General features: G+C 71.8%; 83 protein-coding genes, 1 tRNA gene and 1 pseudogene. 43 read left to right on the forward strand and 42 right to left on the reverse strand.

Going from position 1 to position 96,994, the window contains the following annotated elements:
- Nucleotides 1-457 (reverse strand): HAD family hydrolase (locus tag AADR41_RS08845; RefSeq protein WP_342280754.1); only part of this gene is annotated, 457 nt, incomplete at its 3' end.
- A 119-nt stretch (nucleotides 458-576) separates the two neighbouring features.
- Nucleotides 577-4,089 (reverse strand): methionine synthase, encoded by a 3,513-nt coding sequence (gene metH, locus AADR41_RS08850; RefSeq protein WP_342280755.1) that lies wholly within the window; start codon nucleotides 4,087-4,089, stop codon nucleotides 577-579.
- A gap of 239 nt (nucleotides 4,090-4,328) precedes the next feature.
- Here metH and AADR41_RS08855 point away from each other — a divergent pair, with 239 nt between their 5' ends.
- From AADR41_RS08855 to AADR41_RS08880, 6 genes are all read left to right on the forward strand, one after another.
- Nucleotides 4,329-5,093: an IclR family transcriptional regulator gene (locus AADR41_RS08855; RefSeq protein WP_342280756.1), complete on the forward strand. Its 765-nt coding sequence runs from the start codon at nucleotides 4,329-4,331 to the stop codon at nucleotides 5,091-5,093.
- Between the two features lie 235 nt (nucleotides 5,094-5,328).
- Nucleotides 5,329-6,120 (forward strand): MIP/aquaporin family protein, encoded by a 792-nt coding sequence (locus tag AADR41_RS08860; RefSeq protein ID WP_342280757.1) that lies wholly within the window; start codon nucleotides 5,329-5,331, stop codon nucleotides 6,118-6,120.
- Between the two features lie 56 nt (nucleotides 6,121-6,176).
- Nucleotides 6,177-7,712, forward strand: coding sequence for a glycerol kinase GlpK (glpK, locus tag AADR41_RS08865; protein WP_342280758.1), 1,536 nt, complete (start codon nucleotides 6,177-6,179; stop codon nucleotides 7,710-7,712).
- 5 nt (nucleotides 7,713-7,717) lie between these two features.
- Complete coding sequence (locus tag AADR41_RS08870) at nucleotides 7,718-9,328, forward strand: glycerol-3-phosphate dehydrogenase/oxidase (RefSeq protein WP_342280759.1); 1,611 nt, start codon at nucleotides 7,718-7,720, stop codon at nucleotides 9,326-9,328.
- A gap of 131 nt (nucleotides 9,329-9,459) precedes the next feature.
- A complete protein-coding gene (locus tag AADR41_RS08875; RefSeq protein ID WP_342280760.1) occupies nucleotides 9,460-10,518 on the forward strand; it encodes an LLM class flavin-dependent oxidoreductase in 1,059 nt (352 codons plus the stop codon).
- A gap of 142 nt (nucleotides 10,519-10,660) precedes the next feature.
- Entirely contained in the window at nucleotides 10,661-11,332 is a 672-nt protein-coding gene (locus AADR41_RS08880; protein ID WP_037700470.1) for a FadR/GntR family transcriptional regulator, read from the forward strand.
- Between the two features lie 56 nt (nucleotides 11,333-11,388).
- Here AADR41_RS08880 and AADR41_RS08885 read toward each other — a convergent pair whose 3' ends face one another.
- The 5 genes from AADR41_RS08885 to AADR41_RS08905 form a co-directional block, all read right to left on the reverse strand.
- Nucleotides 11,389-12,450, reverse strand: coding sequence for an ABC transporter permease (locus tag AADR41_RS08885; protein ID WP_342280761.1), 1,062 nt, complete (start codon nucleotides 12,448-12,450; stop codon nucleotides 11,389-11,391).
- Nucleotides 12,447-13,967 carry a sugar ABC transporter ATP-binding protein gene (locus AADR41_RS08890; protein WP_342280762.1) on the reverse strand — a complete coding sequence of 507 codons (1,521 nt, stop codon included), beginning with the start codon at nucleotides 13,965-13,967 and terminating at the stop codon, nucleotides 12,447-12,449. Before AADR41_RS08890 ends, AADR41_RS08885 begins: the two co-directional genes overlap by 4 nt.
- Nucleotides 13,968-13,969: 2 nt before the next feature.
- The gene (locus tag AADR41_RS08895; protein ID WP_342280763.1) at nucleotides 13,970-15,010 is read right to left on the reverse strand and encodes a sugar ABC transporter substrate-binding protein; all 1,041 of its coding nucleotides are present in this window, start codon (nucleotides 15,008-15,010) and stop codon (nucleotides 13,970-13,972) included.
- Between the two features lie 126 nt (nucleotides 15,011-15,136).
- Entirely contained in the window at nucleotides 15,137-15,916 is a 780-nt protein-coding gene (locus tag AADR41_RS08900; RefSeq protein ID WP_342280764.1) for an SDR family NAD(P)-dependent oxidoreductase, read from the reverse strand.
- The gene (locus tag AADR41_RS08905) at nucleotides 15,913-17,268 is read right to left on the reverse strand and encodes an L-fuconate dehydratase (RefSeq protein WP_342280765.1); all 1,356 of its coding nucleotides are present in this window, start codon (nucleotides 17,266-17,268) and stop codon (nucleotides 15,913-15,915) included. Before AADR41_RS08905 ends, AADR41_RS08900 begins: the two co-directional genes overlap by 4 nt.
- Before the next feature lie 256 nt (nucleotides 17,269-17,524).
- Here AADR41_RS08905 and AADR41_RS08910 point away from each other — a divergent pair, with 256 nt between their 5' ends.
- Entirely contained in the window at nucleotides 17,525-18,601 is a 1,077-nt protein-coding gene (locus tag AADR41_RS08910; protein ID WP_342280766.1) for a PAC2 family protein, read from the forward strand.
- 63 nt (nucleotides 18,602-18,664) lie between these two features.
- Here AADR41_RS08910 and AADR41_RS08915 read toward each other — a convergent pair whose 3' ends face one another.
- The 5 genes from AADR41_RS08915 to AADR41_RS08935 all read right to left on the reverse strand — a co-directional run bounded on the left by AADR41_RS08915 (nucleotide 18,665) and on the right by AADR41_RS08935 (nucleotide 25,537).
- The gene (locus AADR41_RS08915) at nucleotides 18,665-21,706 is read right to left on the reverse strand and encodes an NPCBM/NEW2 domain-containing protein (protein WP_342280767.1); all 3,042 of its coding nucleotides are present in this window, start codon (nucleotides 21,704-21,706) and stop codon (nucleotides 18,665-18,667) included.
- A 134-nt stretch (nucleotides 21,707-21,840) separates the two neighbouring features.
- Nucleotides 21,841-23,070 carry a cysteine--1-D-myo-inosityl 2-amino-2-deoxy-alpha-D-glucopyranoside ligase gene (gene mshC, locus AADR41_RS08920; protein WP_266917032.1) on the reverse strand — a complete coding sequence of 410 codons (1,230 nt, stop codon included), beginning with the start codon at nucleotides 23,068-23,070 and terminating at the stop codon, nucleotides 21,841-21,843.
- A gap of 153 nt (nucleotides 23,071-23,223) precedes the next feature.
- A complete protein-coding gene (locus AADR41_RS08925; protein ID WP_342280768.1) occupies nucleotides 23,224-24,138 on the reverse strand; it encodes an SCO1664 family protein in 915 nt (304 codons plus the stop codon).
- Complete coding sequence (locus AADR41_RS08930) at nucleotides 24,102-24,692, reverse strand: DUF3090 domain-containing protein (RefSeq protein ID WP_124718684.1); 591 nt, start codon at nucleotides 24,690-24,692, stop codon at nucleotides 24,102-24,104. Before AADR41_RS08930 ends, AADR41_RS08925 begins: the two co-directional genes overlap by 37 nt.
- Before the next feature lie 143 nt (nucleotides 24,693-24,835).
- The gene (locus AADR41_RS08935) at nucleotides 24,836-25,537 is read right to left on the reverse strand and encodes a histidine phosphatase family protein (protein ID WP_342280769.1); all 702 of its coding nucleotides are present in this window, start codon (nucleotides 25,535-25,537) and stop codon (nucleotides 24,836-24,838) included.
- Nucleotides 25,538-25,612: 75 nt separating this feature from the next.
- Between AADR41_RS08935 and corA the strand changes: the two genes are divergently transcribed.
- On the forward strand, nucleotides 25,613-26,608 hold the full coding sequence (gene corA / locus AADR41_RS08940; RefSeq protein WP_342280770.1) for a magnesium/cobalt transporter CorA: 996 nt from the start codon (nucleotides 25,613-25,615) through the stop codon (nucleotides 26,606-26,608).
- A 55-nt stretch (nucleotides 26,609-26,663) separates the two neighbouring features.
- Here corA and AADR41_RS08945 read toward each other — a convergent pair whose 3' ends face one another.
- Nucleotides 26,664-27,452 carry a ferritin-like domain-containing protein gene (locus AADR41_RS08945; protein WP_342280771.1) on the reverse strand — a complete coding sequence of 263 codons (789 nt, stop codon included), beginning with the start codon at nucleotides 27,450-27,452 and terminating at the stop codon, nucleotides 26,664-26,666.
- 220 nt (nucleotides 27,453-27,672) lie between these two features.
- Nucleotides 27,673-28,722 (reverse strand): LLM class F420-dependent oxidoreductase, encoded by a 1,050-nt coding sequence (locus AADR41_RS08950; protein WP_342280772.1) that lies wholly within the window; start codon nucleotides 28,720-28,722, stop codon nucleotides 27,673-27,675.
- Nucleotides 28,723-28,862: 140 nt separating this feature from the next.
- Here AADR41_RS08950 and AADR41_RS08955 point away from each other — a divergent pair, with 140 nt between their 5' ends.
- Both AADR41_RS08955 and AADR41_RS08960 read left to right on the forward strand, forming a co-directional pair.
- A complete protein-coding gene (locus AADR41_RS08955) occupies nucleotides 28,863-29,846 on the forward strand; it encodes an aldo/keto reductase (protein ID WP_342280773.1) in 984 nt (327 codons plus the stop codon).
- On the forward strand, nucleotides 29,843-32,179 hold the full coding sequence (locus tag AADR41_RS08960; RefSeq protein WP_342280774.1) for an ATP-dependent DNA helicase: 2,337 nt from the start codon (nucleotides 29,843-29,845) through the stop codon (nucleotides 32,177-32,179). The genes AADR41_RS08955 and AADR41_RS08960 overlap by 4 nt, the downstream gene beginning before the upstream one ends.
- Before the next feature lie 64 nt (nucleotides 32,180-32,243).
- Here the strand turns inward: AADR41_RS08960 and AADR41_RS08965 are convergent, their stop codons facing one another.
- On the reverse strand, nucleotides 32,244-32,900 hold the full coding sequence (locus AADR41_RS08965) for a hypothetical protein (RefSeq protein WP_342280775.1): 657 nt from the start codon (nucleotides 32,898-32,900) through the stop codon (nucleotides 32,244-32,246).
- A 47-nt stretch (nucleotides 32,901-32,947) separates the two neighbouring features.
- Between AADR41_RS08965 and AADR41_RS08970 the strand changes: the two genes are divergently transcribed.
- Nucleotides 32,948-33,136: a DUF5703 family protein gene (locus AADR41_RS08970; RefSeq protein ID WP_030918345.1), complete on the forward strand. Its 189-nt coding sequence runs from the start codon at nucleotides 32,948-32,950 to the stop codon at nucleotides 33,134-33,136.
- Nucleotides 33,137-33,203: 67 nt separating this feature from the next.
- Here AADR41_RS08970 and AADR41_RS08975 read toward each other — a convergent pair whose 3' ends face one another.
- From AADR41_RS08975 to AADR41_RS08985, 3 genes are all read right to left on the reverse strand, one after another.
- Nucleotides 33,204-33,944, reverse strand: coding sequence for a chaplin (locus AADR41_RS08975; RefSeq protein ID WP_342280776.1), 741 nt, complete (start codon nucleotides 33,942-33,944; stop codon nucleotides 33,204-33,206).
- A 139-nt stretch (nucleotides 33,945-34,083) separates the two neighbouring features.
- Nucleotides 34,084-34,317: a chaplin ChpH gene (gene chpH, locus AADR41_RS08980; RefSeq protein ID WP_342280777.1), complete on the reverse strand. Its 234-nt coding sequence runs from the start codon at nucleotides 34,315-34,317 to the stop codon at nucleotides 34,084-34,086.
- A gap of 164 nt (nucleotides 34,318-34,481) precedes the next feature.
- Complete coding sequence (locus tag AADR41_RS08985) at nucleotides 34,482-35,807, reverse strand: M20/M25/M40 family metallo-hydrolase (protein ID WP_342280778.1); 1,326 nt, start codon at nucleotides 35,805-35,807, stop codon at nucleotides 34,482-34,484.
- Nucleotides 35,808-35,991: 184 nt separating this feature from the next.
- On the opposite strand from AADR41_RS08985, the gene AADR41_RS08990 reads away from it, so the two are divergent.
- The 4 genes from AADR41_RS08990 to AADR41_RS09005 all read left to right on the forward strand — a co-directional run bounded on the left by AADR41_RS08990 (nucleotide 35,992) and on the right by AADR41_RS09005 (nucleotide 40,699).
- Nucleotides 35,992-36,076: transfer RNA gene (locus AADR41_RS08990), tRNA-Leu, on the forward strand.
- 114 nt (nucleotides 36,077-36,190) lie between these two features.
- Nucleotides 36,191-38,704, forward strand: coding sequence for a glycoside hydrolase family 2 TIM barrel-domain containing protein (locus tag AADR41_RS08995; RefSeq protein ID WP_342280828.1), 2,514 nt, complete (start codon nucleotides 36,191-36,193; stop codon nucleotides 38,702-38,704).
- Nucleotides 38,705-39,377: 673 nt separating this feature from the next.
- Nucleotides 39,378-39,662 carry a hypothetical protein gene (locus tag AADR41_RS09000; RefSeq protein ID WP_342280779.1) on the forward strand — a complete coding sequence of 95 codons (285 nt, stop codon included), beginning with the start codon at nucleotides 39,378-39,380 and terminating at the stop codon, nucleotides 39,660-39,662.
- 101 nt (nucleotides 39,663-39,763) lie between these two features.
- Nucleotides 39,764-40,699: a pseudouridine synthase gene (locus AADR41_RS09005; protein WP_342280780.1), complete on the forward strand. Its 936-nt coding sequence runs from the start codon at nucleotides 39,764-39,766 to the stop codon at nucleotides 40,697-40,699.
- Between the two features lie 13 nt (nucleotides 40,700-40,712).
- Here AADR41_RS09005 and AADR41_RS09010 read toward each other — a convergent pair whose 3' ends face one another.
- Nucleotides 40,713-41,342: an MBL fold metallo-hydrolase gene (locus AADR41_RS09010; RefSeq protein ID WP_342280781.1), complete on the reverse strand. Its 630-nt coding sequence runs from the start codon at nucleotides 41,340-41,342 to the stop codon at nucleotides 40,713-40,715.
- Nucleotides 41,342-42,427 (reverse strand): S-(hydroxymethyl)mycothiol dehydrogenase, encoded by a 1,086-nt coding sequence (locus tag AADR41_RS09015; protein WP_342280782.1) that lies wholly within the window; start codon nucleotides 42,425-42,427, stop codon nucleotides 41,342-41,344. The genes AADR41_RS09010 and AADR41_RS09015 overlap by 1 nt, the downstream gene beginning before the upstream one ends.
- Before the next feature lie 272 nt (nucleotides 42,428-42,699).
- On the opposite strand from AADR41_RS09015, the gene phsA reads away from it, so the two are divergent.
- Nucleotides 42,700-44,613, forward strand: a complete 1,914-nt coding sequence (phsA, locus tag AADR41_RS09020; RefSeq protein WP_446751000.1) for an O-aminophenol oxidase PhsA — start codon at nucleotides 42,700-42,702, stop codon at nucleotides 44,611-44,613.
- A 219-nt stretch (nucleotides 44,614-44,832) separates the two neighbouring features.
- Here the strand turns inward: phsA and AADR41_RS09025 are convergent, their stop codons facing one another.
- A complete protein-coding gene (locus tag AADR41_RS09025) occupies nucleotides 44,833-45,912 on the reverse strand; it encodes a HEAT repeat domain-containing protein (RefSeq protein WP_342280783.1) in 1,080 nt (359 codons plus the stop codon).
- A 238-nt stretch (nucleotides 45,913-46,150) separates the two neighbouring features.
- The gene (locus tag AADR41_RS09030; RefSeq protein ID WP_342280784.1) at nucleotides 46,151-46,852 is read right to left on the reverse strand and encodes a FadR/GntR family transcriptional regulator; all 702 of its coding nucleotides are present in this window, start codon (nucleotides 46,850-46,852) and stop codon (nucleotides 46,151-46,153) included.
- A 144-nt stretch (nucleotides 46,853-46,996) separates the two neighbouring features.
- Here AADR41_RS09030 and AADR41_RS09035 point away from each other — a divergent pair, with 144 nt between their 5' ends.
- Both AADR41_RS09035 and AADR41_RS09040 read left to right on the forward strand, forming a co-directional pair.
- Nucleotides 46,997-47,506: a gluconokinase gene (locus tag AADR41_RS09035; RefSeq protein WP_342280785.1), complete on the forward strand. Its 510-nt coding sequence runs from the start codon at nucleotides 46,997-46,999 to the stop codon at nucleotides 47,504-47,506.
- 8 nt (nucleotides 47,507-47,514) lie between these two features.
- Nucleotides 47,515-48,912, forward strand: a complete 1,398-nt coding sequence (locus AADR41_RS09040) for a GntP family permease (protein WP_342280786.1) — start codon at nucleotides 47,515-47,517, stop codon at nucleotides 48,910-48,912.
- Here the strand turns inward: AADR41_RS09040 and AADR41_RS09045 are convergent.
- Nucleotides 48,909-49,040, reverse strand: a pseudogene (locus AADR41_RS09045) (cytochrome b/b6 domain-containing protein); the annotation flags it as partial. The gene AADR41_RS09040 and the pseudogene AADR41_RS09045 overlap by 4 nt on opposite strands.
- Before the next feature lie 120 nt (nucleotides 49,041-49,160).
- On the opposite strand from AADR41_RS09045, the gene AADR41_RS09050 reads away from it, so the two are divergent.
- The gene (locus tag AADR41_RS09050) at nucleotides 49,161-49,610 is read left to right on the forward strand and encodes an ASCH domain-containing protein (protein WP_342280787.1); all 450 of its coding nucleotides are present in this window, start codon (nucleotides 49,161-49,163) and stop codon (nucleotides 49,608-49,610) included.
- A 20-nt stretch (nucleotides 49,611-49,630) separates the two neighbouring features.
- On the opposite strand, the gene AADR41_RS09055 is transcribed toward AADR41_RS09050, so the two are convergent.
- Together AADR41_RS09055 and AADR41_RS09060 are read right to left on the reverse strand one after the other, a co-directional pair.
- Nucleotides 49,631-50,851, reverse strand: coding sequence for a carboxylesterase family protein (locus AADR41_RS09055; protein ID WP_342280788.1), 1,221 nt, complete (start codon nucleotides 50,849-50,851; stop codon nucleotides 49,631-49,633).
- The gene (locus AADR41_RS09060; protein ID WP_446751001.1) at nucleotides 50,848-52,113 is read right to left on the reverse strand and encodes an MFS transporter; all 1,266 of its coding nucleotides are present in this window, start codon (nucleotides 52,111-52,113) and stop codon (nucleotides 50,848-50,850) included. The genes AADR41_RS09055 and AADR41_RS09060 overlap by 4 nt, the downstream gene beginning before the upstream one ends.
- Before the next feature lie 391 nt (nucleotides 52,114-52,504).
- Between AADR41_RS09060 and AADR41_RS09065 the strand changes: the two genes are divergently transcribed.
- From AADR41_RS09065 to AADR41_RS09100, 8 genes are read left to right on the forward strand one after another with little or no spacing between them, the layout of a single operon-like run.
- Nucleotides 52,505-53,980, forward strand: a complete 1,476-nt coding sequence (locus AADR41_RS09065) for a 2-hydroxymuconic semialdehyde dehydrogenase (RefSeq protein ID WP_342280790.1) — start codon at nucleotides 52,505-52,507, stop codon at nucleotides 53,978-53,980.
- Nucleotides 53,977-54,792: a 2-keto-4-pentenoate hydratase gene (locus AADR41_RS09070; protein WP_342280791.1), complete on the forward strand. Its 816-nt coding sequence runs from the start codon at nucleotides 53,977-53,979 to the stop codon at nucleotides 54,790-54,792. The genes AADR41_RS09065 and AADR41_RS09070 overlap by 4 nt, the downstream gene beginning before the upstream one ends.
- Nucleotides 54,789-55,745: an acetaldehyde dehydrogenase (acetylating) gene (locus tag AADR41_RS09075; protein ID WP_342280792.1), complete on the forward strand. Its 957-nt coding sequence runs from the start codon at nucleotides 54,789-54,791 to the stop codon at nucleotides 55,743-55,745. The genes AADR41_RS09070 and AADR41_RS09075 overlap by 4 nt, the downstream gene beginning before the upstream one ends.
- Nucleotides 55,742-56,773, forward strand: a complete 1,032-nt coding sequence (dmpG, locus tag AADR41_RS09080) for a 4-hydroxy-2-oxovalerate aldolase (protein WP_342280793.1) — start codon at nucleotides 55,742-55,744, stop codon at nucleotides 56,771-56,773. Before AADR41_RS09075 ends, dmpG begins: the two co-directional genes overlap by 4 nt.
- Nucleotides 56,770-57,537 carry a 2-keto-4-pentenoate hydratase gene (locus AADR41_RS09085; protein WP_342280794.1) on the forward strand — a complete coding sequence of 256 codons (768 nt, stop codon included), beginning with the start codon at nucleotides 56,770-56,772 and terminating at the stop codon, nucleotides 57,535-57,537. The genes dmpG and AADR41_RS09085 overlap by 4 nt, the downstream gene beginning before the upstream one ends.
- Nucleotides 57,534-57,989, forward strand: a complete 456-nt coding sequence (locus tag AADR41_RS09090) for a RidA family protein (RefSeq protein ID WP_342280795.1) — start codon at nucleotides 57,534-57,536, stop codon at nucleotides 57,987-57,989. The genes AADR41_RS09085 and AADR41_RS09090 overlap by 4 nt, the downstream gene beginning before the upstream one ends.
- On the forward strand, nucleotides 57,986-58,507 hold the full coding sequence (locus AADR41_RS09095) for a 3-hydroxyanthranilate 3,4-dioxygenase (RefSeq protein ID WP_342280796.1): 522 nt from the start codon (nucleotides 57,986-57,988) through the stop codon (nucleotides 58,505-58,507). Before AADR41_RS09090 ends, AADR41_RS09095 begins: the two co-directional genes overlap by 4 nt.
- Nucleotides 58,508-58,509: 2 nt before the next feature.
- Complete coding sequence (locus AADR41_RS09100; RefSeq protein WP_342280797.1) at nucleotides 58,510-59,511, forward strand: amidohydrolase family protein; 1,002 nt, start codon at nucleotides 58,510-58,512, stop codon at nucleotides 59,509-59,511.
- A gap of 81 nt (nucleotides 59,512-59,592) precedes the next feature.
- Here the strand turns inward: AADR41_RS09100 and AADR41_RS09105 are convergent, their stop codons facing one another.
- Nucleotides 59,593-60,546 (reverse strand): LysR substrate-binding domain-containing protein, encoded by a 954-nt coding sequence (locus AADR41_RS09105; RefSeq protein WP_342280798.1) that lies wholly within the window; start codon nucleotides 60,544-60,546, stop codon nucleotides 59,593-59,595.
- 122 nt (nucleotides 60,547-60,668) lie between these two features.
- Nucleotides 60,669-62,324, reverse strand: a complete 1,656-nt coding sequence (locus AADR41_RS09110; protein WP_342280799.1) for an FAD-binding dehydrogenase — start codon at nucleotides 62,322-62,324, stop codon at nucleotides 60,669-60,671.
- Between the two features lie 212 nt (nucleotides 62,325-62,536).
- Here AADR41_RS09110 and AADR41_RS09115 point away from each other — a divergent pair, with 212 nt between their 5' ends.
- The 6 genes from AADR41_RS09115 to AADR41_RS09140 all read left to right on the forward strand — a co-directional run bounded on the left by AADR41_RS09115 (nucleotide 62,537) and on the right by AADR41_RS09140 (nucleotide 66,267).
- Nucleotides 62,537-63,430 (forward strand): DMT family transporter, encoded by an 894-nt coding sequence (locus AADR41_RS09115; protein ID WP_342280800.1) that lies wholly within the window; start codon nucleotides 62,537-62,539, stop codon nucleotides 63,428-63,430.
- A gap of 70 nt (nucleotides 63,431-63,500) precedes the next feature.
- Nucleotides 63,501-64,130 carry a TetR/AcrR family transcriptional regulator gene (locus AADR41_RS09120; protein ID WP_342280801.1) on the forward strand — a complete coding sequence of 210 codons (630 nt, stop codon included), beginning with the start codon at nucleotides 63,501-63,503 and terminating at the stop codon, nucleotides 64,128-64,130.
- Nucleotides 64,131-64,189: 59 nt separating this feature from the next.
- On the forward strand, nucleotides 64,190-64,963 hold the full coding sequence (locus AADR41_RS09125; protein ID WP_342280802.1) for a glucose 1-dehydrogenase: 774 nt from the start codon (nucleotides 64,190-64,192) through the stop codon (nucleotides 64,961-64,963).
- Nucleotides 64,964-64,998: 35 nt separating this feature from the next.
- Nucleotides 64,999-65,520, forward strand: coding sequence for an NUDIX hydrolase (locus tag AADR41_RS09130; RefSeq protein ID WP_342280803.1), 522 nt, complete (start codon nucleotides 64,999-65,001; stop codon nucleotides 65,518-65,520).
- 43 nt (nucleotides 65,521-65,563) lie between these two features.
- Nucleotides 65,564-65,959: a YidH family protein gene (locus AADR41_RS09135; RefSeq protein WP_342280804.1), complete on the forward strand. Its 396-nt coding sequence runs from the start codon at nucleotides 65,564-65,566 to the stop codon at nucleotides 65,957-65,959.
- Nucleotides 65,956-66,267 carry a DUF202 domain-containing protein gene (locus AADR41_RS09140; protein ID WP_342280805.1) on the forward strand — a complete coding sequence of 104 codons (312 nt, stop codon included), beginning with the start codon at nucleotides 65,956-65,958 and terminating at the stop codon, nucleotides 66,265-66,267. Before AADR41_RS09135 ends, AADR41_RS09140 begins: the two co-directional genes overlap by 4 nt.
- Before the next feature lie 62 nt (nucleotides 66,268-66,329).
- On the opposite strand, the gene AADR41_RS09145 is transcribed toward AADR41_RS09140, so the two are convergent.
- Together AADR41_RS09145 and AADR41_RS09150 are read right to left on the reverse strand one after the other, a co-directional pair.
- On the reverse strand, nucleotides 66,330-67,286 hold the full coding sequence (locus AADR41_RS09145) for an NADP-dependent oxidoreductase (protein WP_342280806.1): 957 nt from the start codon (nucleotides 67,284-67,286) through the stop codon (nucleotides 66,330-66,332).
- A gap of 65 nt (nucleotides 67,287-67,351) precedes the next feature.
- Entirely contained in the window at nucleotides 67,352-68,641 is a 1,290-nt protein-coding gene (locus tag AADR41_RS09150; protein ID WP_342280807.1) for a glucarate dehydratase family protein, read from the reverse strand.
- A 152-nt stretch (nucleotides 68,642-68,793) separates the two neighbouring features.
- Here AADR41_RS09150 and AADR41_RS09155 point away from each other — a divergent pair, with 152 nt between their 5' ends.
- Nucleotides 68,794-69,816 (forward strand): phosphotransferase family protein, encoded by a 1,023-nt coding sequence (locus AADR41_RS09155; protein ID WP_342280808.1) that lies wholly within the window; start codon nucleotides 68,794-68,796, stop codon nucleotides 69,814-69,816.
- Between the two features lie 8 nt (nucleotides 69,817-69,824).
- Nucleotides 69,825-71,039, forward strand: a complete 1,215-nt coding sequence (locus tag AADR41_RS09160) for an acyl-CoA dehydrogenase family protein (protein WP_342280809.1) — start codon at nucleotides 69,825-69,827, stop codon at nucleotides 71,037-71,039.
- Between the two features lie 21 nt (nucleotides 71,040-71,060).
- On the opposite strand, the gene AADR41_RS09165 is transcribed toward AADR41_RS09160, so the two are convergent.
- Nucleotides 71,061-75,776, reverse strand: a complete 4,716-nt coding sequence (locus AADR41_RS09165; protein WP_342280810.1) for a HEAT repeat domain-containing protein — start codon at nucleotides 75,774-75,776, stop codon at nucleotides 71,061-71,063.
- 73 nt (nucleotides 75,777-75,849) lie between these two features.
- Nucleotides 75,850-76,014 carry a hypothetical protein gene (locus AADR41_RS09170; protein ID WP_342280811.1) on the reverse strand — a complete coding sequence of 55 codons (165 nt, stop codon included), beginning with the start codon at nucleotides 76,012-76,014 and terminating at the stop codon, nucleotides 75,850-75,852.
- Between the two features lie 74 nt (nucleotides 76,015-76,088).
- Here AADR41_RS09170 and AADR41_RS09175 point away from each other — a divergent pair, with 74 nt between their 5' ends.
- The gene (locus tag AADR41_RS09175; RefSeq protein WP_342280812.1) at nucleotides 76,089-76,967 is read left to right on the forward strand and encodes a LysR family transcriptional regulator; all 879 of its coding nucleotides are present in this window, start codon (nucleotides 76,089-76,091) and stop codon (nucleotides 76,965-76,967) included.
- Between the two features lie 144 nt (nucleotides 76,968-77,111).
- On the opposite strand, the gene AADR41_RS09180 is transcribed toward AADR41_RS09175, so the two are convergent.
- From AADR41_RS09180 to AADR41_RS09190, 3 genes are read right to left on the reverse strand one after another with little or no spacing between them, the layout of a single operon-like run.
- Nucleotides 77,112-77,705, reverse strand: coding sequence for a TetR/AcrR family transcriptional regulator (locus AADR41_RS09180; protein ID WP_342280813.1), 594 nt, complete (start codon nucleotides 77,703-77,705; stop codon nucleotides 77,112-77,114).
- 37 nt (nucleotides 77,706-77,742) lie between these two features.
- Nucleotides 77,743-79,401 (reverse strand): AMP-binding protein, encoded by a 1,659-nt coding sequence (locus tag AADR41_RS09185; RefSeq protein ID WP_342280830.1) that lies wholly within the window; start codon nucleotides 79,399-79,401, stop codon nucleotides 77,743-77,745.
- Between the two features lie 32 nt (nucleotides 79,402-79,433).
- On the reverse strand, nucleotides 79,434-80,198 hold the full coding sequence (locus AADR41_RS09190) for an SDR family oxidoreductase (RefSeq protein WP_342280814.1): 765 nt from the start codon (nucleotides 80,196-80,198) through the stop codon (nucleotides 79,434-79,436).
- 186 nt (nucleotides 80,199-80,384) lie between these two features.
- Here AADR41_RS09190 and AADR41_RS09195 point away from each other — a divergent pair, with 186 nt between their 5' ends.
- Nucleotides 80,385-81,650 (forward strand): exo-beta-N-acetylmuramidase NamZ family protein, encoded by a 1,266-nt coding sequence (locus AADR41_RS09195; RefSeq protein ID WP_342280815.1) that lies wholly within the window; start codon nucleotides 80,385-80,387, stop codon nucleotides 81,648-81,650.
- Nucleotides 81,651-81,738: 88 nt separating this feature from the next.
- On the opposite strand, the gene AADR41_RS09200 is transcribed toward AADR41_RS09195, so the two are convergent.
- Nucleotides 81,739-84,561 (reverse strand): penicillin acylase family protein, encoded by a 2,823-nt coding sequence (locus AADR41_RS09200; RefSeq protein WP_342280816.1) that lies wholly within the window; start codon nucleotides 84,559-84,561, stop codon nucleotides 81,739-81,741.
- Nucleotides 84,562-84,833: 272 nt separating this feature from the next.
- On the opposite strand from AADR41_RS09200, the gene AADR41_RS09205 reads away from it, so the two are divergent.
- On the forward strand, nucleotides 84,834-85,433 hold the full coding sequence (locus AADR41_RS09205; RefSeq protein WP_342280817.1) for a hypothetical protein: 600 nt from the start codon (nucleotides 84,834-84,836) through the stop codon (nucleotides 85,431-85,433).
- Nucleotides 85,434-85,637: 204 nt separating this feature from the next.
- On the opposite strand, the gene soxR is transcribed toward AADR41_RS09205, so the two are convergent.
- Entirely contained in the window at nucleotides 85,638-86,096 is a 459-nt protein-coding gene (gene soxR / locus AADR41_RS09210; RefSeq protein ID WP_342280818.1) for a redox-sensitive transcriptional activator SoxR, read from the reverse strand.
- Between the two features lie 132 nt (nucleotides 86,097-86,228).
- On the opposite strand from soxR, the gene AADR41_RS09215 reads away from it, so the two are divergent.
- Nucleotides 86,229-86,690, forward strand: coding sequence for a MaoC family dehydratase (locus AADR41_RS09215; protein ID WP_259929617.1), 462 nt, complete (start codon nucleotides 86,229-86,231; stop codon nucleotides 86,688-86,690).
- A gap of 100 nt (nucleotides 86,691-86,790) precedes the next feature.
- Here AADR41_RS09215 and AADR41_RS09220 read toward each other — a convergent pair whose 3' ends face one another.
- The 3 genes from AADR41_RS09220 to AADR41_RS09230 all read right to left on the reverse strand — a co-directional run bounded on the left by AADR41_RS09220 (nucleotide 86,791) and on the right by AADR41_RS09230 (nucleotide 89,029).
- Nucleotides 86,791-87,414, reverse strand: a complete 624-nt coding sequence (locus AADR41_RS09220; protein ID WP_342280819.1) for a TetR/AcrR family transcriptional regulator — start codon at nucleotides 87,412-87,414, stop codon at nucleotides 86,791-86,793.
- Between the two features lie 81 nt (nucleotides 87,415-87,495).
- Nucleotides 87,496-87,786 (reverse strand): YiaA/YiaB family inner membrane protein, encoded by a 291-nt coding sequence (locus AADR41_RS09225; RefSeq protein WP_326764734.1) that lies wholly within the window; start codon nucleotides 87,784-87,786, stop codon nucleotides 87,496-87,498.
- A gap of 91 nt (nucleotides 87,787-87,877) precedes the next feature.
- The gene (locus tag AADR41_RS09230) at nucleotides 87,878-89,029 is read right to left on the reverse strand and encodes an acyl-CoA dehydrogenase family protein (protein WP_342280820.1); all 1,152 of its coding nucleotides are present in this window, start codon (nucleotides 89,027-89,029) and stop codon (nucleotides 87,878-87,880) included.
- A 65-nt stretch (nucleotides 89,030-89,094) separates the two neighbouring features.
- On the opposite strand from AADR41_RS09230, the gene AADR41_RS09235 reads away from it, so the two are divergent.
- The 4 genes from AADR41_RS09235 to ppk2 all read left to right on the forward strand — a co-directional run bounded on the left by AADR41_RS09235 (nucleotide 89,095) and on the right by ppk2 (nucleotide 92,572).
- Nucleotides 89,095-89,769 (forward strand): TetR/AcrR family transcriptional regulator, encoded by a 675-nt coding sequence (locus AADR41_RS09235; protein ID WP_342280821.1) that lies wholly within the window; start codon nucleotides 89,095-89,097, stop codon nucleotides 89,767-89,769.
- 15 nt (nucleotides 89,770-89,784) lie between these two features.
- Nucleotides 89,785-90,507, forward strand: a complete 723-nt coding sequence (locus AADR41_RS09240; RefSeq protein WP_342280822.1) for an ArsR/SmtB family transcription factor — start codon at nucleotides 89,785-89,787, stop codon at nucleotides 90,505-90,507.
- A 33-nt stretch (nucleotides 90,508-90,540) separates the two neighbouring features.
- Nucleotides 90,541-91,518, forward strand: a complete 978-nt coding sequence (locus AADR41_RS09245; RefSeq protein ID WP_342280823.1) for a DMT family transporter — start codon at nucleotides 90,541-90,543, stop codon at nucleotides 91,516-91,518.
- A gap of 160 nt (nucleotides 91,519-91,678) precedes the next feature.
- The gene (gene ppk2, locus AADR41_RS09250) at nucleotides 91,679-92,572 is read left to right on the forward strand and encodes a polyphosphate kinase 2 (protein WP_446751002.1); all 894 of its coding nucleotides are present in this window, start codon (nucleotides 91,679-91,681) and stop codon (nucleotides 92,570-92,572) included.
- A gap of 27 nt (nucleotides 92,573-92,599) precedes the next feature.
- Here the strand turns inward: ppk2 and AADR41_RS09255 are convergent, their stop codons facing one another.
- The 3 genes from AADR41_RS09255 to AADR41_RS09265 form a co-directional block, all read right to left on the reverse strand.
- Complete coding sequence (locus AADR41_RS09255) at nucleotides 92,600-93,682, reverse strand: Zn-dependent alcohol dehydrogenase (protein ID WP_342280825.1); 1,083 nt, start codon at nucleotides 93,680-93,682, stop codon at nucleotides 92,600-92,602.
- Nucleotides 93,683-93,785: 103 nt separating this feature from the next.
- Nucleotides 93,786-95,174: an aldehyde dehydrogenase family protein gene (locus AADR41_RS09260; protein WP_342280826.1), complete on the reverse strand. Its 1,389-nt coding sequence runs from the start codon at nucleotides 95,172-95,174 to the stop codon at nucleotides 93,786-93,788.
- 83 nt (nucleotides 95,175-95,257) lie between these two features.
- A partial coding sequence (locus tag AADR41_RS09265; protein WP_342280827.1) for an ABC transporter ATP-binding protein occupies nucleotides 95,258-96,994 on the reverse strand: 1,737 nt, incomplete at its 5' end.

Here is a 96,994-nt window from a genome sequence, read left to right on the forward strand (position 1 = left end):
CGCCGGGGGCCCCCGCGACGGTGAGGGCGAAGTGGTGGCGCCCCACCGAGTCCAGCACCCGGTCGATGATCCGCCGGTGCGAGGCGGAGACCAGGGCCGTGGGGATCTCGTGCCTGACCAGCTCGGCCAGCAGCCGGGCCGCGCCCGGCATCAGCGGCACACCGCGGCCGATGCGCTTCTCGAAGCGGTCGTTGAGCAGCACGGTCAGCTCGTCGAGAGCGATGTCCGCGCCGGTGACATCGATGAGGTAGCCGGCGCTGCGGGTCATCGGCCCGCCGACCACCACGTCCCGCCAGGCTTCGTCGAGCTGGTGCCCGAGCTCGGCGAACACCTCCACCTCGGCGTCCCACCAGAACCCCTCGGTGTCGACGAGGGTGCCGTCCATGTCGAGGAGGACGGCCTGGAGCGCGGCGCCTTCGGCCGTGCGGGTCAATGACGCGGGGACCGTGCTGGTCATCCGGCACACCTTCCGTAGGGACGAGAAGGCCGGCCGCCATTTCCCGTGGGAAGGGCGACCGGCCTGCACTGGACCGACAAGTGTACGACTTGTCCTGCTACCGCGCGTTGAACATCGTCTTACCGCGCGTTGAAGTACTTCGCCTCCGGGTGATGGATGACGATCGCGTCGGTGGACTGCTCCGGATGCAGCTGGAACTCCTCCGAGAGATGCACCCCGATCCGCTCGGGCCGGAGCAGCTCGGCGATCTTCGCCCGGTCCTCCAGGTCGGGGCAGGCACCGTAGCCGAGGGAGAAGCGCGCCCCCCGGTACTTCAGCGCGAACATGTCCTCGACGTCCGAGGGGTCCTCGGATCCGAAGCCCAGCTCACCGCGGACCCGGGCGTGCCAGTACTCGGCGAGGGCCTCGGCCAGCTGTACGGACAGGCCGTGCAGCTCCAGGTAGTCGCGGTAGGAGTTGGCCTCGAAGAGCTTCGCGGTCTCGCCGCCGATCTTCGAGCCGACGGTGACGACCTGGAGGCCGATCACGTCCGTCTCGCCCGACTCCTCGGGACGGAAGAAGTCCGCGAGGCAGAGGCGGCGGCCGCGACGCTGGCGCGGGAAGGTGAAGCGGGTCCGCTCGGAGCCGTCCTCGTGGAGCAGGATCAGGTCCTCGCCCTTGGACACGCACGGGAAGTAGCCGTAGACCACGGCCGCTTCCAGGAGGTTCTCGGTGTGGAGCTTGTCGAGCCAGCCGCGCAGGTGCGGGCGGCCCTCGGTCTCCACCAGCTCCTCGTACGTCGGTCCGTCGCCGGCTCGGGCCTGCTTGAGTCCCCACTGGCCCTTGAAGAGGGCGCCCTCGTCGAGCCAGGAGGCGTACTCCTTGAGCTGGATGCCCTTGATGACCCGGGTGCCCCAGAAGGGGGGCTCGGGCACCGGGTTGTCGACCGCGACGTCGGAGCGGACGCCCTCCTGCGGCTCGTCGACCTCCAGTACCGCGGTGTCCCGCTTGGGCACCCGGCGCTGCTTCAGCTCGGGCAGCACCGCGCCCGGCACACCGCGCTTGACCGCGATCAGCGCGTCCATCAGCCGCAGCCCCTCGAAGGCGTCGCGGGCGTAGCGGACCTCGCCCTCGTAGATCTCGTGGAGATCCTGCTCGACGTAGGCCCGGGTGAGGGCCGCGCCGCCGAGGATGACGGGGAAGTCGGCGGCCAGCTTGCGCTGGTTCAGCTCCTCCAGGTTCTCCTTCATGATCACGGTGGACTTCACCAGGAGGCCGGACATGCCGATGACGTCGGCCCGGTGCTCCTCGGCGGCCTCCAGGATCGCGGAGACGGGCTGCTTGATGCCGAGGTTGACGACGTTGTAGCCGTTGTTGGACAGGATGATGTCGACGAGGTTCTTGCCGATGTCGTGGACGTCGCCGCGGACGGTGGCCAGGACGATGGTGCCCTTGCCCTCGGCGTCGGACTTCTCCATGTGCGGTTCGAGGTAGGCCACGGCGGTCTTCATGACCTCGGCGGACTGGAGGACGAAGGGCAGCTGCATCTGGCCGGAGCCGAAGAGCTCGCCGACGACCTTCATGCCCTCCAGGAGGGTGTTGTTCACGATGTCCAGCGCGGGCGTGTCGGTGAGGGCCTCGTCGAGGTCGGCTTCCAGGCCGTTCTTCTCGCCGTCGATGATGCGGCGCTGGAGCCGCTCGTCGAGCGGCAGGGCCAGCAGCTCCTCGGCCTTGCCCGCCTTCATCGACTTGGTGCTGACGCCCTCGAACAGCTCCATGAGCTTCTGGAGCGGGTCGTAGCCCTCGGCGCGCCGGTCGTGGATGAGATCGAGGGCGACCTTGACCTGCTCCTCCTCCAGGCGGGCGATCGGCAGGATCTTGGAGGCGTGCACGATGGCGGAGTCGAGTCCGGCCTTGACGCACTCGTCGAGGAAGACGGAGTTCAGCACGACGCGGGCGGCCGGGTTGAGGCCGAAGGAGATGTTGGACAGGCCCAGCGTGGTCTGCACATCGGGGTGGCGCTTCTTCAGCTCGCGGATCGCCCCGATGGTGGCGATGCCGTCGCCGCGGGACTCCTCCTGGCCGGTGCAGATGGTGAAGGTCAGGGTGTCGATGAGGATGTCGGACTCGTGGATGCCCCAGTTGCCGGTCAGGTCCTCGATGAGCCGCTCGGCGATGGCGACCTTGTGCTCGACGGTCCGGGCCTGGCCCTCCTCGTCGATGGTCAGCGCGATCAGCGCGGCGCCGTGCTCGGCGGCCAGCGCGGTCACCTTGGCGAACCGGGACTCGGGGCCGTCGCCGTCCTCGTAGTTGACCGAGTTCAGGACGGCGCGGCCGCCCAGCTTCTCCAGGCCGGCCCGCAGGACGGGCAGCTCCGTCGAGTCCAGCACGATCGGCAGGGTGGACGCGGTGGCGAACCGGCCGGCCAGCTCCTCCATGTCGGCGACACCGTCGCGGCCCACGTAGTCGACGCAGAGGTCGAGCATGTGGGCGCCCTCGCGGATCTGGTCGCGGGCCATCTCCACGCAGTCGTCCCAGCGGGCTTCGAGCATGGCCTCGCGGAACTTCTTCGACCCGTTGGCGTTCGTGCGCTCGCCGATCGCCAGGTACGAGGTGTCCTGGCGGAACGGGACGGTCTGGTAGAGGGAGGCGGCGCCCGGCTCGGGGTGCGGGGTGCGGGGGGTGACGGCCACGCCCCGGACCCGCTCGACGACCTGGCGCAGGTGCTCCGGGGTGGTGCCGCAGCAGCCGCCGACCAGCGAGAGGCCGTACTCCCGTACGAAGGTCTCCTGGGCCTCCGCGAGCTCGGCCGGGGACAGCGGGTAGTGCGCGCCGTCCTTGCCGAGGACGGGGAGGCCGGCGTTGGGCATGCAGGAGAGCGGGATGCGGGAGTGCCGGGCGAGGTAGCGCAGGTGCTCGCTCATCTCGGCGGGGCCGGTGGCGCAGTTCAGGCCGATGAGGTCGATGCCGAGGGGTTCCAGGGCGGTGAGTGCCGCGCCGATCTCGGAGCCGAGCAGCATGGTGCCGGTCGTCTCGACGGTCACGGAGCAGATCACCGGGAGGTTGGCCCCGGTGGCCTCCAGGGCTCGGCGGGCGCCGATGACGGAGGCCTTGGTCTGGAGCAGGTCCTGGGTGGTCTCGATCAGCAGGGCGTCGGCGCCGCCGGCGATCAGGCCCTCGGCGTTCTGCTGGTAGGCGTCGCGGAGCTTGGTGTACGGGGCGTGGCCCAGCGTCGGCAGCTTCGTGCCCGGTCCCATCGAGCCGAGCACCCAGCGCTGCTGCCCGGTGGAGGCGGTGAACTCGTCCGCGGCCTCGCGGGCGATGCGCGCGCCGGACTCGGAGAGCTCGAAGACCCGCTCGGGAATGTCGTACTCGCCCAGGGCCGCCAGGTTGGCGCCGAAGGTGTTCGTCTCGACGCAGTCCACGCCGACGGCGAAGTACTCCTGGTGCACCGAGCGCACGATGTCGGGGCGGGTGACGTTCAGGATCTCGTTGCAGCCTTCGAGGTTCTCGAAGTCCTCAAGGGTCGGATCCTGTGCCTGGAGCATGGTGCCCATGGCACCGTCGGCCACCACGACACGGGTGGCGAGCGCCTCGCGGAGGGCTTCGGCTCGGTTCCGGCTGTCGGCGGAAGGGGTCGGCGACGAGGCCATGGATGTACTCCCTGGGATGCGACGGCTGTCGGCTTTGCGTCTCCGGTGGGAGGCGCACCAGGCCAGCGTAGCCGGGCGGCGGCCGGGGCCGTCACTCCGTCCCACGGAACGGACTGCATGCTGTGCGGGGGATGTCCCGATCGCAGTGGTGTCGCGGTTTTTGGCGCGCAGTCGAGCACGGGTCGGCATCGACCGATAGTGTTCAGCATTGTCGAACCGAGGTGGAGGAGTACGGCGCGATGGCCAAGAACATCCAGTCGCTGGAGCGGGCGGCGGCGATGCTGCGTCTGCTGGCAGGTGGCGAACGTCGGCTGGGGCTCTCCGACATCGCCTCTTCACTGGGCCTGGCCAAGGGCACCGCGCACGGCATCCTGCGCACGCTCCAGCACGAGGGCTTCGTGGAGCAGGACGCCGCGTCCGGCCGCTATCAGCTGGGCGCCGAGCTGCTGCGCCTGGGCAACAGCTATCTGGACGTCCACGAGCTGCGGGCCCGCGCGCTCGTGTGGACCGACGACCTGGCCCGCTCCAGCGGTGAGAGCGCCCATCTGGGCGTGCTGCACCAGCAGGGCGTCCTGATCGTCCACCACGTCTTCCGCCCCGACGACAGCCGGCAGGTCCTGGAGGTCGGCGCCATGCAGCCACTGCACTCCACGGCCCTGGGCAAGGTGCTCTCGGCGTACGACCCGGTGGCGCACACCGAGGCGATGGAGGCCGAGCGGCAGCCCTTCACGCCACGCACCGTCACCGGTCCGGAGGAGTTCGAGGCGATGCTCGACCTGATCCGGGCGCGCGGCTGGGCGGCCGATGTGGAGGAGACCTGGGAGGGCGTGGCCGCGGTGGCCGCCCCGATCCACGACCGGCGGCGGATGCCGGTCGGCGCGGTGGCCGTGACCGGTGCGGTGGAGCGGGTCTGCGCGGACGGGGAACTGCGCCCCGAGCTGATCGCGGCGGTGCGTGACTGCGCCCGGGCGGTCTCCAGGGACCTGGGCGCCGGGCGCTTCTGACCGCTGCGGCGGCGCACCCCCCGGTAACGATCGAGTTATAGGCCACACAACCCTTGACGCCCGATTCACCTGGGGGAAGCATTGCCGTTCACCGGTCGGCATTGTCGAACACCAAACGGAAACTCGCGTTAGGGTGTGACAGCGTCAAGGGCCGGAAACGCCCTCCCACGAGGGCGCGGACCACCGGAGGGACCCGGGGTTCGGCTTCCCTGGACGAAGGACAAAGGAGTCGCGGGTGTCCAGCTCCGACATCTTCATCGGCGAGACCATAGGTACCGCCGTGCTCATCCTGCTCGGCGGCGGTGTCTGTGCCGCCGTCACTCTCAAGCGCTCCAAGGCGCAGAACGCCGGCTGGCTGGCCATCACCTTCGGGTGGGGTTTCGCGGTGCTGACCGGCGCGTATCTGGCCGGTGGCGTTTCCGGCGCGCACCTCAACCCGGCGGTCACGATCGGTCTCGCGATCGAGGGCGGCACCAAGTGGAGCGACGTTCCGCTCTACCTCGTGTCCCAGCTGTTCGGCGCGATGATCGGCGCGGTGCTGGTCTGGCTGACGTACTACGGGCAGTTCCGGGCGCACCTCACGGATCCGGAGATCGTGGGCGCCCAGACGGGTGAAGAAGGCATGGTCGACAAGGCCGCCGCACCGAAGGCCGGCCCGGTCCTGGGCATCTTCTCCACCGGCCCGGAGATCCGGCACGCCGTGCAGAACCTGGCCACGGAGATCATCGCCACCGTCGTGCTGGTCCTGGCGATCCTCACCCAGGGCCTCAACAACGAGGGCAACGGTCTGGGCACGCTCGGCGCGCTGGTCACCGCCCTGGTGGTCGTCGGTATCGGCCTCTCGCTCGGCGGCCCGACGGGCTACGCGATCAACCCGGTTCGCGACCTCGGTCCGCGTATCGTGCACGCGCTGCTGCCGTTGCCGAACAAGGGCGGTTCCGACTGGGGCTACGCGTGGATCCCGGTCGCCGGACCGCTCATCGGCGGCGCGATCGCGGGCGGGCTCTACAACGTCGCCTTCGCCTGAGCCGCGGCGCCCAGAGCCGTAACCCTCACGACCACACAGACTTCCGGGAGCACACCGTGACCGACGCACACACCACCGGCCCGTTCATCGCGGCCATCGACCAGGGCACCACCTCCAGCCGCTGCATCGTCTTCGACAAGGACGGCCGGATCGTCTCCGTCGACCAGAAGGAGCACGAGCAGATCTTCCCGAAGCCGGGCTGGGTGGAGCACAACGCGACCGAGATCTGGGAGAACGTCCAGGAGGTCGTGGCCGGAGCCGTCGTCAAGGCGGGCATCACCGCCGCCGACGTGAAGGCGATCGGCATCACCAACCAGCGCGAGACCACGCTGCTCTGGGACAAGAACACCGGTGAGCCGGTCCACAACGCCCTCGTCTGGCAGGACACCCGGACGGACACGCTCTGCAAGGAGCTCGGCCGCAACGTCGGGCAGGACCGTTTCCGCCGCGAGACCGGGCTGCCGCTCGCCTCGTACTTCGCCGGCCCCAAGGTCCGCTGGCTGCTCGACAACGTCGAGGGGCTGCGCGAGCGCGCCGAGCGCGGCGACATCCTCTTCGGCACCATGGACTCCTGGGTCATCTGGAACCTGACCGGCGGCACCGACGGCGGCGTCCACGTCACCGACGTCACCAACGCCTCGCGCACCCTCCTGATGAACCTGCACGAGATGCAGTGGGACGAGCGGATCCTCCAGTCGATGGAGATCCCGGCCGCGGTGCTCCCCGAGATCCGTTCCTCCGCCGAGGTGTACGGCACCGCCAGGGGCGGCGTGCTCGACGGCGTTCCCGTGGCGTCCGCGCTCGGCGACCAGCAGGCGGCGCTCTTCGGCCAGACCTGCTTCTCCGAGGGCGAGGCCAAGTCCACGTACGGCACCGGCACCTTCATGCTGATGAACACCGGTGAGAAGCCCGTCAACTCGTACAACGGGCTGCTGACGACCGTCGGGTACCGGATCGGCGACCAGAAGCCGGTCTACGCCCTGGAGGGCTCCATCGCCGTCACCGGTTCGCTGGTGCAGTGGATGCGCGACCAGATGGGCCTGATCAAGTCCGCGGCCGAGATCGAGACCCTGGCCTCCTCGGTCGAGGACAACGGCGGCGCGTACTTCGTGCCCGCGTTCTCCGGTCTCTTCGCCCCCTACTGGCGCTCCGACGCCCGCGGTGTCATCGCCGGTCTGACCAGGTACGTCACCAAGGCGCACATCGCCCGTGCCGTCCTGGAGGCCACCGCCTGGCAGACCCGCGAGATCACCGACGCCATGACCAAGGACTCGGGCGTCGAGCTGACCGCCCTCAAGGTCGACGGCGGCATGACCTCCAACAACCTGCTGATGCAGACGCTCGCCGACTTCCTGGACGCACCCGTGGTGCGGCCGATGGTCGCCGAGACGACCTGCCTCGGCGCCGCCTACGCCGCCGGTCTCGCCGTCGGCTTCTGGCCGGACACCGACGCGCTGCGCGCCAACTGGCGCCGGGCCGCCGAGTGGACCCCCCGCATGGACGCGGACACCCGCGACCGCGAGTACAAGAGCTGGCTCAAGGCCGTAGAGCGCGCCATGGGCTGGCTCGACGAAGACACTGCCGAGGAGTAATCGACATGACCACCCTGCAGAGCGTCCCGGCCCTCGGGACGCACCCGGCCTCCGGCTCCCTCCCGAGCCGCGCCGAGACTCGGGAGCAGCTGTCCAAGGCTGCGTACGACCTCCTGGTGATCGGTGGCGGCATCCTGGGCATCTCCACCGCCTGGCACGCCGCGCAGTCCGGGCTGCGGGTGGCCCTGGTGGACGCCGGCGACTTCGCCGGCGCCACCTCCTCCGCCTCCTCCAAGCTGCTCCACGGCGGTCTGCGCTACCTGCAGACCGGCGCGGTGAAGCTGGTCGCGGAGAACCACTTCGAACGCCGTGCGGTCTCCCGCCAGGTGGCCCCCCACCTGGCCAACCCGCTCACCTTCTACCTGCCGGTCTACAAGGGCGGCCCGCACGGCGCGGCCAAGCTCGGCGCGGGGGTGTTCGCCTACTCGGCGCTCTCCGCGTTCGGTGACGGCGTCGGGCATGTCATCAGCCCGGCGAAGGCGCAGCGCGACGTGCCCGAGCTGCGCACGGACAACCTGAAGGCCGTCGCGGTCTACGGCGACGACCAGATGAACGACGCCCGGATGGCGCTGATGACGGTGCGCGCGGCCGTCGACGCGGGTGCGGTCGTCCTCAACCACGCGGCGGTGACCGGGCTTCGGTTCACCAGGGGCCGGGTGACCGGCGCCGACCTCGAAGACCGGCTGGACGGCACGGAGTTCGGCGTCAACGCCCGTCTCGTGCTGAACGCCACCGGGCCGTGGGTCGACCACCTGCGCAGGATGGAGAACCCGGACGCGGCGCCTTCCATACGCCTGTCCAAGGGCGCGCACCTCGTCCTGAAGCGCACCCGCCCGTGGAAGGCCGCGCTGGCCACCCCGATCGACAAGTACCGCATCACGTTCGCCCTGCCGTGGGAGGACATGCTGCTGCTCGGCACGACGGACGAGGCGTACGAGGGCGATCCCGCGGACGTCGCGGTCACCGAGAAGGACACCGCGCAGATCCTCGACGAGGCGGCGTTCTCCATCCGGGACCAGCAGCTCTCGCGCGATCTGATCACGTACTCCTTCGCCGGTCTGCGGGTGCTGCCGGGCGGCCCCGGCGACACCTCCAAGGCCAAGCGCGAAACGGTCGTGACGGAGGGCCGGGGCGGGATGCTCTCGGTCGCGGGCGGCAAGTGGACGACGTTCCGCCACATCGGCCGTACGGTGATGAACAAGCTGGCCGCGCTCCCCGGGCACCCGCTCGCACAGGACATGGAGCCGATCTCGCACCTGCCGAAGAAGCTCCCGCTGCCCGGCATCGCCAACCCGAACGCGGTGGCGCACCGGCTGCTGATCGACGGCGCCGCGCCGGGCCCCCGGATGTCGGCCGACACCGCCCGGCACCTCGCCACGCACTACGGTTCGCTCTCCTTCGACATCGCCCGGATGGCGAACGAGAACCCGGCGCTGGCCGAGCGCATCCACCCGGACGCGCCGGAGATCTGGGCGCAGGTCGCCTACGCCCGTGACCACGAGTGGGCCGAGACCGCCGACGACGTGCTGCGCCGCCGCACGACGCTGACGATCCGGGGCCTGGCGACGGACGAGATCCGGGCCGGCGTCGAGTCCGTGCTCGGCGACCGGGACTGACCGGGCCGGGCGTACGGGAAGGGGCGGCTCCCGCGGGGGCCGCCCCTTCCGGCGTGTCCGGAACGGCCCGGTCGGCCGACGTGCCACACGGCCGCCATACGGGTGCAATACGGCGCGGGGACAGTTGAGCCATGAAGTTCTCCGTGCTCTCCCTCATCGGCCACGCCCCGCACCCGCTGAACCACCGGCTCCCCTCCCCCGCCGAACGGTTCGAGGAAGTGATCGGGACCGGAGTCGTCGCGGAACGGCTGGGATTCGACGCGTACGCGATCGGCGAACGGCACGCCGGCCCCTTCCTCTCGTCCAGCCCGGGCGTGGTGCTCGGCGCGCTGGCGGCCCGTACCTCCACGATCCGGCTGCTGACCGGGGTGACGGTCCTCGCGATCCTCGACCCGGTGCGGGTGGCCGAGGAGTTCGCGACGCTCGACCAGATCTCCGGCGGCCGGGTCGAACTGGTCGTCGGAAAGGGCGCGGAGGCCGGTCACTTCGACCTCTTCGGGCTCGACGAGGAGCGGCAGTGGGACCTCCAGCGGGAGAAGTACGAACTACTGCGGCGGCTCTGGAGCGAGGAGGGCGTCGACTGGGCCGGCGAATTCCGGCCGGCGCTGAAGAACACGACGACCCTGCCGCGCCCGTACGCGGGGCCGCCGCGCGTCTGGCACGGCTCGGCGACCGGCCTCGAATCCCCCGAACTGGCGGCGCGCCACGGCGATCCGCTGTTCACCGCCAACGCGATCCAGCCCCGTGCGGCGTACGCCCGGCTGATCGGCCACTACCGGGAGCGCTTCGAGGCGTACGGCCACGATCCGGCCCGCGCGCAGGTGGCCGCGGGCTCGGGCGGGCTGCTGATCGCCGACAGCTCGCAGCAGGCGGTGGAGCGGTACAAGGAGGTGTACGAGGCGAGGGTGGCGCAGTCCTTCCGGCCGCATCTGGAGGGGAAGGCGGGGTACAACACACCGTTTCGGACCATCGAGGAGGCCGTCGCGGACGGGCCCCAGCTGATCGGCAGCCCGCAGCAGATCATCGACAAGATCCTAGGCTGGCACGAGGTGTACGGGCACGACCTCCAGTCCGTCACCGTGGACGGCTTCGGGCTGGGCGCGGACGAGCAGGCCGAGACGCTCCAGCGGTTCGCGGAGGAGATCGCTCCGGTGGTGCGGCGCGAGGCGCCGTCCGCGCTCTGGGACTGAGCCCGGCGGGGCGTCCCGCCGCCCGCACCCGGGACGACCTGCGGCAGACCTGGTTCATCCGCTCTTCCGACCCGCATAATGAAGAGATACATCGGATGTCTGAACCCAGTTCTGATTCCAGTCCGGATCCAGGAGGACCGTCATGGCTGTCACCGACGAGGCGATCGAGAAGATCAAGGGAATGATCGTCTCGGGTGCGCTGCGCCCCGGCGACCGGCTCCCCAAGGAGAGCGAACTCGCGGCGGAGCTCGGCCTGTCCCGCAACTCGCTCCGGGAGGCGGTCCGGGCCCTCTCGCTGATCCGCATCCTCGATGTGCGCCAGGGCGACGGCACCTATGTGACCAGCCTCGATCCGCAGCTGCTCCTGGAGGCACTGAGCTTCGTGGTGGACTTCCACCGGGACGACACGGTGCTGGAGTTCCTCGCGGTCCGCAGGATCCTGGAGCCGGCCGCGACGGCGATGGCCGCCACCCGGATCAGCGAGGCCCAACTGGACGTGCTCAGCTCGCAGTTGGACGCGCTGGGGGCACAGCCCTCGGTGGAGGAGCTGGTCGCCTGCGATCTGGAGTTCCACCGCGGCATCGTGCAGTCGTCCGGGAATTCGGTGCTCTGCTCGCTGCTCGACGGGCTGTCGGGGCCGACGACCCGGGCGCGGGTCTGGCGCGGTCTGACCCAGGAGGACGCGGTCAGCCGCACGCTCCACGAGCACCGGGCGATCGTGTCGGCGCTGCGGGACCGGGACGCGGAGGCCGCGCGGGCGTGGGCGACGGTGCATGTGGCGAGCGTGGAGCAGTGGTTGCGCTCGACGCTGTAGCGCAAAACGGGGCGGTTGGGGGCATCTCCCCCACCCGCCCCGTTCGCCGGCGGTCCTCAGTCCTGCTTCTCGCCGCTCGCGAAGCGGGAGATGACCAGGGCGACGATGATGATCGCGCCGTTGAGGAACTGGTTCCACAGCGCCGGGACACCGCCGAGGGTCATCACATTGACCACCAGCTGGAGCGTCAGCACACCGGTCAGCGCGCCGAACAGCGTGCCCCGACCGCCCTTGAGGCTGATGCCGCCGATGACCGCGGCGGCGAACACCTGGAAGATCCAGCCGTTTCCCTGGGTCGCCGCGACCGATCCGTAGTGGCCGGTGTAGAGGATGCCCGCGAAGGCCGCCAGCAGTCCGCCGACGGCGAGCACGATCCAGGTGACCCGGTCCACCCTGATGCCCGCGGCGCGCGCCGCCTCCGGGTTGCCGCCGATGGCGTACAGCGAGCGCCCGTGGCGCAGCCAGGCCAGCGCGGCACCGCCGACGGCGAACAGCGCGAGGCAGATCCAGACGGCGGCCGGTGCGCCGAGCCACTCGCTCTTGCCGAGGTAGCGGAAGGACTCCGGGACGTCGGTGATGGACTTGCCCTCGGTGATCCCGATGTGCAGCCCGCGCAGCATGGTGAGCATGCCGAGCGTGGCGATGAAGCCGTTGACCCTGAGCTTCAGCATCAGGAAGCCGTTGACCGCGCCGACGACGAGGCCCACCAGCAGGCAGAGCGGGATCGCCGACCAGGTGGGCAGCAGCCCCAGGCCCGCGAAGCGGCCGCCCTCGGCGGGCAGCACCAGCCACATCGCGACGACCGGAGCGATGCCGATCGTCGACTCCAGCGACAGGTCCATCCGGCCGCAGATCAGGATCAGCGCCTGGCCCAGCACCAGCAGGCTCAGCTCGGAGGACTGCTGGACCACGCTGATCAGGTTCTCGGAGGTCAGGAACACCGGCGAGACGATGAACCCGATCACCATCAGCACCAGGATCACCGGCACCAGGGAGAAGTCGCTCCACCTGATCAGCCTGAGCCGGTCCAGGGGCCGTTCGGGCCGTTCGCCGGTCGGGGAGCCCTTGGGCCCGCTGTCGATGCCGTCGGCCGCCAGGGGCCGTACCGTGCCGGTCATTCCCTTTCCCCCACACCTTCCATGGCGGCGACGAGCTCCCCGTCGTTCCACCCGCTTGCGAACGACGCGACCACGCGTCCGTGGAACAGGGCGAGCACCCGGTCGCAGACCCGCAGATCGTCCAGCTCGTCCGAGATGATGACTGCGGCATTCCCCTCGTCGGCGACCCGTCGTACGACTCCGAGCAGCGAGTCCTTGGACTTGATGTCCACGCCCGCGGTGGGCCGCACCGCCACCAGCACGCTGGGGTCACGGGCCAGCGCCCTGGCCACCACCACCTTCTGCTGGTTGCCGCCGGAGAGTCCGGAGACGGGCTGTTCGGGCCCCTGGGTCTTGATGTCCAGCGAGTCGATCATCGAGCGCGCGAACTCCCTGGTACGGGAGGGCAGTACGGTCCCCCAGGGGCCGAGCTGGTCGGTGACCGTGAGCGTGGCGTTCTCGGCGACGCTGCGTTCCAGGACCAGGCCCTGGTCGTGCCGGTCCTCGGGGATGTAGCCGATCCCGGCGTCCAGCGCGTGCGGCACACTGCCCGGACGCACGGCCCTGCCGTGCACCCGGACCGTGCCGCCGCCCGCCTTCCGCATCCCGGCCAGGGTCTCGCCCAGCGCCGTGTTGCCGCTGGCCGCGGAGCCGGCCAGGCCGAGCACCTCGCCGGGCCGGACCTCCAGGTCCAGCGGTTCGAACCGGCCCGGGACGGTGAGTCCCTCGGTGCGCAGCACGGGGGCGACCGACTCGTCCCTCGCCGCCGCGCCGGCACCGTCAGCGTGCCAGGCGGTGGCTCCGGCGGACTGCTCGCCGGTCATCGCCGCCACCAGCTCCGCCTTGGCGATGTCGGCGACGGGGGCGGTCAGCACATGGCGGGCGTCGCGGTAGACGGTGACCGCCGTGCAGAGCTCGTACACCTCCTGGAGATGGTGGGAGATGAAGAGGAACGCCACTCCCTGGCTCTGCAGTTCCCGCAGTTTGCCGAAGAGCCGGCCGATGCCCCGGGCGTCGAGCTGGGCGGTCGGCTCGTCCAGGACGATCAGCCGGGCGCCGAAGGACAGCGCCCTGGCGATCTCGACGAACTGCCGCTGCTCGACGGCGAGATCGCGCGCCCGGGTGCCGGGGTCGACCTGGACGCCGTATTCGGCCAGCAGCCGCTCGGCGCGTCTGCGCAGCTTGCCCCAGCTGATCCAGCGGGCGTTCTCGTCGAATCGGTTGAGGAAGAGGTTCTCCGCGACGGTCAGGTCCGGGACGACCATGGACTTCTGGTAGACGCAGGCGATCTTCGACTGCCAGGCCGTGGTGTCCCCGAAGGCGGGCGCGGGTTCCCCGCCGAACGCGACGGTGCCCGCGTCCGCCCTGTGGAGTCCGGTCAGCACGCCGACCAGCGTGGACTTTCCGGCGCCGTTGCGGCCGACCAGGGCGTGCGACTCGCCGGGCTGCACGGTGAGCCGGACCCCGTCGAGCGCCACGGTGGGCCCGAAGCGTTTGACAACGCCTTCCGCCTGTACGGCAGGTGGTGCCTGGTCCATGGCTAGCTCTTCTTCTCCAGCTGGTTGGCCCACAGCTTCGGGTCGTCGACGTTGTCCTTGGTCACCAGCGGCGCCGGGAGCTGGTCCTCGAAGCCGTTCGGGATCTTGATGATGGTGGAGTCGTGGTCGGTGGGGCCTTCCTTGAAGGTCTTGCCGTCCAGGGCCGCCTTGGCGTAGTACAGCGCGTACTTCGCGTACAGGTCGGCGGGCTGGGAGATCGTCGCGTCGATCTTCCCGGCCTTGATCGCGTCGAACTCCTCGGGAATGCCGTCGTTGGAGATGATCGTGATGTGCCCCGGCGTACCGGCCGGCTTCAGCAGCTTCTTCTGCTCCAGGAGGGCGAGGGTGGGCTGCAGGAAGACACCGCCCGCCTGCATGTAGATGCCGTTGATGTCGGGGTTGGCGGCCAGGGTGGCCTGGAGCTTGGCGGAGGCGACGTCGCCCTTCCAGTCGGTGGCCAGCTCGAAGACCTTGATGCCGGGGAAGTCCTTGTCCATGCAGGCCTTGAACGCCTCCGACCGGTCACGGCCGTTGATCGAGGAGAGGTCGCCCTGGAACTCGACGACCTTGCCCTTGCCCCCCAGCTGCTCGCCGAGGTATTTGCAGGCGTTGGTCCCGTACGCCTTGTTGTCGGCACGCACCACCATGTAGATGTCGCCCTTGTCGGGGCGGGTGTCGACGCTGACGACCGGGATCTTCTTCTCGTTCAGCGTGTTGAGCGATTCGGCGATCGCACCGGTGTCCTGCGGCGCCATCACCACGGCCTTGGCGCCCTGGTCGGTGAAGGTCTGCACGTTGGCGACCAGCTTGCCGATGTCGTTCTGCGAGTTGGTCAGCGGCAGCGCCTCGACCTCGCCCGCCCCGACGCCCTTCTCCACGTAGTTCTGGTACGAGTTCCAGAAGTCGCTGTCGCTGCGCGGCAGGTCGATCCCGACCTTCCCGCCGCCCGCGCCGTCGGCGGTGGACTCGCGGTTGCAGCCCGCGAGGGCCGTGACTGCCAGCAGTACGGCGCAGGCCGCCGCACTCGTCGTACGCACTCTCATGGGTGTCCCGTCCTTTGTGAGTACCGGCTCGGAGCTCTGTCGGCAAAGCGGAGGTGCATGGTGCGCGGGGCGGTCGGCCCGGTGCAGCGGCTCGGCCGCCCGTACGGAAGGACCCGGCGCCCCCGGTCAGTTCTCGGCGGGGCGCAGCCGCAGCCCCTGCATGCCGCCGTCGACGGCCAGCGCCGTGCCGGTGACCGAGGCGGCGGCGGGGCTCGCCAGGTAGACGATCGCGGCGGCCACCTCGTCGGCCGACACCAGCCGTCCCAGCGGCTGGCGGGCGTTGAGTGCGGCCCGCTCGGCGGCCGGGTCGTCGGCCCGGCCGAGGAGCCGGCCGATCCACGGGGTGTCCGCGGTGCCGGGGTTGACGCAGTTGACCCGGATGCCCTCGCGGACGTGGTCGGCGGCCATCGCCAGGGTCAGCGAGAGCACCGCGCCCTTGCTCGCGCTGTACAGGGCGCGCTGCGGCAGCCCGGCGGTCGCCGCGATGGAGCAGGTCTGGGTGATCGACACGGCTCCGGGGCGGTCGGCCGCCGCGCGCCGCAGATGGGGCAGGGCATGCCGGGCGGTGCGGACCATACCGAGGACGTTGATGTCCAGGACCCGGGTCCACTCGTCGTCGGCGTTGTCCTCGACGGTGCCGATGGATCCGATGCCGGCGTTGGAGACGACGGTGTGCAGTGCGCCCAGTTCGGCGGCGGCCCGGTCGACCGCCGCGCGCACCGCGTCGTCGTCGGTGACGTCGGCCTCGACGGCGAGGACGCCCTCGGGGGCGCCCGCGGTCTCCCGGTCCAGTACGGCGACCCGGGCGCCGCGCGCCAGCAGCATGGTCGCGGCGGCGGCCCCGATGCCGGAGGCACCGCCCGTGACCAGGGCTCCCATTCCTTCGAAGTCGCTCGTCGCGGTCATCGGCCGGCCTCCTCGGTGGTGCGGCGGGACTGCCATACGGCGCCCTCCGGGTAGCGGTGTGCGTCGATCGACTCGGGGAGCATCCGGGCGGAGAAGCCCGGGGCGCTCGGCGCGGTGTAGCGGCCCGACTCGATCACGGTGGGATCGGCGAAGTGCTCGTGGAGATGGTCGACGTACTCGATCACGCGGTTGTCCCGGCTGCCGGAGACCGCCACGTAGTCGAACATCGAGAGGTGCTGCACCAGCTCGCAGAGTCCTACCCCGCCCGCGTGCGGGCAGACCGGTACGCCGTACTTGGCGGCGAGCAGCAGGATCGCCAGGTTCTCGTTGACGCCCGCGACGCGGGCCGCGTCGATCTGGACGAAGTCGACGGCGCCGGCCTGGAGCAGCTGTTTGAAGACGACCCGGTTGGCGACGTGTTCGCCGGTGGCGACCTTGACCGGCTGGCCGGCCCGGACGGCGGCGTGGCCGAGGATGTCGTCGGGGCTGGTCGGCTCCTCGATCCAGTGCGGGTCGTACGGCGCGAGCGCGGTCATCCACTCGACCGCGTCCGGGACGTCCCAGCGCTGGTTGGCGTCGACGGCGATCCGGATGTCCGGCCCGACGGCCTCGCGGGCCAGGGCGAGCCTGCGGACGTCGTCGCTCAGGCTGCCGCCGACCTTGAGCTTGATCTGGGTGAAGCCGTCGGCGACGGCCTCCTTCGCGAGCCCGACCAGCTTGTCGTCGCTGTAGCCCAGCCAGCCGGGCGAGGTGGTGTACGCGGGGTATCCCTCGGCGCGCAGCCGTTCGGCGCGCTCGGCCCGGCCCGGTTCGGCGGCCCGCAGGATCTCCAGGGCCTCCTCGGGGGTGAGGGCGTCGGTGAGGTAGCGGAAGTCGACGAGGGAGACGAGCTCCTCGGGCGTCATCCCGGCGAGGAACTCCCAGACCGGTCTGCCCGCGAGCTTGGCGGCCAGGTCCCAGGCGGCGTTGACGACCGCTCCGGCCGCCATGTGCATCACGCCCTTCTCCGGGCCGAGCCAGCGCAGTTGCGAGTCGTGGGTGAGCTCGCGGTGCAGTGCGGCGAGATCGGCCGCGGTGCGGGGCACCGGGCGCCCCACCAGATAGGGGCGCAGCGTGTCGATGGCGGCGGCCATCACCTCGTTGCCGCGCCCGATGGTGAAACAGAAGCCATGTCCCTCGATGCCGGCACTGCCGCCGTCCGGTCCGTCCGTGCGGTCCTGGACATCGGTGCGCAGTACGACGTAGGCAGCCGAGTAGTCGGGATCGGGGTTCATGGCGTCCGAGCCGTCCAGTTGTTCCGAGGTCGGAAAACGGATGTCGTGGACCTCGAAATCCGTGACGGTCTGACTCATGTGCGCCCCCAGGGGAATAACATCGGACCTCTGTTCTGGTCATCCGATGTATAGCGCCATGAAGACCCCAACGTCCAGCGCCTGAACGAAATCTACCCACCACAGCTCGGATGTATCCAGGGTTTGATGCCCTGATTCGACCGGTGACACGCCCCCGGGGGCCGGGTTCGCCCGGCTGTGCACGGAGGCTGCGGCGCAAGTGGCCGGAAGCCGTAAGGTTGATGGGTACACAAGGGAACTTCGGAAGGAGGCCTGGGTGATCGAGCTCGAGGGAGTACCCGAGCTGATCGACCCGGTCATGGTGGCCGCGTTCGAGGGATGGAACGACGCAGGGGACGCCGCCTCCACGGCGGTGGCGCACCTGGACCGGGAGTGGAAGGGCGAGGTGTTCGCGGCGCTGGACGCCGAGGACTACTACGACTTCCAGGTCAACCGGCCGACGCTGTGGCTGGACGGCGGGGTGCGCAAGATCACCTGGCCGACCACCCGGCTCTCCGTGGTCCGCGTCGGCGGGGACAAGCCCCGCGATCTCGTCCTGGTCCGCGGTATCGAACCATCCATGCGCTGGCGCTCGTTCTGCAACGAGATCCTGGGTTTCGCCCATGAGCTGGGAGTGGAGATGGTGGTGATCCTGGGCGCCCTGCTCGGCGACACCCCGCACACCCGGCCGGTGCCGGTCAGCGGGGTCACCTCCGACCCGGACCTGGCACGGACCATGGACCTGGAGGAGACCAAGTACGAGGGGCCGACGGGCATCGTCGGCATCCTCCAGGAGGCCTGCACGCACGCGGGCGTGCCCGCGGTGAGCCTGTGGGCGGCGGTGCCGCACTACGTGTCGCAGCCGCCCAACCCGAAGGCCACACTCGCGCTGCTGAACCGGCTGGAGGACCTCATCGGTCTGCGCATCCCGCTGGGCGAACTGCCCGAGGACGCGCGCGCCTGGCAGCTCGGCGTCGATCAACTGGCCGCCGAGGACAGCGAAGTGGCCGAATACGTGCAGACGCTGGAGGAGGCCCGGGACACCGCCGAGCTGCCCGAGGCGAGCGGCGAGGCCATCGCCCGGGAGTTCGAGCGCTATCTGCGCCGCCGGGACATCGGTCCGGGCCAGGCACCGGGCGGGCACGCGACGGAGAGCGGCGACACCTCGTACCTGCGCGACACCTCCAGTGGCCGCACCCGGCCGCCGAAGCCGGTCCGCCCCGAGAGCGGCGGCGATCCGGGGTCCGGCGCGCCGCCCGCGGGCGGACCCGGCCGGCAGCCACCGGCCGGCCGGGAGGGCGACGGGGACGGCGAGGGACCGCAGGGTCCGCCGGAGGACTCCCCAGAGGAGTGACGGGACCGGTGGAGCGCCGGGCGGGTACGTGCCCGCCCGGCGCTCCCGTGCTGTCCGGGTCATTCAGGAACAGGTGAACCGGGCCGCGGCCCAGTCCCCGTGGTCACCGGTCTTGGAGCCGTTGGTGTCCGTGACCTTCAGATGCACATGGCGCGCGCCGTCGAGCTTCACGTCGACCGGTACGGTCGCCGAGGCCCCGGTCACCTTCGGGGAGGTCCACAGCACCTTGCCGTCCGCCTCGACGGAGAAGGCCACTTCGCCGTAGCCGTTGATCTCGTCGTCGATCCCCGCGTCGGCGGTGAACGCGGTGCAGCGCCCGCCGAGGTAGACCTCGATGTCGGAGTCGGCGTGGGTGCCGATCCCCTTCTCGTACGTCTTCCCGGCGAGGGTCAGCGGCTTGCCGTCGGCCGCGCCTGACTCGCCGTTGCTGCGGTCGCGTTCGGCCGGTCCGTAGCCGTTGGTGGACTTCAGCCAGACCAGATCGCTCGCCCAGGCCTCGCCGGTGGGCGGCGGCGGCATCACCGCGGCGGCGAACCGCTGGGTGGCGGTGCGGGCTTCACCGGCCGACCGGTAGCGGACGAGGGCGGTGATCCGTGCCTCCCCCGCCGTGGCGTCCTTCGCGGGGGTGACGGAGACCTCGACCCGCCGGGTGGTGCCCGCCGGGATCCGGTCCGCCTTCGCGGGCCGGGCGACCCAGCCCTCGGGGACGTCCAGGCCGACCTCGGCGCCGGTCACGTCGGCGCTGCCCGCGGTGACGTCGACGGTGACGGTGCTCGCGGCCCCGGCGCCGAGCTCCTGCCCGGCCGGTGCGGAGACCGCGGCGTTCGCCGCGGCGGACCGCCCGCCGACCGCGCTGGTGTGCTTCAGCTTCACGGAGAACGCCTTGGCGGTGGAGAGCGGCGCGGTCTTGATCTTCACGACACCGCCGCGGTCGTCCCGGTCGTACCACCAGCCCTGCTTCGCGGCCTTGTACGCGGCGGCGGAGTCCAGCCGGGGCAGCTTCCCGCCGAGTTCGACCGCGCTCGGCGCGGAGCCGGTGTGCACACTGAACTCGTACGGGCGGCTGCTCTGCTTGCCGGTGAACTTCCCCTTGCTCGCGCCGATCCGCACGGTCACGTCGCCCGCGCCCCGGACCGGTGCGTCCACATCGGCCCGCTGGGTGGCGTACTTGCCGTCGCGGTGCTGCCGGGTGACGCCGTCGTCCTCGTACAGCGTGAAGGACGACTTGCCCTGCGGGTAGACGTCCCAGGCGAGCGGGGAGCCGGCGGTGCGGTCCTGGTACGAGCGGATGCCGGGCCACATCGGCACACTGGCACCGCCCTTGACGAACAGCGGCAGGGTGTCGAGCGGGGCGCTGTAGTCGTCGAGGGTGACCGGCCCCTGGTAGGTGCGGCCGCTCCAGTAGTCGGTCCAGGTGCCCTTCGGCAGGTAGATGCCGTCGCGCTCGGTGCTGTCCTGGTAGACCGGGGCGACGAGGAAGTCCTCGCCGGACATGAACTCGTACTTCGCGGCGTCCGTCGCGGCCTTCGGGTCGTCCGGGTATTCGAGGACGAGCGGGCGGACCATGCCGACACCGGTCTTCGTCGCCTCGTGCGCGTAGGAGTACTGGTAGGGCAGCAGCGACTCCTTGAGCTTCAGGTAGTCGCGGTTGATGGTGGTGTACGGCTCCCCGTACCGGAAGGGCTGCTTGTCGCTGGCCGCCCAGCCGTCCATCGTCATCGTGGTCCCCAGGAACATCTTCCACTGGAGGTCACGGGTGTACGTCTTGGCGCTGCCGCCGAAGATGCCGTCCACGTCACCGGTGGTGTAGGCGAGTCCGGACATCGTGGCGCCCGCGTACGTCGGGATCTGCCAGCGGATGTAGTCCCAGGTGCCGTACTGGTCGCCGGACCACTGCACTCCGCAGCGCTGGGCGCCCGACCAGCTCTCGGGGGCGTAGGTGAAGCCGCGGGCGTCGCTGTTGTCCTCGATGCCCCGGTAGGCGTCCTTGCAGCCGTCCAGGGCGAACTTGTAGCCGGCGCCGACCCAGGCCACGTCCAGCTTGGCGACCCGCTGGCCCGCCTTGACCTGCTCGCCGATCCTGTCGATGCCGTCCTCGGTCCACAGGCCGAGCTGCATGCCGCGGTCCTGGAGGCCCTGGGCGGTCTCGGCGAGGTCCTCGTATCCGCAGCCGTAGCCGTCGTTGACGAGCATCCAGCCGTTCGGCATGTCGTTCTCGACGTAGCCGTCGGCGACCTTCAGGGCGTCCAGGGTGCGGCGCTCACCCCGGTTGGCGTTGTGGAGGTAGCAGTCGGCGTCGCCGATCTCCATCCCGTACACCGGCGGCAGGAACGGCTTGCCGGTGAGCTTCGTGTACTGCCCGATGACGTCCTTGGCGCTGTCGCCCGCGAAGTAGTAGGCGTCGAAGCGCTGCTCCTTGGCGCTGGTGGTCACCGGGTCGGTGAAGGCGTAGGTGTTCGGCGCGTAGGTGTTGCGGAAGACGCCGTAGCCGGCCGAGGAGAGGTAGAACGGCACCGAGTTGGGGTGGCCGCCGTCGTCCCAGTTGTAGTCGACGCCGACCTCGACGGTCTTGTCGCGGTGCGAGGTGTTGCCCCGGCCGTTCTGCATGCCGGCGCCGTAGAACTGCTCGTCCGCGCCGCGGGCCAGCGTCTGGGTGGTCCTCTCGCCGTTCCAGCTCAGCCCCTTGGCCTCGGACCAGACCTGGCTGCCGTCCGCCCGGTACAGGGCGAACCGCAGCGGCGACTTGTAGGCGCGCAGGGTGACACGGCCGGTGGAGAGCTCGTAGCGGTCGCCACGCTCCTTCCACCGGGTGTGCGGCGGGGTGCCCTGCGGCAGCACGATGTCGTCGCCCGTCGGGTCCGAGAACGTGCCGTCCGGTGCGAGTTCGATGCGGAAGGTCTCGTCGGAGACGAAGCTGACCCGGGCCTCGGCGGCCCCGGCCTTCAGGTGGTAGACGGATCCGTCGGCGGAGAACCCGGTGAGATCGCCGACCGTGGTGTCCGGCTCGGCGGCGCCGGCCTGGGCCGCGCCGGGGCCCGAGAGGACGGCGAGCAGCCCCAGCAAGGCTGCAACTGCCGCCATTCTGATGCGCATTGATGATTGCATAGAGCGCTTTTAGCGCAGCATCGAGCACTTGACCATGGACAAAACGGAACCGGCCCTGAACTTCGTCGAGAAGTCCAAGGCCGGTTCGTCCGGAACGTCCGGTGGATGTCAGCGGGTTTCCCCCCTGTGCGGCGCTACAGGGCGACGCCCAGCAGCGCGTCGACGGTGCGCGAGACGAGGCCGGGCGCGCCCTCGTCCGTACCGCCGTCGGCGATCTGCCGCTCGGCCCAGCGGTCCACGGCGGCCAGCGCGGCCGGCGCGTCCAGGTCGTCGGCGAGGGCCTCGCGGACCTCCTCGACCAGCGCGTCGGCGGGCAGTCCGTCGGGCCGGGAGACGGCGGCCCGCCAGCGGGCGAGCCGCTCCACCGCGTCGGCGAGCACCTGGTCCGTCCACTCCCAGTCGGACCGGTAGTGGTGCGAGAGCAGTGCCAGCCGGATCGCCGCCGGGTCCACGCCGTCGCGGCGCAGCTGCGAGACGAAGACCAGGTTGCCCCTGGACTTGGACATCTTCTCGCCGTCCAGGCCGACCATTCCGGCGTGCACATAGGCCTGGGCGAAGGGGTGCTCCCCGGTCAGCACCTGGGCGTGCGAGGCACCCATCTCGTGGTGCGGGAAGGCGAGGTCGGACCCGCCGCCCTGGACGTCGAAGCCCATGCCGAGGTGGTCGAGGGCGATGGCGACGCACTCGATGTGCCAGCCGGGCCGGCCGGGGCCGAGCGAGGCGCCGTCCCAGCTCGGCTCGCCCTCGCGGGCGGCCATCCACAGCATCGGGTCGAGCGGGTTCTTCTTGCCCGGGCGCTCCGGGTCGCCGCCGCGCTCGGCGGAGAGCAGCCGCATCGCCTCGGCGTCGAGGTTGGAGACCTCGCCGAAGTGCGGGTCGGTCTCGACGGAGAAGTACACGTCGCCGTCGAGCTCGTAGGCGGCGCCGGCGTCGCGGAGCCGTTCCACCAGCGGGACGATGCCGGGTATCGCCTCCACGGCGCCGATGTAGTGCTTCGGCGGAAGCATGCGCAGGGCAGTCATGTCCTCGCGGAACAGGGCCGTCTCGCGCTCGGCGAGCTCGGTCCAGTCCTGGCCGTCGCGCACGGCCCGCTCCAGGAGCGGGTCGTCCACGTCGGTCACGTTCTGGACATAGTGAACCTGCCGCTTGGTGTCGAGCCACACGCGCTGAACGAGGTCGAACGCGTTGTAGGTCGCCGCATGACCCATGTGGGTCGCGTCGTACGGCGTGATGCCGCAGACGTAGATGCGGGCGACGGGACCGGGGTCAAGGGTGATCCGTCCGCCGGTCGCGGTGTCGTGGATCCGAAGGTCGCGGCCCTTGCCAGGCAGGGCGGGGACCTCAGAAGCGGGCCAGGCATGCATGCCACGAGCGTAACCGGATGCATGTTCCGGATACGAACCGGATGCCGGATCTTGACCGAAGAGGCGCTCTTGCGCCGGGGCGCTCCATCTGCTTCGGGACGCGGTCCCGATACCCCGGCCCGCGCCCCGCGCCCCGTTCCTCCCCCGCTCCGCTCAGACCGGCGGCCAGGGGATCGAGGGCCACTCGCCGCTCGGCTCCGGGTGCCGTCCGGTCGCCCTCAGCCCCGCCACACGGCCCCGCAGCGCCTCGATCTCGGCCTCGGTGATCAGCTCGCCCAGCCGGGTGACGAGCGGGGTGCCCGGCGCGAGTTGTGCCCCCAGCCGTTCGACGACCTCGACGGCCTCGGCCGTCAGCGGCTCCCCCGCCCAGCCCCAGAGCAGCGTGCGCAGCTTGTCGTCGGCGTTGAATGTCACACCGTGGTCGATGCCGTAGAGCCGCCCGTCCTGGGCGGGCAGCAGATGGCCGCCCTTGCGGTCGCCGTTGTTGATCACGGCGTCGAGGACGGCCAGCCGCCGCAGCCGCGCGTCGTCCGCGTGGACGAGCAGAGCCGTCCGGCCCTCACCGACCTCGGCCCGGGCCACCGCCTTCCAGCCCTCGCCGGGCTCCTCGTCCTCGACGAGCGCGAGCAGCCGCGGCCCGCCCGCCCCGCCGTCCGCGTCGTTCTCACCGTCCGCGTCGTTCTTGTCGTTCTCGTCGTTCTCGTCGTTCTCGCCGTCCGCGTCGTCATGGGAGGCGTCGATCCACAGCTGGCACATGCCCTCGCCGTACGGGCCGTCCCGCAGCACGGTGGGCGGCACCAGGCCCCAGCCGGTCGCCTCGGAGATCTCGTACGCGGCCACCTCCCGCCCGGCGAGCGTGCCGTCCGGGAAGTCCCACAGCGGCTGTTCGCCGGCCACCGGCTTGTAGACGCAGGGAGCCTCCTCGCCGTCGCGCGCGACGGTGCAGTAGAGCACCGCGTTGGACGCGCCGCGGATCTGTCCGAGGACGGTGAGTTCGCCCTCGGTGAGCAGACCGACCAGCTCGGGGCCGGTCAGGCTCCGCGACGGTATCCGTTCTGGCGCGGGCATACGTGTCCTTCCGGGTCGAGCGGCAGGCTGCACAGCGGGCACGGCGGACGGCCGGCGTTCACCACGTCCAGGGCGCGCTTGGCGAAGGCCCTGGCCTGCGCGCCGCTGAGGCGGACCCGGAGCATCGGCGGGCCGTTCTCCTCGTCCTGGAGCAGCCGCTCCTCGGCCTCGGCGAGATCCTCGTCGGATTCCACGTCCAGTTCGACCAGCGCCTGCGCCTCGACGATCATGCGCTGTTCCTCGCCGTCCCAGGCGAGCGCCATCGTGCCGACCCGGAACTCCTCCTCGACGGGGACGTCCAGGGGTGCGGTGTCGGTGACGTCCATCGGCGCGACGGCGGGCACCGGGGAGTTTCCGCCGGTCCGCCGCACCACCTCGTCGAGCAGTTCGTCGATCCGCTCGGCGAGCGCGGCGACCTGGGTCTTCTCCAGGGCCACGCTGGTGACACGTCCGCCTGAGGATGCCTGCAGGAAGAACGTACGGCGTCCAGGCAACCCGACCGTACCGGCCACGAAACGGTCCGGAGGGTCGTAGAGGAACACCTGACGGGACACGTCCTGTCTCCCTTGAATTCGACGGTGGATGAGGGTTGGCGCGGGCCCGGGACGTCCGTTCCCCGGGCCGGGGCCCGTCCGGCCTCCGATCCGCCGGACGGGCCCCGGGGCCTACGGAGCGTCCACCCTACTGCGCGAAGCGATCACGGCGCCCCAGCGCCGCCCCCGACCGCCGCGTCCGCGTCCGAGTCCGCCGCCGGGCGGGGGTGCTCGCGCGGCGCCAGCGGGGCGAGGTCACCGGTGTCACCGAGCCGCAGCAGGAAGGGCCGCAGTCTGGTGTAGCGGATCGCGGTGACCGAACAGGGGTCGGCCTGGATCCGCTGGAAGAGGTCGAGATGCATGCCGAGCGCGTCGGCGACCAGGGCCTTGATGATGTCGCCGTGCGAGCACATCACGTACACGGCGTCGTCGCCGTGCGCGGCCTCGATCCGGGCGTTCCAGTCCCGTACCGCGTCGACCGCGCGCGCCTGCATGCCGCGCATCGACTCGCCGCCGGGGAACGCCGCGGCCGACGGATGCTGCTGCACGACGCCCATCAGCGGTTCGTCGGCGAGCTCCGCGAGCTTGCGCCCCGACCAGTCGCCGTAGTCGCACTCGCTGATCCGGTCCTCGGTGTGCAGCTCCAGCTCCGGCCGGGCGGCCAGCAGTGGCCGCAGGGTCTCCCGGCAGCGCTGGAGGGGGCTGCTGACGGCGGCGGCCAGCGGCAGCCCGGCGAGCCGGCCGGGCAGGGCCGCGGCCTGCTCCGCGCCGCGCTCGTCGAGCGCGACCCCGGGGGTGCGGCCCGCGAGCACCCCGGCGGTGTTGGCGGTGGAGCGTCCGTGGCGTACGAGGATCAGGGTGGGCATGCGGGCCAGCGTAGGGCCTTTCGTCCGGATCGGGACGCCGCCGACGAGGTGCGCCGGGGAGCGCGGCAGGGAAGAATGCGCGCCGTGATCGTGGACTGTGCCATTTACCGGGACGGGCGCCGCACCGACGGCCCCGCCGACTTGTCCGATGCCCTCGACGAGGCACGGGCCACCGGGGACGCCTTTCTCTGGATCGGGCTGCACGAACCGACGGAGAAGGAGTTCGACCTCGTCAGCAGCGAGTTCGGGCTGCACCCGCTGGCCGTGGAGGACGCCCTGAGCGCCCATCAGCGGCCCAAGCTGGAGGTGTACGACGACTCGCTCTTCGCGGTCATCAAGCCGGTGGTGTACGAGCAGAGCAGCGACACGGTCACCACCGACGAGCTCATGGCCTTCATCGGCGACTCCTTCGTCGTGACGGTCCGGCACGGGGAGGGCGCACCGCTCGCCGCGGTACGCCGTCGGCTGGAGGCCGAGCCGGAGGTGCTCAAGCACGGGCCCACCGCGGTGCTGTACGCGATCAGCGACGCCGTCGTCGACCACTACATAGAGGTCGCGGGCGAGCTCCAGGTCGACCTGGAGGAGCTGGAGACCGAGGTGTTCGCGCCGGTCGGCGGTGCCGACACCAAGAGCACCGCGGCCCGCATCTACACCTTCAAGCGGCAGATCCTGGAGTTCCGCCGGGCCACCGGGCCGCTGAGCGCCCCCATGGCCCGGCTGGCGAGCGCGGACGTGCCGTTCGTCCACGAGCACTCGCAGCCGTTCTTCCGCGACGTCGGCGACCACCTGACGCGCGCCAACGAGTACGTGGAGGGGCTGGACCGGCTGCTCTCCGACATCCTCTCGGCCCATCTGGCCCAGGTGGGCGTGCGGCAGAACGACGACATGCGCAAGATCTCGGCCTGGGCGGCGATGGCCGCCGTGCCGACCATGGTGGCGGGGATCTACGGCATGAACTTCGAGCACATGCCGGAGCTCCGCTACGTGTGGGCCTATCCGGCAGTGATCGCGCTGATGGCCGTCGCGGTCTTCGGGCTGTACCGGCAGTTCAAGCGCCGCGGCTGGCTCTGACGGACGGGGCACCGCACCCGGCTCGCGACCGGTTCGTCCCCGGCTCGCTCCCGGTTCAGGCGAACCCGGGCTCCGGTGCCGCCGGGCCGCCCAGCGCGTCGCGCCGCTCGGGCTGTTCCAGGCTCACCATCCGCCGCCAGCCCACGAGCCGTTCGTACACGTAGACGGCGTGGATCCCGGCGGCCAGCACCGCCGATCTGGCCCGGGGCCAGCCCAGGATGCGGCCCATGTGATCCATCACGGCAAGGCTGACGTCGCGGTACACCCGGATCTCGGCGAGCGCGCACTCGCGCAGGGTGCGCTGGATGGTGCGGCCGTGTCCGTCCCGGGCGAGACGGAGCAGTTCCTCGTGGCAGTACGCCAGGTGGTTGTCCTCGTCGTTCGAGATCATCTTCACCGCGCGGCCGAGGTCGGGGTGGTCGGCGAAGTACCTGCGGAGCAGTGCCATCTGCTCGGAGGCGCGCTGCTCGGTGACCCGGCTGTGCGCGAGGTAGGTGATGATGTCGCGCTCGGAGAGCCGTTCCTCGCCCCGCAGCTGTTCATGGGCGAGGCCGATGCCGTGCTTCTCCAGCAGCATCGTGTAGTCGGTCTCGTGCGGGACCTCCGCCGGCCGGAGCCCGCGCTTCTTCAGCAGCGCGGTGAAGATCCGGCCGTGCTTGTCCTCGTCGGCGCCGTGCCGGGCGATCTTGGGCGCCAGGGCGCGCTGGCTCTCGGGCACCAGGGCGGCGATCCGTCCGTTCTCCCACCCGCCCTGGGACTCCCCGCCGGCCGCGATGGAACAGAACAGCCGGAACGACTCGTCGTCGTCGAGAATCTCCTGGAACAGGTTCCTTGCCGAGAGCATGACCGCCACCTCCGTGCCGCATCCACCGAGCGACAGTCAAGTGCGGTGCACCCGGGCGGGCAACAGGAAGGGGCCCCGGCTACGCCGGATGGGGCGCGGGCCGGCGTAACCGCCCGACCGTGCCCGCGTTGATACGCGTGACGGCCGTGACGGCCGTGGCGGGGAAACCCCGAGCCCCCACCACGGCCGCAGTGCCGCTCCCGGCGGCGTCCGGGACCTGTTACGCGAGTCCGGAGCGCTCCAGCGCGTCCGTACCGGCCCGCAGAGCCGTGAGCCGCTCCTCCAGCGTGAACCCGGCCGGGGCGAGGGTCAGTGTCGTGACACCGGCCGCGGCGTAGGCCTGCATCCGCTCGGCGATCCGCTCGACCGGTCCGAGCAGCGTGGTCTGGTCGATCAGCTGGTGCGGAACGGCCGCGGCGGCACCGCTCTTGTCGCCGGACAGGTACTTGTCCTGGATCTCGGCGGCTTCCTTCTCGTAGCCCATGCGCTGTGCGAGCCGGTTGTAGAAGTTCTGCTTCCGGCTGCCCATGCCGCCCACGTACAGCGCGGTGTACGGACGGAACACGTCCGCGAGGCCGTTGACGTCGTCGCCGACGGCGAGCGGCAGGGTCGGGCAGACGTCGAAGCCCTCCATGGTCAGGCCCGCCTTCTCCCGGCCCGCCCGCAGGTACTTCACCGCAGTGTCCTCAAGGTGCTCGGCGGAGGGGAAGATCAGCAGCGCGCCGTCGGCGATCTCGCCGGTCTGTTCCAGGTTCTTCGGGCCGATCGCCGCGATGTAGAGCGGGATGTGCTCGCGCTGCGGGTGCACGGTCAGCTTGATGGGCTTGCCCGGGCCGTCCGGCAGCGGCAGCGTCCAGTGCTCGCCCTCGTACGAGAGCCGCTCGCGGGACATCGCCCGGCGGACGATCTCGACGTACTCCCGGGTGCGGGCCAGCGGCTTGTCGAACTTGACGCCGTACCAGCCCTCGGAGACCTGCGGCCCCGACACGCCGAGGCCGAGCCGGAACCGGCCGCCGGAGAGCGAGTCGAGGGTGGCGGCGGTCATCGCCGTCATGGCCGGCTGGCGGGCCGGGATCTGCATGATCGCGGAGCCGACGTCGATGGACTCGGTCCGGGCGGCGACCCAGGAGAGCACGGTCGGCGCGTCGGAGCCGTACGCCTCGGCCGCCCAGCAGACGTCGTATCCGAGCCGGTCGGCCTCCTGGGCGACGGCGAGGTTGTCGCCGTCCATTCCCGCACCCCAGTAACCGAGATTGATGCCGAGCCGCATAGCCGCTCCCCTTACCGATCAGTAACGTCCCTGGGCTCCGGACTCTAGCGCGCGGCGGCGTGATCCGGCAGGGGCGACTTGACGCCGGGTTGTCCACAGGCTTCCGCCGAGTGGAGTTCTGGCCAGTAATCTCAGCGCCCATGGAGCAGAGGCATCTCGGCCGCACCGGCCTTCGAGTGTCCCGGATCGGGCTCGGCACCCTCACCTGGGGCCGGGACACCGATGACCACGACGCTGCGGAACAGCTGAAGGCCTTCTGGGAGGCGGGCGGCACGCTGGTCGACACGGCCGATGTGTACGGCGGTGGGGAGGCCGAATATCTCCTCGGGCAGCTCCTCGACGGCCTGGTGCCCCGGCGCGATCTCGTCATCGCGACGAAGGCCGGCAGCGTGGCCGATCCGTACCGCCGGTTCGACGGATCGCGCGGGCATCTGCTGGCGGCGCTGGACGACTCCCTGGAACGGCTCGGCACGGACCATGTGGATCTGTGGCAGATCCACGCCTTCGACCCGGTGACCCCGCTGGAGGAGACGCTCCAGGCACTGGACCTGGCGGTGTCCAGCGGGCGCGCCCGGTACGCGGGGGTGTCGAACTTCTGCGGCTGGCAGCTGGCCAAGGCGGCCACCTGGCAGCTCGCCTCGCCCGGGGTGCGCACCCGCGTGGCGAGCACTCAGATGGAGTACTCCCTGTTGCAGCGGGGGGTGGAGCGCGAGGTGCTGCCCGCCGCCCTCGATCTCGGTGTCGGGCTGCTGCCCTCGTCCCCGCTGGGTCGCGGCGTCCTCACCGGGAAGTACCGGTCGGGCACTCCGGCGGACTCGCGCGGTGCCTCGGAGCTGCTCGCGCCGTTCGTCGAGCCGTATCTCGACGAGGCCGCGAGCCGTGTGGTGGACGCGGTGGCGACGGCGGCGGACGGGCTGGCCACGACGCCGCTCCAGGTGGCTCTCGCGTGGGTCCGGGACCGGCCGGGGGTGGTGGCCCCGATCGTCGGCGCGCGCAACGCGCAGCAGCTCGCGGAGGCATTGTCAGTGGAGGCGCTTAGTCTTCCTGACGAGATCTGCCAGGCGCTCGACGATGTGTCGGCGCCCGTGCACCGCTATCCCGACCAGGACTGGAGCACGCTGTGACTGCGCTTCCCCGGGGGGAAACCCCCGGCTCCCCGGCCGCCGACGACGACGTCGCGCCGCCCTCCGCCGCCGTGCCCGCCCCGCCCACCGGGGACGGGCCGGAGACGGACGACGGCGCTCCCGGGACCGGCGAGCGGGCTGAAGCGACGGACGGCACGGCCGACGACACGGCGGACGGCGAAGCGGGCGCCCCCACGGCCGACGCTGCGGACTCCGACGACGCCGCCGGAGGCTCCGGCGCCGGGACGGACGCAGGCGCCGCGGCCGAGGCGGACGCCGACGCCGCCCCCGCGCCGCTCTCCGAGGCCGAGGCCGAGCTCGCCGCGCAGCGTGAGCTGCGGGAGCGGATCGAGAGACGAAAGGCCGAGAAGGAGGGCCCCATCGCCGCCGGGGGGAAGCTGAGCGGCAAGGCGGCCGACCTGTTGGCGGCCGTGCGCGCGGTGGAGAGCGGCGAGCAGTCCGCCACCGCGTTCTTCGACTCCCCCGCGCCCGCCGCCCCGCGCCGGACCGCGCCCGAGCCCGCCCCGGCCCGACCCCGCGTTCCGGAACCGGCACGGGCGCCGCGGAGCGCCCCGCCGGAGGCCGTCGCCGCGGCCGCCGCCGTGCTGGCCGAGGGCGGGGCTCCGGCGGCGCTGGCGGGACCGGTGGCCGAGACTCTCGGGGCGCAGGCGGCCGACGCCCTGCGCGCCGACCCCTGGCAGTTGCTGGGCGTTCCGGGGGTCAAGCCCGAACAGGCCGACGGATTCGCGCGGGCCCTGCTCGGCGCCGAGTGCGGCCCGGACGACGAGCGGCGCACCGCCGCCCTGGTCGGCTGGCTGCTGGAGCGGGCCGCGCTCCGGGGCCACACGGCGCTGGACGCGTCGGAGGTGCGGGCCGCGCTGGCCGAGCGTTCGGTGGCCGATCCCGAGGCGGCCGTGCAGCACGCCGTCGCCGAGGGAGTCGTCCTGGTCTTCCAGGACGGCCAGGAGGACGAGCAGGTCCACGACGGCCGGGAATCCGGGACACCGGAGGAGTCCGACGGGGACGAGGGCGGGAGCGGGGACAAAGGCGCGGGCGCCGGGCAGGAGCCGGTGCAGGTGCTGCTCGGTCTCGACCGCTACGCGCTCGCCGAGGAGAGCCTCGCCGACGGCCTGGCCCGGCTGGTCAACGCCTGCGAGAAGGACGCCGACTGGTCGCAGGCCGCCTCGGCCGCGGGCTCCCCCTCCGCGGCCGAGCTGATCCGCGCGGTCGCGGCCCACGGCCTCGTGGCGCACACCGGGGGCGAGGCCGCCAGGGCCGAGCCCGCCGCCCTGATCACCGCGGCCCGCGCCCTCGGGCTGCGGGCCCTGGGCGCCACGCACAGCGCCGACGGCAGGCGCCGGCTGGCCGAAGCGACCGGTGATCCGGAGACGGCCGTCACCCTCACCGGTCTGCTCTCGGCCGAGCAGGGCCCGGGGCGCGACGGGGAAGGGGCGATCGCCGTCGACCTGCTCGTCGTGCTGGACGCCCCGCAGCTGGACGTGGAGACCGCCGCGGTCCTGGTCGAGTCGCTGGCCGACGGCACCCGGCTGGTGCTCAGCGGCGATCCGGGCGTGCTGGGATCGGCCGGTGCGGGGCGGGTGTTCGCGGATGTGCTGGCGGCCCGGGCGTGCCCGCAGATCGTCTCCCGTACGCCGGATCCGGGGCCGATCGGCGAGTTGGTCTCCGGCATCGGCATCGGCGAGCTGAACCAGGTCGAGGCGCCCGGCAAGGAGGTGGTGATCGTCCCCGTGCGCGATGCGGGCGAGGCGGTGCACCGCACCGTGCAGCTGGTGGCCGACTCGGTGCCGCGCGCCATCGGCGTACCGTCGTCGGACACCCAGGTGATCACCGTCGGCCACGGCGGCTCGGCGGGCACCCGGGCGCTGAACGCGGCGTTGAAGCAGCGGCTCAACCCCGGTCCCGGCCGGTTCGGCGGCTTCGATCCGGGCGACCGCGTCGTCCATGTCCCGGCACCCGGCAGGGCCGAGCCCGCCGTGGTCGTCTCGGCGGACGCCGAGGGTCTGCATCTGGACTGCGCGGGCACAGAGGTCGTCGTGGCCCAGGACCGGGTCGAGTCCTCCGTACGCCATGGCTGGGCCCTCAGCGCGCATCAGGCGGCCGGGATGCGCTGGCCCGCGGTGGTCGTCGTGCTGCCGGGCGACGCGGCGCAGGGGCTGAGCCGTTCCTGGGTGTACACCGCCTTCGGCCGGGGCGAGCGGCATCTGTCCGTGGTGCACGGGGTGGATCAGGCGCTGCCCCGCGCGGTCGCCCAGCCCCCGGCCCAGGACCGCACGACGAGGCTGCGCACCCTGCTGGAGACCCCGGCCGGCTGACCGGTCCCCCGGCGGGGACGCCGGCACCGGACGGGCCCGGCGTCGGGCCCGTCCGGCAGGTGGGTCAGGAGCTGTCCGCCGCCAGGCGGGCCGGTTCCTCGTCCGGTTCGTCCTCGTCGAAGACGGCGCTGACGTCGAAGCGGCAGACCACCAGCTGTGGATCCGCGTCGTCGAAGGGTGCGCCGAGCCACTCCCCCGCCTCGGGAAGGTCCTCGGCGGCCGTGACCCAGAGCGTGGAGTCCCCCTCCTCCAGGCCGAACTCCGTGTGCCGGGACGCGATCTCGTCGGGTTCGTACTCCCCGAAGAGCACGCCGAGCGCGGCGTGGACGCTGGAGCCGACCACCGCGGCGCTCCCGCTGCGCTCGTCCTGGTCGAGGTCGGCGATCCGCTGGGCCTGTGCGAGCAGCCTCGGCGGCTCCACCACCGCGTAGTCGCGCCGGATCAGCACACTGAGTGCGTTCGGCTCCTCGGGGCCGGTGTACGGCGGCAGCGAATCCTCCGCACCCGGGATCTCGAAAGGGGTGACTTCGTCGTACCGGTCGTAGAGCAGCTCGTCGTAGAACTCGGCGGCAGCGGCCAGTGCGTTGAACGCGTCATAGACGGCCACATCGTCGTCCCCGGTCCGGCGTTCGACGGCCGCGAGGTGGTGGTCGAGCGCGGCTTTGACCGCCTCGGCGGCGGCGCGTACCTCGGCAGCGGTGGGCTGCGCAGCATCAGACATAGTGCAGACGCTATCCGTACACGGGCTCTGCCCGCACAATAGATGCGATGCCGGAATACGAATTTGTCGATGTGTACGTGCCGCGCGGGGTGTCCCGGAAGGAGACGGCCCGCCTGCTGACCGACCACGCCGAGTACGGTCACTGGGAGTTGGACCGGCTGACGCTGCGTCGCGACGGCAGTCGAAGGGTGCGCCTGCGGCGGCGGATCATCCGCCAGCTCCGGGCCACCTGGTGAGTCGGAGCGGGCCCGGCATCCGCGGGCCCGCTCCCTTCGTGGCGCTTGTGGCGCCGGTCCCGGTCCGCTACGCGGACGCCCGGGCGCGGCGGTAGAGCACCGTGCCGGCACCTGCCAGCAGCAGGCCTGCGCTCGCCGGGATCAGCAGGTCGAGCCCGCCCGCTCCGGTGTGTGCGAGCTGCGGGACATTCTGCGTCTCGGGCACGTTCGGCACCGGCGGCTTCTCCGGCGTCGGGGGCTTGTGCTCGGTGACCGGAGTGACCGGAGTGACCGGGGTGACCGGGGGCGGCGTGACGGCCTCCGGGTTGTTCTCACAGTCGTTGCCGAAGGTGGGGTTGAGCAGACCACCGATGGTGATGCTGTTCCCACAGGCGTTCACGGGGATGTCGATGGGCACCTGGATGTTGTTGCCGGACAGCACCCCCGGTGAGCCCGTCGCGACGCCCTGGGCCGTCGCCCCGCCGCCGATGGGGGCCCGGTGCTTGCCGTTGCCGGGCCGGCTCGCCTGGGTGAGGTCGCCGGAGACGTGGCTGCCGGAGACGTGCTTGCCCGTGGAGTCGCCCTGCGAACCGTTTCCGCAGGTGTTCCCGAACGCCGGGTTGAGCAGTGCCACGACGTCCACGGAATTTCCGCACACGTTGACCGGTACATGGACCGGGATCTGTACCGAATTCCCTGACAGCACCCCCGGGGAATTCGTCGCCTCGCCGGACGCTCCCGCGTCCGCGTGCGCATAGCCGCCACTCAGCGCGAGCGCGCCGCCCGCGGCTGCCATGGTGATCAGGCCTTTACGCGTGACCTGTCGCATAGGTTGATTCCTGCCTTCTTACCTTCCGGAAAACCCCCGGACTTGACCGTGCGGGGGCGGAGTACCCAGCAGCCCCGGAGTGCATGGCGTGCACTCCGGGGCCGACCGGATTCAAACCCTTACGGGTTGACGCACAACGTCAGGCGTTGACGCAGGTGTTGCCGAAGGCGGGGTTCAGCAGCCCGATCACGGAGATCGTGTTACCGCACACGTTCACCGGCACGTGGATGGGCACCTGGATGTTGTTGCCCGAGATCACACCGGGGCTGCCGACAGCGGCGCCCTGGGCACCGGAGTCCGCGACGGCCATGCCCGCACCCGCGAGCACCAGACCACCGGTGACAGCCGCAGCAGCGACGACCTTCTTGATCATTTTTCCTCCTAGTTGGCAATGCGGTCCCAGCCGCGGACCGCATCACTTGTAACGAGGAAGAGCTAATCGGGCTACGACCGTGTGGACCCTTTCACTCGTTCCGGTCAAATCCGCACACGCTGGCGATTGTTGGTGCGGAAAGTCGGCGGAAATCCGGCAAGGCGTCAGCAGTTGTCGATGAAACGGTCGAGCACGCGCACGCCGAACTTCAGACCGTCCACCGGAACGCGCTCGTCCACACCGTGGAACATGCCCGCGAAGTCGAGCTCCGGCGGCAGCTTCAGCGGGGCGAATCCGAAGCAGCGGATGCCCAGATCGTCGAAGGACTTGGCGTCGGTGCCGCCGGAGAGCATGTAGGGCACCGCACGGGCGATCGGGTCCTCCGCCTTGAGGGCGACCTGCATCGCGTCGACGAGCGAGCCGTCGAAGCTGGTCTCCAGCGCCTTGTCGCCGTGCACGTCCTCGCGCTTCACGCGCGGGCCGAGGATCCGGTCCAGGTCGGCCAGGAACTCGTCCTCGTAGCCGGGCAGGAACCGGCCGTCGACATGGGCGATGGCCTGGCCGGGGATGACGTTCACCTTGTAGCCGGCGCCCAGCATGGTGGGCGCGGCGGAGTTGCGGAGCGTGGCGCCGACCATCTTGGCGATGCCGCCCAGCTTGGCGAGCGTGGCCTCCATGTCCTCCGGGTCGAGCGGGGTGCCGAGCGCGTCGGACAGCTCGTCCAGGAAGGACCGCACGGTCTTGGTCACCCGGACCGGCCACTTGTGCCGCCCGAGCCGCCCGACCGCCTCGCAGAGCTCGGTGATCGCGTTGTCGTCGTTGGTCATCGAGCCGTGACCGGCGGTGCCGTCCACGGTGAGCCGCATCCAGTGCATGCCCTTCTGGGCCGTCTCGACGAGATAGAGCCGCAGCTTCTCGTTCACCGTGAAGGAGAAACCACCGACCTCGCCGATCGCCTCGGTGACCCCGTCGAAGAGACCGGGGTGCTTGTCCACGAGGTACCGCGCGCCGTACGTGCCGCCCGCCTCCTCGTCGGCGACGAAGGCCAGCACGATGTCGCGCGGAGGCTTGCGGCCGCTGCGCATCCGGTCACGGACGACCGCGAGGGTCATCGCGTCCATGTCCTTCATGTCGACCGCGCCGCGGCCCCACACACAGCCGTCCGCGACCTCGCCCGAGAACGGGTGGTGCGTCCAGTCGTGCGCGTTGGCCGGAACCACGTCGGTGTGACCGTGGATGAGCAGCGCGGGCCTGGACGGGTCCTCGCCCTCGATCCGGGCCACGGTCGAGGCGCGGCCCTTGTGGGACTCGAAGATCTGCGGCTCCAGCCCGACCTCGGCGAGCTTCTCCGCGACGTACTCGGCCGCGCCCCGCTCCCCCGGTCCCGAATGGTCCCCGTAGTTGCTGGTGTCGATCCGGATCAGCTCACGACAGAGGTCCACGACCTCGTCCTCGCCGGAGACGGTCCGGGCCGTGTTGGTCTCGCTCACGCTGCTTCCTTCCACTGTCGCTGCGGTGCTCCCCCTCATCCTCCCGCGCCCGGCCCGCACACCCAAGGGCACCCGCCCCTCGTCATGCGTCCTTCACACGGTCCGGGGCGTGATCGGGCACCCCCGAATGTTTGCTATTGTTTTCCACGTCGGAACGGGCCGGAGCCCGCGAGACAGACACCTTGTCCGGGTGGCGGAATGGCAGACGCGCTAGCTTGAGGTGCTAGTGCCCTTTATCGGGCGTGGGGGTTCAAGTCCCCCCTCGGACACAAGGCAAAGCGCCGATCAGGAGTAATCCTGATCGGCGCTTCTGCGTTGTGCCCCGAGTGAGGAGTCCCGCTGTGATCCGCACGCACGCGCCCGCCCTTCCCTGGTACGAGGACATGGCCCCAGGATCCGGCGGGACGACGCCGCGGGCCTGGTACGCGGACTCGGACGCCGGGCGGATGTCGCTGAACGGGCAGTGGCTGTTCCGGCTCTCGCCGGGTGCCGCCGACCAGGACGAGTCGTTCGCGCGCCCCGGGTTCGACGCCTCGGGGTGGGCGACGGTCGCGGTTCCGGGGCACTGGGTGCTCCAGGGAGCCGGCGGGGCGCCCGCCTACACGAACGTGGTGTACCCCTTCCCGGTGGATCCGCCGAGGGTGCCGGCCGAGAATCCGACCGGCGACCACCTGCGGAGCTTCGACCTGCCGGCCGGGTGGCCGGGGGACGGGGAGGTGCTGCTCCGTTTCGACGGGGTGGAGTCCTGCGCCCGGGTCTGGCTCAACGGCGTGGAGCTGGGCGACTTCAAGGGGTCACGGCTGCCGCACGAGTTCGCCGTCGGCGGGCTGCTGCGGCCCGCGGGCAATGTGCTGGCGGTACGGGTGCACCAGTGGTCGTCGGGGAGCTATCTGGAGGACCAGGACCAGTGGTGGCTGCCCGGGATCTTCCGCGACGTGACGCTGCTGCAGCGGCCGCCGGGTGCGCCCCTGGACTTCTTCGTGCACGCCGCCTACGACCACCGCGACGGGTCCGGGACCTTGCGGGTGGAGTGCGCGGGGGCCGAGGGACGGGTTCTGGTGCCCGAACTGGGAATCGATGTCGCGACGGGTGAGGCGGTGACCGTCGCCGTCGAGCCGTGGACGGCCGAGACGCCCCGGCTGTACGGCGGGGAGCTGGTGACCTCCGGCGAGCGGATCGGGCTGCGGGTGGGGTTCCGCAGCGTCGTGGTCGAGGACGGGAACGTCCGGGTCAACGGGCGGCGGGTGCTGTTCCGCGGGGTGAACCGGCACGAGTTCCATCCGGAGACCGGGCGGACGGTGGACACCGCGACCATGCGGCGCGACCTGGTGCTCATGAAGCGGCACAACATCAACGCCGTACGCACCAGCCACTATCCGCCGCATCCCGCCTTCCTCGATCTCTGCGACGAGCTGGGGCTCTGGGTGATCGACGAATGCGACCTGGAGACGCACGGCTTCTCCGGCCAGGAGTGGCGCGGCAACCCGGTGGACGACGAGCGGTGGACCCCGGCGCTGCTCGACCGGGCCGCGCGGATGGTGGAGCGCGACAAGAACCACGCCTCGGTGATCATCTGGTCGCTCGGCAACGAGTGCGGGACGGGGCGCGGGCTGAGCGCGATGGCCGGGTGGATCCGGGGCCGGGATCCGGAGCGGCTGGTGCACTACGAGGGTGATCCCTCCTGCCGGGACGTCGACCTGTACTCGCGGATGTACCCGACGCACGCCGAGGTCGAGCTGATCGGCCGGCGGGCGGAGGAGCCGCTGTCCGACCCGGAGGCGGACGCGCGACGGCGTGCCATGCCGTTCCTGATGTGCGAGTACGCGCATGCGATGGGCAACGGTCCGGGCGGGCTCGGCGAGTACCAGCGGCTGTTCGAGCGGTACGGGCGCTGCCAGGGCGGATTCGTCTGGGAGTGGATCGATCACGGCATCGCCCACCCCGAGCACGGATTCGCGTACGGCGGGGACTTCGGCGAGGAGCTGCACGACGGGAACTTCGTCTGCGACGGGCTGCTCTTCCCCGACCGCACCCCTTCCCCCGGGCTGATCGAGTACAAGAAGGTCGTCGAGCCGGTGCGGATCGAACCACTGACGGACGCGGGCTCGGTCCGGGTCACCAACGGGTACGACTTCGCGGATTCGGCGCACCTGGACTTCGAGTGGTCGCACGAGGCGGACGGGGTGCCCGTCGGATCGGGCACGCTCGCCGTGCCGGCGCTCGCGCCCGGTGCGTCGGCTCAGGTGCGGCTGCCGATGGACGGTCCCGGGGTGTGGACCGTACGGGCGGTGCTGGCCCGGGACACCGCCTGGGGCGAGCGCGGGCATGTGGTGGCGTGGGGGCAGGCCGAGGCCGGCGCGCCCGTCCCTTCCGCCGCCGCGACGGGCGCGCGGCCGGAGCGGGCCGACGGGCTGGTCACGCTGGGCCCCGGGGTCTTCGACGCGGTGACCGGTGACCCGGTGCGGCTGGGCGCGGTGCCGCTGGAGGGATTCCGGCTGGATGTCTGGCGGGCGCCCACCGACAACGACAACGGGGCGGCGTGGCAGCCGCACGAGCAGTACGGGCCGCGGTGGCGGGAGTCGGGGCTGCACCGGATGCGGCACCGGCTGGACGCGGTCGAGACCGGCGAGGACGCCCTGGTCGTACGGACCAGGCTGGCGCCGGCCGGGGGCGGGCTGGGGCTGCGTACCGCGTTCTCCGCGTATGGCCGCGCTGTTCGCTGGGCTGCCCGAGGGGGCCGGACACGGACTGGTGCGCACCGGGTGCGACGGGCGGCCGACCGTGTTCTACGGGAACGTCGGAGCCGGGCTGACGGGTTCGGGACGGCCGGACGACCGGCGGGTGTTCGAGAACTTCACCGAGTCCGTGAGCAAGCGCATCGGGTGCGGGGCCGGTGAGGGCGCGTGAGCGGCGCAGAGACCGGAGCGACGGAAGAGAACGGGGCGGCGGCTGTGCACGGAAGCGGGAACGGGAACGGCGGGGGGACCACGGTTCCTGAGCCGCGGGGCCGGGGACAGGAGCACGATTCTCTGGAGCCGGAGCCGGAGCCCGTCCCCGACCGCGTTCCGGTGCTGCGGCGTCTGTTGCGCAGCCGTACCGCCCGTGCCGTCACCGCCGCCGGGCTGGTCGGCGCGCTCCTCGGTGCCGGTGCGGTGGCCTGGCGCACGGACACGCTTCCGTCGGCCGGTCCCGCGCCCTGCTGGGACTCGCTCGGCGACGCGACCGTGTCGGGCCTCTTCGGCGACCTCAGGACCGAGACCGAGGAGCAGCCGCTGCAGGCCGATCCGCGCGACGGGAAGTCCTCGTACGGGCAGTGCCGCGTCACCAGCTACAAGAACGACCTGGCCCGCCGCCAGATGACCGTGCGGGTGCACCTGCTGGACGGCCTGGAGGGCACCGACGCGCACGAGTGGCCGCGGGAGTACCTGGCGGCCGATGCCTTCTGCGGCATCGAGGGCCTCACCCTTCCCCCGGCGTACCGCAAGAGCCCGGTCCGGACCCGGGTCGGCGGCGACGGCGGGCCCGCCCGGATCTGCGAGGCCGGCGGCAGGCGCTCCCCCCGCGCTGCGGATGACGACGGTGACGGACCCGGCGCTGACCGAGATCTTCTCCCGGGACGTGCTCGGGGCCGGTCTGTCCGTCAAGGGCGCCAAGGGGTACGGCAGGTTCGACGGCGCCAGGGCGCTCTACCGCGCGTCCTGCCGGACCGGTCCTGTGGTCTTCATGGTGGAGCAGCTGGAACCGGTGGCCGACGGGGACTTCTGCCTCACCCGCGCGCTGCTGCCGGGTTGTGTCGCCGCCGAGGCGGAGCGCATCGGCTGCGGTCCGCTGAAGGTGACGCCGCCGGGGGCGTGACGGCTTCGGCCCGGTGACCGGCGATAATGTGCGCACACCCCCGGGGCGACGGAGCGAGGAGCCTGCACCATGAGCACCGCCGTAGTGGTCGGCGTTCCCCGGTGAGGGGGCGCGCGAAGCCCCCGGCGGCGCCGCTGCCGCAGCGGGACGGGATCGATCCGGTCCGGCTGCGGCTCCCGGAGGATCCGGACGGGGCGTGGCCGACGGTGCGTGATCATCTGCTGGCGCGGTTCGCGGACGCGATCGGGGCGCGGCGGGTGGACGCCATGTTCGCGGAGGGCCGGTTCGTCTCGGTGCGGGGCCCGGTCCTTGCCGAGGAGCCGTACGCGGCGGGCCGGTACATCTGGTTCCACCGGGATTTCGCGCCGGAGGTGCCGGTGCCGTTCCCGGTCGGGGTCGTCCACCGCGACGAGCATCTCGTCGTCGCCGACAAGCCGCACTTCCTGGCGACGACGCCGCGCGGCCGGCACATCACCGAGACCGCGGTGGCCCGGCTGCGCCGCGAGCTGGGGCTGCCCGCGCTCCAGCCGGCCCATCGGCTGGACCGGCTGACCGCGGGCCTCGTGCTGTTCGTCGTACGGCCCGGGGAGCGGGGCGCGTACCAGACGATGTTCCGGGACCGGCTGGTGCGCAAGGAGTACGAGGCGGTGGCGCCGTACGATCCCGCGCGGGCCTTCCCGCGGACCGTGCGCAGCCGCATCGTGAAGGAGCGCGGGATCGTGGCCGCGCGCGAGGAGCCGGGCGAGCCGAACAGCGAGAGCCGGATCGAGCTGCTGGAGCACCGTGCGGGGCTCGGCCGCTACCGGCTGCTGCCCGCCACCGGGCGGACCCATCAGCTGCGGGTCCACATGAACGGCCTGGGGCTGCCGATCGTCCATGACCCGGTCTATCCGGTGGTCGAGGCGGAGGGGGCGCCGGACGACTTCTCGCGTCCACTGCAACTCCTGGCCCGGGTGCTGGAGTTCACCGATCCGGTCACGGGCGAACCGCGCCGCTTCGAGAGCGGCCTGCGGCTCTCCGCGTGGCCGGACCGGTGATGGTCCGCGGTTCTCAGTGACCCCGGGCGATCCACTCGTCCAGCTGCGGGGCCTCCGCGCCGATGGTGGTGGAGTCGCCGTGTCCGGTACGGACGGTGGTCTCCGGCGGGAGGGTGAGCAGCCGGTCCCGGATCGACGCGACGATGGTCGGGAAGTGGGAGAAGGACCGTCCGGTGGCGCCGGGTCCGCCCTGGAAGAGCGTGTCCCCGGTGAAGACGGTGGACAGCCCGGGGGCGTACAGGCAGACGGCGCCCGGCGCGTGACCGGGGGTGTGCAGGACCCGGAGGGTCGTTCCGGCGATCTCCAGCTCTTGGCCGTCGGCCAGTTCGCCGTCGGGGAGGCGGTCCGGGTGGGTCTGCTTCCACAGCGGCAGGTCGTCGGGGTGCAGCAGGACCGGAGCGCCGGTCGCCCCGGCGAGGGCCGGGGCGGCGTCGATGTGGTCGTTGTGCGCGTGCGTGCAGACGATGGCGCGCAGCGTACGGCCGTTCAGCGCGGCCTCGATGGCGGCGGCGTCGTGGGCGGCGTCGATGACGATCGCCTCGGTGTCGTCGCCGACGATCCAGACGTTGTTGTCGACGTCCCATTCCCCGCCGTCGAGGGCGAAGGTGCCGGAGGTGACCAGGTGGTCGATGCGGGCGGTCATCAGAAGACCACCACCGAGCGCAGCACGTCGCCGTCGTGCATCCGGGCGAAGGCCTGCTCGACGTCGCCGAGCCCGATGGTCTCGGTGACGAACGCGCCGAGGTCGATCCGGCCCTGCTGGTGCAGGTCGATCAGCATCGGGAAGTCGCGCGAGGGCAGGCAGTCGCCGTACCAGGAGGACTTGAGCGAGCCGCCGCGCCCGAAGACGTCGATCAGCGGCAGCTCCAGCTGCATCTCCGGGGTGGGGACGCCGACCAGGACGACGGTGCCGGCGAGGTCGCGGGCGTAGAAGGCCTGCTTGTACGTCTCGGGGCGGCCGACCGCCTCGATGACGACGTCCGCGCCGTTGCCGTCGGTCAGCGCGCGGATCGCCTCGACCGGGTCGGTGGAGCGGGAGTTGACGGTGTGCGTGGCGCCCATCGTCTTCGCCGTCTCCAGCTTGCGGTCGTCGATGTCCACGGCGATGATCTTCGCCGCGCCGGCCAGCCGGGCTCCGGCGATCGCCGCGTCACCGACACCGCCGCAGCCGATCACGGCGACCGAGTCGCCGCGGCCGACCTGTCCGGTGTTGATGGCGGCGCCGATGCCCGCCATCACACCGCAGCCGAGCAGCCCGGCGACGGCCGGGGAGACCTCCGGGTCGACCTTGGTGCACTGGCCGGCGGCGACCAGGGTCTTCTCGGCGAACGCGCCGATGCCGAGGGCCGGCGACAGTCCCGTGCCGTCGAGCAGTGTCATCTTCTGCTTCGCGTTGTGGGTGTCGAAGCAGTACCAGGGGCGGCCGCGCAGACACGCGCGGCACTGGCCGCACACGGCACGCCAGTTGAGGACGACGAAGTCGCCGGGGGCGACGTCCGTGACACCCTCGCCGACGGACTCCACCACGCCCGCGGCCTCGTGGCCGAGCAGGAAGGGGAAGTCGTCGTTGATCCCGCCCTGCTTGTAGTGCAGATCGGTGTGGCAGACACCGCACGCCTGGATCTTCACCACGGCCTCGCCGGGGCCCGGGTCCGGGATCACGATCGTCTCGATCCGTACCGGCTTGTTCTTCCCCGGTGCGATGACTCCTTGCACCTGCTGCGACATACCGTGGTCTCCTGTTTCCGTCTTTTTTGCGAAGATCGATCGCGGACAACCGTACGCCCGGTGAGGGTGTCACGGCGGCGCGCCGCGTTGGCGGGAAACAATTGCCGTCCGCCCGGTGGACCGTACCGGTTTTGGTCAGATTGCCCCCATCGATGAACTGCGGCGGCTTCCAGGCGGTCCTTCGATACACAGGGACCACCGAATCATTACCTGCGGGGGCAGGGGTCGCGTGGTCCACCAGCAGTGGAATTGCGGATCATGGGGGAAGTACCTTGACCGAAATCGCCGAGAACACGGAGAAGACGGGGCGGACCGGCCGGCGGAGCGAGGCGCGGGGGCCGGATTCCGGGGCGGCCGCGCTCGGGGCGCCGGTCGGCGGACTCGTGCCGTACACCGACGCGTTGCCCGTACCGCCGGTGCTCCGCCCGCAGACCGGTGAGGTGCTGCGCGAGACGGAGATCGCCCTCTCGCCCACCTGGGTGCGGCTGCACGCGCAGCTGCCGCCGACCCTGATGTGGGGGTACAACGGCACGGTGCCGGGGCCGACCGTCGAGGTGCGGCGCGGGGAGCGGATCAGGATCGCCTGGACCAACCGCATCCCCGAGGGAAGTGAGTACCCGGTCACGGCGGTGGAGGTCGGTCCGGTCAAGCAGGGCGAACCGGCGCCGCACAACCGCCCCGGACGCGACGGGGTGAAGCCGAACGAGGACGTCGCCGCGCTGCCCGCCTGGACGGTGACGCATCTGCACGGCGCGCAGACCGGTGGCGGCAACGACGGCTGGGCGGACAACGCGGTCGGCTTCGGCGACGCGCAGCTGTCGGAGTACCCGAACGACCACCAGGCCACGCAGTACTGGTACCACGACCACGCCATGAACATCACCCGGTGGAACGTGTACGCCGGTCTCGTCGGCACCTATCTGATCAGGGACGACGAGGAGGACGCGCTCGGTCTGCCGTCCGGCGAGCGGGAGTTGCCGCTGATCCTGACCGACCGCAATCTGGACACCGACGAGGACGGCCGGCTCAACGGGCGGCTGCTGCACAAGACGACGGTGGTCTCCGAGGCCGACCCGGAGACCGGGAAGCCGGTGTCGCTGCCGTTCCTCGGCCCGTACACGACGGTCAACGGCCGTATCTGGCCCCATCTGGACGTGGACGACGCGTGGTACCGCTTCCGGCTGGTCAACGCGTCCAACGCGCGGATCTACGACCTGGTGCTGGTCGACGAGGACAACAATCCGGTGCCGGGCGTGATCCGGCAGATCGGCAGTGACGGCGGGCTGTTGCCGCGCCCGGTGCCGGTCGACTTCGACGAGGTGCTGCCGCAGCTGACGATCGCTCCGGCCGAGCGGATGGACCTGCTGATCGACTTCTCGGCGCTGGCCGGCCGCCGGGTCCGGCTGGTCAACCGGGGCAGGCTCGCGCCGGGGGTGCCGGACCCTGCCGCGAACGTGCCGTTCCCGCAGGTGATGGAGTTCCGGGTGCGGGAGACGGGGCGCCGGGACGGCTTCGAGCTGCCCGAGGTGCTGTCGGGTTCCTTCCGGCGGTACGAGCACGGCGAGGTGGAGCACGGGCACCGGCTCGTGGTGCTGACGGTGCCCGGCACGGTCGGCGGTGGCGGTCACCCGGAGATCTGGGAGATGACCGAGGTCGAGGACGGCGCCGATGTGCGGGTGCCCTCGGACGGTGTGATCCAGCTGCGGGGCGAGGACGGCACGGTGCGCACGTACCGCAGGACCGCGCGGACCTTCAACGACGGTCTCGGCTTCACGGTGGGCGAGAGCAGCTACGAGCAGTGGTCGTTCCTCAACCTGGGCGGTCCGACGCATCCGATGCACATCCATCTGGCGGACTTCCAGGTGATGGGCCGGGAGGCGTACAAGCTCGACGGCTTCGATCCGGCGGTCGGCGGAACCCGTTCCCCGGTGGCGTTCGACCACGGCACCACGATCGCGACGGCACCGAACGAGCAGGGCTGGAAGGACGTCTTCCGGGTGCCTGCCGGGCAGTTGGTGAAGGTGCTCGGGAAGTTCGACGGCGCGTACGGGCGGTTCATGTACCACTGCCATCTGCTGGAGCACGAGGACATGGGCATGATGCGGCCGTTCGTCGTGATGCCGCCCGAGGCGATGAAGTTCGACCACGGAGCCGGGCACGGCGGCCACCACGGGCACAGCGGCTGACCGTACGGACCGTACATGCGCAGACGGCCCCCGCGGAATCGCTCCGCGGGGGCCGTCCCGTGTCCGGAAAGCCGGGGCCGGGGCCCGGGATGCGGGGCTCGGGGCACGGGATGCGGGGCTCGGGGCACGGGACGGTGGCTCCGGAGCTTCGGCCGCCGCCGGGATCCGGCACGACGACGGAACCGGAGTCCCGGTCACCCGGTCACCGGTCGCGTCCGATCACCGGGGCCGAGGGCCGGGAGGGGGGTCGGGCAGGGTTCTCGGCAGGTCGGCCGCGACCAGTTCGGCAGCGTGCGCGGGGTCGCCGTCCGCGCGTGCGAGCAGTGCCTCGATGTCGTAGTCCGACGGCCCGAAGCCGGCGGCGACGCCCAGGGAGCGGCCCCAGCCGAAGCGTTCCATCGAGACGGCGGCGTCCAGGTCGGGGCGGAGCCGGTGGAGCGTGGAGACCACCTCCCAGGCCCAGGCGTCCAGGCGGGCCCGCCGCACCGGATTGCAGGCGTTCACGGCGTCGGTGACCCAGTCGTCGCCGGGCTCGTACTCCTGGAGGGCCGGCAGCGCTTCCGGGGCGTCCGTGATCTGCGCCGCGCCGAACGTGAGGACGTGTGCGCCCTCGGGGTTGCCGAGCAGTCCGGCCAGGAGCGGGACGGCGCGGGGGTCGTGCCGACGGGCCAGTGCGCGGATCGCCTCCCTGCGGGTCTCGGCGTGCTCGTCGGCCGTCCGCTCCCGGAGCGCGGACCGGATCGCGGGGCTGTCCACCTCGGCCTGGACGCCGAGGGTGAACGTCGCCCAGTCGCGGACATGCCGGTCCGGGTCCCGGGTCAGCCCGATGAGGGTGCGGACGTCCGGTCCGTCCGGCAGCCCGGTGACGACCTCCGCGAACGAGCGGGCCACTTCCTCGCGGACCTCGGCCTCGGGATGCCCGGCGAGGGCGACTAGGACGGGGACGGCGCGCGGGTCGTACGTCATCCCGATCGCGCGCGCCAGCGGTCGCAGCACTCGCCCCTCGGTCTCCCGCCGCGCGAGGGCGACCAGCGCGGTGGCCGTCCCGGCGCGGGCTGCCTCGTGCCGATTTCCGGTGTCGCGCAGCAGGTCGCAGCCCGCCTCGCGCTCGACCGGATCGGCCGAACCGATCAGCTCCAGGCCGAGCGGCAGCGCCGCCGCCCCGTCGGCGGCCGCCCGCCACAGCAGTGGTGCGTACTCGTGCAGGCTGTCCTGGTCGCCCGGGTCGTCCGGGTCGGTGGCGGCGCGCAGTGCCGCCAGTGCCCGCGTGACCAGTTCCGCCACGCTGTCCGTTTCCATCCGGGCATTCTGGTGTGCGAACCGCGAGTGCGCGCGGGAATTGCCGGCCCGACCGCGCCGGCCGTCCACGTACGCGTCGACGAGGCCGGCCGCACCGGATCACCGGGGCTACCGGGAGAACACCGGACCCGCCGCGGAGCGCGCCGTCTTCGGACCTGCTCGGCCAGGGCCCGTCCGGGCCGACCGGGGCCGGGGCACGACCTTTGGCACGGCACCCCGCAGCGCTGCCGGACAGAACCTAGGGGGCTAGCACGTCCAGCTCGTGCAGGGCGCCGACCGCGATCTCCTTCGTCAGCCGCTCCGCCGCCACCGCGTCGCCCTCGCGCACCGCCTCGGCGAGCCGGACGTGGAGGGTGACCGCCGCCGGGTCCGGGTCCTCGAACATCACCTGGTGGTGGGTGCGGCCCGCCAGAACCTCGGCGACGACATCGCCGAGCCGCGCGAACATCTCGTTGCCGGAGGCGTTGAGCACGATCCGGTGGAACGCGATGTCGTGCTCCAGATAGCCCTCCAGCTGCTGTCCGCGCGAGGTGGCGACCATGCCGAGCGCACACTCGGTGAGGGCCGCGCACTGCTCGGGGGTGGCGTTGCGGGCGGCGAGGCCGGCCGCGACCGGTTCGACGGCCGACCGCAGCACGGTCAGGGAGCGCAGCTGGCGCGGGCGGTCGGCACCGGCCAGCCGCCAGCGGATGACCTGCGGATCGTAGACGTTCCATGCCTCGGTGGGCCGCACCGTCACGCCGACCCGGCGCCGGGACTCGACCAGGTGCATGGACTCCAGGACGCGGATCACCTCGCGGACCACGGTGCGTGAGACGTCGAAGCGACGGGCCAGTTCATCGGTGCGCAGCACCTGTCCCGGCAGGTGTGCCCCGGCGGCGATCTCCAGACCCAGGGTGTCCAGCACATGTGTATGCAGCCCAGGGCCCTGTGTGGTCATGAGCACAGCCTACGGGGCAGCCTTCAGGAACAAAAAGTACGACGTTTACGTCACAGCATCTTGAATAAGTCGTACGTATAGGTTTCAGTAGCGCGACGGACCGATGTCGAGGAAGACGTCGAACAAGACTGCGAGGCACCACCAATGAGCACCCCCCACGTCGTCGTGGTGATGGGCGTAGCAGGGACCGGCAAGACCACGATCGGCCCCCTGCTCGCCGCCGGACTCGGCGTTCCGTACGCAGAGGGCGACGACTTCCATCCCGCGGCGAACATCGCCAAGATGTCGGCCGGCGTTCCGCTGGACGACTCCGACCGGTGGCCCTGGCTCGACGCGATCGGTCAGTGGGCGCACGGCCGGGCCGGGCTCGGCGGAGTGGTGAGCAGCTCGGCGCTCAAGCGCGTCTACCGGGACCGGCTGCGCGCCGAGGCGCCCGGCGCGGTCTTCCTCCATCTGACCGGCGACCGGGCTCTGATCGAGAAGCGCATGGCTGAGCGCAAGGGGCACTTCATGCCCACCGCGCTGCTCGACTCGCAGTTCGCCACCCTGCAGCCGCTGCAGGAGGACGAGGCCGGGGTCTCGGTCGACGTGTCCGGCACCCCCGAAGAAATCACCGAGCGAGCCGTCGCCGCGTTGCGCCGGCTCGATAGCTAAGGATCACCGTGACCAGTCTCAGCGTCGAGATGTTGGCAGCGGACGCCGTCGAACCGATCACTTCGGCAGGCAACGCGCAGTTGGGCATCGCCGTTCTGGCGGGCATCGCCGTCATCGTTCTGCTCATCACCAAGTTCAAGATGCACGCGTTCCTCGCGCTGACCATCGGCTCGCTGGCGCTCGGCTCGTTCGCCGGTGCCGCTCCGGCCAAGACGATCGCCAGCTTCACCGCGGGCCTCGGCTCGACCGTCGCGGGTGTCGGTGTGCTGATCGCGCTCGGCGCGATCCTGGGCAAGCTGCTGGCCGACTCCGGCGGCGCGGACCAGATCGTCGACACCATCCTCGCGAAGGCGAGCCGGCGCTCCATGCCGTGGGCGATGGTGCTGATCGCCTCGATCATCGGTCTGCCGCTCTTCTTCGAGGTCGGCATCGTGCTGCTGATCCCGGTGGTGCTGCTCGTCGCCAAGCGCGGCAACTTCTCCCTGATGCGGATCGGCATCCCGGCGCTGGCCGGTCTCTCCGTGATGCACGGTCTGATCCCGCCGCACCCCGGCCCGCTGGTGGCGATCGACGCCCTCGGCGCCAACCTCGGGGTCACGCTGGCGCTCGGTGTGCTGGTCGCGGTCCCGACCGTGATCATCGCCGGGCCGGTCTTCTCCCGATACGCGGCGCGCTGGGTGGACATCAAGGCGCCGGAGAAGATGATTCCGCAGCGCCCCTCGGAGGACCTGGACCGCCGCCCCAGCTTCGGCGCCACCCTGGCGACGATCCTGCTGCCGGTCGTACTGATGCTGATCAAGGCACTGGTCGACATCGTGGTGGACGACCCGGAGCAGAGCCTGCAGAAGGTCACCGATGTGATCGGCTCGCCGCTGATCGCGCTGCTCGCGGCCGTCATAGTCGGGATGTTCACGCTGGGCCGGGCCGCCGGGTTCTCCAAGGGCCGGCTCTCCACCACCGTCGAGAAGTCCCTGGCCCCGATCGCCGGTGTGCTGCTGATCGTGGGCGCGGGCGGCGGATTCAAGCAGACCCTGATCGACGCCGGTGTGGGCCAGATGATCCTGGACTTCTCCAAGGACTGGTCGATCCCCGCGCTGCTGCTGGGCTGGCTGATCGCCGTCGCGATCCGGCTGGCGACCGGTTCCGCGACCGTCGCCACCATCTCCGCGGCCGGCCTGGTCGCCCCGCTGGCCGCCGACATGTCGACGTCCCACGCCGCTCTGCTGGTCCTCGCCGTCGGCGCGGGCTCGCTCTTCTTCAGCCACGTCAATGACGCCGGATTCTGGCTGGTGAAGGAATACTTCGGCATGAACGTCGGCCAGACGGTGAAGACCTGGTCGGTGATGGAGACGATCATCTCCGTGGTCTCGCTGGCCTTCATCCTGCTGCTGTCGCTGGTTGTCTAGCGCGGCTGCCCCGCACGGTCCTCCCCCCACAGCGAATGCTGTGACCGTGCCCGATGGCGCTCGACCGACCCGGTACGCATGCCACTGCGTGCCTCCGGGCCGGCGAGCGCCATTGCCATGTGCCCGGCGCCGGACTTCCCGGCCGGGAACCGCCTGTCGACAACTCCGCCCGCCCGGCAGCGAGTTGGCGTCCCCGGCCCGGCGCTCGCCCCGGTGCCGCGTCCCGGGGCCGTGTCAGACTTGGCGCCATGCCGAACCATGAACCCCTCAAGCCCTTCCTGCTCGCCTTCCCCGGACCGCTGCGCGATCAGCTGGTGGGGGCGGTGCTCGCCGGTACGAAGGTGTCGACGACCGGGCTGCTCGCGGAGTACGAGGCCGAGAAGGAGGAGTTGCCCCCGGTGGGTGAGCGCTCCGCGCTGATCGACTCGGACGGCCGGGAGATCGCGGTGCTGGAGGTGACCGAGGTACGGGTGCTGCGCCTGGGCGATGTCGACCTGCGGCATGCGATCGACGAGGGCGAGGGCGACTCATCGGTCGCCGAGTGGCGTGCGGGACACGAGAAGTTCTGGCACGGCGAGGAGATGCGGGAGGCGCTCGGCGACCCGGAGTTCACCGTCGACGACGACACCATGGTGGTCGCCGAACGGTTCCGGGTCGTCGAGCTGCTGGATCCCGCCACGGGCACCGACAGCCGGTAGACCGGGCGGGCTGCGGGGCGCTACGGCCGTCGGGCGAGGACCTCGCGGCAGGTCAGCGGGGACGCGACGGCACCGGGTCGGCCGGTGCGGACAAAGGCGGTCCAGGCGGCGCGCACGGCCCTGCCCACCTCGTCCACCTCCTCCCAGGTGGTGTCGCCCAGCATCGGGGAGTCCCGCCAGGCGGACCGGGAGCCGAGGAGCAGCGGCAGTTCCACACAGTGGGTGGCGCCGTACTCCGATCCGGCCGGGCGCCAGTCGAGCCGGTAGGCGTGCACCCGGGCTCCGGCCCGTACGAGCTGTTGCCCGAGGGCGGTCAGCGGTTCGGTGTACATCCGCCGGGTCGGCTCCGCCGGGTGACCGGTCCCGCTCTTCTCTCCGGGGAAGGCCGACATGTCGTCCGCGTTCCAGCCGTACATGATGTCCAGGCCGCCGACGTGCGGTCCGGGGGCGGCGACGGCCGTGCCGACGGGGCCGAACGGCGGCTCCATGGTGGAGCCGGAGCGTTCCCGGTGGGCGATCCCGGTGTCCCGTTGTGCCGCGAGTACGGCCGCCCGGTCGGCGGTGCGCGGGCCGACGCCGGGGGCGTGCACCGCGAGCCGCTCGGCGAAGATCCGGCCGAGGGCTTCGGCATCGGCCCGCGGCCGGGTGGCGATCGCCAGTGGCGCGCTCTGCAGGATCGCCCGGCGAAACAGCCCCCGGGCCTCGGGCAGCTCCATCAGCAGCCGGATGGAGAGCGCCCCGGCGGACTGCCCGAAGACCGTGACGTCGGCGGGGTCGCCACCGTACGCGGCGATGTGCGTCCGCACCCAGCGGAGCGCTTCGAGCTGGTCGTACAGGCCGAGATTGCCCTCGGACACCCCGTCGAGGCAGAGGTATCCGAGTGCGCCGACACGGTAGTTGACGGCCACCACGACGACATCGCCCTCGGTGGCGAGTGCCCCGCCGTCGTACCAGTCCATGAGGCCCGCGCCGCTGCTGAACCCGCCGCCGTGGAACCAGACCATCACCGGCCGTGCCGCACCGTCGCGGGCGGGTGCGGTGACGGTCAGGTTCAGACAGTCCTCGCCCTGTGGGTGCCGGTCGAGCGGCGGTCCCATCACCGCGTCGAGCCTGGACGGCAGTTGCGGGCAGATCTCGCCGGTGGGCGGGCGGTCGTCGTCACGCGCCGGTCGGGGCCGCGCGAAGCGCTCGGCCACGGCGTAGCGGACCGGGCCGGACCGGACCACGGCGGCGCCGGTCATGCGCCGCGCCCGGAGAGCGAGCGGGCCGGGACGGCCCGTACCGGCTCCGGCGCCCCTTCGGGTACCAGCCGGAACAGCGCGACCGCGCCGGCCAGGCTGACCGCGCAGATCCCGACGAGGTACCACGTCACCCCGGTCGACGAGCCGCCCGAGTTGAGCAGTGCGGTGGAGATCATGGGGGCGAGTCCGCCACCCAGGATGGCGCCGCCCTGCAGGATCACCGAGGAGCCGGAGTACCGGACGTTGACGGGGAAGGTGTCGACGACGATGCTGCCCTGCACGCAGTGGGTGACCGGGATGATGAGGCCCATGCCGAGCAGCGCCACCACGGCGAGGGCGGAGTTGCCGGTGTTGATGAGCGGGAAGAAGGCGACGCACCAGACGAGGATGGCGGCGGATCCGGCGATGAACATGGTCCGGCGGCCGTGCCGGTCGGCGATCTTCGTCCACACCGGAATGGTCACGAACCACAGGGCCGCCGCGACCGTGACGCTCACGACGAGGAACTGCTTGTCGTAGTCGAGGTGCTGGGAGCCGTAGGAGAGCGTGAAGACCATGAACACGTAGGCGACGGCCGAGTTGGCCACGACGGCAAGCAGGGTCAGCGCGAGCCGGGGGAAGCCGACCTTCATCGATTCGGCCAGCGGGAACCTGACCACTTGGTCCTGGGCCCGGACACGGTCGAACGACGGCGACTCGGTCACCCGCAGCCGGATCACCAGTCCCACGGCCACCAGGACGAAACTGAGCAGGAAGGGGATGCGCCAGCCCCATGAGGTGAACGCGTGGTCGCCCATGACCGCGTTGGTGACCAGGAAGATCACATTGGCCAGGACCAGGCCGCCCGGTGTGCCCATCTGCGGGAAGCCCGCGTAGAGGTTCTTCTTGCCCGGTGGCGCGTGCTCCATCGACATGAGGGTCGCTCCGGCCCCTTCGCCGCCGAGCCCGATGCCCTGGACGATGCGCAGCGCGACCAGGAGGACCGGGGCCCAGAAGCCGATGGATCCGTAGCTCGGGATGGCGCCGATGAGGGTGGAGCCGATTCCCATCAGGACGAGCGAGACCACCAGCGTCGCCTTGCGGCCGATGCGGTCTCCGTAGTGGCCGAAGACCAGACCGCCCAGGGGGCGCGCGACGAAGCCGACGGCGAAGGTGCTGAAGGCGGCCAGCGTGCCGGCGGCGGGGCTGAGCGAGGGGAAGAACTGCTCGTTGAAGATGAGGGCCGCGGCTGTTCCGTAGAGGAAGAAGTCGTACCACTCCAGCGTGGTGCCCGCGAGCGTGGCGAGGGCGGTTCTGCCGGCAGTGGCTCGGGCGCCGCCCGAGTGTTCTTCGTGAGGCGAAGTGTTCACGGGGTCACCTATCACTTGGATGGCGGGCTGCGGGCGGTTCGCCCCGGACAGCCGCTACGACGGCCGGGCTTCACCCGTCGTTAACCGTGGATCCTGATGGCCCGAGAAATGACGCACAAATACCGAATCCGGGATCTGCCATACCTGTTCGGGTATAGCGGAACACTCTCACGAGCATACGGACGGCCGTTCGGTGATCCCGCGCGCACATCCCTCACGGGCAAACCCGGTATTCCATTTTGGGTATGGCTCGGTACGAGAATCGCATTTGTCCGGCATGGCTGCGCGAATCACAGTGGGACGCATGACGGCAGAGACTGGGCGGTGGATCCGCAACTTCGTGGCCGGGCAGTTCGTGGAGCCCGACGAGAACCGCAGCTTCGACAAGACCGATCCGGCGACCGGCCGGGTGTTCGCCCGGGTGCACGAGGCGGACAGGGACCTCGTGGACCGCGCGGTGAACGCGGCCAGGCGCGCCCTGCACGACGGGTGGGCGACGACGCCGGTACGGGAGCGGGCCGCGCTGCTGCGCCGGGCCGCGGACCGGATCGAGGAGCGCTTCGAGGAATTCGTCGCGGCGGAGGTCGCCGACACCGGCAAGCCGGTCACCCAGGCCCGGGAGCTCGATGTCGCCCGCGCGCTGACGAACTTCCGCACCTTCGCCGACGTGGTGGCCGCCGCCGGCCAGGAGTCCTTTCTCACCGACCTCGCGGGCGGCCGGCAGGCCCTCAACTACGCGGTACGCAAGCCGCTCGGCGTCGTCGCGGTCGTCGTCCCGTGGAATCTGCCCCTCCTGCTGCTGACCTGGAAGGTCGCCCCCGCTCTGGCCTGTGGCAACGCCCTGGTCGTCAAGCCCAGCGAGGAGACCCCGGCCACCGCCGCGCTGCTGGCCGACGTACTCGCCGAGGTCGGGCTGCCCGCCGGGGTGTACAACGTCGTCCACGGCTTCGGCGGCGACTCCGCCGGTGAGTACGTGACCTCGCACCCGGGGATCGACGGGGTGACCTTCACCGGCTCGTCGGCCACCGGCTCGCACGTCATGAAGACCGTCGCGCCCCGCGTCCGTCCGGTCTCCTTCGAGCTCGGCGGCAAGAACGCCGCCGTCGTCTTCGACGATGTCGACATCGACGAGGCGCTGGCCGGGCTGACCAGGTCGGTCTTCACCAACACCGGCCAGGTCTGCCTGTGCACCGAGCGGGTCTACGTACAGCGCTCGGTCTTCGCCGATGTCGCCGAGGGGCTCGCCGAGCGGGCCCGGGGCCTGCGGCTGGGCGACCCGCTGGACGAGCGGACCACCACCGGACCGCTGATCTCCCGAACTCACCGGAACAAGGTGCTGAGCTACTTCGAACTGGCCGAACAGGTCGGGGCGAAGGTGCTCACCGGCGGCGGCGTGCCGCAGCTCGGTCCCGGACTCGCGGGCGGCTCATGGATCGAGCCGACGCTGTGGACGGGCCTGACCAACGCCGACCGGCCCGTGCGCGAGGAGATCTTCGGCCCGGTGGCCGCCCTGATCCCCTTCGACACCGAGGCGGAGGCCATCGCCCTGGCCAATGACACCAAGTACGGTCTCGCGGCTTCGGTGTGGACCAACGACCTGCGCCGCGGCCACCGGGTGGCGCAGTCCATGAACGTGGGCATGGCCTGGGTCAACACCTGGTTCCTGCGCGATCTGCGCTCCCCCTTCGGCGGTGTCGGGCTCTCCGGCATCGGCCGCGAGGGCGGCGAGTCCTCCCTGCACTTCTACACCGAGCCGACGAATGTGTGCGTACAGCTGTGACCGATCACGACACCCCCGACCTGCCCGCACGGATCGAGGCGGCCGCGGCACGCCTCACCGCCGCCGCCGGATCGCGGACCCCGTGCGCTCCCGTCCGGGAGTTCCTGGGCCGCGAGGACACCGACGCCGCCTATGAGGTGCAACGCCGGATCGCGGCCGGCAGGGTCGCCGCCGGGGCCCGGGTGGTGGGCGCCAAGATCGGCCTCACCGCGCCTGCCGTACAGCAGCAGTTCGGCGTGTTCCGCCCCGATTTCGGGGTGCTCCTCGACGACATGATGTACGCCCACACCGAACCGCTGCCGCTGAACCGCTTCCTCCAGCCACGTGCGGAGGGCGAGATCGCCTTCGTGCTCGGCCGGGACATCGACCGGCCCGGGGCCGGCGTCGCCGATGTACTGCGGGCCACCGAGTTCGTGCTGCCCGCCATCGAGATCGTCGATTCCCGGATCGCCGGCTGGGACCTGGCCATCACCGACACGGTCGCCGACAACGCCTCCAGCGGCGCGTTCGTGCTCGGCACCACTCCGCATCCGCTGAGCGGGCTCGACCTGTCCCGGGTCGGCATGGTGCTCCAGCGGGACGGCGAACCGGTCTCCTTCGGCGCGGGACACGCCTGCCTCGGCTCCCCGGTCGTCGCCGTGGCCTGGCTGGCACGCGAACTGGTCGCCCGGGAGCAGCCGTTGCGCGCCGGGGATGTCGTCATGTCCGGGGCGCTGGGCCCGATGGTGCCGATCGGCGGCCCCGGCAGGTACCGGCTGGCGCTGGACGGGCTCGGCGACGTCGAAGCAGTCATCGAGGAGGAGACCAAGTGAGTTCCACCGCATCCGGCACCGTCCCGGTGGCCGTCATCGGGTCCGGCAACATCGGAACCGACCTCATGATCAAGGTGCTGCGGCTCTCGAAGACGCTGCGCATGGGCGCGATGGTGGGCATCGACCCGGACTCCGACGGCCTGGCCCGCGCCGCCCGGCTCAAGGTGGCCACCACGCACCGCGGTATCGACGGGCTGGTGGAGCTGCCCGGATTCGCCGACATCAAGGTCGTCTTCGACGCCACCTCGGCCAAGGCCCATGTGCGCAACGCCCGGATGGCGGCGGAACACGGGAAGCTGATGATCGACCTCACCCCGGCGGCTCTCGGACCGTTCGTGGTGCCGTCGGTCAATCTGGACGAGCATCTCGCCGCCGGGGACGTCAACATGGTCACCTGCGGCGGTCAGGCGACCATTCCGGTCGTCGCCGCGGTCTCCCGGATCGCGCCGGTCGCCTACGCGGAGATCGTCGCCTCCATCGCTTCGAAGTCGGCCGGTCCCGGAACCCGGGCCAATATCGACGAGTTCACCGGGACGACCGGCGAGGCGATCCGCCTGGTCGGCGGCGCCGAGGTCGGCAAGGCCATCATCGTGCTCAACCCGGCCGAGCCCCCGCTCGCCATGCGCGACACCGTCTTCTGCCTAGTCGAGGGCGGGCTCTGCGACGCCGACCGGGACCGGATCGTGGCCTCCGTCGAGCAGATGGCGCAGTCGGTACGGGAGTACGTGCCCGGCTACCGGCTCAAGCAGGACGTCCAGTTCGACCCGGTCGAGGACACCGTCGTGCCGGCCCTGGGCCGGCGGGTCACCGGGGTCAGGGTCTCGGTGTTCCTGGAGGTGCTCGGCGCCGGCCACTACCTGCCCGACTACGCGGGCAATCTCGACATCATGACCTCCGCCGCGGTCCGCACCGCGGAGAAGATCGCCGCACTCCGAGGATGGGTGACCTCATGAAGCTGTACGTCCAGGACGTGACCCTGCGCGACGGCATGCACGCGATGGGGCACATGTACACCGTCGACCAGGTGCGCCGGATCGTCGCCGCGCTCGACCGGTCCGGGGTCGCGGCCATCGAGGTCGCGCACGGCGACGGGCTCGGCGGTTCGAGCGCGAACTACGGGTTCGGCGCGCACAGCGACGAGGAGTGGATCGAAGCCGCGGCGGACGTCCTCGAACACGCGAAGCTGACCACCCTGCTGCTGCCCGGCATCGGCACCATCGACCATCTGCGCCGGGCCCATGCGCTCGGGGTACGCAGTGTGCGCGTCGCGACGCACTGCACCGAGGCCGACGTGAGCGCGCAGCACATCTCCTGGGCCCGGGAGAACGGGATGGATGTGTCCGGGTTCCTGATGATGAGCCATCTCAACTCCCCCGAGGGCCTGGCCCGTCAGGCCGCGCTGATGGAGTCGTACGGGGCGCACTGCGTCTATGTCACCGACTCCGGCGGGCGTCTGACGATGCGCGAGGTCGCCGCCCGGGTCGACGCGTACCGCGAGGTGCTCGACGAGGCGACCGAGATCGGCATCCACGCCCACGAGAACCTCTCGCTGTCGGTCGCCAACAGCGTGACCGCCGTGGAGCACGGCGCCTGCCGGGTCGACGTGGCACTGGCCGGTCAGGGGGCCGGGGCCGGGAACTGCCCGGCGGAGCCGTTCGTCGCCGTCGCGGACCTGCTGGGCTGGGAGCACGGCTGCGACCTGTTCGCGCTCCAGGACGCCGCCGACGACATCGTCCGCCCCTTGCGCGACCGGCCGGTCCAGGTGGACCGGGAGACCCTGACGCTCGGCTACGCCGGTGTCTACTCCAGCTTCCTGCTGCATGCCGAACGTGCGGGGCGGCGTTACGGGGTCGACACCCGGGAGATCCTCCTGGAGGTCGGCCGGCGGCAGATGGTGGGCGGTCAGGAGGACCTGATCGTGGACATCGCACTGGACCTGGCCGCGCGGCGCGCGGCCGGCACGGAAGGGAGCGGAAAATGATCCCGGCAGAGCTGACCGGCATACTGGCGCAGCGGCTGGACACGGCACAGACGTCCCGCAGGGACACCCCGAGCCTCGCCGACAGCCACGAGCTCGACATCGATGACGCGTACGCGGTGCAGTCGGCGCTGCTGGCGCTTCGGGTGGGCCGCGGCGAGCGGGTCGTGGGGGCGAAGCTGGGGTTCACCAGCAAGGCCAAGATGGCTCAGATGGGTGTCTCCGACGTGATCGTGGGCCGGCTCACGGACGCCATGCGGATCGCGGACGGCGACGAGGTCGACCTGTCGCGCTTCATCCACCCGAAGGTCGAGCCCGAGGTCGCCTTCCGGCTCTGCCGGGACGTGGATCCAAAGGATCCGGCGACGGACATCGAGTCGTGCGTGGACGCCGTGGCCCCGGCCGTCGAGATCATCGACTCGCGTTACCGGGACTTCCGGTTCACCTACACCGATGTCGTCGCGGACAACACCTCCGCGGCCGGCTTCGCGATCGGGCCGTGGCGGCCCCTGACGGACGTCGCCAACCGCGCGGTGCGGCTGCGTACCGCGGCGACCCGGACGGTGGGATCGACCGCCGCTGTTCTCGGTGACCCGGTGCGCGCGCTGCACGCCCTGCTGGACATGTGCCGTCGCCGCGGGATTTCGCTGAAGGCGGGTCAGGTGGTGCTCGCGGGCGCCGCCACGGCGGCCGTGCCGCTGGTCGCGGGGGTCACCGAGTGCGATGTGGCGGGCATCGGGTCCGTCACGGTGAAGGGGTTCCGATGAGCGGTTCACGGGTGATCGAGGGCAAGGCCGCTCCGCGCGGGCGGTTCCCTCATGTGAAGGTCGTCGGGGACCTGGTGTTCGTCTCCGGCACCAGTTCCCGCCGGCCGGACAATACCTTCGTGGGTGTCGAGGCCGATGAGTTCGGCACCACGGAGCTGGACATCCGGGCGCAGACCCGGGCGGTGATCGAGAACATCCGGGACATCCTGGCCGAGGTGGGCGCGGAGCTCTGCGACATCGCCCAGATCACCACCTATCTGGTGTCGATGAACGACTTCGGCGGATACAACGAGGTCTACGGCGAGTTCTTCGACGAGCGTGGACCGACCCGGACGACCGTCGCGGTGCACCAGTTGCCGCATCCCCATCTGCTGATCGAGATCCAGGCGGTCGCCCATCTGCCGCGGCCGCGCCAGTCACACAGAGCGCACAGCACGGAGGTGTCCTCATGACCGCCATTCCCCCGGTCATCGATTTCCAGGGCTGGATCACCGAGCACGAGCACCTGCTCAAGCCGCCGGTGAACAACCGCACCATGTCCCTGGGCCGGGACTTCATCGTCCAGGTCGTCGGCGGGCCCAACCAGCGGACCGACTTCCACCTCGACCCGTACGAGGAGTGGTTCTACCAGGTCAAGGGCGATATGCATGTCGACCTCATGACCGAGGAGGGACCGCGGACCGTACACATCCGGCAGGGCGAGGTCTGGCTGCTGCCCGGCAATGTGCCGCATTCCCCGCAGCGGCCGGAGGCCGGGTCGATCGGGCTGGTCATCGAGCGGGTCCGGGAGGAGGGCACTCCGGAGCGGTTCCAGTGGTACTGCCCCGAGTGCGCCACGAAGATCCATGAGGTCGAGCTCCAGGTGCGGGACATCGTCGCGGATCTGCCGCCGGTCTTCGCCGAGTTCTACGGCGACGAGAAGGCGCGTACGTGCCCCGAGTGCGGTGCTCTGCATCCCGGGAAGGGCTGAGCGTGGACCGCACGATCGACGTACACACGCATTACGTTCCGCGCGGCTGGCCGGATCTGACGGCCGAGGCCGGTCCGGACGCGCCCTGGCTGCGGATCGAGTCCGAGTCGGACGCCGTGGTCATGATGGGTTCCAGAGAGTTCCGGCGGATCCGGGCCGATGCCTGGGACGCCGGGACCCGGCTGCGGGACATGGACGCGGACGGGGTGCACCGTCAAGTGGTCTCCCCCACCCCGGCGTTCTTCACCTACGGGCGCAGCGGGGCCGAGGCCGCCAAGGTCTCACGGATCTTCAACGATCTCGCGCTGGAGATCACCGCGCCGGCGCCGGACCGGCTGATCCCGTTCTGCCAGGTGCCGTTGCAGGATCCCGACGCGGCCTGCCGCGAGCTGGAACGGAGCATCGCCAACGGGCACCGGGGCGTGGAGATCGGCAATCATGTCGGGGATCGCGACCTGGACAGCGAAGGGGTCGTCACCTTCCTCCAGCACTGCGCCTCGCTCGATGTGCCGGTGTTCGTGCACCCCTGGGACATGGCGAGTTCGCCGCGGCTGGACCGGTGGATGGCGCAGTGGCTCACGGCCATGCCCGCCGAGACCCATCTGTCGATCCTCGCCCTGATCCTGGGCGGGGCCTTCGACCGGATCGACGACCGGCTGAAGATCTGTTTCGCGCACGGCGGCGGCTCGTTCGCGTTCTGGCTCGGCCGGATGGAGAACGCCTGGCACGGCCGGCACGACGTCATCGGCACCTCCGAGTACCCGCCCTCGCACTATCTGGGCCGTTTCTACGTCGACTCGGTGGTGTTCGACGATCGTGCCCTGCGGCTGCTGGTCGACACGGTCGGTGCGGACCGGGTGATGGTGGGCAGCGACTATCCGTACCCGCTGGGAGAACGGCCGGTCGGTGAGGTGGTCCGCAAGAGCTCCTTCCTGGACGACCGCAGCCGGGAGCTGATCACGCACGGCAACGCCGAGCACTTCCTGGGGCTCACCCGTCCCTGAGGGCGGGACAGCCCTCAGGGCCTTTCGCCAGAATCGCCGCACGGCCGCCTTCGGGCGGCGGCGGCGGTTCGACGGCACGGCCTACAGCGGACCGTTACCGCCGGCCGCGCTCTGCGACGCCATGCCGGCGGCGATGTCCTCCAGGCTCCGGATCAGCGCCTGCGCGGACGGGCCCAGCGCCCGGGCGGCCGACAGGGTCAGCCCGACGCTGTGCCCGATCGGATCCAGCGGCACCGCCAGCCGGACGATACGGGTGTCGTCCCGGATGATCAGACCGGGCAGCGCCGCGACGACATCGGTCTCCAGCAGAAGCTGGCGCACGGTCAGGAACGAGGTCGTCTCGACCCGGTTCATCGGCAGCGGCATGCCGTGCCGGGCGAAGAACTCCTCGATCTCCCGTCGCAGCGCGGTCTCCGCGCCCGGCAGGATCCAGGGATAGTCCGGCAGGTCCGCAAGCTCCACCGCACTCTGCCCGGCAAGCGGGTGCGAGGCCCTGACCACGAGTTCGACCGACTCGTCGTAGAGCTTGCGGCGCACCGTCCGCTCGTCGGAGGGGACCGTGAGCCGACCGACGACGAAGTCGATCCGGCCGGCCTCCAGTTCCAGGAGCAGAGCCTCCGGCGACGCCTCCCGGACGATCACCGTCAGATAGGGGCGCTCCTTCTTGATGTCGGCGATGGCTCGCGGCAGAAGCACGTTCGAGCCGGCCAGATGGGTGCCGACGATGACCGTGCCGCGGTCGGCGTCGGCCAGCTCCACCACATGGCGGCCCGCCTGCGCGAGCTGGGCGAGCACGGACCGGGCGTGCTCGGTGAACGCCTCTCCGAACACGGTGGCGGTGACGCCCCGGGGCCCGCGTTCGTAGAGCGGGACGCCGAGGATGTCCTCCAGCTCGTGCAGACTGCGGGTGGCGGCGGGCTGGGTCACGTGCAGCTCCGCGGCGGCGCCGACGACGCTTCCCTGCCGGGAGAGCGCGTCGACGAGAACCAGGTGGCGGAGCTTCAGCCGGCCGTCGAGGAGACGCGGGATCTTCACGCCACGACTCTATCCACGCCCGCCGGGGGCGGGTCCGGCCGCCCTGGGCCGTACCGAACGGAGCGGTACGGAACTGGCTGCGGGCCGGTACCGGCACCGCGAGACCGCCCTGGCCGACCGCCCTAGCCGACCGCCTTCGCCGCCGCCCGCCCGGCCGCGCGGCCGGAGAAGATGCAGCCGCCGAGGAAGGTGCCTTCCAGCGACCGGTAGCCGTGTACGCCGCCGCCGCCGAAGCCGGCCGCCTCCCCCGCCGCGTACACACCCTCCAGCGGGGTGCCGTCCGCGGTGAGCACCCGGGAGGACAGGTCCGTCTCCAGGCCGCCGAGCGACTTGCGGGTCAGGATGTTCAGCCGGACGGCGATCAGCGGGCCGGCCTTGGGGTCGAGGATGCGGTGCGGCGCGGCGGTGCGGATCAGCTTGTCGCCGAGGTAGGTGCGGGCCCCTCGGATCGCGGTGATCTGGAGGTCCTTGGTGAAGGGATTGGCGACCTCGCGGTCGCGGGCGGTGATCTCGCGGCGCAGTTCGGCCTCGTCGATCAGCGGCTTCTCGGTGAGGGCGTTCATGCCCCGGACAAGTGCGGCGAGGTCCTTCTCGACGACGAAGTCCGCTCCGTTGTCCATGAACGCCTTCACCGGGGCCGGTACGTCGGCGCGGGCCCGGCCTATGACGTCGCGGATCGACTTTCCGGTGAGGTCCGGGTTCTGCTCGGAGCCGGAGAGCGCGAACTCCTTGCCGATGATCTTCTGGTCGAGGACGAACCAGGTGTGGTCGTGGCCGGACCTCATGATGTGTTCGAGGGTGCCCAGGGTGTCGAAGCCGGGGAAGAGCGGGACCGGGAGGCGCTTGCCGGTGGCGTCCAGCCAGAGCGAGGACGGTCCGGGCAGGATCCGGATGCCGTGCTTGGCCCAGATCGGGTTCCAGTTCTCGATGCCCTCGGTGTAGTGCCACATCCGGTCGCGGTTGATGTGGTGGGCGCCGGCCTCCTCGGCGATGCCGAGCATGAGCCCGTCGACATGGGCGGGGACGCCGGAGAGCATCTTCGCGGGCGGGGTGCCCAGCCGCGCGGGCCACTGCTTGCGCACGAGGTCGTGGTTGCCGCCGATGCCGCCGGAGGTGACGACCACCGCCTGGGCCCGCAGCTCGAACGTGCCGGCCGTCCCCCGGCTGCTCGCGGTGCCCCGGGCCGCCCCGCTCGGCTCCAGCACCTCGCCGGTCACGGTGTCGACGGCGCCGGCGGTACGGCCGAGGCCGGTGACCCGGTGCCGGAACCGGAACCGTACGAGGCCCTTGGCGACGCCCTCGCGGACCCGGCGCTCGAAGGGGGCGACGACGCCGGGGCCGGTGCCCCAGGTGATGTGGAAGCGGGGCACGGAGTTGCCGTGGCCGTTCGCGTCGTAGCCGCCTCGCTCGGCCCAGCCGACGACCGGGAAGATCCGCAGCCCCTGGGCGTGCAGCCAGGAGCGCTTCTCACCGGCCGCGAAGTCGACGTACGCCTCGGCCCACTTCCGCGGCCAGTGGTCCTCCTCGCGGTCGAAGCCCGCCGTGCCGAGCCAGTCCTGCAGGGCCAGCTCATGGCTGTCCTTGACCCGCATCCGGCGCTGCTCGGGCGAGTCGACGAGGAAGAGGCCGCCGAAGGACCAGTGGGCCTGGCCGCCGATCGACTGCTCGGGCTCCTGGTCGAGCAGGATCACCGAGCGGCCCGCGTCGACCAGCTCGGCGGTGGCCACCAGGCCTGCGAGCCCTGCCCCGATCACGATCACATCAGCGTCGTACGCCATGGGTTCCATCCTTGTCGGGGCGATCCGGTCACGGCCACGGTCGGGCTCCGGCACCGTCCCCCCGGCGCCGGAAGTTACTCGTGCGTCAGATCTTCGGCACCGCTCGCTCCGGCGTCAACCGCCCGGTCGGCGGCGTCCCGGCCGCACCCCCGGGGCGCAGGCGCTATCGTCGAAACAAATCACCCACTTCTGGCCTGACTTGAGGTAGAAGCGTGTCGGTGCTGATCGTCGTACTCGCCGTGAGTGCCGCCTGCTGCCTGGGATTCGGATTCGTCCTGCAGCAGGCCGCCGCCTCGCACGCCCCGCGGAGCGACTACCTCTCGCCGCGGCTGCTGCTCGATCTGATGCGGGTGCCGAGCTGGCTGGCCGGAATCGGGCTGATGGTCTGCGGCATGGTGCTGGGCGCCCTGGCCCTGGGCAAGGGCGAGGTGTCCGTCGTCGAACCACTCCTCGCGACCAATCTGCTCTTCGCCATGGCCCTGTCGCGCCATCGGACCGGTCAGCGGCTCGGCCATCAGGGCTGGGCCGGACTCTGGCTGCTGGCCGGCGGGGTCGCCGCCTTTCTGCTGGCGGGTCAGCCGCAGGGCGGCGAGGCGGTGACCAGCGCGCTGCGGCACTGGCTGGTGATCGGTGTCGTCGTGGGCGCCGCCCTGCTGCTCACCGCCTTCGCCAAGCGCTCCGACTCGGGGGCCGCCCCCGCGCTGCTCGCCGTGGCGGCCGGGCTGCTGTACGGACTGCAGGACGCGCTCACCCGGGTCACCGGCCAGCGGCTGTCCGACGAGGGGTGGACGGCCCTGGTGACGGCGTGGCAGCCGTACGCGGTGCTGGTGCTTGGGGTGACCGGGCTGCTGCTGGTGCAGAGCGCCTTCGAGACGGGCCCGCTCCGGGTCTCGCTGCCGCCGCTGACGGCCGCCCAGCCGCTGGCCGGGATCGCCTGCGGGGTCGGTTTCCTCGGCGACCAGTTGCGCACCGACACCGGCGCGCTGGCCTGGCAGGCGGCCGGTCTGGCGGCGATCGTCGCCGGAATCGTGCTGCTCGGGCTGCATCCGGCGATGCCGGAGGGGCCGGTGGGCGGGCGCCGCGAGAAGAGCCTCCAGCCGAACTGAGCGGACCCGCCCGGTCGCCGGGGGCGTCCGCCCGCTGGTTTTTAATAATGGCCAGCATTAGAGTGGGCGCATGGCGCGAACCTCCGGACAGGAGACCAGGGAGAAGCTGATCCGCGCGGCCGAGGAGGTCTTCGCGGCACAGGGCACCGACGGCGCCCAGCTGCGGGACATCGTCCGGCTGGCCGGGCAGAGCAACCCTTCCGCGGTCCAGTACCACTTCGGCTCCCGGGCCGGGCTGCTCGACGCGGTGATGGCCGGCCGTCTGGCCCGTACCGAACAGGTGCTGACGCCGCTGCTCGCCCGGCTGGGCGAGGACTGCGGCGTACGGGAGCTGCTCACCGCGCTGATGACGGCCGAGGCGAGCCTGCTCGCCGACGACCGCGGCCGCCGGTGTCTGCGGATCTCGGCCCAGCTCACCCATGAGACCGGGCTGCGGACCGGCCGGCTGCACCCCACCCTGGACGGCACCAACTACGGGCGGCTGATCGGCCGCATCGGGGACCGGCTGGGCGCGCTGCCCGGCCCCGTCCGCCTGGAGCGGCTCGATCTGGCGCTCACCCTGATCGGGGCGGCGATGGCCGACCGCGCCCACCAACGTCTCGACGGCATCGAGCCGCTGACCGGCGACGAGCTCTTCCTCGCCGATCTCGTCGAGACCACCCACGCGTTCCTGCACGCCCCCGTGCCGGGCCACGCGTGACCACCCGCACCACTCAGCACCGGCACCACATGCCACCTGCACCACATGAAGGAAGCGACATGACCGACAAGAGCAAGCTCAGCGACAAGACCGTCGTCATCACCGGCGGCGCCCGGGGCCTGGGTGCCGAGGCCGCGCGCCTCGCGGTGGCGAACGGGGCCAATGTGGTGATCACCGACGTGCTCGACGAGGAGGGCGCCGCCACCGCCGCGGAGCTGGGCGCCAAGGCCCGCTTCGCGCACCACGACGTGACCTCCGAGGAGGACTGGCGGCGCGTCGCGGAGTTCGCCGTCGCCGAGTTCGGACGGATCGACGGCCTGGTCAACAACGCCGGGGTGTCGACCGGTATGCCGCTGGAGACCGAGTCCGTCGAGCACTTCCGCAAGGTCATCGACATCAACCTGACGGCCGTCTTCATAGGCATGAAGACCGTGATCCCGGTGATGAAGGAGAACGGCGGCGGTTCGATCGTCAACATCTCCTCGGCCGCCGGCCTGATGGGCCTCGCCCTGACCTCCAGCTACGGCGCCTCGAAGTGGGGCGTGCGCGGCCTGACGAAGGTCGGCGCGGTGGAGCTGGGCACGGCGAGGATCCGGGTGAACTCCGTGCACCCGGGCATGGTCTACACGCCGATGACCGCGTCCGTCGGCATCCAGCAGGGCGAGGGCAACTACCCGAACACCCCGATGGGCCGGGTCGGCGAGGCCCCCGAGATCGCGGAGGCGGTCGCCTTCCTGCTCTCGGACGCCGCCTCGTACGTCACCGGTGCCGAGCTGGCCGTGGACGGCGGCTGGACCACGGGTCCGACCGTCAAGTACGTCATGGGCCAGTAGCCCCTCCCGCGATGGCCTGATGTTGGATGAGGAGCATGACTCCTTCTGACGAGATCCTGGACATCGTCGACGAGAACGACGCGGTCGTGGGGCAGGCCCCGCGCGGTGAGGCGACCGCGCGGGGCCTTCGCCATCGCTGTGTCTTCATCGAGGTCCGGGACGCGGAGGGCCGGCTGTTCGTCCACCGCAGGACGCCGGGCAAGCTGGTCTTCCCCTCGCACTACGACATGTTCGTCGGCGGGGTGGTCGGCGCCGGCGAGTCGTACGACGAGGCGGCGCTGCGGGAGGCCGAGGAGGAGCTGGGGGTGTCCGGGCTCCCCCGGCCGGAGCCGCTCTTCAAGTTCCTCTACGAGACCGCCGGGCACTCCTGGTGGTCGTACGTCTACCGGGTACGGTGCGAGCTGCCGGTGAATCCGCAGGTGGAGGAGGTCGCCTGGCACACCTTTCTCACCGATGACGAGCTGGCCCGGCGGATCGGCGAGCGGGAGTGGGTGCCGGACGGCCTGGAGGCGTACCGCAGGCTGCGCGCCTTCCGGGCGGGCGGAGCGGCCTCCTGAGCGCGGCGCCCGGTATCCACAAAGCGGCAGATAAGGTTCACGCGTGAACGAGTTCGTACAGAGCCTGCGGCTGTGGTTCGCTCCGCAGCGCATCCGCGACGAGGGCGACACCCCGGACTACCGGTTCTCGCTCGCCAACGAGCGGACCTTCCTCGCCTGGATCCGGACGGCTCTGGCACTGATCGGCGGCGGGTTCGCGGTCGACCAGTTCCTGCCGGAGCTGGCGTGGGGCGTCCGGGCCGGTCTGGCGCTCGGGCTGCTGGCGGCCGGGGTGCTGTGCGCGCTGCGGGCGGTCAACCACTGGGTGCGGTGCGAGCGGGCGATGCGGCGCGGCGAGGACCTGCCGGTCTCGCGGTTCCCGACGCTGCTCGGACTGGCCGTCGGAGTCGTCGCCGTGGCGATGGTGGTGGTGGTCCTCTTCGGCTGGGAGGGCCGGTGACCACGCCGGCGCGCGACCCCGGCCTCCAGCCCGAGCGGACCCGGCTGGCCTGGCGGCGTACGACGCTGTCGTGCACGGTGGTGGCGCTGCTGGCGGTCAGGCAGGCGTTGCACGGCGGGGCGGGCCCGGCCGCGATCGTGGCGGTGTCGCTGAGCGCGCTGGCCTGGCTGGGTTTTCTGCGGGTGGCGCATCTGCGGGTGCTCGGGATGGGGACCGCGCGGCCGCGCCCGCTGTCGGCACGCGGCGCGCTGACGGCGGCGGCGTGCACGGTCGCGCTCGCGGTGTTCGCCGCGGCCATGCTGTTCTGACCCGGTCCCCGGACGCGCCCGGGACCGGATGCGGGGCCGTCGGGCGTCCGGGTGCGGGACGGTCAGACGTCCGGGCCGAGGTCCGGGACCTCCCAGTCCACGGTGACGACGATCTTTCCGCGGGTGCGCCCCTGTTCGTTGAGCCGGTAGGCGTCCGCCGCCCGCTCCAGCGGGAAGACCCGATCCACATGGACCGAGACGATGCCCTGTTCGGCCAGTTCGGCCAGATGGGTGAGGTCGGTCGCGTCGGGGCGTACGTAGGCGTAGTGGCCGCCGTAGGCGAGGACCTCGCCGTCCGCGATGGAGGCCAGTCGTCCGCCGGGCCGCAGCACCTCGGCGGAGACCCGGAGCGCCTCCCCGCCGACGGTGTCGAACGCGGCGTCGATGCCGTCCGGGGCCAGGGCCCGCAACCGGTCGGCGAGGCCGTCCCCGTAGGCCACCGGTTCCCCGCCGAGCTGCCGGACGTACGCGTGGTTGTGCTCGCTCGCGGTGCCGATGACGCGGGCGCCCGTGTGCCGGGCGAGCTGGACCGCGAAGGAACCCACCCCGCCGGCCGCCGCGTGGACGAGGACCGTCTCGCCCTCCCGGATCCGCAGGGTGCGGTGCAGGACCTGGTAGGCGGTGAGACCGGCCAGCGGCAGTCCGGCCGCCTCCTCGAAGCTCAGGCTCAGCGGTTTGCGGGCCAGGGTGCGCACGGGGGCGGCGACGTACTCGGCGAGGGTGCCCCGGCTCAGGAAGTCCTCCCGTACGTAGCCGATGACCTCGTCGCCGACCGAGAACTCGTCGACGGCCATCCCGGGCTGCACGACGACGCCGGACACGTCCCAGCCGGGGATCACCGGGAACACGGCCTCCAGTGCGGCGTCGAGGCAGCCCTCGCGGGCCTTCCAGTCGACCGGGTTGACGGCCGCGGCCCGCACCTTCACCAGGACGGTGTCCGGGCCGACCCTGGGGTCGGGCCGCTCGCCGTACTCCAGCACCTCGGCCCCGCCGTACCCGCTGTAGCTGATCGCCTTCATGCCCCGACCATCGGTGCGGGTCCGGGCACCCGCAACTCAGGCCCGCCGCCCGGGCGGCGGGGCCGTCACCAGCGCGGGATCGACGGTGTCCGCCACGCCGGCTCGGCCTTGCGCATGGCGGCCGCGTCGTCGCGCTCGCGCATCGTGCCGTCGTCGTCGAGCCAGCGCCGGTGGAGTGCGGCCAGGCGTTCGCGGTCGAGCTCGACGCCCAGGCCGGGCGCGTCGGACACGGTGAGCCGGCCGTCCTCGAAGACGTGGCGGGCGGTGATGACGTCCTCGGTCTGCCAGGGGTAGTGGCTGTCGCAGGCGTAGTCCAGGTTGGGCACGGTGGCCGCGACATGGGTCATCGCGGCGAGGCTGATGCCGAGGTGGGTGTTGGAGTGCATGGAGAGTCCGACGCCGAAGGTGCGGCAGATCCCGGCCAGCTCACGGGTGCGGTGCAGCCCGCCCCAGTAGTGGTGGTCGGAGAGGACCACCTGCACGGCGCCCCGGGCGAAGGCCTCCGGCACCTCGGCGAGGGTGGTCACACACATGTTGGTGGCCAGCGGTACGCCGGTGCCGGCGGCGACCTCGGCCATCAGCTCCGTGCCGCTCGCCGGGTCCTCCAGGTATTCGAGTACGTCCTTCAATTGCTCGGCGACATACAGCGAGGTCTCGACGGACCAGGCGCCGTTGGGGTCGAGGCGCAGTGGCTGTCCGGGGAACTCCTGGGCCAGGGCGCGGATCGCGGCGATCTCCCGGTCGGGTTCGAAGACCCCGCCCTTGAGCTTGAAGGAGGAGAAGCCGTACTCGCGGGCGAAGCGCCGGGCCTGGGCGACGACGCCGGCCGGGTCGAGGGCGGCGCCCCAGTCGTCCTTCTCGCCGCCGTCGGGGTGGGCGGCCCAGCGGTAGAAGAGATAGGCGCTGTACTCGACGCGGTCGCGGACCTTCCCGCCGAGCAGGGCGTGCACGGGCAGGCCGAGGGACTTGCCCAGCGCGTCCAGGCAGGCGACCTCGAAGCCGGAGACGACGGAGAGCCGGAGCTTGTCGGCGGTCTGGACGCCGCGCAGTCCGCCGGCGTCGACCCGGTCGTCGGCGGCGCGCGAATCGCCGCACACCTCGTCGGCCAGAGCGAACAGGCCGTTCAGATCGCTGACCGGGCGTCCGGCGAGGGCGGTGGCGAGCGGACGGGCGAGTTCGAGGTACTTGCCGTCCCCGTACGTCTCGCCGATGCCGGTGACTCCGCCGCGGGTGACGACCTCGACGATGAGCCGCGGGGTGTGGGGCTGGTGGACACCCTGGGTGTTGAGCAGCGGCGGGTCGGCTATCAGGATCGGAGTCAGCCGGACTTCGTCGATCAGCAGCTCGGTATTCATACGTGAACCTTATTCAGAGATACGACTGAACGCCAGACTCCGGGCCAAGTAGCGACCGGGTCCGGTCACTGGGCCCGGGCGCCCACTGGACGACATACCGACTGGTCGGCATGATGGTCTCCGACCGTCTTTCACCCCCGGAGGTGTGCACGATGAGCCCAGTCCACCCGCCAGGTCTCGACCTCGACCGGCTGCGCGGGCATCTCGACCGCGAGCGGCCGGGCCTGGTGAGCGGACCGCTCGAAGCCCGGATCATCGAGGGCGGCCGGTCGAACCTGACGTACGTCGTCACGGACGGCACCGGCCGCTGGGTCGTCCGCAGGCCCCCGCTGGGCCATGTGCTGGCCACCGCGCACGACATGAAGCGCGAGCACCGGGTGATCAGCGCCCTGCACCCGACGGCCGTTCCGGTACCCGAACCGGTGCTGCTCTGCGAGGACGACTCGGTGATCGGGGCGCCCTTCTACGTCATGGAGTACGTCGAGGGCACTCCGTACCGCACCGCCGGGCAGCTCGCCCCGCTGGGCGCCGAGCGCACCCGGGATGCGGTCCTCGGGCTCGTCGACACCCTGGTCACACTGCACTCCGTGGACCCCGGATCCGTCGGGCTCGGGGACTTCGGGCGGCCCGAGGGCTTCCTCGACCGGCAGCTGCGCCGCTGGGGCAAGCAGCTGGACGCCTCGCGGGGCCGCGAGCTGCCCGGCATCGACGAGCTGCACGCCGCGCTCGGCCGCGAGCTGCCCGTCTCCCCCGCGCCCACCGTCGTGCACGGCGACTACCGCCTGGACAACGTCCTGATCGGCCCGGACGACGAGATCAGGGCCGTACTCGACTGGGAGATGTCGACGCTCGGCGACCCGCTGACCGACCTCGGGCTGCTGGTGATGTACAGCTCCGATCTCGGCCTGGCCGACTCCCCGGTCTCCACCACCAGCGGCGCGGCGGGCCACCCCTCCCCCGCCGAGCTGATCGAGCGCTATGCCGCCCGCTCCGGCCGGGACACCTCCGCCATCTCCTGGTACACCGCGTTCGCCTGGTTCAAGCTCGCCGTGATCCTGGAGGGCATCCACTACCGCTACACCCTGGGCCGGACCGTCGGCGCCGGCTTCGACCGCATCGGCGATCTCGTCCCCGTCTTCATCGAGCACGGCCTCACCACCCTCCAGGAAGGCTGATCACCCCCATGGACTTCGCATTCGACGCCCGCACCGAAGAGCTGCGCGGCAGGCTGCTCGCCTTCATGGACGAGTACGTGTACCCGGCCGAGAAGACCGCGGACGAGCAGCGCGCACTGCTGGCCTCCCCGTGGGACACCCCGCAGGTCGTCGAGGATCTGAAGGCCGAGGCGCGCAGGCAGGGGCTGTGGAACCTCTTCCTGCCCGACGCCGGGTACGGGGCCGGGCTGACCAACCTCCAGTACGCGCCGCTCGCCGAGATCACCGGCCGTTCCCCGCAGTTGGCGCCGACCGCACTGAACTGCGCGGCCCCGGACACCGGGAACATGGAGGTGCTCTTCCAGTTCGCCACGGACGAGCAGAAGAAGCGGTGGCTGGAGCCGCTGCTGGCCGGTGAGATCCGCTCGGCGTTCGCGATGACGGAGCCCGAGGTCGCCTCGTCGGACGCGACGAACATCGAGACCCGGATCGTGCGGGACGGCGGTGACTACGTCGTCAACGGCCGCAAGTGGTACATCTCCGGGGCGATGAACCCGGGCTGCGAGATCTTCGTCGTGATGGGCAAGACCGACCCCGACGGCCCGGACATCCGCCGCCAGCAGTCGATGATCCTGGTCCCCCGCGACACCCCCGGTCTCGAAGTGCGCCGCGCGATGCGGGTGTACGGCTACGAGGACCACTACCACGGCGGTCACGCGGAGGTCGTGTTCACCGATGTGCGGGTGCCGGCCGCGAATCTGATCGGCGAGGAGGGCGGCGGCTTCGCCATCGCCCAGGCACGGCTCGGACCGGGCCGGATCCACCACTGCATGCGGCTGATCGGCATGGCCGAGCGGGCCATCGAGCTGATGTGCAGGCGGGCGGTGTCCCGTACGGCCTTCGGCAAGCCGCTCGCCCAGCAGGGCGTCGTGCAGAACTGGATCGCGGACGCCCGGGTCACGGTGGAGCAGCTGCGGCTGCTGGTGCTGAAGACGGCATGGCTGATGGACACGGTGGGCAACCGGGGCGCGCACACGGAGATCCAGGCCATCAAGATCGCCACCCCGCGCGCGGTGGTCGACATCCTCGACCGGGCGGTGCAGCTGCACGGCGCGGGCGGGGTGAGCCAGGACTTCCCGCTGGCCGAACTGTGGGCGGCGGCACGGACGTTGCGGCTGGCGGACGGCCCGGACGAGGTGCACCAGCGCTCGCTGGCCCGGCGGGAGATCAAGCGGTACGTGTAGGGCCGGGTTCCGCGGGCGCTGTCAGCGCCCACCGGCCCTGATCCGGTCCAGTACGTCCGTGTAGCGGGAGCGCCGGTCGGGCCGGGCGTGGGCGGCGGCCCTGCGCAGGGCGGGGACCGCCGCCCCGCCCAGCTCGACGAGCGCCTCGGCCGCCGCCCGGCGCACCACGGCACGGGGGTGTCCGAGGAGGTCGGTCACGGTGGGGAGCGCCGGCTCCCAGCCGGCCCGGCAGAGCGTACGGATCGCCATCCGCACCACATCGGGCCGGGGGTCGTCGAGCAGCAGCCCGGTGTGGCGCAGATGGGTCGGCCGGTCGAGCATCGTCCGCGAGGTCCGGTGGGCGCGCAGCCGGACCCTGGACCGGGGGTGGCCGAGCAGCTCGCCCAGCAGGTCGACGAGTCGAGGGTCCTGGTCGGGCTCCGGGCCGGTGTGCGTCCCGGCGAGTTCGGTGAGCGCCCGGCAGATCTGCTCCGGTGTGCCGGTCGCGGCCAGGTCCAGCAGCTCCTGCCGGGTCGGGCGCCGCCCGGCTTGGGCGGGTACCGCCGTGCCGCGGTCACGGAGCGCCGCCAGTGCCGCCGCGTCCTCCCGCTCCGCGTCCGGCCCGCGCAGCGGGCCCTCGACGAGCAGGAGCCGGTCGGCGAGATCGTCGCGTCCCTCGGTGCGCAGGCGTCGGCGGGTCCGCGTCAGCGCGGGGGTGCGCAGGAGCGGACGGCCGACGAGCAGGTCCAGGAAGCCCCGGGCCCCGGCGTCGAGGCGGTCGTCCAGGGCTGCGGCCAGCACGTCGGCGGGGCAGGCGCGCAGTGCGTCGGCGATGGTCCCGGCCACCGCGGGCGGGGCGTGCTCCCACCACTCCAGCAGCAGCGGGAGCAGCCGTTCCAGTTGCCACGGATCGAGCCGGGCGGCGAGCGCCACCCGGTCGGGCAGGACGCCCTCCTCCCGCAGCTCCGCCTCGCCGATCGCGCCCAGCAGACCAATCGGGCCGGTGCCGGGGCCGCCGGGCAGGTCGATCCGGCCGCGGAGGTACGCGCGCAGCACCGCCAGTCCGGCCTCCGGTTCGGGCCATCGCGCCAGCGCGAGGGCGGCGGTCCGTCTGCGGTCCGCGTCGGCCGATCCCAGCATGGCCAGCAGTCTTTCCCGCAGGGCGGCCGAACGGGGCTGGTCGAGATCGTCCACGCGTGCCCGCCGTGGCGCCGGGGCCGGCGCGTGGACGGTCTCGGTGATGGTCCAGGGCGGTGCGTCGACGGGCTGGAGCAGCGTCATCCAGTCGAGCAGCGCGGCGCGGACCACGGGGCCGGCACCCCGGTGGGCCTCGATCAGAGCGGTCAGCCGGTACCGCGAGGGGACCGAGCCGTCGTCCCTCCGGCGGAACTCCTCCAGCGCGCCCGGGGTGCGGACCGCCTCGTCCAGCGCGGCCCGCCATGCCCGGGCGCCGGCGGGCGGCGCGTCGTCGGCGGCCGTCTCCGGGACGGCGAAGGCCGCACGCAGCACGGCGGTCTCGGCCTGCCGGGGGTCGGTGCCGAGCCGGGCGTCCGCGAGGGCCCGGTCGAGGTCGGCGCGGACCGGGACCGCGCCGAGGCGGCGCAGCAGCGTCAGCGTGGACCGGACCGGCGTCGCGGGTGCGGGGCGCAGGGCCCGCACGGCGGCGACGGCTGCCGGCCGCTCGGCGGCCGGCAGCTTCGGGGCGACCGCTTCGAGCAGGGCGATCAGGTCGTGCCGGTCGCCGTCCCGGGCGTCGTCGAGCGCGTCCAGCAGGACCTGGGCGGACCGGGCGAACACCATGAGCTCCGCGTCCCGGGGCTCGTCGCGGAGCCGCACCACGCCCCCGGCCCCGGTGCAGAGCCGTATCGCGAACCGCACCACCTTGTTCCGTGTTCCGGCCTGGCTCTGTGAGTGCGCCTGGCTCTGTGTTCGCGCGTCCCCGGTCCCCGGCCGGGGGCGGGCGAGCCGGAGCCAGTCGGCCAGCATCGGGCGGAGCTGTTCCGACTGGTCGTGGCGGAGCTGCCCGTCCCGTTCGGCGAGGCGCAGCGCGGCCTCCGGGTTCCAGCCCCGGACCACCAGCGCCCTGATGTCACGGTCCGACTCCTCGGCCGCCGACGACGGCTGCCCGGCGGCCGGGACGGTGATCCCGTGCCGGGCCAGGGCCGGCGCCAGGTCCCGGACGGTGCCGGCGGCCAGTCCGACGCGGCGGGACGCCACCAGCGAGAGCAGAGTGGCCGCCACCGGTGAGGCCTGGTCCTCCAGCGCGAGGACCGCGCGTGCTGTGAGGCTGCGGCCCAGGCCCTCCAGGAGCAGTTCACGGGCGCCGTCGTCCCGGCTGTGTTCGGCGGCGGCGAGGAGGGTGGCCGCGTAGGCGTCGCCGAGGACGGCGTGCAGGGCCTCGACGAGCCTGCCGCGCAGACCGGGGTTGCCGTCGTGTCCGAGCCGGAAGAGGAGCTTCGGGAGTGCCGCCGGGGTGCCCGCCCGGACCAGCGCCTCGGCCGCCGTCTTCCTGATGTTCATGTTCGGATGGTCGAGGCAGCCGGCGATCGCGGCGCTCGCCCAGTGGGCCCGGGCGTGGCCGAGGGCGAGCAGTGCCTGCCGGACGGTCTGGATGTCCGGCGCGGCCGTCAGCGCGATCAGCGTCGCCGACAGGGCCTGGGCGTCCTCGCCGGTGGCGTCGCGGGCGAGGAGGGCGATGACGTGCTTGCGTACGTGCCGGTCGCGGTGGCGCAGCAGCCGGTGCACCCTCGCCCGGGTGCCCGTCCAGGGGGTCCGCAGGAGCAGTTCGAGCAGGATCGCCCGCTCGCCGTCGGACAGTCCGGGCCTCTCCAGCAGGTCCAGTGCCATGGTCGCGGCGAGCGCGTCGCCCGCTTCTCGCGCATCCGTGGCGCCGAGCAGGCAGACCGGCCGGATCGCGCCCCGTTCGTGGAGTCTGCGGCCCAGGGCGCTCACCGCGTCCAGGACATCCTGCGGCACCACCGGCTCACCGGCCGGCTGCCCGTACTCCCCCGTCCGGCCGGGCGCGCCCGGCTCCCCCGCCGCGGCCTGCTCCGTCACGATGCGCAGCAGGAGGTCGGCGATGACCGGGAGAGTGCCGGTGTCGCCGTGGGCCGCCAGCCGGCACAGCGCCGCCTCCGGCGCGTCCGGGTCCAGGTGGGATCTCAGCAGGGCCAGTTCCCGCTCGTCCGGGCCGCCGAGGCCGGCCGCGACGCGGGGCGGCAGATCGACGGGGTCCAGCCGTGCGAGGAGCTCGCGGCGGAGCTCCGGATCGCGGTTCAGCAGCCACAGCAGTTCGAGGGCGCGGTTGCGTACGGAGCGCAGATGGGGCGCCGTCCCGCCCGTGGTGAGGCCCAGCCCGTCGCGCAGGGCCTCGGCCGTACGGTCCCCGCCGATCGCCTCCAGGGTGTCCAGGGCCGCCGCCGGGGCGGCGGGCAGCAGCGCGATCACGGCCTCTTCGGCGTCCGCGTGGCGCAGCTCGCGGATCGCGTCGAGGAACGGCCCGGGGGCGGAGGCAGCGGGCAGGACGCGTGCGATCGCGTCCCCGATCGGGAGGTCGCCGGCCCCCTGTCCGGCCAGGGCCACGAGCAGGGCGAGCCGTCGCGGCCAGCCCGGGTCGTCGGCGGATACGTCGGTCAGTACCCGGAGCGTCTCCTTGCGGGCGGTGAAGAGGATCGTCGCCACGTCGCGGGGCGGGATCGAGTGGTCGGCCAGGGCCAGGCCCACGACGGCGGCGACGTCCGGACCGTCCGGGAAGTGGCCGCGCCGGTGGAGTCCGCGCAGGCAGGTCACGGCCGGTCCGCCCAGCAGCAGGGGATCGCGTGCGGCGACGGCCGTCAGTTCGCCGATGTCGTCGCGCTCCGCCAGGTCGCCGAGCAGTTCCAGGCCGCGCCGGCGAAGGCCCGGCGGCAGGCCGGGGTCGTCGACGACCCGGCGCAGCAGGCCCCGGTGGCCGTGACGCGCGGCGGCCGTGAGGGCGGCGTCGGCCACCTCGGGCCGGACCGGCACCGCGTCTCCCGCCGGCTCCTGCGCCCCGCCGTGCCCGGGACCGCCGTGCTCGGGACCGCCCCACTCTGGACCGCCCCGCTCTGGACCGCCCCGCTCCGGACCGGCGGCGAGGAACGGGGCGAGGATTTCGGGCGGCAGCGGATCCGTGGCCGCCCACGGTTCGGCGAGCTCGCCCAGCGCACCGACGACGACCGGGGTACTGCCCGCGCCCAGCAGGCCGATCAGGTCCTCCCGGACCAGCGCCGGGGCCAGCAGTCCGGTGTGCAGCCCCTCCCGGGCCAGCCGCAGCGCCTCGGCCCGGAGCACCGGATCGCCGCTGCCCGCCAGCTCGTCCACGAGTCGCGCCGGCCGGTGCGTCCCGGCGATGCCCGCCCCGCGTACCGCCTGGTAGAGGAGTTCGCCCGGAGTCTCGTCGCGGAGCACCGCGGGGTCGTGCAGCACATCGGCGCGCAGCCAGGCGATCCGTACCGCCGCCGGCAGCTGCCCGGCCGTGCGCCACGGCGGCCGGGGACGGCCCCCGAGACGGTGGCCGAGCCGTTCGTAGAGCCGGGCCAGGAGGAGATCCGCCTCCGGCAGCCCGGTCAGTGTCGCGGGCAGCAGCCCGGCGAGCGCGTCCGTCTCCCCGTCGTCGGCCGGAGGGCGGTCGGTGAGGCGCTCGGTCAGCAGGATGAGCCCGAGGTGACACTGCCCGGGGTCCTCGTGCCCGATCAGTCTCTCCAGGGCATGGAACCGTTCCTCGGCGGACGTCTGCATCTTCGGATGCTAACCGGGCACTCTGCGGCCCCACGAACGGGTTTCGGGCCCGCGCGCCCGCCCGGCAGCCGGCTCAGTAGCCGCCGGACCCGACGTGGTCCGCCAGCGCCAGCTCGCGGACGAAGGCCCTCACCCGCAGCAGGCACCGGGCGGCGAGCCGTACGGCCCGCGGGTGGTGCGGACCGTACGCCGCGGTCCAGAGCGCGGGGACGTGCGCGGACGGCTGGATGTGAGTCATACCTCCAGCTTCGGCCCGCATCCGTGATCGGTCCAACAGATGGTTCAGCTGGCTGCGATCGATACCGTAGATGGATGGAGCTACGCCAACTCCGCCACTTCCTGGCGGTCGTCACGCACGGCGGCTTCACCGCCGCCGCCCGTGCCGAGCTGATCGTGCAGTCCGCGCTGAGCACCTCGGTGCGCAATCTCGAACGGGAGCTGGGGGCCGCGCTGTTCGACCGGACCGGCCGGCGGGTGATCCTCACCGAGGCGGGCCGGGCACTGCTGCCGGCGGCCCGGTCGGTACTCGCCGGGACCGAGGCGGCACGGGAGGCGGTCGCGGCCGTGGCGGGGCTGGTGACCGGCCGGGTCAGGGTCGGCACCATACAGACCCTGACCTGCGTGGATCTGGCGGCCGAGCTGGCCGCGTACCACCGGCTGTGGCCCGGGGTGCAGATCTCGCTGCGCGAGGCGACGACGCCGGAGCTGGTCGCGGAGCTGCGGGCCGGTGAGCTGGATCTCGCCTATCTCGCGCCGGACGCCGCCGAACTCCCCGACGGCATCGCCGGGTTCGCGACCTGGCACGAGGACCTGGTGCTGATCACCGCGCCGGGCCACCGGCTGGCGACGTCCGGGCGCACCCTGATCCGGGACCTGCGCGACGAGCCGTTCGTGGACTTCCGGGCGGGCACCGGACTGGAGACCGCGGTGCGGAGACTGGCCGCGCACTGCGGGCTGGAGCGCCGGATCACCTGCGACGTCACGCAGATCCGGCTGCTCGTCGATCTCGTACGGGCCGGCATCGGGGTGGCGATCGTGCCCCGGCGGATCGGCGAGGACGCGGGGCTGCCGTGCGTGAGCATCCGCCAGCCGGAGCCGGGCCGGACCGTGGTCCTGGCCGGACGTGCGCCCCGGCCCCGCAACCCGGCGGCGGAAGCGCTCCTGGACCGGCTGACGGGCGGCGCCGCGTAGCGGCGGTGGAAGCGGACGGGGACGCTCGGAGCCGGGCCCGCGGACGGGGACGCTCGGAGACGGATCGGGGTACGGGCACGGGGCCGCTCGGCGCCGGACCCGCGAACGAGAACGAGAACGAGGACGAGGCCGCTCGGCGCCGGATCAGGGGCGCAGCGCGCGCAGCAGCAGGTCGGCCAGGTGGTCGGCGACCTCCTGCTGGCTGAGCGGGCCGTCGGGGCGGTACCAGGTGGACAGGTGGTGGACCGAACCGAAGTGGTAGTCGACGATCAGGTCGGCCGGGGTGGCGGTGGAGAACACTCCGCTGTGCTGCCCCTCCTCCACCAGGGCCCGGAAACGTTCGTGGTAGCGGCGCCGCTCCCCCCGGACCTGCTTGTTCTTCTCCGGGCTCAGGTGGTGCATGGACCGGAAGAAGATCGAGGCGTCGTCGAGGTTCTCGATGGTGGTGACGACCACGTCCGCCGCGGCGTCGCGCAGTCGCTGCTCGACGGGGGCGTCGGCGTCGGCGAAGGCGTCCAGGCGCTCCTGCTGGAGGCGGAGCACCCGGGCGTAGACCTCCTGGAGGAGGTCTTCCTTCGAGCCGAAGTAGTGGTAGAGCGCTCCCTTGGTGACGCCCGCCGCCTCGACGATCTCCTGGACCGAGGTGCGGTCGTAGCCCTGCTCGGCGAAGAGCCGGGTGGCGGCGGCCAGCAGCCGCTGAGGGACGGGAGCCGTGTCCCCGTCCGTCGCCTTGGCCATTGCCGCCACCGTCCTTCCGTACCGTGCGTGATTCGGTCTAGCGGGGGGAACGCAGTTCCCGCCTGAGGATCTTCCCACTCGCCGTCTTCGGGAGTTCGGTCAGGATCTCGACCTCGCGCGGGTACTTGTACGCGGCGAGCCGTTCCTTGCAGTACCCGCTCAGCTCCTCGGGCGTGGCGCGGGCGCCGGGCCGCAGGCTGACGTAGGCGCGGACGGTCTCGCCGCGGTAGGTGTCGGGGACGCCCACGACGGCCGCCTCCCGGACGGCCGGATGGGTGTACAGGACGTCCTCCACCTCGCGCGGCCAGACCTTGAAGCCGGAGGCGTTGATCATGTCCTTCTTGCGGTCGACGACGTAGAGCCAGCCCGAGCTGTCCATGAAGCCGATGTCGCCGGTGCGCAGCTCGCCGTCCGGGAAGGCGGTGGCGGTGGCCTCCGGCAGCCGCCAGTAGCCGGAGACGACCTGCGGGCCGCGGACCGCGATCTCGCCCTGCTCGCCGAAGGGAACCTCCGCGCCGTTCTCGTCGAGGATCCGGACCACCGTGTCGGGGCCGGGGACGCCGACCGACAGCGTCCCGGAGACCGGGTCGACGGGGGCCTCGCGCTCCGGCGGCACGGAGGCGCACGGGGCGGTGCACTCGGTGAGGCCGTAGCCGTTGCGGATGTACGGGCCGAAGCCCGCCCGGAACTTCTCCACCAGCGCGGGCGGCAGCGGCGCACCGCCCGAGGAGATCACCCGGAAGGAGGCGAAGTGCTCGGGGGTGGCGTCCGGGTGGGCGGCGAGCGCCATGAAGGCGGTGGACGGGCCCACGGTGTAGGCGGGGCGGTGTTCGGCGAAGGCTTCGAGGACGACGCCCGGGTGGAAGCGGTACGCGAGGACGAGGGTGCCCGCGTTGGTGAGGCAGGCGGCCAGCTGGCACACCATGCCGGTGATGTGGAAGAGCGGGGCGAGCGCGAAGTAGGAGGAGCCCTCGGCGACGGGGTGCCCGGCCCGCTGGCGCTCGGCGTTGACCATGATGTTGCCGTGGGAGTTCATGGCGCCCTTGGGGGTGCCGCTGGTCCCGGAGGTGTAGCTGATCAGCGCCACGTCGTCGGCGGCGGGTCCGCGGCCCTCGGGAGCCTTGGTGCCCCGGCGGGCGACGGCGACCAGGTCCTCGGTGTCCCCGGGCACGGGCAGCCGCTCGAAGCCGAGCACGCGGGCGTCGTTGTGCGTCTGGAGGTCCAGCTCGCTGGTGGTGAGGACGGTCCGTACCGTCGGGGCGCCGGCCGCGGTGTCCCGCAGATACGCCTCCCAGGCCAAGTCCGCGCAGATCAGTGCGGTGACCTCGGCGTCCTTCAGTACGTGGCCGACCTCGCCGGACTTGTACATCGGGTTGAGCGGGACGACCGTGGCACCGGCCTTCCAGGCGCCGAGCAGCGCGATCACGAACTGCGGGGTGTTCTGCAGCATGATCGCGACGCGGTCGCCGCGCTCCAGCCCCTCGGCGGCGAGGTGGCCGGCCACCGAGTCGGAGAGCGCGTCGGTCTCGCGGTAGCTCAGGCGTCCGTCGAAGTAGGCGAGCGCGGGGTGCCCGGGGCTGCGGGCGGCGGAGTCCCGGAAGGCGTGGACCAGGCTCGCGGCCGGGTGGACGGGGGCCCGCTGGGCCTCGCTGAGCAGGGCGGTCCAGGGCTTGGCCGCGTAGATGGACTCGGTCATGCGCCGGTCTCCTCCCACCTCGACGGACTCGTTCATGAGCGGGTCTCCTCCCACTTCTGCTGAAGGTGGTTCATGCTGCCGAGCCACTGGTCGGTGTCCTTGCTGCGGGCCCGGTAGTACCCGGCGACCTCGGGGTGCGGCAGGACGAGGAAGCGGTCCTCGGCCATGGCGTCGAAGAGCGCCTCGGCGACCGCCTCGGGCTCGATGGCACTGGGCGCGAGGACCAGTTCCCCGGCCGACCCGGCGGCGGTGAGCATGTCCGTACGTACACCCTGCGGGCAGATCGCGTGGACCTTGATGCCGCGGTGGCGGTAGGTGAGCGAGAGCCATTCGGCGAAGGCGACGACGCCGTGCTTGGTGACGCTGTACGGGGCTGCGCCGATCATCGTCAGCAGTCCGGCGGCGGACGCGGTCGAGACGAAGCGGCCGCTGCCGCGCTCCAGCCAGTCGGGCAGCAGCGCCCTGGCCGCGCGGACGTGGGCCATCACATTGACGTCCCAGGCCGCGGCCCAGACCTCCTCGTCCGCGAGGACGTCACCGGGCGAGGCGAGACCGGCGTTGGCGCAGTAGATGTCGACGGTGCCGTCGAGCGCGTCCCTGGCGGCGTCCACGATCCGCGAGGCGTCCCCGGCGACGGCGGTGGCGCCGATCTCCTCGGCCAGCGCCTCGATCCTCGCCCCGTCGAGGTCGTTGACCACGACCCGGGCGCCCCGGGCGGCGAATCCGCGGGCCAGAGCGGCTCCGATGCCGCCTCCGGCCCCTGTGACCACCACGCCCGCGCCCTGCACCGCGCTCATCGAATCCCGCCTCTCTCAGCCGACTTCTCTGGCAGACTAACCAGTCGGTATGCCGGAACGGAAGGGGTGGCCACCGCCCCCGGCGCCACTCCCGTCACAACCGTCCCGTCCGGCTCGTTCCGTATGGCCCGAACGCGCGCTAGCGTGCGTGACCATGACAGACGTCGCGATCATGGAGGTAGCCCGATGAGCCTGTCCAGACGTGGTTTGCTGGCCGCCGGCGGTGCGGTGGGGGCCCTCGCGGCGACGGCCGCCGGGACCGGGGCCGCGACCGCCGCTCCCGCCCCGGGCAAGGGGCACCGCGGGGTCCGTACCGGCTTCGACCGGCTGGCGGCGGACGGCTACGCGCTGCTGAAGGGCGAGAAGGTCGGGGTCGTCACCAACCCGACCGGGATCACCTCCGACGTGCGCCACATCGTCGATGTGATGCACCCGGACGAGCGGGTGGACCTGATCGCCGTCTTCGGGCCCGAGCACGGTTTCCGCGGCACCGCGCAGGCGGGCGGTTCGGAGGGTCGCTACGACGACCCGGCGACCGGACTCCCGGTCTACGACACGTACTTGAAGAGCGGGCAGCCGCTCGCCGACGTCTTCACCGCCTCCGGCGTGGACACCGTGGTCTTCGACATCCAGGACGCGGGCGCCCGCTTCTACACGTACATCTGGACGCTGTACGACTGCATGGAGGCGGCCGCTCTCGCGGGGAAACGGTTCGTCGTCCTGGACCGGCCGAACCCGGTGACCGGGCGGGCGGCGCTCGGTCCGGTGCTCGACCCGGCGTTCGGCACCTTCGTCGGCCGCCGGGAGATCGCCCAGGCGCACGGCATGACGGTCACCGAGCTGGCCCTGCTCTTCAACGCCCGGTTCCTGGCCGAACGGCCGGTGGACCTGCGCATCGTGAAGATGTCCGGCTGGAAGCGCTCGGACTTCTTCGACGCCACCGGACTGCCGTGGGTGCCGCCGAGCCCCAACATGCCGACGCCCGACACGGCGCTGGTCTACTCGGGGACCTGTCTGTTCGAGGGCACCAACCTCTCCGAGGGGCGCGGCACCACCCGCCCGTTCGAACTGCTCGGCGCCGAGGGCATCGACCACCGCTGGGCGGCGGCCGCGAACGCGCTGGACCTGCCCGGGGTCGCGTTCCGCGAGGCGTACTTCGCGCCGACGTTCTCCAAGTTCCAGGGCAAGACCGTCGGCGGGGTGCAACTGCACGTCCTGGACCGGGAGGTCTTCGACCCGGTACGCACCGGGATCGCCCTGCTGGTGACGGCGAAGCGGACCTGGAGCGGGTTCGAGTGGCGTGCGGACAACTGGATCGACAAGCTCACCGGCAACACCCGGGTCCGCACGATGATCGACGCGGGCGCGGACACGGACGAGGTCGTCGGCGCCTGGGCGCGGGATCTGGCCTCGTTCCGGGCCGTGCGCAAGCGGTACCTCCAGTACCGGTGAGACGGCGCCGGGCGGGCCCGAAGGATCTCCGACCCGCCCGGCACCACGGTGCGGCCCCCTACCGGTGGCGGCACCACGGTGCGGCCCCCTACCGGTGGGCGGGGAACTCCACCACCTGCTGGTACGTCGGGCGGTTCTGCCAGTGGATCGCCTTCTGGCCGATCCCGCCGAGCGGCCGGTGGACGATCGAGTCGGAGCACCACTGCTCGCCCGCCCCGCAGTTGTCGTCCCCGGGGTAGACCTCCGTCGCCGGCCGGGCCACCGCCTGCTTCAGGGCGGCGAGCAGCGCGTCACGGCAACTGCCCGCATCGCCGTTGCCGCAGTACGTCCTGGCCAGCGGCCCCTTGACCGGCTGCCCCAGGACCTGGCGCAGGTCCTTGTCCACGAAGCCCCACCAGCCGTACTGGAACGCGGATCCGCTGTGCGCCCCGCTCGGTCCGTGGCTGGCCGCCGGTGACTCGTCGGTGGCGAGGCTGTCGGTCAGCGCTCCGTACAAGTCGTCACCGAGCCCCGGCTTGAACTCGGTCTCGACCAGTTTCGGCCACCACGCGTCCATGATCCGCACCGCGTCGGCGTGGGTGTACGTGTGCGAGCCGGGGCTGCTCTCCCGGCGCTGCGAGCCCGCCGCCCGCCAGGACTCCAACTGCTGGACCGCGCTGTTGAGTTCGGGGTCGGTCACCGGCTTCGAGCGGATCACCTTGAGCAGTTCGGGCAGCAGTTGCTCGCCGCGCAGATCGGTGACCGCGGCCTCGGCCATGGCCCGGGTGAGGGACGCACGGGTCACCCCGCCCTCCTCGACCAGCTTCGCCACCCTGTCGTCCAGCAGATCGCCCCGGTGCACGGCGCCGAGACCGAAGCCCGCGGCGGCGTACCCCTTGGCCTGCCTGTTGTTCCAGGAGATGTAGTAGTCCTGCCCGCTGGAGTGCGGGTGCTCGGCGAACGGGGTGTACGCGGCGGTGTTGGCGGCCGGTTCGTATCCCTGCCACTCGTAGGCCCGCTCGGCCCGCACCGGCAGCGCCGGGTCGACGCCCGGCGCCCGCACCGGGTTCATGCCGCTGTTGTAGTAGGCGGCGGTGCGGGAGTCGGCGTAGAACCAGTTGAAGGCGTAGTCGATGTTGCTCGCCGCCTGCTGGAAGGTGGCGGCGTCCTTGACGTACGACGGGTCGTTGAGCATCTGGAAGCCGATGATCGAGTCGGCCTCGTGACGGTAGGTGGTGCGCAGCGAGGTGTACGCGACGGGCTTGCCGCCGACGGTGGCGCGGTGGGTGACGATGCCGTAGTTCGTGCGCCTCGCCTGCATCCGGTAGGAGCCCTTCGCCGTGGAGTCGGCGACGGTCGGCTTCCAGGAGTTGGTGTGCTCCAGCGTCTCCATGGCGGTGCAGGTGCCGCGGTAGAGGTAGTGCGTGGAGTCCTTGGTGGGCGTGGAGCCGTCGGGCTCGCACAGGTCGACGGCGTAGGTGTCGGTGATGTCCTGGCCGGCCGAGGTGGCGCTCCAGGCGTAGTCCTGGCCGCGGCCCATCTGGATGTACATGCCGACACCGGCGAAGGAGACGCCGCGGGCGCTGATGCCCGGCCCCTGGAGTTCCTGGAGCATCATCAGCTGCGGGGCGAAGTAGCCGGTCTGCGGCCCGAACACGGCGATGGGGTTTCCGCTCGCGGTGTTCTTCCCGGAGACCAGCAGGGCGTTGGACATGCCGCGCTTCTGGGCGCCGGATCCCGAACCGGGCAGCGAGCCCTCGGGGATGACTCCGTCGTCGTAGATGCCCTGGGCCTTCCTGAGCGGGGCCGGGGCCTTGACCGGGGCCTTCTTGCCGGTGCCCGCGGAGCCGGTGCGGTCGTAGATCACGGGTTCCGCGGTGACGGACCCGGCATCGGGCAGCGCGGTGCCGCGCGCCTTGCCGGGCTTGCCCGCGTACGGGAACGAGGTGCCGTCATGGATCGTCAGCACGGCCTCGGGGTCCTCGCGCTGGCGGAAGGATTCCCAGACCTCGGTGCCCTCGGCGACGCCGTACTTCTGCTGGGCGGCCAGCAGCGAGAGCGCCGCCTGCACCTCCCCGCCACCGCCGCCGCCGAACTGGCCGCCGACCACCGAGGCGATGGAGATCAGGTCGGTCAGCTTGAACGGCTGTATCTCGCCGATGTTGGTGATGGCGTCGATCTTGCCGGTGAGGACGTACTCGCCCGGGAAGTAGCGGCCCTTCTTGGACTTCTCCCGGTAGGCGTTGATGCCGTCGACATACGCCTGGGCATCCGCCATGGCCTGCTCGCCGCGGGCGCCCTCGCGGGTCCTGATCTGCTCGACCTGGGCTTCGAGGTCCTCCTCGGTGTACGGGGCCTGAGGCCAGAACTGCTGCTCCAGGCCCTGGTTGGCGAGGGCGCCGCCGGCGAACGAGGTCAGCTCGCCGCGTCCGATGTGACGGAAGAGGTCCATCAGCCAGAGCCGGTCCTGCCCGGCGGCGAATCCGGCGCCGAACTCGGTGCCGTAGCGGGTGGTGCCCTTGATGTGCGGGACACCGGACGTCTTGTCACGGGTGATGGTGACGTCGTCGCGGGGCGAGGTGACGGACTCGACCTGGTCCTTCGGCACACCGAACGAGGCATCGTTGAAGAAGTCGGTCAGCTTCTGGTCGGTGAGACCCGAGTGTCCGGCCACCAGGCCGTTGTAGCGGTCGAGTTGGTCGTCGCTGTGCTTGGGATGCGTACCGAACGCCTTGTTGCCGAGGATCTCGACGAGGGTGGCGTTCCCGTTCTCGCCCGGGGGCAGGATGTCGTCGCACTGCCCCTGGCAGTAGTCGGTGACGGGGTCGGGTTCCGCGGCGCCGGCCTGCGGCGGGGCCGCGAGCAGGGTGGTGCCGAGTGCGAGGACCGCCGCTATGGTGGCGGCTCTGAGCTTGACGGTGCGTGGGGGCATGCGCGCTCCTCCGAGAGGCCTGTGCGCCGGAGGTTACTGGCGGTATGACCCATCGGTAAGGTGAACAACCGTCACTTTTTCTGAATCGTCACATGCCACTCGGTCCGCGGCGTCCCGGCGCCGGCAGCCTCACTTTTCGGACGATGTAGTCCCCGGAGGGATCCTATTCGGGGAGCCGTACGTCCATTTCTCAGGGCCTTTCGTTTACGTCCGGCCCGACCCGGACGAAAGGCCCTGGACGCCGAAGTACGAGCGACGGAGGTGACGGTGCGGTGGCGGGATTCCGGAGTCTTGCGAGACAGGTCCGCGATCCACGGAGCGACCTGGCACTGCGGCGGTATTCGCTGCGCAAGTGCCTGGAGAGGTTCGCCCCTTACGGACATCGGGCGACCTGGGACCATCTGTGCGTGCGGCACGGCATCGGGCCCGAGGACCGGTCCCCCGACCCGGCGCGGCTGATGCGCGCGCTGGACGAACTGGAGGCGGCGCGGGCGGTCTGGCTCGGTTACGAGGCCGGGTTCGCCGAGCGCCGCAGGCGGGAGAAGCGCGACGGGCTGCGCCGGCCCGGCGCGTTCGACGACTGGCACCGGCGCACCTGGGGCGGCAACGGGGTCGCCCGCTGCGAGGACCCGGCGGTGCATCCTTCCCGGCCGCTCGCCGAGGTACTGCGCCGGCTGATCGCGGCGCTGGAATCGGCCCCCGGCGCGGCCTGCCCGGTGTGCGCGGGCACCGGCCTGCGCTGGCTCCACGAGCCGTGGTCGGGCCCGGTCTGCACGGACTGCGGGATCGTGGTGCCGCAGCCGGTACTCACCCCGGCGGCACTGTCCAAGGCCCGCAGCGCGGGACGACGGGATCTGGCCTCAGCGGCGTGACCCGCGCCGGGACGAGCCGACGGGCCCACGGGGGACCGGTCGGCACACACCGGCCCATGGACGCCCGGCCCCCGGACGCCCGACTCGCGGACGCCCGGCCGACAGACACCCGACCTGCGGGCACTCGGCCCACGGACGCCCGGCCGACGGACACCCGGCCTGCGGGCGCCCGGCCCATGGGCGTTCGGCCTGCGGGCGTTCGGTCTACGGGTGCTCCGGCATCAGGCGCGAGCCGCTGATCTGCCGGCCGGAAATGTCGTCCGGATTGGACAGCACGCAGTTCTCCAGCGACAGGCAGCCGCAGCCGATGCAGTCGGTGAGGTGGTCCCGCAGCCGTCCCAGCCGCGCGATGCGGTCGTCGAGTTCGGAGCGCCAGGCCACGGAGAGCCGCGCCCAGTCGTCGCGGTTCGGGGTGCGCTCCTCGGGGAGTTCGGCGAGGGCGTCCCGGATGGTGGCGAGCGGGATGCCGACCCGCTGAGCCGCGCGGATGAACGCCACCCTGCGCAGCGCGTCCCTGGTGTAGCGACGCTGGTTGCCGCTGGTGCGGCGGCTGCTGATCAGGCCCTTGGCCTCGTAGAAGTGCAGGGCCGAAACAGCGGCGCCGCTGCGCGCGGAGAGCTGTCCGACCGTGAGTTCATGGAGCGTCTGTGGGATCTGGGGCACCCCTCCAACCCTACTGGCCCGCCCCGGGCCGGGTCCGTCGTTGACAGGAACGCACCCGCCAACCATGCTGAGCAAGCGCTTGGACAGCGCGACGAGGCACGGCCCGGAGCTGGAAAGGCAGGGACCAGGGACATGGCAGAGCCGAGGATCTTCACGTCCGCGCAGGAGCTGCGCGACGGAGTGGGTGAGCAGCTGGGACACAGCGACTGGCTGGAGATCGAGCAGAAGCGGATCGACCTCTTCGCCGAGGCCACCGGCGACCACCAGTGGATCCACGTGGACCCGGAGCGGGCCGCCGCCGGACCGTTCGGCCGGACGATCGCGCACGGCTATCTCACGCTCTCGCTGCTGCCGACGCTCGTACCGCAGATCATGCGGGTCGAGGGCATGAAGATGGGCATCAACTACGGGACGAACAAGGTCCGTTTCCCGTCCACCGTGCCGGTGGGCTCGCGGCTGCGCGCGTCGGCCGTCCTGAAGAGCGTCGAGGAGGCCGGCGGCGGGGTGCAGGTCACCGCCGTCGTCACGGTCGAGCGCGAGGGCGGCGACAAGCCGGTGTGCGTGGCCGAGTCGGTGTCGCGCTACTACTTCTGACCCGTCCGGCTCCGGCGCGTCCGGTTCGGCACATCCGGTTCGGCCCGTCCGGTCCGGGCGGGCGTCCGGCCCGGCGGCGGTCCGCCGCCGGGCCGTCGCACTACCGCTTGGCCGCGACCATGCGCAGCACGAGGTCGGCGTAGAGCTCGCCGACCTCGTCCGGCGTCCGGCTGCCCTGCTCGTTGAACCAGCGCGCCACGTCGGTGCAGAGCGAGAGCACGGCGAGCGTGGTGCCCGGCACGTCGGGGACGTCGAACTCCCCCGCCTGCACGCCCTCGCCGATGATCCGGCGCACCACCGCGTCGCTCCTGCGCCGCAGTTCGACGATCTCGGTGCGGTGCTCCACGCCGAGGGCGTCGAGTTCGTACTGGACCACGCGGGCGGTGGTGTGCTGCTCGGCGTGCCAGCGGACGAAGGACCGCACCGCCTCGGCCAGCCGCTCGGCCGCGGTGCCCCCGCCGTCGGCGGCCGCCTCCAGGACGAACAGGGCGCGGTCGTGGCCGATCCGGCTGATCCGGTGGAGCAGTTCTTCCTTCGTCTTGTAGTGGATGTAGAGCGCGGCGGGACTCATCCCGGCCCGGCCCGCGATGTCGCGGGTGGTGGTGGCGTGGTACCCGCGCTCGGCGAAGGCGTCGACGGCGGCGACGAGCAGCCGCCTGGCCGCCTCGGGCGTCACCTCGGCCCACGGCGCGCTGTCGCCGTCGGTCTCCTCCGCCGTGCTCATCGTCACTCGCCCCTCTCATCAGCAGGACGAACACCATACCCCGAACCTGAGCAAGCGCTTAGGGTCCGTCCGGCGGGATCGTCAGAGCTTCTGGAAGGGGTCGTGCTCGGCGAGGATCTTCTCCAGCCGGGCCTGGTCGACCCGGCTGACGATCTGCCCCGCCTCCTGCCGGTCACGGATGACCTTGGCCAGGGTGAAGCAGGAGGTGACGAGGTAGAGGACGCCGATCGCGAGGAATCCGCGGACCCAGGCGTCGGCGTCCAGGAAGTAGATGCCGAGACTCACCGCACCGATCGCCACCCCGAAGGAGGCGACGGCCTGACCGTAGAAGGCCGCGGTGCTCTGCTGCTTGACCGATGTTGTCTCACTCATGGAGCCCAGCATCGGCCGACGTGGCGTGCGCCACATCCGTTCCCGTACTCAGCCGGGTACTCAGACGCCCGTTCGAGCCGCGGCGCGGGGTTCAGAAGGCGGAGACCCCCGTGAGCGCGCGGCCGATGATCAGCTTCTGGATCTGGCTGGTGCCCTCGTACAGGGTCATCACCCGGGCGTCGCGCAGCAGCTTGCCGACCGGGTACTCGTCGATGTAGCCGTAGCCGCCGAAGACCTGGAGCGCGTTGCCGGCGGCGCGGACGGCGGCCTCGGAAGCGAAGAGCTTCGCCTTGGAGGCGGCGGTGGCGAAGTCCTCGCCGCGGTCGACGAGGTCCGCCACCCGCCAGGTCAGCAGCCGGGCGGCGTCCACGTCCACGGCGATGTCGCTGATGAGCTCCTGGACGAGCTGGTGGCTCGCGATGGACTTGCCGAACTGTTCGCGCTCAGCCGCGTAGCCCACGGCGGCGTCCAGGGCGGCCTGGGCGATGCCGACGCAGCCGGCCGCGACCGACATGCGCCCCTTGGCCAGGGCGGACATGGCGATGGAGAAGCCCTTGCCCTCCGGCCCCAGGAGCGCCGAGGCGGGCACCCGGACGTCCTCCAGGACCACCTCGGCGGTGGCCTGGCCGCGCAGGCCGAGCTTGCCGTGGATGGTGCGGCGACCGAGCCCGGCGGTGTCGGTGGGGACCAGGAAGGCGGATATGCCCTTGTGGCCGGGGGTGTCGTTGGTGCGGGCGAAGAGCAGCACGACGTCGGCCCAGGTGCCGTTGGTGATGAACATCTTGCTGCCGTTGATGACGTAGTCGTCACCGTCCCGGACGGCCCTCGTCGTCAGGTTCCCGGCGTCCGAGCCGGTGCCGGGCTCGGTGAGGCCGAAGCAGCCGATCGCCTCGCCCGCGGTGAGCCTCGGCAGCCAGTGCCGCTTCTGCTCCTCGTCGCCCCAGGCGGCGATGGTCTTGGTGACCAGGCCGAGGGAGACGGAGACGATGCCGCGGACCGAGGAGTCGCCGCGGCCGAGCTCCTCGGTGACCAGGCAGTAGGCGAGGTGGTCGCCGCCGGAACCGCCGTACTCCTCGGGAACGGTCAGCCCGAGGAAGCCCACCGAGCCCAGCTTCCCCACGATCGACCTGTCGACGTTCTCGGCCCGGTCCCACGCCACGACATGCGGGGCGATCTCACGGGCGACGAAGTCCTTGGCGAGCTGCCGGACCGCTTCCTGCTCCTCGCTGAGCTCCAGGTTCATCCTTCGACTCCCACACTTTAATTAGCACTGCTAGTTTTTCGCTTGCAGGCCCTACTATGTGCCGCATGGCCCGACCGCGCAAGCCCCTCCTCAGCAGAGACCGCATCGTCGTGACGGCGAGCGCGCTCGTGGACTCCGAGGGGCTCGACGCCGTCTCCACCCGTCGGCTCGCGGCCGAACTCGGGGTCAGCGGACCCTCGCTCTACAACCACTTCCGCAACAAGGACGAGATCCTGGACGCCGTCGCGGACGCCGTGTCCGCGCAGGTCGATCTGTCGATGTTCGACGAGTCGGACACCCGCGACTGGCGCGCCGCCCTGCACGACTGGGCCGTCTCCTATCGTGCGGCGCTCACCGAGCACCCGCACATCGTTCCGGTGCTGGCCCAGGGCCCGGGGCGCCGGCCGGCCGGCCTCCGGGTCGCCGACGCGGTGTTCGGCGCGATGGTCAGGGCCGGCTGGCCGCCCGCCCAGGCCACGTACATCGGGGCGCTGATGCGCTACTTCGTCACCGGTTCGGCACTGGGCTCCTTCGCCCGCGGCTTCGTCGACGACGAGACGGCGTACGACCCCGCCGACTACCCCCATCTCGGCCAGGCCCATCTGCTGGCCGAGCGCCGCCAGAAGGTCGACGAGGGGGCCTTCGAGACCGGGCTGCGGGCCCTGGTCGACGGCCTCTCGGTGCAGTACGAGCTGCTGGCACCGGCCGGGACGGTTCGGCCGGCGCCGAAGCGTTCCTGACGCATCCTGGTTCACATGGCACGCACGGCACACCCCGACCCGGCCGCACCACGGCTCGCCGCCCTGGCCGCGCTCCTCGCCGACGAGACCCGCGCCGCCTTCTGCCTGGCCCTGCTCGACGGCCGCGCCTGGACCGCGGGCGAGCTGGCCCGGCACGCCTCCGTGGCGCCGTCGACCGCCAGCGAACACCTCGGCAAGCTCGTCGCGGGCGGTCTGCTGGCCGAGGAGCGGCAGGGCCGCCACCGCTATCTGCGGCTGGCCGACGAACGCACCGCGCAGCTGGTCGAGGACCTGGCGGCCCACGTCGTCCCCGGCGCACCGACCGAGCGGCCGCGCACCCTGGGCGCGGTGAGCGCGGGCAGCGCGCTGGCCCGCGGCCGCACCTGCTACGACCACCTCGCGGGGCGGATCGGCATCGCGATCGCCGATGCCATGACCGCACGGGGGCTGCTGGCACAGGACACCGGCTTCGCGCTCACCGGCGAGGGCCTGCGCTGGTTCGACGAGCTGGGCATCGCCCTGGAGACGGGCTCCCGGCGTCCCCTGGTACGGAGCTGCCTGGACTGGACGGAACGCCGGCCGCATCTGGCCGGTGCGGCGGGCGCCGCGCTGTGCCGCCATGCGCTGGACACCGGGTGGTGCGTACGGATCGGGTCCGGCCGGGCGGTGAAGGCCACCCCGGCCGGCGAGCGGGCGCTGTACGAGCGCCTCGGCATCGAGCCGACGACAATTCGGTAGGGGCCGAACGGTCGCGGCCCTACTGTCGGGGCCATGACCACACAACCGGCCCCCTCCCCCGCCGCCCGCCGTGACTGGCGGGCCACCGCCGCGGCGTGCACCGCCGTGCTGCTCTGGGCCTCCGCCTTCGTCTCCATCCGCAGCGCCGGCGAGGCCTACTCGCCCGGCGCGCTCGCCCTCGGCCGGCTGCTCGCCGGCTCGCTGGCGCTCGGCGTGCTCCTGGTGGTGCGGCGCGAGGGGCTGCCTGCGCGGGCCGCCTGGCCGGGGATCGTCCGGTCCGGGCTGCTCTGGTTCGGGCTGTACATGGTGGTGCTCAACTGGGGCGAGCAACAGGTCGACGCGGGGACGGCCGCGATGGTGGTGAACATCGGGCCGCTGCTGATCGCGCTGCTCGGTGCCCGGATGCTGGGCGAGGGACTGCCCCGCAGGCTGCTGGCGGGCATGGCCGTGTCGTTCGCGGGCGCCGCGGTGGTGGGGCTCTCGATGTCGGGGGACGGCGGTGCGTCGGTGCTCGGCGTGGCGCTTTGCCTGCTGGCCGCCGTGGCGTACGCGACCGGGGTGGTAAGCCAGAAGCCCGCGCTGCGGCACGGCTCCGCGCTGCAGATCACCGCCTTCGGCTGCCTGGTCGGTACCGTCGCCTGTCTGCCGTTCTCCGGTGCGCTGATCTCCGACGCCGCCGACGCACCGCTGTCCGCCACCCTGAACATGGTCTATCTGGGCCTCTTCCCGACCGCTCTGGCCTTCACCACCTGGGCCTACGCGCTCGCCCGGACCACGGCGGGACGGATGGGCGCCACCACGTACGCGGTGCCGGCGCTGGTGGTGCTGATGTCCTGGCTGGTGCTGGACGAGGTGCCCGCGCCGCTCACCGTCGGCGGCGGACTGCTCTGCCTGGCCGGGGTGGCGGTCTCCCGGACTGGTCCGCAGACTGGCCTGACGCGAAAGGATCCGGCACCGCCGGTGGAGGGACGCCGACATGACGCGGAACACCGGGAAGCCGGCCGGCACTGAGCGGACGGAGCAGCGGGACGCGAAGGGGCAGGACGCCGAAAAGCAGCGGGGCACGAAGAGGCAGGGCGCCCGAAAGCAGCGGACCGGGGACCGGGAAGCCGTGCCGGGCGCGCTCACCGAGGCGGCCCGGCACGGCGGCCCCGGGCTCGCCGGCTTCCGGGTGTCCGACAGCGGCGACGACGATCCGGTCCTGGTGACGCCCGAGGGCCGGGCGCGGGACGCCTGGCGGGAGGACTACCCGTACGGCCGAAAGCTCGGCCGGAAGGCGTACGAGAAGTCCAAGCGCGCCCTGCAGATCGAACTGCTCAAGCTCCAGCACTGGGTGAAGGAGCGCGACGAACGCCTCGTCATCCTCTTCGAGGGGCGGGACGCGGCCGGCAAGGGCGGCACGATCAAGCGGTTCACCGAGCATCTCAACCCCCGCGGCGCGCGAGTGGTGGCGCTGGAGAAGCCCACCGAACGCGAACGCACCCAGTGGTACTTCCAGCGGTACACGGCACATCTGCCGTCCGCCGGGGAGATCGTGCTCTTCGACCGGTCCTGGTACAACCGGGCGGGCGTGGAGCGGGTGATGGGGTTCTGCTCCACCCGCGAGTACCTCGAATTCATGCACCAGGCACCGGGATTCGAGCGGATGCTCGCCCGGGACGGCATCCATCTGGTGAAGTTCTGGTTCTCCGTCTCCCGCAACGAGCAGCGCAACCGGTTCATGATCCGTCAGATCGATCCGGTGCGGCAGTGGAAGCTCAGCCCGGTCGACCTCGCCTCGCTGGACAAGTGGGACGCGTACACGGAGGCCAAGGAGCTGATGCTGTTCCACACGGACACGGCGGACGCGCCCTGGACCGTGGTGAAGAGCAATGACAAGAAGCGGGCCCGGCTGGAGGCGATCCGGCACGTGCTGCACCGCTTCGACTACCCGGACAAGGACGCGGCGGTGGCCCACGAGCCGGACCCGCTGATCGTGGGTCCGGCCTCCCGGCTCTTCGAGCAGGGCGAGATGGACGCCCGGCTGCTCACCACGGAGAGGTCGGTCGCCGGGCCCACGGGCTGAGCCCGGCGAGGAATCACGGGCGGGCCGTCAGAACACCACCAGGGCCCGTCCGCCCTTGCCGGCGATCATGTTGTCGAACGCCGCCGGGATGCCGTCCAGGGTGATGCGTTCCGTCACCAGGGCACCCAGGTCGAGCCGGCCCTCCCGGATGTGGCCCGCCAGGACCGGCAGGTCGCGCGCCGGGTCGGAATTGCCGTAGACGCAGCCGGAGAGGGTGCGCCCCCAGTGGAAGAGTTCCAGGGCGTTGAAGGTGACCTGCTGGTCCTTGCCGCCGATGCCGACGACCGTGGTCCGGCCGCCGCGGCGGGTGGACTCCCAGGCGGTACGGATGGTGGTGGCGCGTCCCACGCACTCGATGGCGGCGTCCACCCCCTGCTTGCCGGTGAGGGCCCTGATCTCACGCGCGGTGTGCTCCGAGGCGACCACGTAGTCGGTGGCGCCGGCCCGGCGGGCCAGCTCCTCCTTCTGCGGGGAGACGTCGACCGCGACGATGCGCGAGGCACCGGCGATGCGGGCGGCCTGGAGCGCGGCCAGCCCCACTCCCCCGGCGCCGAACACCGCGACCGTCTCGCCCTCCCGCAGCTTCGCCGAGTGGTGCACGGCGCCGTACCCGGTGAGGACGGCGCAGCCCAGGAGGGCCGCGTCGGTGAGCGGGATGCCGTCCGGAACGGGCAGTACGCAGTCGGCGGCGACCACCGTCTCCTCGGCGAACGCGGCGACGTTGAGACCGGGGTGCAGTTCGCTGCCGTCGTCCGCGCGCCGGGCGTGCACCGCGCCCGCGCCGTTCAGGGCGTTCGCGCAGAGCCAGACCTCACCCAGCGCGCAGGCATGACAACTCCCGCAGGAGGGCGCCCAGTTGAGGACGACTCCGTCGCCGGGTGCCACATGACCGACGCCCTCGCCGACCGCGAGGACGGTGCCGGCGCCCTCATGGCCGAGGACGGCGGGGACGGGCACCCGCATGGTGCCGTCGCAGAGCGAGAGGTCGGAGTGGCAGACGCCGGCGGCGGCGAGGGCGACCCGCACCCGGCCGGGGCCGGGCTCCGGGAGTTCGATGCCGGTGATCTCCAGGGGAGCTCCGACGGCGGGCAGTACGGCGGCGCGGACCACGAACAGGCTCCTGACAGTGGGCGACGGAGGAACGGGCGGTGCGGAGAAGCGGGGCTGTGCGGGGGAACGGGGCGGTGTGGAGGAACGGGGCGGTGCGGAACGGTCAGAACTGGAGGGACTTGGTCTGGAGGTACTCCGCGAGCCCGTGGGAGCCGAGCTCGCGGCCGACGCCGGACTGCTTGTAGCCGCCGAACGGGGCCAGCGGATTGAACCGGCCGCCGTTGATGTCGACCTGCCCGGTGTCCATCCGCCGGGCGAACGCCACCGCCTCGGCCTCGTCGCCCGCCCAGACCGCGCCCGCGAGGCCGTACACGGTGCCGTTGGCGATGCGCAGGGCGTCGTCCTCGTCCTCGTAGCGGATGAGCGAGAGGACCGGGCCGAAGATCTCCTCCTGCGCGACGGTCATCTCCGGGGTGACATCGGCGAACACGGTCGGGCTGACGAAGTAGCCCTGTTCGCGCGGGGCTTCGGGGCCGCCCGCGACGAGACGGGCGCCCTCCGCCACCCCCTTCTCGATGTAGCCGCGCACCCGTGCGTGCTGCTTGGCGTTGACGAGGGGGCCGATGCGGTCGCCGTACTTGGCGGCGGCCTCCGCGGCGAGCGCGACCGCCTCGTCGTACTGCGAGGTGTGCACCAGCATCCGGGTCCAGGCGCTGCACGTCTGGCCGGAGTTGCCCATGACGTTCGCGACGCCGACGGCGACCGCCCTGGCCAGGTCCGCGCTCGGCAGGATGACGTTGGCGGACTTGCCGCCCAGTTCGAGGGCGACGCGCTTGACCGCCGCGCCGGCCGCGGCGCCGATCCTCCTGCCGACCGCGGTGGAGCCGGTGAACGAGACCAGATCGACGCCTTCGTGCTCCGCGAGGGCCTGCCCGGCAACCGGGCCGAGGCCGGTGACCAGGTTGAACACGCCTGCGGGGACGCCCGCCTCGTGGACGGCCTCGGCGAAGAGCTGGGCGGTCAGCGGGGTGTCCTCGGCGGGCTTGAGGACGATCGTGCAGCCCGCAGCGAGCGCCGGGGCGACCTTGGCGACGATCTGGTGCAGCGGGTAGTTCCACGGGGTGATCGCACCGACCACGCCCACCGGCTCGGCGTACACGGTGGAGTTGCCGACCTTCTCCTCGAAGGAGTACGAGGCGGCGAGCCCGGCGTACGAACCGGCCACCAGGATCGGCACACCCGCGTGCACCGCCTGCGAGAACGGCAGCGGCGCGCCGAGCTCGGCGGTGACGGTCCCGGCGATCTCGTCCTTGCGGGCGACGAGCACATCACGCAGGGCGGCGATCCGCGCGGCCCGTTCGGCGGGGGCGGTGGCCGCCCAGGCGGGGAGCGCGGCGCGGGCGGCCCGTACCGCGGCGTCGACGTCCTCGGCCCCGCCGGCCGGGACCTCGGCGATGACCTGTTCGTCCGCCGGGTTCACCACCGCGATGGTGTCCCGTCCCGCGGCGGGCCGCCAGGCTCCGTCGATGTACATGCCGTCGTGGGCCTTCATCGCTGTTCCTCCCGGACACGGTTGCGGACGGGGCGTCCGCTCCCAAACTAGCGCTGTTAGTTTTGGCGCGCCAGAGACGCCCGTCACGCCGAGGGCTGCGCGTCGAGCTGCCCGTGCTCCGTACCGGGGTTCTCGAACTGGGTGCGGTACAGCTCCTCGTACCGGCCGCCCGCCGCGAGGAGTTCCTCGTGCGTGCCCCGCTCCACGATGCGCCCGCTCTCCACGACCAGGATGAGGTCGGCCGCCCGTACGGTGGAGAGCCGGTGGGCGATCACGACGGCGGTGCGGCCGGCGAGCGCCTCGGTGAGCGCCTCCTGGACGGCCGCCTCGGAGGTGTTGTCGAGGTGGGCGGTGGCCTCGTCGAGGATGACGACGCGCTGCCGGGCCAGCAGCAGGCGGGCGATGGTCAGGCGCTGGCGTTCGCCGCCGGAGAGCCGGTAGCCGCGTTCACCGACGACGGTGTCGAGCCCGTCGGGCAGCGAGGCGACGAGTCCGTCCAGGCGGGAGCGGCGCAGCGCGTCCCAGAGGTCCTCCTCGGCGGCGCCGGGGCGGGCGAGCAGCAGGTTGGCGCGTACCGACTCGTGGAAGAGGTGGCCGTCCTGGGTGACCATGCCGAGGGTGTCGCGCAGGGTGTCGGAGGTCAGGTCGCGTACGTCGACGCCGCCGATGCGCACCGAACCCTCGTCGGTGTCGTACAGCCGGGGCAGCAGTTGGGCGATGGTCGACTTGCCGGCGCCGGAGGAGCCGACGAGGGCGACGGTCTGGCCGGGTTCGGCGCGGAAGGAGACGCCGCGCAGCACCTCGTCGCCGCCCCGGGTGTCGAGGCTCGCGACGTCCTCCAGGGAGGCGAGCGAGACCTTTTCCGCGGAGGGGTAGCCGAACCGCACCTGGTCGAACTCGACGGACACCGGGCCGTCCGGGACCGCCCGTGCGTCCGGCTTCTGGTCGATGAGGGGCTTGAGGTCGAGTACCTCGAAGACCCGCTCGAAGCTGACGAGCGCGCTCATCACCTCGACGCGCGCCCCGGCGAGCGCGGTGAGCGGTGCGTACAGCCGGGTCAGCAGGAGGGCCAGGGCCACCACCGCGCCGGCGTCGAGCTGCCCGCGCAGCGCGTAGAAGCCGCCGAGCCCGTAGACCAGGGCGAGGGCGAGGGCGGACACGAGGGTGAGGGCGGTGATGAACGCGGACTGGGCCATCGCCGTGCGTACGCCGATGTCGCGCACCCGGCCGGCCCGGACGGCGAATTCGGCGGACTCGTCGGCGGGGCGGCCGAAGAGCTTGATCAGGGTGGCGCCGGGTGCGGAGAAGCGCTCGGTCATCCGGGTTCCCATCGCGGCGTTGTGGGCCGCGGCCTCCCGCTGGAGTCTCGCCATCCGGGATCCCATCCGGCGGGCCGGCAGGACGAACACCGGCAGCAGCACCAGTGCGAGCACGGTGATCTGCCAGGAGATGGAGAGCATCACGCCGAGCGTGAGCAGCAGGGTCACGACATTGCTGACGACGCCGGACAGCGTGTTGCTGAAGGCCCGCTGGGCGCCGATGACGTCGTTGTTGAGGCGGCTGACGAGCGCGCCGGTGCGGGTCCGGGTGAAGAACGCGACCGGCATGCGCTGCACATGGTCGAAGACGGTGGTGCGCAGGTCCAGGATCAGGCCCTCGCCGAGATTGGCCGAGAGCCAGCGGCTGAACAGGCCGAGTGCGGCCTCCGCGACGGCGATCACGGCGATCAGGAGGGACAGCCGGGTGACGGTGCCCGACTCCTTGCCGGTCACGATCGCGTTGACGACGCGGCCGGCGAGGACGGGGGTGGGGGGGGGGGG

This window comes from Streptomyces sp. CLV115 (assembly GCF_038448545.1).
Lineage (GTDB): Bacteria > Actinomycetota > Actinomycetes > Streptomycetales > Streptomycetaceae > Streptomyces > Streptomyces sanglieri.

Bases quoted from the DNA above. Each gene is read 5' to 3' on its own strand.
- metH (WP_342280755.1), bottom strand. From the start codon at position 4,089: ATGGCCTCGTCGCCGACCCCTTCCGCCGACAGCCGGAACCGAGCCGAA.
- AADR41_RS08855 (WP_342280756.1), top strand. From the start codon at position 4,329: ATGGCCAAGAACATCCAGTCGCTGGAGCGGGCGGCGGCGATGCTGCGT.
- AADR41_RS08870 (WP_342280759.1), top strand. From the start codon at position 7,718: ATGACCACCCTGCAGAGCGTCCCGGCCCTCGGGACGCACCCGGCCTCC.
- AADR41_RS08875 (WP_342280760.1), top strand. From the start codon at position 9,460: ATGAAGTTCTCCGTGCTCTCCCTCATCGGCCACGCCCCGCACCCGCTG.
- AADR41_RS08880 (WP_037700470.1), top strand. From the start codon at position 10,661: ATGGCTGTCACCGACGAGGCGATCGAGAAGATCAAGGGAATGATCGTC.
- AADR41_RS08885 (WP_342280761.1), bottom strand. From the start codon at position 12,450: ATGACCGGCACGGTACGGCCCCTGGCGGCCGACGGCATCGACAGCGGG.
- AADR41_RS08890 (WP_342280762.1), bottom strand. From the start codon at position 13,967: ATGGACCAGGCACCACCTGCCGTACAGGCGGAAGGCGTTGTCAAACGC.
- AADR41_RS08895 (WP_342280763.1), bottom strand. From the start codon at position 15,010: ATGAGAGTGCGTACGACGAGTGCGGCGGCCTGCGCCGTACTGCTGGCA.
- AADR41_RS08900 (WP_342280764.1), bottom strand. From the start codon at position 15,916: ATGACCGCGACGAGCGACTTCGAAGGAATGGGAGCCCTGGTCACGGGC.
- AADR41_RS08905 (WP_342280765.1), bottom strand. From the start codon at position 17,268: ATGAGTCAGACCGTCACGGATTTCGAGGTCCACGACATCCGTTTTCCG.
- AADR41_RS08915 (WP_342280767.1), bottom strand. From the start codon at position 21,706: ATGCAATCATCAATGCGCATCAGAATGGCGGCAGTTGCAGCCTTGCTG.
- mshC (WP_266917032.1), bottom strand. From the start codon at position 23,070: ATGCATGCCTGGCCCGCTTCTGAGGTCCCCGCCCTGCCTGGCAAGGGC.
- AADR41_RS08925 (WP_342280768.1), bottom strand. From the start codon at position 24,138: ATGCCCGCGCCAGAACGGATACCGTCGCGGAGCCTGACCGGCCCCGAG.
- AADR41_RS08935 (WP_342280769.1), bottom strand. From the start codon at position 25,537: ATGCCCACCCTGATCCTCGTACGCCACGGACGCTCCACCGCCAACACC.
- corA (WP_342280770.1), top strand. From the start codon at position 25,613: ATGCGCGCCGTGATCGTGGACTGTGCCATTTACCGGGACGGGCGCCGC.
- AADR41_RS08945 (WP_342280771.1), bottom strand. From the start codon at position 27,452: ATGCTCTCGGCAAGGAACCTGTTCCAGGAGATTCTCGACGACGACGAG.
- AADR41_RS08950 (WP_342280772.1), bottom strand. From the start codon at position 28,722: ATGCGGCTCGGCATCAATCTCGGTTACTGGGGTGCGGGAATGGACGGC.
- AADR41_RS08955 (WP_342280773.1), top strand. From the start codon at position 28,863: ATGGAGCAGAGGCATCTCGGCCGCACCGGCCTTCGAGTGTCCCGGATC.
- AADR41_RS08965 (WP_342280775.1), bottom strand. From the start codon at position 32,900: ATGTCTGATGCTGCGCAGCCCACCGCTGCCGAGGTACGCGCCGCCGCC.
- AADR41_RS08970 (WP_030918345.1), top strand. From the start codon at position 32,948: ATGCCGGAATACGAATTTGTCGATGTGTACGTGCCGCGCGGGGTGTCC.
- AADR41_RS08975 (WP_342280776.1), bottom strand. From the start codon at position 33,944: ATGCGACAGGTCACGCGTAAAGGCCTGATCACCATGGCAGCCGCGGGC.
- chpH (WP_342280777.1), bottom strand. From the start codon at position 34,317: ATGATCAAGAAGGTCGTCGCTGCTGCGGCTGTCACCGGTGGTCTGGTG.
- AADR41_RS08995 (WP_342280828.1), top strand. From the start codon at position 36,191: ATGGCCCCAGGATCCGGCGGGACGACGCCGCGGGCCTGGTACGCGGAC.
- AADR41_RS09000 (WP_342280779.1), top strand. From the start codon at position 39,378: ATGACGACGGTGACGGACCCGGCGCTGACCGAGATCTTCTCCCGGGAC.
- AADR41_RS09010 (WP_342280781.1), bottom strand. From the start codon at position 41,342: ATGACCGCCCGCATCGACCACCTGGTCACCTCCGGCACCTTCGCCCTC.
- AADR41_RS09015 (WP_342280782.1), bottom strand. From the start codon at position 42,427: ATGTCGCAGCAGGTGCAAGGAGTCATCGCACCGGGGAAGAACAAGCCG.
- AADR41_RS09025 (WP_342280783.1), bottom strand. From the start codon at position 45,912: ATGGAAACGGACAGCGTGGCGGAACTGGTCACGCGGGCACTGGCGGCA.
- AADR41_RS09030 (WP_342280784.1), bottom strand. From the start codon at position 46,852: ATGACCACACAGGGCCCTGGGCTGCATACACATGTGCTGGACACCCTG.
- AADR41_RS09035 (WP_342280785.1), top strand. From the start codon at position 46,997: ATGAGCACCCCCCACGTCGTCGTGGTGATGGGCGTAGCAGGGACCGGC.
- AADR41_RS09050 (WP_342280787.1), top strand. From the start codon at position 49,161: ATGCCGAACCATGAACCCCTCAAGCCCTTCCTGCTCGCCTTCCCCGGA.
- AADR41_RS09055 (WP_342280788.1), bottom strand. From the start codon at position 50,851: ATGACCGGCGCCGCCGTGGTCCGGTCCGGCCCGGTCCGCTACGCCGTG.
- AADR41_RS09065 (WP_342280790.1), top strand. From the start codon at position 52,505: ATGACGGCAGAGACTGGGCGGTGGATCCGCAACTTCGTGGCCGGGCAG.
- dmpG (WP_342280793.1), top strand. From the start codon at position 55,742: ATGAAGCTGTACGTCCAGGACGTGACCCTGCGCGACGGCATGCACGCG.
- AADR41_RS09085 (WP_342280794.1), top strand. From the start codon at position 56,770: ATGATCCCGGCAGAGCTGACCGGCATACTGGCGCAGCGGCTGGACACG.
- AADR41_RS09090 (WP_342280795.1), top strand. From the start codon at position 57,534: ATGAGCGGTTCACGGGTGATCGAGGGCAAGGCCGCTCCGCGCGGGCGG.
- AADR41_RS09095 (WP_342280796.1), top strand. From the start codon at position 57,986: ATGACCGCCATTCCCCCGGTCATCGATTTCCAGGGCTGGATCACCGAG.
- AADR41_RS09110 (WP_342280799.1), bottom strand. From the start codon at position 62,324: ATGGCGTACGACGCTGATGTGATCGTGATCGGGGCAGGGCTCGCAGGC.
- AADR41_RS09120 (WP_342280801.1), top strand. From the start codon at position 63,501: ATGGCGCGAACCTCCGGACAGGAGACCAGGGAGAAGCTGATCCGCGCG.
- AADR41_RS09125 (WP_342280802.1), top strand. From the start codon at position 64,190: ATGACCGACAAGAGCAAGCTCAGCGACAAGACCGTCGTCATCACCGGC.
- AADR41_RS09130 (WP_342280803.1), top strand. From the start codon at position 64,999: ATGACTCCTTCTGACGAGATCCTGGACATCGTCGACGAGAACGACGCG.
- AADR41_RS09145 (WP_342280806.1), bottom strand. From the start codon at position 67,286: ATGAAGGCGATCAGCTACAGCGGGTACGGCGGGGCCGAGGTGCTGGAG.
- AADR41_RS09150 (WP_342280807.1), bottom strand. From the start codon at position 68,641: ATGAATACCGAGCTGCTGATCGACGAAGTCCGGCTGACTCCGATCCTG.
- AADR41_RS09155 (WP_342280808.1), top strand. From the start codon at position 68,794: ATGAGCCCAGTCCACCCGCCAGGTCTCGACCTCGACCGGCTGCGCGGG.
- AADR41_RS09160 (WP_342280809.1), top strand. From the start codon at position 69,825: ATGGACTTCGCATTCGACGCCCGCACCGAAGAGCTGCGCGGCAGGCTG.
- AADR41_RS09165 (WP_342280810.1), bottom strand. From the start codon at position 75,776: ATGCAGACGTCCGCCGAGGAACGGTTCCATGCCCTGGAGAGACTGATC.
- AADR41_RS09170 (WP_342280811.1), bottom strand. From the start codon at position 76,014: ATGACTCACATCCAGCCGTCCGCGCACGTCCCCGCGCTCTGGACCGCG.
- AADR41_RS09175 (WP_342280812.1), top strand. From the start codon at position 76,089: ATGGAGCTACGCCAACTCCGCCACTTCCTGGCGGTCGTCACGCACGGC.
- AADR41_RS09180 (WP_342280813.1), bottom strand. From the start codon at position 77,705: ATGGCCAAGGCGACGGACGGGGACACGGCTCCCGTCCCTCAGCGGCTG.
- AADR41_RS09185 (WP_342280830.1), bottom strand. From the start codon at position 79,401: ATGACCGAGTCCATCTACGCGGCCAAGCCCTGGACCGCCCTGCTCAGC.
- AADR41_RS09190 (WP_342280814.1), bottom strand. From the start codon at position 80,198: ATGAGCGCGGTGCAGGGCGCGGGCGTGGTGGTCACAGGGGCCGGAGGC.
- AADR41_RS09195 (WP_342280815.1), top strand. From the start codon at position 80,385: ATGAGCCTGTCCAGACGTGGTTTGCTGGCCGCCGGCGGTGCGGTGGGG.
- AADR41_RS09200 (WP_342280816.1), bottom strand. From the start codon at position 84,561: ATGCCCCCACGCACCGTCAAGCTCAGAGCCGCCACCATAGCGGCGGTC.
- AADR41_RS09215 (WP_259929617.1), top strand. From the start codon at position 86,229: ATGGCAGAGCCGAGGATCTTCACGTCCGCGCAGGAGCTGCGCGACGGA.
- AADR41_RS09220 (WP_342280819.1), bottom strand. From the start codon at position 87,414: ATGAGCACGGCGGAGGAGACCGACGGCGACAGCGCGCCGTGGGCCGAG.
- AADR41_RS09225 (WP_326764734.1), bottom strand. From the start codon at position 87,786: ATGAGTGAGACAACATCGGTCAAGCAGCAGAGCACCGCGGCCTTCTAC.
- AADR41_RS09230 (WP_342280820.1), bottom strand. From the start codon at position 89,029: ATGAACCTGGAGCTCAGCGAGGAGCAGGAAGCGGTCCGGCAGCTCGCC.
- AADR41_RS09235 (WP_342280821.1), top strand. From the start codon at position 89,095: ATGGCCCGACCGCGCAAGCCCCTCCTCAGCAGAGACCGCATCGTCGTG.
- AADR41_RS09240 (WP_342280822.1), top strand. From the start codon at position 89,785: ATGGCACGCACGGCACACCCCGACCCGGCCGCACCACGGCTCGCCGCC.
- AADR41_RS09245 (WP_342280823.1), top strand. From the start codon at position 90,541: ATGACCACACAACCGGCCCCCTCCCCCGCCGCCCGCCGTGACTGGCGG.
- AADR41_RS09260 (WP_342280826.1), bottom strand. From the start codon at position 95,174: ATGAAGGCCCACGACGGCATGTACATCGACGGAGCCTGGCGGCCCGCC.